This window comes from Herbaspirillum sp. 3R11 (assembly GCF_004563925.1).
Taxonomy (GTDB): Bacteria; Pseudomonadota; Gammaproteobacteria; order Burkholderiales; family Burkholderiaceae_D; genus Herbaspirillum.
The window spans coordinates 230509-345257 of sequence record NZ_SPNJ01000004.1; the positions used below are offsets into that span (position 1 = coordinate 230509).

General features: G+C 61.0%; 108 protein-coding genes, 1 tRNA gene, 1 other RNA gene and 1 pseudogene (2 of these 111 only partly in view). 39 read left to right on the forward strand and 72 right to left on the reverse strand.

Annotation, left to right across the window (positions count from 1 at the left end):
• The 4 genes from E4P32_RS17975 to E4P32_RS17990 all read left to right on the forward strand — a co-directional run.
• On the forward strand, positions 1–1045 hold the final stretch of the coding sequence (locus E4P32_RS17975) for a valine--tRNA ligase (RefSeq protein WP_116436578.1). The gene continues 1766 nt to the left of window position 1, outside the view; 1045 of the gene's 2811 nt are visible here — the last part of the coding sequence; its start codon lies beyond the left edge, outside the window; it ends in the stop codon at positions 1043–1045.
• Positions 1046–1248: 203 nt separating this feature from the next.
• A complete protein-coding gene (locus E4P32_RS17980) occupies positions 1249–1704 on the forward strand; it encodes a DUF2147 domain-containing protein (protein ID WP_116436579.1) in 456 nt (151 codons plus the stop codon).
• A gap of 298 nt (positions 1705–2002) precedes the next feature.
• On the forward strand, positions 2003–3148 hold the full coding sequence (locus E4P32_RS17985) for a branched-chain amino acid ABC transporter substrate-binding protein (RefSeq protein ID WP_116436580.1): 1146 nt from the start codon (positions 2003–2005) through the stop codon (positions 3146–3148).
• 148 nt (positions 3149–3296) lie between these two features.
• Positions 3297–4346 carry a branched-chain amino acid ABC transporter substrate-binding protein gene (locus E4P32_RS17990; RefSeq protein ID WP_233526772.1) on the forward strand — a complete coding sequence of 350 codons (1050 nt, stop codon included), beginning with the start codon at positions 3297–3299 and terminating at the stop codon, positions 4344–4346.
• Between the two features lie 9 nt (positions 4347–4355).
• On the opposite strand, the gene E4P32_RS17995 is transcribed toward E4P32_RS17990, so the two are convergent.
• The 4 genes from E4P32_RS17995 to ruvA form a co-directional block, all read right to left on the reverse strand.
• Positions 4356–4811 (reverse strand): YaiI/YqxD family protein, encoded by a 456-nt coding sequence (locus tag E4P32_RS17995; RefSeq protein ID WP_116436581.1) that lies wholly within the window; start codon positions 4809–4811, stop codon positions 4356–4358.
• Positions 4812–4849: 38 nt separating this feature from the next.
• Positions 4850–5692, reverse strand: a complete 843-nt coding sequence (locus E4P32_RS18000) for a fumarylacetoacetate hydrolase family protein (RefSeq protein ID WP_199525701.1) — start codon at positions 5690–5692, stop codon at positions 4850–4852.
• Between the two features lie 304 nt (positions 5693–5996).
• On the reverse strand, positions 5997–7052 hold the full coding sequence (gene ruvB / locus E4P32_RS18005) for a Holliday junction branch migration DNA helicase RuvB (RefSeq protein ID WP_016834290.1): 1056 nt from the start codon (positions 7050–7052) through the stop codon (positions 5997–5999).
• An 11-nt stretch (positions 7053–7063) separates the two neighbouring features.
• The gene (gene ruvA, locus E4P32_RS18010) at positions 7064–7642 is read right to left on the reverse strand and encodes a Holliday junction branch migration protein RuvA (RefSeq protein WP_116436583.1); all 579 of its coding nucleotides are present in this window, start codon (positions 7640–7642) and stop codon (positions 7064–7066) included.
• A gap of 165 nt (positions 7643–7807) precedes the next feature.
• On the opposite strand from ruvA, the gene E4P32_RS18015 reads away from it, so the two are divergent.
• Entirely contained in the window at positions 7808–8722 is a 915-nt protein-coding gene (locus E4P32_RS18015; RefSeq protein ID WP_116436655.1) for a DUF808 domain-containing protein, read from the forward strand.
• Here E4P32_RS18015 and ruvC read toward each other — a convergent pair.
• From ruvC to tyrS, 9 genes are all read right to left on the reverse strand, one after another.
• On the reverse strand, positions 8719–9261 hold the full coding sequence (ruvC, locus tag E4P32_RS18020) for a crossover junction endodeoxyribonuclease RuvC (protein WP_116436584.1): 543 nt from the start codon (positions 9259–9261) through the stop codon (positions 8719–8721). The two genes, E4P32_RS18015 and ruvC, sit on opposite strands and share 4 nt — an antisense overlap.
• A gap of 53 nt (positions 9262–9314) precedes the next feature.
• Complete coding sequence (locus E4P32_RS18025; RefSeq protein ID WP_158559761.1) at positions 9315–10442, reverse strand: branched-chain amino acid ABC transporter substrate-binding protein; 1128 nt, start codon at positions 10440–10442, stop codon at positions 9315–9317.
• A 218-nt stretch (positions 10443–10660) separates the two neighbouring features.
• Positions 10661–12232 carry a bifunctional phosphoribosylaminoimidazolecarboxamide formyltransferase/IMP cyclohydrolase gene (gene purH / locus E4P32_RS18030; protein WP_116436586.1) on the reverse strand — a complete coding sequence of 524 codons (1572 nt, stop codon included), beginning with the start codon at positions 12230–12232 and terminating at the stop codon, positions 10661–10663.
• A 101-nt stretch (positions 12233–12333) separates the two neighbouring features.
• Complete coding sequence (locus E4P32_RS18035) at positions 12334–12567, reverse strand: Fis family transcriptional regulator (RefSeq protein WP_007883354.1); 234 nt, start codon at positions 12565–12567, stop codon at positions 12334–12336.
• A gap of 162 nt (positions 12568–12729) precedes the next feature.
• Positions 12730–13746, reverse strand: coding sequence for a tRNA dihydrouridine synthase DusB (gene dusB, locus E4P32_RS18040; protein WP_116436587.1), 1017 nt, complete (start codon positions 13744–13746; stop codon positions 12730–12732).
• A gap of 150 nt (positions 13747–13896) precedes the next feature.
• On the reverse strand, positions 13897–14577 hold the full coding sequence (locus E4P32_RS18045; RefSeq protein ID WP_116436588.1) for a histidine phosphatase family protein: 681 nt from the start codon (positions 14575–14577) through the stop codon (positions 13897–13899).
• Positions 14578–14584: 7 nt separating this feature from the next.
• Positions 14585–15226, reverse strand: coding sequence for a YbhB/YbcL family Raf kinase inhibitor-like protein (locus E4P32_RS18050; protein WP_116436589.1), 642 nt, complete (start codon positions 15224–15226; stop codon positions 14585–14587).
• A 77-nt stretch (positions 15227–15303) separates the two neighbouring features.
• Positions 15304–15750 (reverse strand): D-aminoacyl-tRNA deacylase, encoded by a 447-nt coding sequence (gene dtd / locus E4P32_RS18055; protein WP_116436590.1) that lies wholly within the window; start codon positions 15748–15750, stop codon positions 15304–15306.
• A 31-nt stretch (positions 15751–15781) separates the two neighbouring features.
• Positions 15782–17035, reverse strand: coding sequence for a tyrosine--tRNA ligase (gene tyrS, locus E4P32_RS18060; protein WP_116436591.1), 1254 nt, complete (start codon positions 17033–17035; stop codon positions 15782–15784).
• A gap of 309 nt (positions 17036–17344) precedes the next feature.
• Between tyrS and E4P32_RS18065 the strand changes: the two genes are divergently transcribed.
• A complete protein-coding gene (locus E4P32_RS18065; protein WP_116436592.1) occupies positions 17345–18745 on the forward strand; it encodes a peptidoglycan DD-metalloendopeptidase family protein in 1401 nt (466 codons plus the stop codon).
• A gap of 73 nt (positions 18746–18818) precedes the next feature.
• Positions 18819–19982 carry an anhydro-N-acetylmuramic acid kinase gene (locus E4P32_RS18070; RefSeq protein WP_116436593.1) on the forward strand — a complete coding sequence of 388 codons (1164 nt, stop codon included), beginning with the start codon at positions 18819–18821 and terminating at the stop codon, positions 19980–19982.
• Between the two features lie 31 nt (positions 19983–20013).
• Here the strand turns inward: E4P32_RS18070 and E4P32_RS18075 are convergent, their stop codons facing one another.
• On the reverse strand, positions 20014–20469 hold the full coding sequence (locus tag E4P32_RS18075; RefSeq protein ID WP_116436594.1) for a glycine zipper 2TM domain-containing protein: 456 nt from the start codon (positions 20467–20469) through the stop codon (positions 20014–20016).
• Between the two features lie 338 nt (positions 20470–20807).
• On the opposite strand from E4P32_RS18075, the gene E4P32_RS18080 reads away from it, so the two are divergent.
• Positions 20808–21899 carry a branched-chain amino acid ABC transporter substrate-binding protein gene (locus E4P32_RS18080; RefSeq protein ID WP_116436595.1) on the forward strand — a complete coding sequence of 364 codons (1092 nt, stop codon included), beginning with the start codon at positions 20808–20810 and terminating at the stop codon, positions 21897–21899.
• A 9-nt stretch (positions 21900–21908) separates the two neighbouring features.
• Here E4P32_RS18080 and corA read toward each other — a convergent pair whose 3' ends face one another.
• The 8 genes from corA to mpl all read right to left on the reverse strand — a co-directional run bounded on the left by corA (position 21909) and on the right by mpl (position 30396).
• Positions 21909–22874, reverse strand: coding sequence for a magnesium/cobalt transporter CorA (corA, locus tag E4P32_RS18085; RefSeq protein WP_116436596.1), 966 nt, complete (start codon positions 22872–22874; stop codon positions 21909–21911).
• A gap of 206 nt (positions 22875–23080) precedes the next feature.
• Positions 23081–23836, reverse strand: a complete 756-nt coding sequence (mtgA, locus tag E4P32_RS18090; RefSeq protein WP_116436597.1) for a monofunctional biosynthetic peptidoglycan transglycosylase — start codon at positions 23834–23836, stop codon at positions 23081–23083.
• An 83-nt stretch (positions 23837–23919) separates the two neighbouring features.
• Positions 23920–24756 carry a shikimate dehydrogenase gene (aroE, locus tag E4P32_RS18095; RefSeq protein ID WP_116436598.1) on the reverse strand — a complete coding sequence of 279 codons (837 nt, stop codon included), beginning with the start codon at positions 24754–24756 and terminating at the stop codon, positions 23920–23922.
• Between the two features lie 32 nt (positions 24757–24788).
• Positions 24789–25679 carry a TonB C-terminal domain-containing protein gene (locus E4P32_RS18100; RefSeq protein ID WP_116436656.1) on the reverse strand — a complete coding sequence of 297 codons (891 nt, stop codon included), beginning with the start codon at positions 25677–25679 and terminating at the stop codon, positions 24789–24791.
• A gap of 46 nt (positions 25680–25725) precedes the next feature.
• The gene (locus E4P32_RS18105) at positions 25726–27801 is read right to left on the reverse strand and encodes an RNB domain-containing ribonuclease (protein ID WP_116436599.1); all 2076 of its coding nucleotides are present in this window, start codon (positions 27799–27801) and stop codon (positions 25726–25728) included.
• On the reverse strand, positions 27798–28385 hold the full coding sequence (locus E4P32_RS18110) for a chorismate lyase (RefSeq protein WP_348533517.1): 588 nt from the start codon (positions 28383–28385) through the stop codon (positions 27798–27800). The genes E4P32_RS18105 and E4P32_RS18110 overlap by 4 nt, the downstream gene beginning before the upstream one ends.
• On the reverse strand, positions 28385–28999 hold the full coding sequence (locus E4P32_RS18115) for a YqiA/YcfP family alpha/beta fold hydrolase (RefSeq protein WP_116436601.1): 615 nt from the start codon (positions 28997–28999) through the stop codon (positions 28385–28387). The genes E4P32_RS18110 and E4P32_RS18115 overlap by 1 nt, the downstream gene beginning before the upstream one ends.
• Positions 28996–30396: a UDP-N-acetylmuramate:L-alanyl-gamma-D-glutamyl-meso-diaminopimelate ligase gene (gene mpl / locus E4P32_RS18120; protein ID WP_116436602.1), complete on the reverse strand. Its 1401-nt coding sequence runs from the start codon at positions 30394–30396 to the stop codon at positions 28996–28998. The genes E4P32_RS18115 and mpl overlap by 4 nt, the downstream gene beginning before the upstream one ends.
• 88 nt (positions 30397–30484) lie before the next feature.
• Here mpl and E4P32_RS18125 point away from each other — a divergent pair, with 88 nt between their 5' ends.
• From E4P32_RS18125 to E4P32_RS18165, 9 genes are all read left to right on the forward strand, one after another.
• A complete protein-coding gene (locus E4P32_RS18125; RefSeq protein ID WP_116436603.1) occupies positions 30485–31105 on the forward strand; it encodes a hypothetical protein in 621 nt (206 codons plus the stop codon).
• Positions 31102–31641 carry a TlpA disulfide reductase family protein gene (locus E4P32_RS18130; RefSeq protein ID WP_116436604.1) on the forward strand — a complete coding sequence of 180 codons (540 nt, stop codon included), beginning with the start codon at positions 31102–31104 and terminating at the stop codon, positions 31639–31641. The genes E4P32_RS18125 and E4P32_RS18130 overlap by 4 nt, the downstream gene beginning before the upstream one ends.
• Positions 31642–31716: 75 nt before the next feature.
• Positions 31717–32154: a type II 3-dehydroquinate dehydratase gene (aroQ, locus tag E4P32_RS18135; protein WP_116436605.1), complete on the forward strand. Its 438-nt coding sequence runs from the start codon at positions 31717–31719 to the stop codon at positions 32152–32154.
• Between the two features lie 107 nt (positions 32155–32261).
• Entirely contained in the window at positions 32262–32729 is a 468-nt protein-coding gene (gene accB / locus E4P32_RS18140; protein WP_116436606.1) for an acetyl-CoA carboxylase biotin carboxyl carrier protein, read from the forward strand.
• 134 nt (positions 32730–32863) lie between these two features.
• Complete coding sequence (accC, locus tag E4P32_RS18145) at positions 32864–34243, forward strand: acetyl-CoA carboxylase biotin carboxylase subunit (protein WP_116436607.1); 1380 nt, start codon at positions 32864–32866, stop codon at positions 34241–34243.
• Between the two features lie 40 nt (positions 34244–34283).
• Positions 34284–35201: a 50S ribosomal protein L11 methyltransferase gene (gene prmA / locus E4P32_RS18150; RefSeq protein ID WP_116436608.1), complete on the forward strand. Its 918-nt coding sequence runs from the start codon at positions 34284–34286 to the stop codon at positions 35199–35201.
• 82 nt (positions 35202–35283) lie between these two features.
• A complete protein-coding gene (locus E4P32_RS18155; protein ID WP_116436609.1) occupies positions 35284–36567 on the forward strand; it encodes a DUF3426 domain-containing protein in 1284 nt (427 codons plus the stop codon).
• Positions 36568–36657: 90 nt separating this feature from the next.
• Positions 36658–37593, forward strand: coding sequence for a carbohydrate kinase family protein (locus E4P32_RS18160; RefSeq protein ID WP_116436610.1), 936 nt, complete (start codon positions 36658–36660; stop codon positions 37591–37593).
• 47 nt (positions 37594–37640) lie between these two features.
• Positions 37641–38189, forward strand: coding sequence for a peroxiredoxin (locus E4P32_RS18165; RefSeq protein WP_116436611.1), 549 nt, complete (start codon positions 37641–37643; stop codon positions 38187–38189).
• 98 nt (positions 38190–38287) lie between these two features.
• Here the strand turns inward: E4P32_RS18165 and E4P32_RS18170 are convergent, their stop codons facing one another.
• From E4P32_RS18170 to E4P32_RS18215, 10 genes are all read right to left on the reverse strand, one after another.
• Complete coding sequence (locus tag E4P32_RS18170; RefSeq protein WP_053201110.1) at positions 38288–38830, reverse strand: YggT family protein; 543 nt, start codon at positions 38828–38830, stop codon at positions 38288–38290.
• 235 nt (positions 38831–39065) lie between these two features.
• Positions 39066–39794 carry a histone H1-like DNA-binding protein gene (locus E4P32_RS18175; RefSeq protein ID WP_116436612.1) on the reverse strand — a complete coding sequence of 243 codons (729 nt, stop codon included), beginning with the start codon at positions 39792–39794 and terminating at the stop codon, positions 39066–39068.
• A gap of 504 nt (positions 39795–40298) precedes the next feature.
• Entirely contained in the window at positions 40299–41489 is a 1191-nt protein-coding gene (locus E4P32_RS18180; protein WP_116436613.1) for a ribonucleotide-diphosphate reductase subunit beta, read from the reverse strand.
• A gap of 147 nt (positions 41490–41636) precedes the next feature.
• On the reverse strand, positions 41637–44621 hold the full coding sequence (locus E4P32_RS18185; RefSeq protein ID WP_116436614.1) for a ribonucleoside-diphosphate reductase subunit alpha: 2985 nt from the start codon (positions 44619–44621) through the stop codon (positions 41637–41639).
• Between the two features lie 521 nt (positions 44622–45142).
• Positions 45143–45736: a 1,6-anhydro-N-acetylmuramyl-L-alanine amidase AmpD gene (gene ampD, locus E4P32_RS18190; protein ID WP_233526773.1), complete on the reverse strand. Its 594-nt coding sequence runs from the start codon at positions 45734–45736 to the stop codon at positions 45143–45145.
• Between the two features lie 22 nt (positions 45737–45758).
• Positions 45759–46034, reverse strand: coding sequence for a PP0621 family protein (locus E4P32_RS18195; protein WP_116436616.1), 276 nt, complete (start codon positions 46032–46034; stop codon positions 45759–45761).
• Positions 46031–46846 (reverse strand): cytochrome c biogenesis protein CcsA, encoded by an 816-nt coding sequence (gene ccsA, locus E4P32_RS18200; protein ID WP_116436617.1) that lies wholly within the window; start codon positions 46844–46846, stop codon positions 46031–46033. The genes E4P32_RS18195 and ccsA overlap by 4 nt, the downstream gene beginning before the upstream one ends.
• 160 nt (positions 46847–47006) lie before the next feature.
• On the reverse strand, positions 47007–47804 hold the full coding sequence (locus E4P32_RS18205) for an ABC transporter ATP-binding protein (RefSeq protein ID WP_116436618.1): 798 nt from the start codon (positions 47802–47804) through the stop codon (positions 47007–47009).
• Between the two features lies 1 nt (position 47805).
• The gene (locus tag E4P32_RS18210; RefSeq protein WP_116436619.1) at positions 47806–48627 is read right to left on the reverse strand and encodes an ABC transporter permease; all 822 of its coding nucleotides are present in this window, start codon (positions 48625–48627) and stop codon (positions 47806–47808) included.
• A gap of 25 nt (positions 48628–48652) precedes the next feature.
• Positions 48653–49615 carry an ABC transporter substrate-binding protein gene (locus tag E4P32_RS18215; protein ID WP_116436620.1) on the reverse strand — a complete coding sequence of 321 codons (963 nt, stop codon included), beginning with the start codon at positions 49613–49615 and terminating at the stop codon, positions 48653–48655.
• Positions 49616–49900: 285 nt separating this feature from the next.
• Here E4P32_RS18215 and ffh point away from each other — a divergent pair, with 285 nt between their 5' ends.
• The 3 genes from ffh to E4P32_RS18230 all read left to right on the forward strand — a co-directional run bounded on the left by ffh (position 49901) and on the right by E4P32_RS18230 (position 52583).
• Positions 49901–51268 carry a signal recognition particle protein gene (gene ffh / locus E4P32_RS18220; RefSeq protein ID WP_116436621.1) on the forward strand — a complete coding sequence of 456 codons (1368 nt, stop codon included), beginning with the start codon at positions 49901–49903 and terminating at the stop codon, positions 51266–51268.
• A 224-nt stretch (positions 51269–51492) separates the two neighbouring features.
• Positions 51493–51951 (forward strand): SWIB/MDM2 domain-containing protein, encoded by a 459-nt coding sequence (locus E4P32_RS18225; RefSeq protein WP_116436622.1) that lies wholly within the window; start codon positions 51493–51495, stop codon positions 51949–51951.
• A 206-nt stretch (positions 51952–52157) separates the two neighbouring features.
• A complete protein-coding gene (locus tag E4P32_RS18230) occupies positions 52158–52583 on the forward strand; it encodes a hypothetical protein (RefSeq protein ID WP_116436623.1) in 426 nt (141 codons plus the stop codon).
• A 62-nt stretch (positions 52584–52645) separates the two neighbouring features.
• Here the strand turns inward: E4P32_RS18230 and E4P32_RS18235 are convergent, their stop codons facing one another.
• Together E4P32_RS18235 and E4P32_RS18240 are read right to left on the reverse strand one after the other, a co-directional pair.
• A complete protein-coding gene (locus E4P32_RS18235) occupies positions 52646–53305 on the reverse strand; it encodes a lytic transglycosylase domain-containing protein (RefSeq protein WP_116436624.1) in 660 nt (219 codons plus the stop codon).
• Positions 53306–53322: 17 nt separating this feature from the next.
• Positions 53323–55047, reverse strand: a complete 1725-nt coding sequence (locus tag E4P32_RS18240) for a proline--tRNA ligase (RefSeq protein ID WP_116436625.1) — start codon at positions 55045–55047, stop codon at positions 53323–53325.
• Positions 55048–55284: 237 nt separating this feature from the next.
• Here E4P32_RS18240 and E4P32_RS18245 point away from each other — a divergent pair, with 237 nt between their 5' ends.
• Positions 55285–55878, forward strand: coding sequence for an RNA pyrophosphohydrolase (locus E4P32_RS18245; protein ID WP_116436626.1), 594 nt, complete (start codon positions 55285–55287; stop codon positions 55876–55878).
• Between the two features lie 6 nt (positions 55879–55884).
• The gene (locus E4P32_RS18250) at positions 55885–56451 is read left to right on the forward strand and encodes a CNP1-like family protein (protein ID WP_233526774.1); all 567 of its coding nucleotides are present in this window, start codon (positions 55885–55887) and stop codon (positions 56449–56451) included.
• Positions 56452–56526: 75 nt separating this feature from the next.
• On the opposite strand, the gene proB is transcribed toward E4P32_RS18250, so the two are convergent.
• The 4 genes from proB to rplU form a co-directional block, all read right to left on the reverse strand.
• Positions 56527–57645: a glutamate 5-kinase gene (proB, locus tag E4P32_RS18255; protein ID WP_116436627.1), complete on the reverse strand. Its 1119-nt coding sequence runs from the start codon at positions 57643–57645 to the stop codon at positions 56527–56529.
• Between the two features lie 120 nt (positions 57646–57765).
• Entirely contained in the window at positions 57766–58875 is a 1110-nt protein-coding gene (obgE, locus tag E4P32_RS18260; protein WP_116436628.1) for a GTPase ObgE, read from the reverse strand.
• Positions 58876–59259: 384 nt separating this feature from the next.
• Positions 59260–59523 (reverse strand): 50S ribosomal protein L27, encoded by a 264-nt coding sequence (gene rpmA, locus E4P32_RS18265; protein WP_016834239.1) that lies wholly within the window; start codon positions 59521–59523, stop codon positions 59260–59262.
• A 35-nt stretch (positions 59524–59558) separates the two neighbouring features.
• Positions 59559–59870, reverse strand: coding sequence for a 50S ribosomal protein L21 (rplU, locus tag E4P32_RS18270; protein WP_116436658.1), 312 nt, complete (start codon positions 59868–59870; stop codon positions 59559–59561).
• A 272-nt stretch (positions 59871–60142) separates the two neighbouring features.
• Here rplU and ispB point away from each other — a divergent pair, with 272 nt between their 5' ends.
• The 9 genes and pseudogenes from ispB (at position 60143) to yacG (ending at position 67915) form a co-directional block, all read left to right on the forward strand.
• Positions 60143–61132, forward strand: coding sequence for an octaprenyl diphosphate synthase (ispB, locus tag E4P32_RS18275; RefSeq protein ID WP_116436629.1), 990 nt, complete (start codon positions 60143–60145; stop codon positions 61130–61132).
• A gap of 20 nt (positions 61133–61152) precedes the next feature.
• A tRNA-Pro gene (locus E4P32_RS18280) sits at positions 61153–61229 on the forward strand.
• Positions 61230–61394: 165 nt separating this feature from the next.
• Entirely contained in the window at positions 61395–62693 is a 1299-nt protein-coding gene (locus E4P32_RS18285; RefSeq protein WP_116436630.1) for an HlyC/CorC family transporter, read from the forward strand.
• 212 nt (positions 62694–62905) lie between these two features.
• Positions 62906–64057, forward strand: a pseudogene (locus tag E4P32_RS18290) (ATPase, T2SS/T4P/T4SS family); the annotation flags it as partial.
• A gap of 22 nt (positions 64058–64079) precedes the next feature.
• Positions 64080–65282, forward strand: a complete 1203-nt coding sequence (locus E4P32_RS18295; protein ID WP_116436632.1) for a type II secretion system F family protein — start codon at positions 64080–64082, stop codon at positions 65280–65282.
• Positions 65282–66145 carry an A24 family peptidase gene (locus tag E4P32_RS18300; RefSeq protein WP_116436633.1) on the forward strand — a complete coding sequence of 288 codons (864 nt, stop codon included), beginning with the start codon at positions 65282–65284 and terminating at the stop codon, positions 66143–66145. The genes E4P32_RS18295 and E4P32_RS18300 overlap by 1 nt, the downstream gene beginning before the upstream one ends.
• Positions 66145–66795 carry a dephospho-CoA kinase gene (gene coaE / locus E4P32_RS18305; RefSeq protein ID WP_116436634.1) on the forward strand — a complete coding sequence of 217 codons (651 nt, stop codon included), beginning with the start codon at positions 66145–66147 and terminating at the stop codon, positions 66793–66795. Before E4P32_RS18300 ends, coaE begins: the two co-directional genes overlap by 1 nt.
• 142 nt (positions 66796–66937) lie before the next feature.
• On the forward strand, positions 66938–67693 hold the full coding sequence (gene zapD, locus E4P32_RS18310) for a cell division protein ZapD (RefSeq protein ID WP_116436635.1): 756 nt from the start codon (positions 66938–66940) through the stop codon (positions 67691–67693).
• A 33-nt stretch (positions 67694–67726) separates the two neighbouring features.
• A complete protein-coding gene (gene yacG, locus E4P32_RS18315) occupies positions 67727–67915 on the forward strand; it encodes a DNA gyrase inhibitor YacG (RefSeq protein ID WP_116436636.1) in 189 nt (62 codons plus the stop codon).
• 55 nt (positions 67916–67970) lie between these two features.
• Here yacG and E4P32_RS18320 read toward each other — a convergent pair whose 3' ends face one another.
• The 7 genes from E4P32_RS18320 to E4P32_RS18350 all read right to left on the reverse strand — a co-directional run bounded on the left by E4P32_RS18320 (position 67971) and on the right by E4P32_RS18350 (position 76388).
• Complete coding sequence (locus E4P32_RS18320) at positions 67971–68387, reverse strand: NUDIX domain-containing protein (RefSeq protein WP_116436637.1); 417 nt, start codon at positions 68385–68387, stop codon at positions 67971–67973.
• A 268-nt stretch (positions 68388–68655) separates the two neighbouring features.
• A complete protein-coding gene (locus E4P32_RS18325) occupies positions 68656–69531 on the reverse strand; it encodes an ATP-binding protein (RefSeq protein ID WP_116435733.1) in 876 nt (291 codons plus the stop codon).
• Between the two features lie 248 nt (positions 69532–69779).
• On the reverse strand, positions 69780–71015 hold the full coding sequence (argJ, locus tag E4P32_RS18330; protein WP_116435734.1) for a bifunctional glutamate N-acetyltransferase/amino-acid acetyltransferase ArgJ: 1236 nt from the start codon (positions 71013–71015) through the stop codon (positions 69780–69782).
• Between the two features lie 78 nt (positions 71016–71093).
• Positions 71094–71774, reverse strand: coding sequence for a DUF2272 domain-containing protein (locus tag E4P32_RS18335; protein WP_233526736.1), 681 nt, complete (start codon positions 71772–71774; stop codon positions 71094–71096).
• Positions 71775–71850: 76 nt separating this feature from the next.
• The gene (gene sugE, locus E4P32_RS18340) at positions 71851–72171 is read right to left on the reverse strand and encodes a quaternary ammonium compound efflux SMR transporter SugE (protein ID WP_029363820.1); all 321 of its coding nucleotides are present in this window, start codon (positions 72169–72171) and stop codon (positions 71851–71853) included.
• 167 nt (positions 72172–72338) lie between these two features.
• Positions 72339–75110, reverse strand: coding sequence for a preprotein translocase subunit SecA (secA, locus tag E4P32_RS18345; RefSeq protein ID WP_116435735.1), 2772 nt, complete (start codon positions 75108–75110; stop codon positions 72339–72341).
• Positions 75111–75413: 303 nt separating this feature from the next.
• Positions 75414–76388 carry a M23 family metallopeptidase gene (locus E4P32_RS18350; RefSeq protein WP_116435736.1) on the reverse strand — a complete coding sequence of 325 codons (975 nt, stop codon included), beginning with the start codon at positions 76386–76388 and terminating at the stop codon, positions 75414–75416.
• Positions 76389–76441: 53 nt separating this feature from the next.
• On the opposite strand from E4P32_RS18350, the gene E4P32_RS18355 reads away from it, so the two are divergent.
• Positions 76442–76951 carry a DciA family protein gene (locus E4P32_RS18355; protein WP_116435737.1) on the forward strand — a complete coding sequence of 170 codons (510 nt, stop codon included), beginning with the start codon at positions 76442–76444 and terminating at the stop codon, positions 76949–76951.
• A gap of 102 nt (positions 76952–77053) precedes the next feature.
• Here E4P32_RS18355 and lpxC read toward each other — a convergent pair whose 3' ends face one another.
• The 17 genes from lpxC to mraZ all read right to left on the reverse strand — a co-directional run bounded on the left by lpxC (position 77054) and on the right by mraZ (position 96706).
• Positions 77054–77989, reverse strand: coding sequence for a UDP-3-O-acyl-N-acetylglucosamine deacetylase (gene lpxC, locus E4P32_RS18360; protein ID WP_116435738.1), 936 nt, complete (start codon positions 77987–77989; stop codon positions 77054–77056).
• 163 nt (positions 77990–78152) lie between these two features.
• The gene (locus E4P32_RS18365) at positions 78153–78659 is read right to left on the reverse strand and encodes a peroxiredoxin (RefSeq protein ID WP_116435739.1); all 507 of its coding nucleotides are present in this window, start codon (positions 78657–78659) and stop codon (positions 78153–78155) included.
• A 161-nt stretch (positions 78660–78820) separates the two neighbouring features.
• A complete protein-coding gene (ftsZ, locus tag E4P32_RS18370) occupies positions 78821–80014 on the reverse strand; it encodes a cell division protein FtsZ (protein ID WP_116435740.1) in 1194 nt (397 codons plus the stop codon).
• Between the two features lie 149 nt (positions 80015–80163).
• Positions 80164–81396: a cell division protein FtsA gene (gene ftsA / locus E4P32_RS18375; RefSeq protein WP_007878109.1), complete on the reverse strand. Its 1233-nt coding sequence runs from the start codon at positions 81394–81396 to the stop codon at positions 80164–80166.
• A gap of 10 nt (positions 81397–81406) precedes the next feature.
• Positions 81407–82180: a cell division protein FtsQ/DivIB gene (locus E4P32_RS18380; RefSeq protein WP_116435741.1), complete on the reverse strand. Its 774-nt coding sequence runs from the start codon at positions 82178–82180 to the stop codon at positions 81407–81409.
• A 9-nt stretch (positions 82181–82189) separates the two neighbouring features.
• Positions 82190–83230 (reverse strand): D-alanine--D-alanine ligase, encoded by a 1041-nt coding sequence (locus E4P32_RS18385; protein WP_116435742.1) that lies wholly within the window; start codon positions 83228–83230, stop codon positions 82190–82192.
• The gene (gene murC / locus E4P32_RS18390) at positions 83230–84651 is read right to left on the reverse strand and encodes a UDP-N-acetylmuramate--L-alanine ligase (RefSeq protein ID WP_116435743.1); all 1422 of its coding nucleotides are present in this window, start codon (positions 84649–84651) and stop codon (positions 83230–83232) included. The genes E4P32_RS18385 and murC overlap by 1 nt, the downstream gene beginning before the upstream one ends.
• Entirely contained in the window at positions 84648–85745 is a 1098-nt protein-coding gene (gene murG / locus E4P32_RS18395; RefSeq protein WP_116435744.1) for an undecaprenyldiphospho-muramoylpentapeptide beta-N-acetylglucosaminyltransferase, read from the reverse strand. The genes murC and murG overlap by 4 nt, the downstream gene beginning before the upstream one ends.
• Positions 85742–86875, reverse strand: a complete 1134-nt coding sequence (gene ftsW, locus E4P32_RS18400) for a putative lipid II flippase FtsW (RefSeq protein ID WP_233526738.1) — start codon at positions 86873–86875, stop codon at positions 85742–85744. The genes murG and ftsW overlap by 4 nt, the downstream gene beginning before the upstream one ends.
• A 131-nt stretch (positions 86876–87006) precedes the next feature.
• Positions 87007–89067 carry a UDP-N-acetylmuramoyl-L-alanine--D-glutamate ligase gene (gene murD / locus E4P32_RS18405; protein ID WP_116435746.1) on the reverse strand — a complete coding sequence of 687 codons (2061 nt, stop codon included), beginning with the start codon at positions 89065–89067 and terminating at the stop codon, positions 87007–87009.
• Between the two features lie 34 nt (positions 89068–89101).
• Positions 89102–90271 (reverse strand): phospho-N-acetylmuramoyl-pentapeptide-transferase, encoded by a 1170-nt coding sequence (gene mraY, locus E4P32_RS18410; protein ID WP_016835724.1) that lies wholly within the window; start codon positions 90269–90271, stop codon positions 89102–89104.
• Between the two features lies 1 nt (position 90272).
• Positions 90273–91709: a UDP-N-acetylmuramoyl-tripeptide--D-alanyl-D-alanine ligase gene (gene murF / locus E4P32_RS18415; protein WP_116435747.1), complete on the reverse strand. Its 1437-nt coding sequence runs from the start codon at positions 91707–91709 to the stop codon at positions 90273–90275.
• Positions 91709–93259, reverse strand: a complete 1551-nt coding sequence (locus E4P32_RS18420) for a UDP-N-acetylmuramoyl-L-alanyl-D-glutamate--2,6-diaminopimelate ligase (protein ID WP_116435748.1) — start codon at positions 93257–93259, stop codon at positions 91709–91711. The genes murF and E4P32_RS18420 overlap by 1 nt, the downstream gene beginning before the upstream one ends.
• The gene (locus E4P32_RS18425) at positions 93259–95040 is read right to left on the reverse strand and encodes a penicillin-binding protein 2 (protein ID WP_116435749.1); all 1782 of its coding nucleotides are present in this window, start codon (positions 95038–95040) and stop codon (positions 93259–93261) included. Before E4P32_RS18425 ends, E4P32_RS18420 begins: the two co-directional genes overlap by 1 nt.
• Positions 95037–95309 carry a cell division protein FtsL gene (ftsL, locus tag E4P32_RS18430; RefSeq protein ID WP_116435750.1) on the reverse strand — a complete coding sequence of 91 codons (273 nt, stop codon included), beginning with the start codon at positions 95307–95309 and terminating at the stop codon, positions 95037–95039. Before ftsL ends, E4P32_RS18425 begins: the two co-directional genes overlap by 4 nt.
• On the reverse strand, positions 95306–96265 hold the full coding sequence (gene rsmH / locus E4P32_RS18435) for a 16S rRNA (cytosine(1402)-N(4))-methyltransferase RsmH (protein WP_116435751.1): 960 nt from the start codon (positions 96263–96265) through the stop codon (positions 95306–95308). Before rsmH ends, ftsL begins: the two co-directional genes overlap by 4 nt.
• A gap of 12 nt (positions 96266–96277) precedes the next feature.
• Positions 96278–96706 (reverse strand): division/cell wall cluster transcriptional repressor MraZ, encoded by a 429-nt coding sequence (gene mraZ, locus E4P32_RS18440; protein ID WP_116435752.1) that lies wholly within the window; start codon positions 96704–96706, stop codon positions 96278–96280.
• A 657-nt stretch (positions 96707–97363) separates the two neighbouring features.
• Between mraZ and E4P32_RS18445 the strand changes: the two genes are divergently transcribed.
• The gene (locus E4P32_RS18445) at positions 97364–97648 is read left to right on the forward strand and encodes an HU family DNA-binding protein (protein WP_007880659.1); all 285 of its coding nucleotides are present in this window, start codon (positions 97364–97366) and stop codon (positions 97646–97648) included.
• Between the two features lie 174 nt (positions 97649–97822).
• Here the strand turns inward: E4P32_RS18445 and E4P32_RS18450 are convergent, their stop codons facing one another.
• The 5 genes from E4P32_RS18450 to E4P32_RS18470 form a co-directional block, all read right to left on the reverse strand.
• A complete protein-coding gene (locus tag E4P32_RS18450) occupies positions 97823–98602 on the reverse strand; it encodes a 2-keto-4-pentenoate hydratase (protein WP_116435753.1) in 780 nt (259 codons plus the stop codon).
• A 55-nt stretch (positions 98603–98657) separates the two neighbouring features.
• Positions 98658–100571 carry a TRAP transporter large permease subunit gene (locus E4P32_RS18455; protein WP_116435754.1) on the reverse strand — a complete coding sequence of 638 codons (1914 nt, stop codon included), beginning with the start codon at positions 100569–100571 and terminating at the stop codon, positions 98658–98660.
• A gap of 37 nt (positions 100572–100608) precedes the next feature.
• Complete coding sequence (locus E4P32_RS18460; protein ID WP_116435755.1) at positions 100609–101640, reverse strand: TRAP transporter substrate-binding protein; 1032 nt, start codon at positions 101638–101640, stop codon at positions 100609–100611.
• Positions 101641–101724: 84 nt separating this feature from the next.
• Positions 101725–102603 carry an SMP-30/gluconolactonase/LRE family protein gene (locus E4P32_RS18465; protein WP_116435756.1) on the reverse strand — a complete coding sequence of 293 codons (879 nt, stop codon included), beginning with the start codon at positions 102601–102603 and terminating at the stop codon, positions 101725–101727.
• A 10-nt stretch (positions 102604–102613) separates the two neighbouring features.
• Entirely contained in the window at positions 102614–103441 is an 828-nt protein-coding gene (locus E4P32_RS18470; protein ID WP_116435757.1) for an NAD(P)-dependent oxidoreductase, read from the reverse strand.
• 577 nt (positions 103442–104018) lie between these two features.
• Here E4P32_RS18470 and E4P32_RS18475 point away from each other — a divergent pair.
• Positions 104019–104492 (forward strand): nuclear transport factor 2 family protein, encoded by a 474-nt coding sequence (locus E4P32_RS18475; protein WP_116435758.1) that lies wholly within the window; start codon positions 104019–104021, stop codon positions 104490–104492.
• The gene (locus E4P32_RS18480) at positions 104492–105055 is read left to right on the forward strand and encodes a TetR/AcrR family transcriptional regulator (RefSeq protein ID WP_116435759.1); all 564 of its coding nucleotides are present in this window, start codon (positions 104492–104494) and stop codon (positions 105053–105055) included. The genes E4P32_RS18475 and E4P32_RS18480 overlap by 1 nt, the downstream gene beginning before the upstream one ends.
• Before the next feature lie 30 nt (positions 105056–105085).
• On the opposite strand, the gene E4P32_RS18485 is transcribed toward E4P32_RS18480, so the two are convergent.
• Together E4P32_RS18485 and rnpB are read right to left on the reverse strand one after the other, a co-directional pair.
• On the reverse strand, positions 105086–106228 hold the full coding sequence (locus E4P32_RS18485) for an enoyl-CoA hydratase/isomerase family protein (RefSeq protein WP_116435760.1): 1143 nt from the start codon (positions 106226–106228) through the stop codon (positions 105086–105088).
• A gap of 77 nt (positions 106229–106305) precedes the next feature.
• Positions 106306–106638, reverse strand: an RNA gene (gene rnpB / locus E4P32_RS18490) — RNase P RNA component class A.
• 241 nt (positions 106639–106879) lie between these two features.
• On the opposite strand from rnpB, the gene E4P32_RS18495 reads away from it, so the two are divergent.
• The 4 genes from E4P32_RS18495 (at position 106880) to E4P32_RS18510 (ending at position 111274) form a co-directional block, all read left to right on the forward strand.
• On the forward strand, positions 106880–108067 hold the full coding sequence (locus tag E4P32_RS18495) for a branched-chain amino acid ABC transporter substrate-binding protein (RefSeq protein ID WP_116435761.1): 1188 nt from the start codon (positions 106880–106882) through the stop codon (positions 108065–108067).
• A gap of 122 nt (positions 108068–108189) precedes the next feature.
• Positions 108190–109458, forward strand: coding sequence for a D-amino acid dehydrogenase (locus tag E4P32_RS18500; RefSeq protein WP_116435762.1), 1269 nt, complete (start codon positions 108190–108192; stop codon positions 109456–109458).
• Positions 109459–109557: 99 nt separating this feature from the next.
• Positions 109558–110313 (forward strand): aldolase/citrate lyase family protein, encoded by a 756-nt coding sequence (locus E4P32_RS18505; RefSeq protein WP_116435763.1) that lies wholly within the window; start codon positions 109558–109560, stop codon positions 110311–110313.
• A gap of 283 nt (positions 110314–110596) precedes the next feature.
• Positions 110597–111274, forward strand: a complete 678-nt coding sequence (locus tag E4P32_RS18510; protein WP_116435764.1) for a hypothetical protein — start codon at positions 110597–110599, stop codon at positions 111272–111274.
• Positions 111275–111318: 44 nt separating this feature from the next.
• Here the strand turns inward: E4P32_RS18510 and E4P32_RS18515 are convergent, their stop codons facing one another.
• The 3 genes from E4P32_RS18515 to E4P32_RS18525 all read right to left on the reverse strand — a co-directional run.
• Entirely contained in the window at positions 111319–112326 is a 1008-nt protein-coding gene (locus E4P32_RS18515) for an aldo/keto reductase (protein WP_116435765.1), read from the reverse strand.
• Positions 112327–112405: 79 nt separating this feature from the next.
• Complete coding sequence (locus E4P32_RS18520) at positions 112406–113410, reverse strand: AraC family transcriptional regulator (protein ID WP_116435766.1); 1005 nt, start codon at positions 113408–113410, stop codon at positions 112406–112408.
• Positions 113411–114189: 779 nt separating this feature from the next.
• A protein-coding gene (locus E4P32_RS18525) for a LysR family transcriptional regulator (RefSeq protein WP_116435767.1) crosses the window boundary here: on the reverse strand, positions 114190–114749 show its 3' portion. The gene runs 460 nt beyond the window's last position; the window shows 560 of its 1020 coding nt (coding positions 461–1020); its start codon lies beyond the right edge, outside the window; it ends in the stop codon at positions 114190–114192.

A 114749-nucleotide genomic window follows, 5' to 3' on the forward strand; every position in this document is an offset into this window, starting at 1 on the left:
CTTCGGCACCGATGCGCTGCGCTTCACGTTCGCCTCGCTGGCGACGCTGGGCCGCAACATCAACTTCGACCTCGGCCGCTGTGAAGGCTATCGCAACTTCTGCAACAAGCTGTGGAACGCCACCCGCTTTGTGCTGATGAACACCGAAGGCCAGGACTGCGGTTTCGACGGTCACGTCAAGGGCGAATGCAACAAGGAACAGCTGCAGTTCTCGCAAGCCGACCGCTGGATCGTGTCGTTGATGCAGCGCACCGAAGCCGAAGTCGAAAAGGGTTTCGCCGACTACCGCTTCGACAACATCGCTTCCGCCATCTACAAGTTCGTGTGGGACGAGTACTGCGACTGGTATCTGGAAATGGCCAAATCGCAGATTCAGAACGGCAACGAAGCGCAACAACGCGCGACACGCCGCACCCTGCTGCGCGTGCTGGAAGGCGTGCTGCGTTTGGCGCATCCGGTGCTGCCTTTCATCACCGAAGCTCTGTGGCAAAGCGTGGCGCCGCTGACCGACAAGAAGCTCGACCCGGCCGGCGACTCCATCATGCGTCAACCGTATCCGCAAGCCGATCTGGAAAAGATCGACGTGGATGCCGAAGCATGGATGACACAGTTGAAGACGCTGACCGACGCTTGCCGCAACCTGCGCGGCGAGATGCAATTGTCGCCGGCGCTGCGCGTGCCGCTGATCATTGAGACCGCGAATGCGGAAGCGGTGAACTCCTTCCTCCCGTATCTGCAATCGCTGGTGAAGCTGAGCGAAACGCAAGTCGTGACGCAATTGCCGGAGTCGCCGGCGCCGGTCGCCATCGTCGGCGATCTGAAGTTGATGCTGAAGGTGGAAATCGATATCGCGGCGGAACGCGAACGCATGGCCAAGGAGATCACCCGCATCAGCGGCGAGATCGTCAAGGCCAATGCCAAGCTGTCCAACGAGAGCTTCGTGGCGCGTGCCCCGGAAGCGGTCGTGGCGCAAGAGAAAGAGCGCCTCGCCAACTTCAGCACCACGCTGGCGAAACTGGAAGAGCAACTGGCGAAGTTAAAGTAAGTTGAAATAGCTTGATGAAATAAGCCGGCCCGACCAGCTTCCGATCAGCCGCCGTCCTGCAAAGGGCGGCGGCTTTTTTATTGCCCTGCCGCCATCTTTTTAATGCTTGCCGGACGCCGTCGGCTTGTCTACACTAGCCGGATAAAATTAGAACAATCGTGCTTTTATTTAAACCACCAGTTTCACCAATGGACGGAGACATCATGAACACTCGCATCATTCTGAGCAGCGCCCTGTTGGCCCTGAGCGCACTAAGCACCGCAACCGCCTGGGCCGCCGACGGCTCGCCTGTCGGCCTGTGGAAAAACATCGACGACGCCACCGGCCAGCCCAAGGCCTTGATCCGCATCACCGAAAGCGACGGCGAGCTCAAGGGCAAGATCGAGAAGCTCTTCCGCCCCGCCGAAGAAGATCAGAATCCCAAGTGCGTGAAATGCGAAGGCGCGCTGAAAGACCAGCCCATTGTCGGTATGACCATCCTCTCCGGCCTGAAGAAAGACGGCGACGAATACAACGGCGGCCAGATTCTTGATCCGGCCAACGGCAAGCTGTACAAGAGCAAGCTGACCGTCGTCGAAGACGGCAAGAAACTCAACGTGCGCGGCTATATCGGCATGCCGATGCTGGGTCGCACGCAAACCTGGGTGCGCGAAGAGTAAAAATTCTTGCCGCGATGCATCGCGAGCGAAGCTTGCGATGCATCCTGTTTTACTTCCTGTTCCACCTTTCCTCCCGCACACATTTCCCGTCTGGAATTTCTCATCTGCTTTTCCCATTTGGAAATAGACAGCTTGCGCAACACCTGCCTTCTTTCGTGTTGCCCATTGCCTGCGAAATTGTTAGCCTGAGAATAACAAAACAAGAGGACTGGAATTTTTCCGGCCAAACTTGCGCATCACATTCGACGCCGGTGATCCGTCACGTTTTCGAATGTTCTCTCGGGGGAGGGAAATACCCATGCACTCGTCGCGACGCTCCATCTTGCTGTGCTTGTCGGTCGCAGCGATTTTCCTCTCCCGTGCGTTCCCTGCACTGGCCCAGGACCCTGATCGTGAAGTCCTGATCGGCTATGTCGCGCCGATGGACGACGCCGAGGCCTCCAGCGGCGCCGGCGCTGCACAGATGGCGATTGACGAAGCCAATGCCGCGTCGATACGCATCGGAGGTGCGGCCGTCACTTTCAAGTTGCTGCTGCAAAACGACAAAGCCGATCCGCGCACCGCCGAACAGATCGCGCGCTACCTGGCCAAGACCAGCGTGGTCGCGGTCGTCGGTCACTGGACCAGCAGCACCAGCATTGCCGTCGCGCCGATCTATGCCGACGCCGGCATTGCGCAGCTGGCGCCGATTGCGTGGAGCAGGCGCTTTACGCTGGCGCCGGGCAGCAGTCATTTTCAGGGTGTGGGCAGCGATGACATGGCAATGGCGTATGCAGTCGGCTATCTGTCGGGGCACGTGCATCCACGGCTGGTGATGGTGATCGACGACAAGGCGCCGCTGGGCGTTTCCATGGCGGACTCATTCGAGAAATATGCCAAAGCCGCCGGCATCGCCACTTCGCGCCAATCGGTCAGCACCCAGACTTCGGACTTCAATCCGCAGCTGCAGATCGCGAAAACCATTCGTCCGGACATGATCCTGTTCACGGGCCGCAGCGCACAAAGCGCGGCGATTGCACGCAACCTCAAACGCATGGGCGTCTCCGCCAGCCTGATGATGACGGGGCCGGTAGTGTCGACGGACTTCCTCGCAGGCATCAACCACAGCGATGAAGATCTCTATGCCATCGTTCCCGGACCGCCCGCCGACGGCAGCAAGATACAAGCCTTCAGGAAACGCTACATGGCGAACTTCACGCGCGCACCTGCGCCGTTCGCGATGTTTGCCTATGACTCCGTCAACACGCTGATTGCCGCCATCAGGAAAGCCGACAGCCTGGATCGCCAGAGCATCATCGCAGGCTTGTACGGGGTCAACCACGCAGGACTCACCGGCACCATCTCTTTCCGTCCCGATGGCACCCTCAAGAGTCCGACTTACACCTTGCACCAGACCGAAAAAGCTCATTGGACGGTACGCAAGGTATTCAGGCCGCCAGCCTGAACCGGAGACACGAGCGCACATCGGCGCGCGAAACGCATCACTTTGCACCGGGGGACGTATGTCGACTTCCTGTCGTTTCACTGCTTTTCTTTTGCTGCTGTTGTCCACACTGTCCTGGGCGGGTACAACCGAAACTCCGCCGATCGTCGTGACAATAGGTTTCGCAGCACCGCTGGCGGAAGTCCCTGCGCGCCAGGGCCGCAATGCCGCACTGCTGGCCATCGAGGAAATCAACAAGAGTAATCCCATCATCGGCGGTCGCGTCGTCGTCTTCGAGTTGCTGGAGCAGGATGACAAAGCCGACCCGCGCATCAGCGAGTTCATCGCGCGCGCGCTCGTCAGCAGCAAGGTGATCGGCGTCATCGGCCATTGGAACAGTCCGACGACGATCGCCGCCGCGCCCATTTACCACACAGCGGGACTGGCGCAGATATCACCGTTTTCGTGGAGTCGCAGTTTCACGCAAAAATCTTACAAGACCGCCTTCCAGATCATCGGCAGCGATGACGTCGGACTCGCGCTGGCAGCCGATTACCTGGTCGGGGAACAGAAACTGAAACGTGTGCTGGTGCTCGATGACGGCGGCTTTCTCGGCACCAGCATGGCGGACTATTTTTCCAATCATGCGAAAGCCGCCGACGGCGAAATCATTCAGCGCATGTCGATCAGCGGCAATACATCCGACTTCAACCAGCCGCTGCAAAAAGCGCGGGATGCGCAGGCGGACCTGATTTTCTTCAGCGGCCGCGTGATGCAAAGCGATGTGTTGGCGCGCAACCTCCAACGCTTTCGCCTGCCGGCAAAATTGCTGCTGACCGGTAGCGTGATATCGCCTGTTTTTCTGAAAAACGCCACCGATATCGACAGCACCATTCTCGCCATCGTGCCCAGCACGCCGCTGGACAAACGTCCCGGCATGGCGGCGTTGCAAAAGAAGTACGCCGAGCGCTTCGGCGGCGCGATGATTCCGTTCGCGGTGTACTCCTACGACAGCGTGCACTTGCTGGCGGCTGCGACGAAGAAGGCCAACTCGCTGGATCGCGGCAAGATCGTCGATGCGCTGCACGAGATCAGATACAGCGGCGTCAGCGCCAACATCGCCTTCGATGTCAATGGCGCGCTGCTCAAGCCGGGATATACGCTCTACAGTTATGAGCGCAAGGGATGGGTGCCGCTGCGGGTCTTCACCGGCAAATAGAATCGCGCGTCAAGGCGCCGGTTTGTGCTGGGCGACGAAGCGGTCGAGCTGGCGTGCAAAGGCGCGGCCGTCAGCCTGACTGAATGCTGCCGGTCCACCGGTTTCGACACCGCTGCCGCGCAGTTCTTCCATGAAATTGCGCATCGTCAGATGCTGCTGGATATTGTCGACGGTGTACATCTCGCCGCGTGGATTGAGCACGGCGACACCGTTGGCGACGACTTCGGCGGCGAGCGGAATGTCGGCCGTGATCACGAGGTCGCCGGCTGCTGCGAGCTTGACGATTTCCTTGTCGGCGACGTCAAAGCCGGCCGGAACCACGATCGATTTGATAAAGCGTGAAGGCGGTGTGCGCAGGTGCCGGTTGGCCACCAGCGTCACCATGATCTCGGTGCGATCGGCGACACGGAACAGCATGTCCTTGATGACGCCCGGACAGGCGTCGGCATCAACCCAGATGTGCATGACTCACCTGTCGAACCTGTGTGCAGCCGGACAGAAAATCAGACAAACGACACCGTCAGTCCCTGCAATGCGACGCCGGAAAACGCCGTGATCCAGGTCTGTCCGGCTTCCACCGGATAGGCATCGGTCCAGGTGCCGGTGGTAATGATTTCGCCGGCCTGCAGCGGTGCGAATTGCGGCTGAGTCTTGAGCAACTGATGCAAATGCCACAGCGCATGCAAAGGACTGTCGGCTTCGTCGTTGAAGAACCCGGCGGCGCGCAGCCGGCCGTTGCTGTCGGTGCTGCTCGACAGCGAGACGCTGGCGCTGGCCAGGATCTGCGGCAGGTTATGGCGCGTGGCCGACGACAGTACGTGCGGCTCGCCGATGATGAGCGTGCCGTGCAGGCCGAAGGCAGCAATCGAATCGGCCACCGTGAATTCCCAGTTGGCGAAGGGACAGGCGACGATCTCGAAACCGTGCGCCATCCATTCGATGCACTCGGCCAGTTCGTCGATGGTCGCGTCCGGCGATGGCGCCTGCCCGAGCTTGAAGACGATTTCCGGCTCGATACGAGGCTGCAACGCGCCCTTCAGGCATTGCTTGCCATGGTTGTCCTCGGCGTAGCGCACCGTGGAGTCGTAGATGTGCGCCCAGATCGGAATGCGCGCGTCATCGGTGACGCCGTATTTGTCCCAGGTCTTGTGCACGGTGAAGCCGATCTTGCGGCCGATCGGTTGTTCACCCTGGGCCACGCGAATGTCGATGATGCGACGCGCGATGTCGTAAGCATCGTCAACGGACAACGGTTCGGAAGAGGACAGGAGCGGCAGCAGGCGTGTGTTTGCGCGGGCATCGAGGAGTTGATGCGCGTACCGACTGGCTTGGCTCGACATAAGCATGAGAGGCTCGCCCACAAAGATAGTGATTAGCTATCCATTGTCGATGACGATTAATTTTTGCACAAGTGAAAATAAAGAAATCACAAGAAGATCACATGAAATTCTTGGCAAATTTCTAATGAATTGACGAGATGACGAGACACTTTTCCGGCGCGGCAATCGTCCGGCCAAATGGTCAGGCCAATGTCAGTGTGAGCGAAAGTTGACGCAATTCAACAGCTGTTACCGGCAAACAGACGTGATACGGCGAATGGTGGAAGAGTGTATTGGCGAGCCCGCCAGTACACTCTTTTGCACAAGGAAATCAACCGGCCCAAAGATCGCCGTTGGGACCGGTGCGCGGCGCCGTCACGCCGAAGTGGGTATACGCCAGCGGCGTCGCCACGCGGCCGCGCGGCGTGCGTTGCAGATAGCCTTGCTGGATCAGGTAAGGCTCCAGCACGTCTTCGATGGTGTCGCGCTCTTCACCGATTGCAGCGGCGAGGTTGTCGAGTCCGACCGGGCCGCCGTTGAATTTGAACAGCACCGCTTCAAGCAGCTTGCGGTCCATCACGTCAAAGCCGACCGGATCAACGTCGAGCATCACCAGTGCGGCGTCGGCCATGGCTTGCGTGATCCGGCCATTGCCTTTCACTTCCGCATAGTCGCGCACGCGACGCAGCAGACGATTGGCGATGCGCGGCGTGCCGCGGCTGCGCTTGGCGATTTCCAGCGCGCCTTCTTCGACGATGGGCGCATTCAGGAGGCCGGCGCTGCGCGTGACGATGCGCGCCAGTTCGGGCGGGGTGTAGAACTCCAGGCGTGCGACGATGCCGAAGCGGTCGCGCAGCGGATTGGTCAGCATGCCGGCGCGCGTGGTGGCGCCGACCAGCGTGAACGGTTGCAGGTCGAGGCGCACCGAACGCGCCGCCGGGCCTTCGCCGATCATGATGTCGATCTGGTAGTCCTCGAGCGCGGGATAGAGGATTTCTTCCACCACCGGCGACAGCCGGTGGATCTCGTCGATGAACAACACGTCGTTGGCTTCGAGATTGGTCAGCAGCGCCGCAAGGTCGCCCGCGCGCTCCAGCACCGGGCCGGAAGTCTGGCGCAGGTTGACGCCCATTTCGCGCGCGATGATGTGCGCCATGGTGGTCTTGCCGAGACCCGGTGGACCGAACAGCAAGGTGTGATCGAGCGCTTCGCCGCGCTGGCGCGCCGCCGAGATGAAGATCTCGAGCTGGCCGCGCACTTTTTCCTGGCCGACGTATTCGTCGAGCTGCTTGGGCCGCAGCGCGCGTTCGATTGCCTCCTCGTTGGCCGAAGCCGGCGTGGCGGCGATGATGCGTTGTTCGGAAAAGTCGTCGGTCTGGATGCTCATGATTTACGTGTTCAGGCTTTGGACAATGCTTTCAGCGCGTGCTTGATGCCGTCGGAGACGCTGGCGTCGGCCGGCACCTGCTTCAGCGCCAGGGTCGCTTCCTTGTCGGAATAACCGAGCGCCAGCAAGGCATTGAGGATATCCGAAGTGGCATCGTGGCGCACCGCGCCGCCGACCACACCGAGGTCGGCGCCGAGCTTGCCCTTGAGTTCGAGCAGCAGGCGTTCGGCGGTCTTCTTGCCGATGCCGGGGACTTTGGTGAGACGGCCGGCTTCTTGCAGCGTCACGGCTTGCGCCAGGTCGCTGACCGACATGCCGGACAGAATCGACAGCGCCGTGCGCGCGCCGACGCCGGAAATCTTGATCAGCTCCTTGAAGGTGTTGCGTTCTTCGGCGCTGCCGAAGCCGAACAGCACGTGGGCGTCTTCACGGATCGCCAGGTGGGTCAGCAACACCACTTTTTCGCCGAGGCCGGGCAAATTGTAGAAGGTGCTCATCGGCACGCCGACTTCATATCCGACGCCGTTGCAGTCGACCAGCAATTGCGGGGGATTTTTTTCGAGCAGGATTCCGGAGAGGCGACCGATCATGATGGGCAGGTATCGAAAGGTGAGTCGAAAAAGGATTATCGAATGATACAGTACTGTTCGGATAAACAGTATATGAATCCGCCATGGCAGCCTCTGCGCTTGCCTTGAAGCGCCTTGCCGGGCTATCGTCTGGCCTTCACGCACCAACAACCACGCAAGGATCCCATGGCAGGCAGCAGCTTTTTCGCATTGATCGACGACATCGCCGGCATCCTCGACGACGTCTCCGCCATGACCAAGGTCGCCGCCAAGAAGACCGCCGGCGTGCTCGGCGACGATCTGGCGCTCAATGCGCAGCAGGTGTCCGGCGTCAACGCCGACCGCGAACTGCCGGTGGTGTGGGCGGTGGCGGTGGGCTCGCTGAAGAACAAGGCGATCCTGGTGCCGGCCGCGCTGGCGATCAGCGCCTTCGCGCCGTGGGCGGTGACGCCACTGCTGATGCTGGGCGGCGCCTTCCTGTGCTTTGAGGGCTTCGAGAAGCTGGCGCACAAGTATCTGCCGCACGAAGAAGAACATCACGACGCCGCTGCAGCCCAACCCGAAGCCGCGGAAAGCGAACAGGACAAGATCAAGGGCGCCGTCCGCACCGACTTCATCCTGTCGGCGGAAATCATCGCCATCACGCTGGGCACGGTCGCCGGCGCGCCGTTGCAGCAGCAGATCACGGTATTGGTCGGCATCGCGCTGATCATGACGGTCGGCGTCTACGGCGTGGTCGCCGGCATCGTCAAGATCGACGACGGCGGCCTGTACCTGCTGCGTACCGGTGGCAAATTCGCACAGCGTATCGGTCGCGCCATCCTGGTGGCGGCGCCTTACATGATGAAGAGCCTGACCGTGATCGGCACGGTGGCGATGTTCATGGTCGGCGGCGGGATCCTGACGCACGGCTTGGCGCCGGTGCATCACTGGATCGCCGACGTCAGCGCACCTCTGGCGGCGCTGCCGGCCATCGGCGGCTTGTTGTCGGTATTGGCGCCGTCGGTACTGGATGCGGTATTCGGCGTGATTGCCGGCGCGGTGGTGTTGCTGCTGGTGACGGTGGTGAAACGCGTACTGAATATCTTCAGGAAAAATTAACCGACCAGACGACCGCCACGCATGCGCAGGCCTTTCTTGGCCAGCTCCGGCGCCAGTCCGCCAAGTGCGTTGAGAATCTCGCCGCTGTGCGCATGGCAGATCGCCACACCGAGCGCATCGGCCGCATCGGTGCCCGGCAAACCCGGCAGCGCCAGCAAGCGCTGCACCATATCCTGCACCTGCTGCTTCTGCGCCTTGCCGTGACCGGCGACGGCCTGCTTGACCTGCAGCGCGGTGTATTCCGCCACTTGCAGATCGGCCTGCACCAGCGCACAGATCGCCGCGCCGCGGGCCTGGCCGAGCAACAAGGTGGATTGCGGATTGACGTTGACGAAGACTTTTTCGATTGCCGCGCAATCGGGCGCGTACGTCTGGATGACCTCACCAACGCTGGCCAGGATGACCTTGAGCCGCTGCGGCAAATCGCCATCCGGCGTCTTGATGGTGCCGGAAGCGATATAGGTGAGCTTGCTGCCCTGCTTGTGGATCACGCCAAAGCCGGTGGTGCGCAAGCCGGGGTCGATGCCGATAATTTTCATGCAGACACAATGTGAGTTAATCGTTTCAGAAGAAGATCCGGGACGGCCGACAATCAACGCCCCTTGACCACCTTCACTATTTTCCAGTCGCCGCCCTGCGCTTCATATACGGTAAACACCGGATCATTCAGATTGCCTTCCCGGTCAAATGAAATGACGCCGGTCAGTCCCTTGAATTTTTCCGCATGCAGCGTGTCGATCAGCTTGCGTGGATCGGCGGAATTTCCCAGCCGGATCGCTTCGCCCACCATCAGCACCGCATCATAGGCGCGCAAGCTGCTGACGTCGATATAGGATGAAGAAAATCGCGCAACATAGCTCTTTTCAAAGTTCTTCCATCCCGGCAGTTTATCTCGTTGCTGGTCGGACTCCAGCGTAAAAATATTGCCGGCGCCGTTGACCTGATTCAGGAAGTTCTGGTTGTTCATGCCGTTCATTGCATTCAGGAAGCGCGTCTTCACGCCCAGCCGCTTGGCGCTCGCGATCATGTTGGCGGCCTGCAGATGCGTGCCGCCCCAGAATATCGCATCCGCCCTGCTCTCCTTGATATCGGCCAGCGCCTGGTTGAAATCGGAGGTCTTGTCGCTGACCGAATAGCGGCCAAGCAAGAGCCCGCCGGCTTTCCGGAAGCCTTCGCTGAACTGATCCGCCATGGCCATGCCCGACGGCGTCTTGTCGTCGATCACCGCCATGCGATCAACCTTGAGGTCGCCGTACACATAGTGCCCGAAAAGAATGCCGCCCTGTTCGCTGTGGCCGAACATGCGAAACGTGTTGTCGTAGCCGAGCTGCGTGAATTTGTGGTTGGTGGCGCCGACCGAGATGTGCGGAAGGCGCGCCGCGTGGACCTGTTCTGCGGTGGCGATGCAGACCGTCGAACTGTGGCAGATGAGCGCCGCGGGATTTTTCTTCAGCAGATAATCAGTCGCCAGCTTGCCGGCGTTGGCGTCGAAACGATCGTCTTGCGGAACCAGTTCAAAGACCACCCTGGCGTTGTTGGCCTTGACGACTTTCTTGTTCAGCTCTTCGATCGCCAGTTGCGCGCCATTGATCATGCTGACGCCGCGCGCTTGATTGGAGCCGCTGAGGGGTGCCAGAAAGCCGATAAAAACCTTGGCCTCCTGCGCCAAACCCGGCACAGGAACCAGGCCGACTCCGGACCAGAACAGCTGCAGAAGCACGCCGATGCGCCACGCCGGACAACGAGGACGCCTGCTGCGAAACGACGGAAACGGACGGATCATCGGCAGCCTCCAACGAGAGAAAGTGATCTCTCATTATCCGCCGAAGAATTGCATCAATGACAACATCGGACCGTATCCTCCGCAAAAAACAACAAGCCCGGCACGTGCCGGGCTTGGATGCGGTGTTACAGCGTCAAGGAACGCTCAGCTGCAGATCAGTGACGGAAGTGACGCGTACCGGTCAGCAGCATCACGACGTCGCGCTCGTTGGCTGCATCGATCACTTCCTGATCGCGCATCGAGCCGCCCGGATGGATCACACAAGTTGCACCTGCATCCACCACCACGTCCAGACCGTCGCGGAACGGGAAGAACGCATCCGACGCCACTGCCGAGCCGGCCAGTGTCAGGCCGGCGTTCTGCGCCTTGATCGACGCGATACGGGCGGAGTCGATACGGCTCATCTGGCCGGCGCCGACGCCCAGCGTCATGCCGTTGCCGCAGAAGACAATCGCGTTGGACTTGACGAACTTGGCGACACGCCACGCGAACATCAGGTCTTGCAATTGTTGTGGTGTCGGCTGCTTCTTGCTGACGACCTTGACGTCGGCCGGCAGCACGTTCTTCGCGTCCGGTGATTGCACCAGCAGACCGCCGCCGACGCGCTTGAAGTCATACGCATTCAAACCATTGCCGAGCGGGATTTCCAGCAGACGGACGTTTTGCTTGACGGCGAAAATCTTCTTTGCTTCGGCGCTGAAGGACGGCGCGATCAGCACTTCGACGAATTGCTTGGCGACTGCTTCGGCGGCGGCGCCGTCGAGCTCGCGATTAAAGGCGATGATGCCGCCGAAGGCCGAGGTCGGATCGGTCTGCAGGGCTTTGCTGTAAGCCTCGAGCGGATTGGCGCCGACCGCCACGCCGCACGGATTGGCGTGCTTGATGATGACGCAGGCGGTGGTGTCGGCGGCATCGAAGGTCTTCACGCATTCCCACGCCGCATCGGCGTCAGCGATGTTGTTGAACGACAGTTCCTTGCCTTGCAGCTGGGTGTAGCTGGCCAGTGCGCCGTCGATCTTCTTGACGTCGCGGTAGAAGGCGGCGGATTGATGCGGGTTCTCGCCGTAACGCATGTCCTGCACTTTTTCGAAGTGCAGGTTCAGGGTTTCCGGATACGCGCTGCGCGTGGCGTGCTGCTTGTCTTCGCCCAGCGAGGTGAAATAGTTGGTGATGGCGCCGTCGTATTGCGCGGTGTGGGCGAACACTTTCTTGGCCAGCGCAAAGCGCTTTTCGTACGGCAGGTCGCCGCTTGCCTGCAGATCGGCCAGCACACCGGCGTAGTCGGTCGGGTCGCAGATGACGACCACGTCCTTGTGGTTCTTCGCCGACGAACGCAGCATGGCCGGGCCGCCGATGTCGATGTTTTCGATCGCGTCTTCCAGCGAGCACTCTTCCTTGGCGATGGTCTGCTGGAACGGATACAGGTTCACCACCACCATGTCGATGGTCGGGATGCCGTGCTTGTCCAGCGCGGCCACGTGCTCAGGAAAATCGCGGCGCGCCAGGATGCCGCCATGCACTTTCGGATGCAGCGTCTTGACGCGGCCGTCCAGCATTTCCGGGAAACCGGTGTAGTCGGCGACTTCGGTCACCTTGACGCCGTTGTCGGCCAGCAGCTTGGCGGTGCCGCCGGTGGACAGGATGTTGACGCCCAGGGCGGACAGCGCGCGCGCAAAGTCGAGCACGCCGGCTTTGTCGGAAACGGAAATGAGTGCTTGTTTGATCATGATGGCATGAAGGAGGAGAAGAACTGCGTGGATGAAGGAATTCGGTGACGGTGTGGATGTAGCCGGCGATACGCTTTCAGGCGTACCGCCGCGTGCAAGTGTTACAGCAAGCCGTGCTGCTGCAATTTCTTGCGCAGGGTATTGCGATTGATGCCGAGAATTTCTGCAGCTTGCGACTGATTGCCGTCGGCGCGCGCCATCACTGCTTCGAAGATCGGTTTCTCGACCGTCAAAACAACCATGTCATAGACATTCGATGGCAGCTGCTCGCCCAGGTCCTTGAAATACTTGTCAAGGCTCTTCCTGACGACATCCTCGATACTTTCTTTACTCATTACGTGCTACTTCTGTTCTTTTTAGTGTTGATCAATAAGAGCAGCCAACAAAACGCCGCTGGCGGCGTTGCTTCTCCTAGCCGTACTTTCGTACTGTCTTCGTCGGCGCGCCTTGCCATCGACGTTTTGTTGGCTGCTCTAAGCCTTCGAACCCGCCTGCAGCTACGCTGCCAGCGCCTCTCCGGCAATCCCGTATTGTAACCGCTCGCCATATGCCGCCTGCGATTCAAAGAAATCGCGCACTGCGTTCCATTGCAGCTGGCAATCCTCGAGGCGGTTCATGCGTTGCCGGAATTGTTCCCCCTCCGGCAGATCGCGGACATACCATCCGATGTGCTTGCGCGCCGTGCGTACGCCGAGATACTCGCCGTAAAACGCGTAGTGCGCCTGCAGATGTTCCAGCATCAGTTCCTGCACTTCGGCCACCATCGGCGCCGGCAGATGCGTGCCGGTGCGCAGGAAGTGGTCGATTTCACGGAAGATCCACGGCCGTCCCTGCGCCGCGCGGCCGATCATGACGGCGTCGGCGCCGGTCACCGCCAGCACGTGTTTTGCGCGCTCGGGCGTGGTGATGTCGCCGTTGGCGACCACCGGGATCTTCACGGCCGCCTTGACGGCGGCAATCGTTTCGTACTCGGCTTCGCCGCTGTAGCCGTCGGCGCGTGTGCGGCCGTGCAGCGTCAGCATGGCGATGCCGCTTTGTTCGGCCATGGCGGCGATGGCCAGGGCGTTCTTGTTTTCACGATTCCAGCCGGTGCGGAATTTCAGCGTTACCGGCACATCGACCGCATTGACGACCGCGTCGAGAATCTGCCCCACCAGCTTTTCGTTCTGCAACAGGGCCGAACCGCACCAGCTGTTGCACACCTTCTTGACCGGACAACCCATGTTGATGTCGATGATCTGCGCGCCGCGATCGACATTGTGTTTGGCGCAATCGGCCAACATGGCGGGATCGGCGCCGGCGATCTGCACTGCCTTCGGCTCCATCTCGCCGTCGTGGTTGGTACGGCGCGAGGTCTTCTCGCTTTGCCACAGGCGCGGATCCGAGGCCGCCATTTCCGACACGGCGTAACCCGCCCCCAGTTGCTTGCACAACTGGCGGAAAGGCCGATCCGTCACACCAGCCATCGGAGCGACGAAAACGTTATTGCGCAGGGAATGCGGGCCGATATTCACAGGTCGTTGGACGGTGCGGTCGTGTGGTTGCTGGGGAAGGGCGCTATTTTAGCGCGATTGGTCCTGCGCCCCAACAAGAATCGGTCTTGCAGCGCAGCGGCGACAACATATTGCCGAAGCGACAAGAATTGCCGCCCGACAGAACGAGACTTAGCGATCCACTTCGTCAAGCACATCCGCCGACAAATGGGCCACATCGGCCCATTGCGTGATGTGCAGGCGCTCGCCGTCCCACTGCATGCGGTTGATGCCGGCGTTGAAGATGTCGAAGTCGCGCGCGTGCGCGAAGCCGGTCTGGCGCGACCAGCGATAGATGCATTCAAGCACGCCGCCGTGGGTGACGATGGCGATCTTGCGGTGCTGCCGGCTGTTGCTGTGGCGGATCAGGCGCGTGACCGCACCGACGGCGCGCTCGGAGAATTCGCGCATGGTCTCTGCGACGCGTTCGCCGGCCGGATAGCGTGCATCGAGTTCGCGTGCTTTCCAGGCGGCGTAGTCTTGCGGATAGCGTTGCGCGATGTCGTGATGCTGCAGGCCTTCGAAGCCGCCGTAGCAACGCTCGCGCAAGGCTTCATCGATGTGCACGTCCTTGCCCTGCAGCGTGGCAACCGCTTGCGCCGTATCGCGCGCACGTTGCAGGTCACTGGCGTAGATCGCGTCGAGCGGCTCGTTGCCGAGCGCCCGACCCAGCGCCGCCGCCTGCCGCTGCCCTTCGGCGTTGAGCGGAATGTCGATGTGGCCTTGCAGCCGTTTGTCGACGTTCCAGTCGGTTTCACCGTGGCGGATCAGCAGGATGTCAGTCGTGGTGTGCGTGGCGGGCGTGGCAGTCATGGCGATGTTACTTGATCAGGTCGGGATTGAGCGTGTACGTGCCGGTGATGGCGGCCTGCGCCAGCACATGGCCTTGCAGTGCGTTGTGCACGTCGGTGCCGGTGAACTTGCCCGTGACGGTCAGTTGTTCCTGGTCGATGGCGTACAGCGTGAAGATGTAACGGTGCGCGATCGCGTCGTTCCACGGCGGGCAGGGGCCGTCGTAACCGAAGTAGTCGCCGCTCATGTCGCCATCGCCGGCGAACCAGCTGGTGTAATCGTTGAGGCCGTGGCGCGCGCCCGACAGCGGATCGCCGGGGATCGCCGGACCGGCCTTGCCGCGCGTGGTGACGGCGCTGCTGAATTGCCCCGCAGCCAGTTCGGCGACGCCGGCCGGAATATCGACCAGCGTCCAGTGGAAGAAATCAACGCGCGGCAGATCGGCCGGCACGGTCTTGCCTTCCTGGTTGACGTCGTCGCCGCGCGACGGTACGTCAGGATCGTGGACCACCAGCACCAGCGACTTGGTTCCTGGAGGCAGATCGCTCCAGGCCAGGTGCGGGTTTTTGTTGGACGACAGGGCTACGTGGTTTTTGGGATCGGATACGGCAAAGGCGAATTCGCCCGGAATGACTGCGCCGTCCTGAAAAGAATCGCTCCAGAGTTTCATGTGTGCTCTCCTTTGAAAATCAACCTGCTATTGAATGCCATCAAATGCCTGGGAATATCGTCAGACCGCTACTGGTCTCATTTACCGCCGACCTGCAGCCAGAATGTAACGGGCCCGTCATTGGTCAGCGAGACCTGCATGTCGGCGCCGAAACGGCCGGTCTCGACCACGCCGTGGCGAGCTTTCGCCTGCGTAACGAAATGGTCGAACAGTTGCTTGCCTTCCGCCGGCGGTGCAGCCGGCGTGAACGACGGCCGCGTACCGGAGCGGGTGTCGGCCGCCAACGTGAATTGCGGCACCAGCAGCAAGCCGCCCTGCACGTCGATCACGCTGCGGTTCATCTTGCCGGCGTCGTCGGCAAACACGCGATAGGCCAACAGCTTGGTCAGCAGCGCGTCGGCTTCCTTGACGGTGTCGCCGCGTTCAGCGCAGACCAGCACCATCAGGCCGGAGCCGATGGCGCCGACTTGCTCGCCTTCCACTACGACATCAGCTTTGCGGACTCGTTGCAACAATCCGATCATGACGCTGCCACTGTCGCTATTGTTGTAGCTGTCATTGCGACAAGGTAACGCGGGCGAACTTGCGTTTGCCGACCTGCACCACGAACACGCCGGCTTCAACCTTCAGACCCTTGTCGCTGATCACCGTGCCGTCGATGCGCACGCCGCCCTGCTCCACCATGCGCAAGGCCTCCGAAGTCGAGGCGCACAGGTTGGTCTGTTTGAGCAATTGACCGATGCCCAGCGGCGCGCCGGTCAGACTGACTTCCGGCACATCGTCCGGAATGCCGCCCTTGGAGCGGTTGACGAAATCGGCCAGCGCGTCCTCAGCGGCCTGCTGCGAGTGGAAGCGCGTGACGATTTCCTGCGCCAGCGCGACCTTGATGTCGCGCGGATTCTTGCCGGCGGCGACGTCTGCCTTGAAGCCGGCGATATCGGCGATCGAGCGGAACGACAACAGCTCGTAATAGCGCCACATCATCACGTCGGAAATGCTCATCACCTTGGCGAACATGGTGTTGGCCGGTTCGGTGATGCCGATATAGTTGTTCTTGGACTTGGACATCTTGTCGACGCCGTCCAGGCCTTCCAGCAGCGGCATGGTCAGGATGCATTGCGGCTCCTGGCCGAAATCCTTCTGCAGCTCGCGCCCCACCAGCAGGTTGAACTTCTGGTCGGTGCCGCCCAGCTCGAGGTCGGACTTCAGCGCGACCGAGTCATAGCCCTGCATCAGCGGGTACAGGAATTCATGCACCGAAATCGGCGTGCCTTCCTTGAAGCGCTTGGTGAAATCGTCGCGCTCCATCATGCGCGCCACGGTGTAGCGCGAGGCCAGCTGGATCATGCCGCGGCTGCCGAGCGGATCGCACCATTCGGAGTTGTAACGGATCTCGGTCTTCGCTGCATCCAGCACCAGGCTGGCCTGGGCGAAATAGGTCTTGGCGTTGACTTCGATCTGCTCGCGCGTCAGCGGTGGGCGGGTCGCATTGCGGCCGGACGGGTCGCCGATCATCGAGGTGAAATCGCCGATCAGGAAGATCACGTTGTGACCGAGATCCTGCAACTGGCGCATCTTGTTGAGCACCACGGTGTGGCCCAGATGCAGGTCGGGTGCAGTCGGATCCAGGCCCAGCTTGATGCGCAGTGGTTGGCCGCTCTTTTCGGCGCGCGCCAGTTTTTGCGCAAATTCGCTTTCGATGAGCAACTCATCGACGCCGCGCTTGGTGATGGCCAGCGCTTCCTGGACTTTATCGGACAGGGGCAGGGGGGCTTGGGGGACGTGTGGGGTGGATTGTTCGGCGGTCATTGATATAACTAAAAAATAGGCTTTTGTAGGACAGTACCGGATTGACGCTTTGCTATAATCGCGCTTTCGTCTTTCTGCCGCACGCCATTTAGAAGCGCAATCAGCAGAGAATTTAGCATTCATCGCCTGTCGAGAATCTGTAAAAAGCGTGCGTCATCGGGGAGTCATTGACGATGCTTGCGGTTGAATGGCAACCTGGTTGGCCGGCACATGTTTCATCTGCCGGCAGCGCGGAACGATCCGCCAACTGCATTGCCATCCTGCAACAGGATTCGGAACAAGCGTAAACGGTAGATTTTAACGTATTGCATGTTCCCTAAAGATAAATTCGCGCGCGCCGCCTCCCTGTACCGCACCACCCACCTCTTCTGCCAAGAGAAATTCCACGGCTCTTCCCGCAAGACCAAGATCCTGTCCGCCGGCGCCCTGTTCCTCGGCGCCTTCACGATCGGCGCCGCCGGCTTCGCCCCGGCCGAGCCGGACACCTCCGATGCACCGGTTCACGCCATCGTCAAGGACCTGGCCTTGCCTGATTTGCAACAGCAGATCGCGCAACTGGCAGACCGCGAAGAGTTTTACGTCAATGAAGAAAAAGTCCGTTCCGGCGACACGCTGGCGACCTTGCTGACACGCCTGGGCGTGGACGACGAAGCCGCCGCCAACTTCATCAAGTCCGACACCCTGGCCCGCGCGGTCATGCAATTGCGCGCCGGCAAGCGCGTCATGGCGCGCACGTCCGAAGACGGCGAGCTGCAACAGCTGACGGCCACGCTGAGCGACGGCCGCGACGGTCAAGCGGTCAACAACCTCGTGATCGAACGCAGCGGCGACAGCTTCAAGGCCAGCACCGCGCCGGCCGTGCTGGAACGCCGCGTCGAAATGCGCTCCGGCCAGATCCGCTCGTCGCTGTTCGCGGCGACCGACAATGCGCAGATCCCGGACAGCGTGGCGACCCAGTTGGTCGACATGTTCTCCACCAACATCAACTTCGCGTCCGACCTGCGCCGCGGCGACCGCTTCAACGTGGTCTATGAAACCTTCTACAACAACGGCGAGCCGGTGCGCACCGGCCGCGTGCTGGCAGGCGAGTTCAGCAACGCCGGCAATACCTACCAGGCGGTCTGGTTCGACGAACCGGGCAGCAAGATCGGCGGCGGTTATTACTCGTTCGACGGCAAGTCGCTGAAGAAGGCCTTCCTCAAGTCGCCACTTGCCTTCACGCGTATTTCATCGGGCTTCTCGATGCGCGTGCACCCTATCCTCGGCATCTGGAAACAGCACACCGGCGTCGACTTTGCGGCGCCGACCGGCACCCCGATCCATGCATCGGGTGACGGCGTGGTTGATTTCGTCGGCAAGCAAAACGGCTACGGCAACATCGTCGTGATCAAGCACTGGAACAATTACTCCACCGCGTACGGCCACATGAGCCGCTTCGCCACCGGCCTGCGCAAGGGCGACAAGATCAGCCAGGGTGAAGTGATCGGCTTCGTCGGCATGACCGGCTGGGCTACAGGCCCGCACCTGCACTACGAATTCCGAGTCAGCAACGTGCCGCGCAATCCGCTGTCGGTTGACGTGCCGAATGCGCAACCGCTGGGCGGCGGCCAAATGGCCCGTTTCCGCGCGGTCTCGACCGACATGAACCGTCGCCTGTCGCTGCTGCGTCCGGCCGGTGAGAACGGCAACGTGACGCTGGCGTCGCGCTAAACCGGACTTCCGAACCGCAAAGCCGGTGATGGAATCGCTGTAAAATTGCAGCGACTCCATCACCGGTTTTTTTATGTCCGCCGAACTCTCTTCGCTGCAACGCTCCGCTTCCTCTTCCCTGTATATCGGCCTGATGTCGGGCACCAGCCTCGATGGCGTCGACGGCGTGCTGGCTTCGCTGCCGGACGACGACCAACCGATGGCGACGCTGGCGACGGCCTACGTGCCCTTCCCCGAAGATTTGCGTGCGGCGTTGATGGCGCTGCAGGCCAACGGCGAGAATGAATTGCAGCGCGAAGCATTGGCGGCCAACCAGTTGGCCAATTACTACGCCCAATGCGTGGCGCAACTGCTGGAAAAGAGCGCGATCCCGGCAGCCTATATCCGCGCCGTCGGCGTGCACGGTCAAACCATCCGTCATCGCCCCGAACTCGGCTATACACGCCAGACCAACAACCCCAGCCTGCTGGCCGAACTGTGCGGGATCGACGTCATCGCCGACTTTCGCAGTCGCGACGTCGCCGCCGGCGGCCAGGGAGCGCCGCTGGTGCCGGCCTTCCACCAGGCGGTGTTCGGCAGCGACGACGAGATGCGCGTGGCGGTCAACATCGGCGGCATCAGCAACATCAGCATCCTGCCGGCCGGCAAGCAAGCCGCCACGTCAGGCTTCGACACCGGTCCCGGCAATGTATTGATGGATGCGTGGATCGCTCGCCACCAAGGCCGAAGCTATGACGCCGACGGCGCCTGGGGCGCGTCCGGAAAAGTTGATGCGGCCTTGCTGGCGACCTTGCGCAGCGATGCCTATTTCGCGTTACCGCCGCCCAAGAGCACCGGCCGCGACCTGTTCCATGTCGAATGGCTGGAACAGCGTCTGCAGGGTTTCACGCAGCTGCCGCCGTCCGACGTGCAGGCGACGCTGACCGCTTTCACAGCGACCACCATCGCTGATGCCATCGTCGCGCACGCACCTGAGACCGCGGCGCTGTATGTCTGCGGCGGCGGTGCTTACAACGGATATTTGCTGGAGTTGCTGGCGCAGGCCTTGCAAGCCGGCGCAAGTCGCACGATTCCGGTCATGTCGACGGAAGTGCTGGGAGTGGCGCCCAATCATGTGGAGGCCTTGGCCTTTGCCTGGCTGGCGCAACGCTTTTGCCTGCGCCTGCCGGGCAATCTGCCTGCCGTCACCGGAGCGCGCGGTTTGCGCGTGCTGGGCGGTCTTTATCCGGCGCAGTAATGCAGTAACAAGTTCACTGCCCCGGACTTAGTCAATACCTATACACCCGGCCGCCGTCCAGGCGCACGCGATCGCCGATGCGCAGATCGCCGGCGCTGTCCTGCGCGAAGGTCTGGGTAGAACCGTCATTCATGCGTACGCGGATATTGTAGACCTCGCGTCCGCCATGATTCTTCTGCACCTGATTGCCCACGACGGCGCCGCCGACCGCGCCTGCGACGGTTGCCGCAGTCCGTCCCGAACCGCTGCCGATCTGATTGCCCAGCAAGCCGCCCACTGCGCCGCCGATCAGCGTGCCGCCGACGCCGCTGCTGTTTTCATGCGCCACGTCAATGGCTTCAATGACGCCGGTGGCGTTATACGAATACGAAGGCGGCGGCGCACCCGCATTGTTGGGCTGCGAACGGTAATCCGGGCCGGCACAGCCATTCAGCAGGGCCAGCATGCTCAAGCCGATGGCGAGCAGGGAGATGTAATGATGTTTCATTGCCGAAGTCCTTGGTGTGTCTTGCTGTCGGGAAGCGCGCATGCGGCGTGGCTGTACAGGCGGGCTGTGTAGACGTATTGTTGATCAACATGCCGGACTGCAACATCGGAGAAGCGCTCAAATCCTTGTCAGACATTCCCCGCAGAAAGCGCCCGCCGGCGCTGCACAATCTTTCCCGGAGACAAGCCGGAAACCCTGAAGAGCATATCTAAAGCCCGTCTTCTCTGCGACATGAACGGTAGGTTCCGGATACAAGATCATTGTTCGGTCAGCGTTCCCGGGGAGATCAGATGCTTCGCACGTTTTTGATTCGGTGGGCTGTTGCAGTTTGTGCCGTCATGACGACCACGGCAAACGCGGCTGCCGCAGATGCAATTTCCCAGACCGTACTGATCGGTGTCATCGGACCGATGACGATTCCGCGCGGCGAAAGCACCCGCGACGCCGCCCAATTTGCGGTGGACCGGATCAACGCGCAAGGCTTGCGCATCGGCGATAAAAACGTCCAGCTGAAGTTATTCCTGGCGGACGACAAGAACGATCTCAACCTGGCTGTCATCAATGCCCGCGCCGCCGTCGCGGCAGGCGTAGTCGGCGTGATCGGGCACCTCACCACCGACGCCAGCATTGCTGCCGCCAAAATCTACAACGAGGCCGGCGTGGCGCAACTGTCGCCGACTGCGGCCGGACGCGAATTCACGCAGCTCGGTTATTCAACCGTGTTCCAGCTGCTCGGTCATAGCGAGTACACCGCGCAATACCTGGCGGAAACCGCCATCAAGGTGCTGCGCGCCAAGCGCATCATGCTGATCGACAATGACACCCTGCTGGGCAAGGCCCTCGCGCGCGGCTTCTTGACTGCAGTGTCGCGCCAGGGAGGCCAGGTCGTCGAGAGTGAAAAAATCAACGCAAAGAGTTCGGATTTCAATGCGGCCATCGCCAAGATCACCAGCAGCGGCGCCGACCTAGTGTTCTTCGCGGGCGTGGCGCCGCAGACCAACGCCTTTGCCACGCGCTTGCGCCGGCTAGGCCTGCAAACCCGATTGTTGCTGGCCGGCGGCGCCATCAACCCGCTCTTTCCGCGCAAGACCGAGGAATATCCGGAAGGCACGCTGGTGCTGGTCAACGGCAATCCGGTGGAGAAGGTGCCGAACTTCAAGCGACTGGAACAGGCGTATCGCGAGAAATACACCTCACCACTGATACCGCAGACCTGGTTCGCCTACGACGCGGTCGACATGCTGGTCGAAGCGATGAAACGTGCAGGCTCGACCAATCCGCGCCTGCTGTCGCCGATCCTGCATCAGATGAAATTCAATGGGTTGTCCGGGACGATCTCGTTCGCCGCCGACGGCAGCCTGGCGGCGCCGCCTTACACCTTGTATCGTGCGGAGCAAGGCAGCTGGAAGACGCTCAATACGCTGCCCTGAAGAGAGAAATCAGTTCAACCAGCCGCGCCGGCGGAAATACCAGAACGGCGCGATCGCCGAGGCGATCATCATCACGATCGCCACCGGATAGCCGCCGGCCCAATGCAGCTCCGGCATCCAGTCGAAGTTCATGCCGTAGATGCTGGCGATCAGTGTCGGCGGCAGGAAGGCGACCGAGGCCACCGAGAAGATCTTGATGATCTTGTTCTGGTTGATGTTGATGAAGCCGACGGTGGCGTCCATCAGGAAGTTGATCTTGTCGAACAGGAAGGCGGTGTGGCCGTCCAGCGATTCAATGTCGCGCAGAATCTGGCGCGCATCCTCGAACTGGTCCGAGCTGAGCAGGCGGCCACGCATCAGGAAACTGACCGCGCGGCGCGTATCCATCATGTTGCGGCGGATGCGGCCGTTCAAATCTTCTTCGTGGGCGATGGCGTTGAGCACTTCGGCGGCGGCCTGGTCGGACAGGCTTTTCTTGAGCACGCTGTGGCTGACCGTTTCGAGCTTCTGGTAAATACCTTCGAGCGCGTCGGCGGAATACTCGGCATCGGTTTCGTACAAGTCCAGCAGCACGTCGCGGTAGTCGCCGATCGAACCGGGTCGCGAGCGGGCGCGCATGCGCACCAGGCGGAACACCGGCAAGTCTTCGGCATGCATGGAAAACAGGATGTTGCGCGCCAGGATGAAGGCCACCGTCATGGTGGCCGAGGTGTCGTCGTCACCTTCAAACAGGAAGTCGGTACGCAGATGCAGGTCGCCGTTCTCGGCTTCGAAATAACGCGCCGACGCTTCGATGTCACTGAATTCGTCTTCGTCGGGCAGCGTCACGCCGTAAATGCTCTTGACCCAGTCGCGCTCCTCGTCAGTCGGCTCGGTCAGGTCGACCCAGACCGGCGCGATCGTTTCCAGATCACTGCGGCTGTCGATGTTGACCTGGTTCAGTCGACCGTTCTGCAAAACAAAAACATTAATCATGTGATCTCACTGTCAGGATCAGGACAAGACGACTGAAGATGCGGGCATAGGTTTGGCGCCGCCAACAACACTCCGGTGCGGCCGGATTGCAGAAACTTATTGAATCGACATCCACCGCAATGGGGCCGCCCGCGAAACGAACGCAAGTGTACGTTTTAGCTCCACGGCAGGCAAGCAAGTTCCTGCTGCAGCAGCAGCCCGAGGCGTTATTTCTTCGACGCAGGCTTTGCGGCGGGCTTGGCCACGGGCTTTTCCACCGGTTTGACCGGCGGCAGCTCGGCGCCGTTCATGCGGCGCAGGATCAGGCCGGTACGATTGGCGAGGTAAGCCGAACCGGGATTCTTGTCGTAAAAACGCGGCCGCGGCAGCATCACCGCCAGCCGTGCAGCCTGGCTGGGGCCAAGATTGGCGGCGGGCGCGCCGTAGTAATGCAGCGACGCGGCTTCGGCGCCGAACACGCCATTGCCCCACTCCACCACGTTGAGGTAGATCTCGAAGATGCGTTGCTTGTTCATCAGGAACTCAAGCATGTACGTGATGATGAATTCCTGCGCCTTGCGCAGGTAGCTGCGCTCGCCCGACAGGAACAGGTTCTTGGCCAGCTGCTGGGTAATGGTCGAGCCGCCGGCGACCACCTTGCCCTTCTTGGTGTTCTTTTCGTAGGCCTTTTGCAGCGCGTCCCAGTCCACGCCTTCGTGCTCGGAGAAGTTGGAATCCTCCGACGCAATGATGGCGCGCTTGAGGTTGTTGGAAATACGGTTGTACGGCACCCACTTGAATTGCAGCTGCGCATTGGGATTCTTTTCCTGCAGCAGCGACAATTGCTGGCGCATGAAGCTGGTGGAGTCGGGATTGTGGTCGACCCACCACCAGATCTGCACGAAGAAATACAGTTGCAGCAGGAACAGCAAGGTGACCGGCAATACGATCAGCCACAGGAACAGCTTGCGCAGGAGCTTCATTTTCTGATGTTGTTATATGGAGTGTTTGGCGTGATTCGGACAAGCCTAGTCGGTGGCGGGCAAAGCTGCAAGCGGTCGCTTCACTATTTCCTCGCGCGATTTTCCTGTTGCCCGAGTTGCTGGCGCAACGCGCGGAAGACCTCGGCGGTTTCCGGCCGCACGCCGCGCCACAAAAAGAAGGCTTCAGCAGCCTGCTCCACCAGCATGCCGAGACCATCGCGCGTGACCGCGCCGTGGCGATGGGCAAACTCCATGAACACCGTGGGCTGCTTGCCGTACATCATGTCGTAGGCCAGCGTGGCACCGGAAAACACGCTCGCCGGCAGTGGCGGCACGTCGGCATCGAGGCTGGCGGAGGTGGCGTTGATGATGACGTCGAAACTGCCTTGCAAGGAAGTGAATTCGGCCGCCTCAAGCTTGCCGAATTCGGCGAATTGCGCGGCCAGTTCCTGCGCCTTGGCGTGGGTGCGATTGGCGATGGTCAGCGCGGCCGGTTGTTGCTCCAGTAACGGCAACAGCGCGCCGCGCGCGGCGCCGCCCGCCCCCAGCAGCAACACCCGTTTGCCGGCCAGCGATACGCCGGCGTTATGCACGATGTCCGCCACCAGCCCGGCGCCGTCGGTGTTGTCGCCGAGAATCACGCCGTCCTCGAATTTGAGTGTATTGACCGCGCCGGCCAGGCGCGCGCGCTCGGTCAGGCGATCGGCCAGCGCATGGGCGTCGAGCTTGAACGGCACCGTGACGTTGGCACCCTTGCCGCCGTTGGCGATGAACACCTTGACCGCCGCCTTGAAGCCTTGCAGCGGCGCCAGCAGGCGCTCGTAGCTCAGTTGCTGAGCGGTCTGCGCGGCAAACTGCGCATGGATTTCAGGCGATTTGCTGTGGGCAATCGGATTGCCGATGACAACGTATGCATCCATGGTGGTACCTGCCTTCTTGTGTTCTTCTATTCTTAATTGGAACTGCTCAGGTCGGTCTGCAACGTCTCTTCACGCGTGAAGCGGAAGCGCGTGATGACTTCCCAGATGTCGTCCTTGCCGCCGGTGGTGCGCATGTTGTCGGGGAAGCGGCCGAACGGCGCCGAGCGCCGCACGATGGTCAGCGCCGCTGCGTCCAGCGCCAGGTTGCCGGAACTGCGTTCGACGCGCACGCCGCCTTCCTTGTCGTAAATGCTGCCGTCCTGGTACACCGGAATATAAATCACCAGCTCGCCGTACAGCTTCTTGCCGTCCCGCTGCGGGAAATTCAGCGTGCCGATCTTTTCGATCTTTTCCTGCAAGGCCTTGTAATACATCGCGTAGCCGGCTTCACGCGTGCGCGCGGTGATCTGGGTCTTCTTCGGCCGCTTGTTGTATTCCTCGATGTTCTTGGCAACCTCGGCTTCCATGCGCGCGACCGCCTTGGCGGTGTCGAGCAGGTCCTTGGCGTTCAACTGCGGCTGCACTTCCTTGTGCGGCTCGCGCTCGGGCGTGGCAACCACGGGCGCCTTCTTGTTCATCTGCGCCAGAATTTTCTGCTGCTGCGCTTCGAGCTCGGCCACCTTGCGCTGCGCTGCCTTGACGCTGTCGCCGGTCTCGACCTTGCGCATGTCCGGCAAGGGCGACTTGGCGCGGCCCTGGTTGGCGTTGCCGCCGCCGTCGAGGTTGGCCTGCGCAATCGCATCGGCCTTGACCGGCGCCTTGTCGTGCTTGGCGTTGACCAGGATCACTTCCAGCCCGGGATCGGCCGGCTTCAGACGGAACGCATCCGGCGCGGCAAACCGCACCGCCAGCAGGGCCGCGTGCACCAGCACGGACCCGGCGAGGGCAATGGTCAGGAAGCGGTTTTCAGCAAAAAATTTCACAGGCGCATGAACCAGATTAAAACGCGATTTTACGACAAAGACCGGCTCATTCCGCAGCGGAAGGCGTGCCTGCGGTTTGATCGCCGGCGGCAGGTTCAGCCTCGTCAGCCCCCTCAGCAACAGGCTCCTCGGCGCCGTCGGCAGCATTCTCCATGCCGTCGAGCAAAGCCTCTTCTTCTTCGTCCATTTGTTCCGCGTCGGCAGCCGGTTGTGCGGTCGGGATGTCGAGCAGGCGTGCTTCCACGGTCAGGTCGACTTCATCCCAGCGCAACAGATCCAGTTTGACCTGCAGGCCGCGCGCAACCTGCGGCATGCCCGGCAAACGAATCACCAGCGGGATGTCGACCAGGCGCAGGATTTCGTCCTTGAGCACGACGGCGTCGACCTGGCGCGCTTCTTCTTGCGCCAGCCAGCGCAGGCACCAGTAGCGTTCCATGCCGGACTGGAAGTCGGCATAGCCGGAATACGCCGAGTCGAAACCGGAGACGATGGCGAACAAGTCGGCGTCGCGCGGCTTGAACGGCGCCGCCAGCGGTGCGGTCACGCCATGCTCGAGACAGGCCAGGATCTGCCACTGATTGACCAGGTCGGTATAGCGGCGCAGCGGCGAGGTGCTCCACGCATATTGGTCCACACCCAGCCCCTGATGCGGTGCGGCGTGCGTGACCATGCGTACCTGCATCTTGGCAGCCCAGCCGCCCCCGCCACCACTTCCGCCGCCCTGTGCGCGGTAGATGCCCGGCACGCCGTGGTCGGCCATGAACTTGCCCCAGGTGCTGTTGGCGAAGATCATCAGCTCGGCGACGATCTTGTCGAGCGGCGCACCGCGCTTGCGGCGCGTGATGGTGACGACGTCGTTGTCGACGTAGAAGTTGAAATCGACGCGGTTGTTCTGCTCCGGACGCAGGCCGAAACTCTCGCGCTTGGCCATGCGGCCCTGTTCCAGCACTTGCACCCACTGCCACAGCAGCGTGATATCGTCCTTGTGCGGATACTCGCCGCTGTTGTTCGCCAGCGCTTCTTCGGTGACCAGCGCGTCGAGATCGTTGTGGCGCAGGTTGGCCGAAATCGGCACGATCTCCGCGCGCGTCTCGGTCGAGATCACCGACCAGTCGGCCGGATTGAGCGTGGCGTACAGCGACAGCGCCGGGCAGTTCTTGCCTTCGTCGAGCGTGAAGGCTTCGACCAGCGAGTCCGGCAACATGGTGATCTTTTCACCCGGCATGTAGACGGTCGACATGCGATGGCGGGCGATCGCATCGAGTGCGTCGTCACGCTTGATGCCGAGACCGGGCGCGGCGATGTGGATGCCGACGCGGACGCTGCCGTCGGCCAGTCTGACCACCGACAAGGCATCGTCGATCTCGGTCGTGGTGACGTCGTCGATGGAGAACGCCTGCACGTCGGCCAGCGGCAGATCTTTGGGTACGGTCGGGATCGTCACTTCAGGGAAGCCGCTGCCTTTCGGGAAGAACTCGAACAGGAATTTGGCGTAATGCAAATCCTTGGGCGAAGCCAGCCCGCCGGTTTGCAGCATCAGGCGTTGCGGCGTGGTCTGCAGTTCCTTGCAGGCGGCATCGAGGGCCTTGAATTCGATGCTGTTCTTGTCGGGACGGAACAGCAAGGTCAACGCCAGCGGCTTAAAGGCATCCGGCAACTTGCCGGCCTTCAGCTCGTCGACGTATTGCGCCTGCACCAGTGCCTGCTGCTTCTTCTTTTCCAGGCCGGCCTGAGCCGCCTGCAGCGAAGCCAGCGGCGCCGCCTTGTAGCGGCCCTTGCCCTTCTTGTAAAAATAAATCGGAGCAGAATGTAGCCGTAGCAACAGGCCGGCCGCTTCGTGCGGCAACGGCGCGTGGCCGAAATACTCAGTGCCCAGCTCGGCGAAACCGAACTCGTCTTCGCCCGCGACTTCCCACAGAAAATCGAGGTCGATGTCCTGCAGGATAACTTGCGCGTCTTCCAGCAACTGGGCCGGAGCCGGCGATGCGAATTGCAGCATCACGTCCTTGGACTTGACCTTGGTGCGCTTGCCGGAAGCCATTTCGACCTGATAGGCCTCGCCTTGCTGCGACAGCACGGCGCCAGCCTTGAAATCGCCGGATTCTTCAAAAAATAAATTCATCGGGTGCTTGCTTGCGTATTCAATGCCATCAGTTTGCTGAGGGCGGGTAAAAAAACATCGGTCACCAGCATGACGCTGCCGTGGCGACGGAACAGGGAGCGGCGCGCATACAGCGGAAGCTGAGGCGGCAACTTGGAATGAAGATCAATCACGGTGCCGATACGGCGCACCAGCGGATGATTGGCATGCAGGCGCGCGTACTGCAGCGGCGCGCGCGTGACCAGCGGATCGGAAAACAGACTCGCGCCCAACGGTCGTACACCGAGATGGCGAAAGAACGGCCACGCCGAGGCCGACGCCAGCGGCGTCACCGTATGTCCGAAGATCACCGGTTCGCCGTCGCAATACAGAATCACGTCGCGTTCTTCGACCGGCTGGCGCGGTGTCGCCAGACCGAGGAAGCCAGCCTCGTCGGCTTGCGCATTGCCGGGACGCTGACGCAGGCGCAGCACGCGCAATTCATTGCAGCGGGCGCGCAGCTTGAACGTCATCGAACCGGGATCGGTCAGCCATGCACGCAGCAGCGGCGCCGGTTGCAGCGCATTGGCATGGTCGAACCAATGCGCGTGGGTCTTCTTCATCATCAGCTTAGCGCCTTGCCGCCGTCTTGCAAGGCATTCATCGGATCGAGCGAGATGCCGCAGAACGCCAGCACGCTGTCGGCATGGTCGGCGAATTCGGCGATGCCATGGTCGCTGCCCTGGATTACGGTTTTCTGTGCGCCGGGATAATGCGCCACCATCTCGCGCCAATCCAGCACTTCGTCGCCGGTGGCGGCGATCAGGAAATAACGTTCGGGCCGGGTGATCTTGTCCACCGCCAACGCGCGCAACTCATCGATATAGGCGTGCTTGAATTCGAACGGCTCGTCGGAATGGTAGTGCGTGGTCACGCCGACGTAGGATTCCAGATCGCGCGGTGGTTTGACGGCGGGATTGAGCAGCACCGCACGGCAACCGAGGCGCTCGGCCAGCCAGGTGGCATAGAAGCCGCCCAGCGAGGAGCCGATCACGGTCAGCTGTTCCGGTGGAAATTGTTCAGCGTAGTTCAACGCCAACCGGATCGCTTCGGCGGGCGAAGCCGGCAGTTGCGGGCAGTAGTACTCATCGGCGCGCCCCAATGCCTGCAGACGCTCGGCCATGTGGCGCGCCTTGAAAGAATGCGGCGACGAACGAAAGCCGTGCAGATACAAAATCATGCCAGCGCGTCCAGCAACTTCTGATGGACGCCGCCGAAACCGCCGTTGCTCATGACCAGCACATGGTCGCCCGGACGCGCAGCCTGCTTGATGGCCTGCACCAGCGCGCCGAGGTCATCGAAGGCGCGGGCCTTCTCGCCCAGCGGCGACAGCGCTTGCGCTAGGTCCCACCCCAGGGCTTCCTTGCCGGAGCCCTTGGCGCCGTAACCGAACACCAGATCGGCATCCGTCAGGCTGGCCGGCAAGGCGTCTTTCATGGTGCCCAGCTTCATGGTGTTGGAGCGCGGCTCGAGCACGGCGAGGATGCGCCCGCCACCATCCTTGCCGACCTTCTTGCGCAGGCCGGCCACCGTGGTGGTAATGGCGGTCGGATGATGGGCGAAGTCGTCGTAGACGGCGATGCCGTTGATCGTGCCGCGCAGCTCCATGCGGCGTTTGACGTTTTCAAACTTTTCCAGCGCGGCGATCGCCTGCGCGGCCGGCACGCCGACGTGGCGTGCGGCAGCGATTGCCGCCAGCGCGTTCATGCGGTTGTGCTCGCCGGTCAGCGACCAGTTGACCGTGCCTTGCGGCGCGCCGTTGAAGCCGATGTCGAAGCTGCCGTCGTCGTGTGTCTCAAGCGACCAGCCGGGTTGATCAGTGTTGACGCCGAAGTTTTCATGCTCGCTCCAGCAGCCGCGCGCAATCACGCGCTCCAGCGCCGGTTCGCGGCCGTTGACGACCAGCCGGCCGATGCCGGGCACGGTACGCACCAGATGATGGAATTGGGTTTCGATCGCCGTCAGATCGGGGAAGATGTCGGCGTGATCGTATTCCAGGTTGTTCAGGATCGCGGTCTTGGCGTGGTAGTGCACGAACTTGCTGCGCTTGTCGAAAAAAGCGGTGTCGTACTCGTCGGCTTCGATGACGAAGAAGATGGAGTCTTCCTTCTTGCCATTCTTGACGCCGGACAAGCGCGCGGAAATGCCGAAGTTCATCGGCACGCCGCCGATCAGGAAGCCCGGCGCGTAACCGGCGTCTTCGAGGATCCAGGCCAGCATGGCCGAGGTGGTGGTCTTGCCGTGCGTGCCGGCCACTGCCAGCACCCATTTGTCGCGCAGGATGTGGTTGCCCATCCATTCCGGGCCGGATACATAAGGCAGGCCGCGATTGAGAATTTCTTCCATGAGCGGGTTGCCGCGCGAGACCACGTTGCCGATGACAAACAAATCGGGTTGCAACTGGACCTGCTCCGGATCAAACCCCTGGATCAGCTCGATGCCTTGCGCCTCCAGCTGGGTGCTCATCGGCGGGTAGACATTGGCATCGCAGCCGGTGACCTTGTGGCCGGCTTCTTTCGCCAGAACCGCCAGACCGCCCATGAAAGTGCCGCAAATGCCGAGGATGTGAATGTGCATAGTGAATCTTGATAAGGAATCCCGAGATTTTACCTGAGCGGACGGCCTCGCCGGGCGATAACTGCACGCTCAGAGTATTATTGCGGCCATGCATCTGACCGACATTGAACTCCTGCGCGCGGAAATCGCCGCGGCAGCCGCCCGCATGATCGCCGAAGACGGCGCCGACTACGCCAGCGCCAAGCGCAAGGCGGCGCGCCAGATTTTGGGCGACGCCAAGGCGCGTGGCGAGATCCTGCCCGATAACGCGCAGATCGAAGACGAAGTGCGCGCGTATAACGAATTGTTCTTCGGCGACACCCAGCCGGCCCGATTGTTGCACTTGCGGCAACTGGCGGTGCAGGTGATGGAAGAACTTGCGCGCTTCAATCCCTACCTGACCGGCGCCGTGCTTAACGGCACCGCCGGCGAGCATTCGGACATCCATTTGCAATTATTTACGTCCAGCGCCAAGGACGTCGAGATTTACCTGTTGAACAAGAACGTCAACTTCGAAGTCAGCGAAAGCAATCATTTCAAGGGCGGCCAGGCGGTGGTGGAAACGCTGAGCTTCCTGCTGCCGCAAAAAGGCCGGGCGCCGGAAGGCGTGCACCTGGCCGTGTATGATGTCGACGACCTGCGCGGCGGGGTGCGGACGGCATCCGGTAAGCGCACCGAACGCGCCGATATCGACGCAGTTCGACGTCTCATCGTGGAAGAAGACTCATGAAAAAGCGAAATTACCTGCTGTTTGTGCTGATTGCGATCCTCGCCGCCGGCGTCGGCGTCTATACCAGCCACAAACAGGCTCAGACCCAGGCCACCCCGCCGACGCCGGAAGCGCGCGCCGTCGCCAACCTGTTTGCGCAGACCATGCCCGACGCCGCCGGCAAGCCCCAGGCCTTGTCGCAATGGAAAGGCAAGCCGCTGATCATCAACTTCTGGGCCACCTGGTGCGCCCCTTGCGTTGAGGAAATGCCGGAACTGGCGGCCTTGCAGGCGGAAGTCGCGCCGGTGCAAATCATCGGCATCGGCGTCGATTCCCAGGAGAACATCGCGCAGTTTGCGGAAAAATTCCATATCTATTATCCTCTCTACGTTGCCGGCACCGGCGCCACCGATCTGCTGCGTCAATTCGGCAATCAGGCCGGCGGTCTCCCCTTCACGGTCCTGGTGGGACTGGACGGCAACCTGAAAAAGGTCTATCTTGGGCGCCTGAATTTTGATGAGCTGCGCCGCGACCTGGCCTCCCTCAAAAACATGTAAATAAAGTTTTTCTTGCCAAATGAAGGCATTTGACGGCAAAATGCGCGCATCGTCGTCAAACGGAGCTTTATCTCCATGGCAATAAACCTTCTCCTCCTCAATGGGCCCAACCTGAATCTGCTGGGCACGCGGGAGCCTGAAGTCTACGGATCGACCACCCTGGCTGACATCGAGCAGCGTGCGGCTGCGCAAGCAAGCAAAGCCGGTGCGCGCCTGAGCGCGTTCCAGAGCAACCACGAAGGTGCGCTGATCGACCGCATCCATGCCGCCCGCAAGGAAGGCGTGGACGCCATCGTGATCAATCCGGGTGGACTCACCCATACCAGCGTGGCATTGCGCGATGCGCTGGCGGGCGTGGCCATTCCTTTTGTTGAAGTGCATATCTCGAATATCCACCAGCGCGAGGAATTCCGACACTTTTCCTATCTTTCCGGCATCGCCAAAGCTGTGTTGTGCGGCTTCGGCGTCGATGGTTACCGGCTGGCGATTGATCACCTGCTGCTGCAGCCATAAGGATACTGTCCCACTCTTTTCCATCAGCATTGCCATGTTGCATGCAGCGTGCGCCGATGGTGGCCCAATCAACTAGTTATATCCCTATTTAATACTGAGGAATTCACATGGATTTACGGAAACTCAAAACCCTGATCGATCTGGTCGCGGAATCTGACATCGAAGAGCTGGAAGTGACTGAAGGCGAGAGCAAGGTCCGCATCGTCAAGTCGTCTGCCACAGCGCAAAACCAGGTCGTGATGATGCAGCCGCAGGCTGCGTATGCGCAACACCTGCAAGCCGGCGCCGCGCCGCTTGCCCCGGCTGCCGCTGCAGCACCGGTCGCGCCTGCCGCACCGGAAGGCCACATCGTCAAGTCGCCGATGGTCGGCACTTTCTACCGCTCTTCCGCACCAGGCGCTCCGGCGTTCGTCGAAGTCGGCAAGGAAGTCAAGGAAGGCGAGACCATCTGCATCATCGAAGCAATGAAGCTGCTCAACGAAATCGACGCCGACAAGGCCGGCGTGATCAAGCAGATCCTGGTTGAAAACGGCCAACCGGTCGAATTCGGTCAACCACTGTTTGTGATCGGCTAATCCTGCCAGAATACGGATGCATGTCCGGCGCGCCTGCCTGCGCAAGATCGCGGCAGGCGGATACGCCGGCCATCCGGGGCGGATCTGGTTATCTGTTTGTAAACGCTTGACTATTGGCGACGCACATCCCTCATATGTTTGAAAAAATCCTTATCGCCAACCGTGGCGAAATCGCTCTCCGTATCCAGCGCGCATGCCGTGAAATGGGCATCAAGACCGTGGTCGTGCACTCCGAAGCGGACCGCGAGGCGAAGTACGTGAAGCTGGCGGACGAATCGGTCTGTATCGGCCCGGCTCCTTCCGCGCTCAGCTACCTGAACATGCCGGCCATCATCAGCGCCGCCGAAGTGACCGACGCCCAGGCGATCCATCCGGGCTACGGCTTCCTGTCGGAAAACGCCGACTTCGCCGAGCGCGTCGAGAAATCCGGCTTCGTCTTCATCGGCCCGCGCCCCGAAAACATCCGCATGATGGGCGACAAAGTGTCGGCCAAGCAGGCCATGATCCGCGCCGGCGTGCCGTGCGTGCCAGGCTCGGAAGGCGCCTTGCCCGACAATCCGAAAGAGATCGTGCAGGCTGCACGCAAGATCGGTTATCCGGTCATCATCAAGGCGGCAGGCGGCGGCGGTGGCCGCGGCATGCGCGTGGTGCATACCGAGGCAGCGCTGATCAACGCCGTCACCATGACCAAGACGGAAGCCGGCGCCGCCTTCGGCAATCCGGAAGTCTATATGGAGAAGTACCTGGAAAATCCGCGTCACGTGGAAATCCAGATCCTCGCCGACGAACACAAGCAAGCCATCTGGCTGGGCGAGCGTGATTGCTCGATGCAGCGCCGCCACCAGAAGGTCATCGAAGAAGCGCCGGCGCCTGGCATCCCGCGCAAGATCATCGAGAAGATCGGTGAACGCTGCGCCGAAGCCTGCCGCAAGATGAACTACCGCGGCGCCGGCACCTTCGAGTTCCTGTACGAAAACGAAGAGTTCTACTTCATCGAAATGAACACCCGCGTGCAGGTCGAACATCCGGTCACCGAGATGATCACCGGCGTCGACATCGTGCAGGAGCAGATCCGCATCGCCTTCGGCGAAAAGCTGCGCTACCGCCAGCGCGACATCGAACTCAAGGGCCATGCGATCGAATGCCGCATCAATGCGGAAGACCCGTTCAAGTTCACGCCGTCGCCAGGTCGCCTGACTGCATGGCACGTGCCGGGCGGTCCCGGCATCCGCGTCGATTCGCATGCTTACGCCGGTTACTTCGTGCCGCCGAACTACGATTCGATGGTCGGCAAGGTGATCTCCTACGGTTCGACCCGCGAGCAGGCAATCCGCCGCATGCAGATCGCGCTGTCGGAAATGGTGGTCGAAGGCATTTCGACCAACATCCCGCTGCACCGCGAACTGATGGTCGATGCCCGCTTCATCGAAGGCGGCACCAACATCCACTATCTCGAGCACAAGCTGTCGGAGCGTCCAACCTCGCCGACGGCGGACAAGCCGGCGAAGAAGTAAGTTGAAGAAATAAGTTGAAGAAGTAAAGGCAAAGAAACCGATGGGCTGGACCGAAATTGTCATTCAAGTCACGCGCGACCAGGCGGAGGCGCTCTCCGACGCCTTGATGGAGTCCGGCGCGCTGTCGGTTTCGGTGGAAGACGCCGACGAAGGCACCGTCGCCGAGCAGCCGCTGTTTGGCGAGCCCGGCATGGAGCCGACCGAAGCGGCGTGGGAACGCAGCCGCGTGGTCGCTCTGGCCGACGTCGATGCCGATCACGCCACGATCGTCAACGACGCCGCCAAGGCCATCGGCCTGGACTTCGCCCTGCCGTTCGCCTTGCGTTCGGTGGAAGAGCAAGACTGGGTGCGCCTGACGCAATCGCAATTCGAGCCGATCCACATCGGCAAACGTATCTGGGTGGTGCCGAGCTGGCACGATGCACCGGAACCTGATGCGCTGGTGCTGGAGCTCGACCCCGGCCTGGCCTTCGGCACCGGCAGCCATCCGACCACCCGTCTGTGCATGGAATGGCTGGAGCAGCATGCAGTCAATGCTGCGACGGTGCTCGACTACGGCTGCGGTTCCGGCATCCTGGCGCTGGTCGCCAAGAAGCTCGGCGCTGAACACGTAATCGGCGTCGACATCGATCCGCAAGCGCTGGAATCGGCGCGCTTCAACAGCGAGCGCAACGCCTGCGAGGACATCGAATATCACCTGCCGGAAGCTTTCGTCCGCAGCTATCCCGAAAGCCAGACCTTCGCCATCGTGGTCGCCAACATCCTGGCCGGCCCGCTGCAACTGATGGCGCCGATGCTGGCCGGTCGCGTGGCGCCGGGCGGTTCGCTGGTGCTGTCGGGCGTGCTCGATCGCCAGGCACAGGACGTCATCGCCGCCTATGCGCCCTACCTCGAACTGAGCGTGTGGGCCGAGCACGAAGGCTGGGTCGCTCTGGCCGGCCGCGCGCCGACGGTGTAAGCATGCAGCGCGGCCTCGCCCATCGCCGATACGGCAGCGCCGGATTACCTCCGGCCTGCATAGCCCCCGACGAGGTCCGCTGATGGCGCTGGCGACCCAATGTCCCTTCTGCCAGACGACATTCCGCGTCGCCCAAGATCAGCTCAAACTGCGCGGCGGCCTGGTCCGCTGCGGCACGTGCAAGGAAGTCTTCAACGGCAACGACCATCTGGTCGCGCCGGAAATCGCCCAGCAACTGGTGGTCGCGCCGCCGACTGCCGCCCCTCGCTCCACTGAATCCGCAGAACCGCATGCGCCGCTCGGCTGGCCGCCTTTGCCCGGCTCGCCGCCGGTGCAGCCTGTGCAGGCTGCGACTGTCCCGACGCCCGCTGCGACCGAATCATCCGCGCCCGCAGCGCCGCCGCCATGGATGGCCACGGCCAATCTGTCCGCCGCCTTCGCCAGCATCGCAGCGGAAACCAACGATGCCCCCTGGGGTGCGCAGCCCGTGCAGAAGAACGAAACGCCGGACGCGGCCTCCTCTCCAGCCCCGCAAGAAATCGCACCCGAACCGGCGCCGGCTGCTTCGTTTCCGTTGCCGGGTTCGCCCACAACGGCGTCGGCCTCTGCTGACACGGCAGCGCCGATTGCCGCACCAGATGCCAGCATCAACACGCTGACACAGGCCTTGTCGTACCCGGTTCCTCAAACCTCTTCCGTCACGCTGACCGACGCCGGCGCTGCCGAAACGGAGACTGAAGCGGCAGCGATTGTCACGCCGAAACAGCGAGCTCACCAAGAAGCCGGCACGGAAGAAGAACCTGAAGAGGAAGAAACTGAGGAGGCAGAAGACGACGAAGACGCTCCCGCCTTCGTTCAGAAAGCCGAACGTCGCGAACGCCTGGGCCGGATCGTCCGCGTCGCCATGATCGTCGGCGCCGTCATCCTCGGCATCGCGCTGCTGCTGCAGGCGACCTATGTCTGGCGCAACACCATCGCCGCCTGGCTGCCGTCGACGCGGCCGTTGCTGGCTGCTGCCTGCGCACCGTTGCATTGCTCCGTGGGCCTGCCAACCAGCATCGACCAACTGGTGCTGGACTCAAGCGAACTGCAATTGGTACCGCCCAATCAGAACATCTATACCTTGTCGGCGCTGCTGCGCAACCGCGGCTATGGCGCGCAGGCATGGCCTTATCTGGAACTCACGCTCAACGACGGCGACGAAAAAGCCATCACGCGCCGCGTCTTCACGCCGCGCGAGTACCTTGCCTCGGCGAAACTGGTCGACAGCGGCCTGGCCGGCGAAGGCGAGCAACAGATCAAGCTGACCTTCGAGCTGGCCCAGCCGGCCGCATCGGGCTACCGCATTTATCTGTTCTACCCCTGATCCCTCTCCCGCCCGCGGGCCGCAACAAAAAACGCAAGGGCGACGGGATTCTTCTACAATGCTGCATTCTCAACTTTTTCAGACTACGCCATGAGTTCACTGATTTGCGGCTCGCTCGCCTACGACAACATCATGCAATATGACGGCCGCTTCTCCGAAGCCCTGCTGGCCGATCAGCTGCACAAGATCAACGTGTCCTTCCTGGTGCCCACGATGCGGCGCGAGTTCGGCGGCTGTGCCGGCAACATCGCCTACAACCTGAAGCTGCTGGGCGGCGAACCGGTGATCATGGCGACCGTCGGCCAGGACAGCGCGCCATACCTGCAGCGCTTCAAGGATCTCGGCATTTCTACCGACAACATCCGCGTGATCGACAGTTCGTTCACCGCGCAATGCTTCATCACCACCGATGCGGGCAGCAACCAGATCACCGCTTTCCATCCGGGCGCCATGACCTTTTCGCATGAGAACAAGGTCGCCGATGCCGGCGCGGTCAAGTTCTCCATCGTCGCGCCCGACGGCCGCGATGGCATGTTGCAGCACGCCGAGCACAGCGCCCAGCAGAAGATCCCGCTGATCTTCGATCCGGGCCAGGGCCTGCCGATGTTCAGCGGCGACGACCTGAAGCATTTCATTGAGCTCGCCACCTATGTCGCAGTCAATGATTACGAAGCCGAATTGCTGACCACCCGCACCGGCCTGAGCCTGGAGCAGATCGCACAACAAGTGTCCGCGCTGATCGTCACGCGCGGCGAACTGGGCGCAGAGATTTACGCCGACGGCCAGAAGATCGACATCCCTTGCGTACCGGCCGAGACCATCGCCGATCCGACCGGTTGCGGCGACGCCTTCCGCGCCGGCATGCTGTTCGGTCTGGAAAAGGGCATGGACTGGGCCACCATCGGCCGCCTGTCCAGCCTGATGGGTTCGATCAAGATCGCGTCGCAAGGACCGCAGAACCACGCCCCTACCCTGGCTGAAATCGACGACCGTTTCCACAAGGCCTTCGGCTACCGCTTCGTCTGATCGTACCCGGCGTCGCCATCGGCACGCCGCTCGTTGAAGGATTGAACATGAAACGCCTCGTTTCCACACTCCTCGTCTCATGTGCGGCATCCCTGCTGGCGACGCCCGGCGCCATGGCAGCCCTGAAAGCTGGCGACAAGGCGCCGGACTTCACGGCACAGGCTTCGCTCGGCGGCCAGGTATCGACATTCTCGCTGGCCGACGCGCTCAAGAAGGGCCCGGTGGTGCTGTATTTCTACCCGGCCGCGTTCACCACCGGCTGCACCATTGAAGCCCATTTGTTCGCCGACGCCATCGATCGCTACAAAGCGCTCGGCGCCACGGTGATCGGCGTCTCCAACGACAAGATCGAGACGCTCAACAAATTCTCCGTGAGCGAATGCCGCAGCAAGTTTGCCGTGGCCGCCGACACCGACAAGAAGATCATGAAATCCTATGACGCCGTGATGATGATCAAGTCGGACTATGCCAGCCGCACCTCCTACGTCATCACGCCGGACCACGCCATCCTGTATGAATACAGCAGCATGAATCCGGACAAGCACGTCGAAAATACGCTGCAGGCGTTGCAGCAGTGGGCTGCAAAAAAGAAGTAGGCAGACAAGACACGAAGGCAGAAACAACAAAGCCGGCGATGGTTTCCCACGCCGGCTTTGTTGTTTCTGATGTGTCTGGCATCAGATCAGAATTGGCTTTATCCGATCGACAGGATCAGCGTGCTGACGAGGCGCACCGCAATCTGCAGCAGGATCAACGCCGCCAGCGGCGACAGGTCGACGTTGCCGATCAGCGGCAGGACCTTGCGCAGCGGGCGCAGCAAAGGCTCGTTCAGCGCACGTACGAATGGCGCCAGCGGCGCATACGGATTGACCCAGCTGAAGATCGCTTCGATGATCAGCGTGGCCATGAAGCCGTAGAAAATCCATTGGAAGAAGCGCACCAGCGACAGCAGAATGATGGGTTGAAAATCAAACCCCGAGGCGAATCCCAGCGCCGCGATAATCGACAGCAGCACCACCAGGAACGCGCCGACCAGGCTGGCCCAGTCATAGCCGCCGACGCCCGGCAGGATCCTGCGCAAGGGCTTCACCAACCAGTCCGACAACTGGAACACGAACTGCCCCACCGAAGCCGGCGGGCGCACCTGCACCACCTGCATCCAGAAACGCAGCAACAGCACCCCGGCGAGCACGCTGGCGATGGCGTCAACGATCAACATGAAAATGCTATGCAACACGGTCACTCTCCATAAGAAGCTGCTTACTTGTTTACGCGATCTCCGCGCTGCGGAGGCCCTCTGGTGCACATACTAAACCATGCAGCCGTTTTCCCTATGTGGGGACGGCGAATAATTAAAAAAGACTAAGACGTTCGGTCGGTGCTCATGGTGTGGGCGAAAAAAAACCGCTGCATGAACGAATCACACAGCGGTATTTTTGCACCTGATTACTCAGGCGCCAGGCCAAATCCGATTAAGGACGTGTTGTGCCTGTTGGGAACGGCCAAGCTGCTGCCGGGTTCAGCACAGTCTTCACAGCAGGAGCTGCTGCAGCGGCTGGCTTAGCTGCCGGCTTTTTAGCCGCAGGCTTAGCAGCTGCCTTCTTGGCGACTGGCTTCTTCGCTGCCGGCTTTGCTGCTGGCTTAGCTGCTGCCTTGACGGCCGGCTTTGCAGCTGGCTTGGCGGCTGGCTTCTTAGCCGCTGGCTTGGCGACTGCCTTCTTCGCGACTGGCTTCTTCGCTGCAACTGCCTTCTTAGGAGCTGCTGCCTTCTTCGCCACTGGCTTCTTCGCTGCTACTGGCTTCTTCGCTGCGACTGCTTTCTTGGCGACTGGCTTTTTAGCGGCGACTGCCTTCTTCGCTACTGGCTTCTTGGCTGCAACTGCTTTCTTAGGAGCTGCTGCTTTCTTCGCCACTGGCTTCTTCGCTGCTACCGGCTTCTTCGCTGCGACTGCCTTCTTGGCGACTGGCTTCTTCGCTGCAACTGCCTTCTTCGCTACTGGCTTCTTGGCTGCAACTGCTTTTTTAGGAGCTGCTGCTTTCTTTGCCACTGGCTTTGCTGCTGCCTTAGCTACTGGCTTCTTGGCGGCGACTGCCTTCTTAGGAGCTGCTGCCTTCTTGACTGCAACCGGCTTTTTAGCGGCGACCGCTGGCTTCTTTGCAGCAGGCTTCTTCGCTGCTGGTTTCTTTGTTGCTGTTGCCATTTTGTTTCTCCTTCTTCACGTGATGGAAAAAATCAAGCTTGATTTAAGAAACCCGTCTGTACCATCGCGATGATGCAGGCGGATTATTCATCGGCACAAGCAAGCTTCTGCTTGCGCTAATGAATTCGGCACCAGCTGAACTGCTGCATCCCCTCATGTATGCAGCACTTCAGCTATCTTGGTTGGACCTCTGCCCCGCTTGTTCAGGGGCTCAGAGCCTCGTTTCGCGCCTTCGCGAACGCCACAACCAAAAAAAACGCCAGCGGATTACACGCTAGCGTCAGGAATACTATTCCCGAAAAACCTTCAGGTTTTTCAAAGGAAAAGCCGCCTGACCCGATTTGATCGAGTCAAGCGGCGATAACAGAGAAGATCGTTTCGGTCTTTTACTGTTCATTAAATTTGGTGAAAGCCTTCCGTTTTTGGCAGTCGGATATCTTGCAAGCTATCCGACCGCTGTGTGCCTCACAGATCTCGCTGAAGAGCATTGACGAGATGGGCACATCATTCCCAGTTAAGCGCGCCTCCGGTTTGATACTCGATGACTCGGGTTTCGAAGAAGTTGCGCTCCTTCTTCAAATCGATCATCTCGCTCATCCACGGAAACGGATTTTCTTCTTGCGCGAACAGCGGATCAAGTCCGATTTGCTGTGCGCGACGATTAGCGATGAACCGTAAGTAGCCTTTGAACATCGGCGCATTCAAACCTAGCACGCCTCGCGGCATTGTATCCTCTGCGTAACGATATTCCAACTCTACGGCGCTTAAAAACAACGATTTAATTTCGTTTCTGAATTCCGGCGTCCACAAATGTGGGTTCTCCATCTTCACCGTGTTGATCAGATCGATCCCGAAATTGCAGTGCATCGATTCATCACGCAGGATGTATTGATACTGTTCGGCGGCGCCCATCATCTTGTTCTGGCGACCCAGTGCAAGGATCTGCGTGAAGCCGACGTAGAAGAACAGGCCTTCCATGATGCACGCGAAAACGATCAGCGACTTCAGCAGCTTCTGATCATTCTCTGTCGTGCCGGTGGTGAACTGCGGATCGGTCAGCGTGTTGATGAACGGGATCAGGAACTCGTCCTTGTCGCGGATCGACTTCACCTCGTGATAGGCGTTGAAAATCTCGGCTTCGTCCAGGCCCAGCGACTCGACGATGTACTGGTAGGCGTGGGTGTGGATCGCTTCTTCGAACGCCTGGCGCAGCAGGTACTGGCGGCATTCCGGCGCAGTGATGTGGCGGTAGGTGCCCAGCACGATGTTGTTGGCGGCGAGCGAGTCGGCGGTGACGAAGAAGCCGAGGTTGCGCTTGACCAGACGGCGTTCGTCTTCGGTCAGACCGTTCGGATCTTTCCACAGTTCGATGTCGCGCTGCATGTTGATTTCCTGCGGCATCCAATGGTTGGCGCAACCGGCCAGGTACTTGTCCCAGGCCCATTTGTATTTGAACGGCACCAGTTGATTGACGTCGGTGTGGCCGTTGATGATGCGCTTGTCGGCGGCGTTGACGCGGCGGGTCACATCAACCGGCGCTTCGTCTTTGGTAACCAGAGCAGGATTCAGGGCCACGTCGGAAAACTGCGGACGTGCATTTACGGCGGCCGATTGCAATTGAGGCTGAGGCGTTTGCGAGGCGCGTGGCGCGGATGGTGCCGGCGTCGCCTTCACTTCATCATCCCAAGAGAGCATTTTTTGATCCTTTACTTTATTTACTTTTGACGTCCCGGCGCGGCCGGGATGTGACTTATGACATTGATTCAGGCGACGCGTTCATCTTCCGGAGAAGACTGCCGCCGGACTTGCCGGCGGCGGTTGCCTGTAGTTACTGCGTTTTGATTACTGGCAAGCTTCGCACTCTTCGAAACCATCATCGCCGGGACGCAGGTAGCATGCTTCGCCGTCGGCTTCGACTTCTGCCGCCGCCACGGTTGCCATGCTCGCCGCAGACGCCGTCATCGATGCCGGCGCCGCTGCAACTGCAGCCGCAGCCGCTGCGCTATGGCTCATGCCGCCGTCCACCGCCACCGCGTTCAGCGCGCCGGTCTTGGAAGTCGACTTCTCGGTATGCGTCGCGCCGATGGTGCGGAGGTAGTACGTGGTCTTCAGACCGCGCAACCATGCCAGCTTGTAAGTTTCGTCCAGGCGTTTGCCCGAGGCGCCGGCCATGTAGATGTTCAGCGACTGCGCCTGGTCGATCCATTTCTGACGGCGGGATGCTGCTTCCACCAGCCAGGATGGTTCGACTTCGAAGGCGGTGGCGTAGATGTCGCGCAGGTCTTGCGGGATGCGGTCGATCTTGGCCAGGCTACCGTCAAAGTACTTCAGGTCGGAAATCATGACTTCGTCCCACAGGCCGCGGGCCTTCAGGTCGCGCACCAGGTACTCGTTGATTTCGGTGAATTCGCCGGACAGGTTCGACTTCACATACAGGTTCTGGTAAGTCGGTTCGATGCAGGCCGACACGCCGATGATGTTGGAAATCGTTGCGGTCGGTGCGATCGCCACGCAGTTCGAGTTGCGCATGCCGAACTCCTTGATGCGGCCGCGCACGATCGACCAATCCATGGTTTCGGACGTATCGGCTTCCAGATAACCGCCACGCTCTTCCGCCAGCAGCTTCAGGGAGTCCTGCGGCAGGATGCCGCGATCCCACAGCGAACCACGGTAGGAGCTGTAACGGCCGCGCTCTTCCGCCAGTTCGGTCGATGCCAGGTAAGCGTAGTAGCAGACAGCTTCCATCGAACGGTCGGCGAATGCCACCGCGTCCATCGATGCGTAAGGTACGCGCTTCATGTGCAGGCAGTCCTGGAAGCCCATGATGCCCAGGCCGACCGGACGGTGGCGCAGGTTCGAGTCACGCGCCTTCTTGACCGCGTAGTAGTTGATGTCGATCACGTTGTCGAGCATGCGCATTGCAGTGCGGATGGTCTTTTGCAGCTTGGCGTGGTCGATTTCACCGTTGACCAGATGGGCCGGCATGTTGACCGAACCCAGGTTGCAGACAGCGATTTCGGATTCGTTGGTGTTCAGGGTGATCTCGGTGCACAGGTTCGAGCTGTGGACCACACCGACGTGTTGCTGCGGCGAACGGATGTTGCATGGGTCCTTGAAGGTGATCCATGGGTGGCCGGTTTCGAACAGCATCGACAGCATCTTGCGCCACAGGTCCAGCGCGGCGATCTTCTTGAACAGCTTCAGTTCGCCGCGTGCGGCTTTGGCTTCGTAGCCGATGTAGGCTTCTTCGAAGGCACGGCCGAACTTGTCGTGCAGGTCAGGCGCATCGGATGGCGAGAACAGAGTCCAGTCGCCCTTTTCCATCACGCGCTTCATGAACAGGTCGGGGATCCAGTTGGCGGTGTTCATGTCATGCGTACGGCGGCGGTCGTCGCCGGTGTTTTTACGCAGGTCGAGGAATTCCTCGATGTCCATGTGCCAGGTTTCCAGGTAGGCGCAAACCGCGCCCTTGCGCTTGCCGCCCTGGTTGACCGCGACGGCGGTGTCGTTGACCACTTTCAGGAACGGCACCACGCCTTGCGACTTGCCGTTGGTGCCCTTGATGTGCGCGCCCAGCGAGCGGACCGGAGTCCAGTCGTTGCCCAGACCGCCGGCGTACTTGGCCAGCAGCGCGTTTTCCTTGATGGCTTCGTAGATGCCGTCCAGATCATCGGCAACGGTAGTCAGGTAGCACGACGACAGTTGCGAACGCAGGGTGCCCGAGTTGAACAGGGTCGGTGTCGAGCTCATGAAGTCGAACGACGACAGCAGGTTGTAGAACTCGATGGTGCGCTCTTCGCGGTTGATTTCGTTGAGCGACAGGCCCATCGCGACGCGCATGTAGAACGCTTGCGGCATTTCGATGCGGGTGCCCTGGATGTGCAGGAAATAACGGTCGTACAAAGTTTGCAGGCCGAGGTAGCCGAATTGCAGGTCGCGCTCAGGCTTGATGGCATCGGCCAGCTTGACCAGATCGAACTGGGCCAGCTTGGAGTCGAGCAGGTCGGCGGCGATGCCCTTCTTGATGTACTTGGCGAAGTAGTCCAGGTATTCAGCAGGCGCGTCAGCTTGCGCGACTTCCTTGCCGAACACTTCTTTACGGATGGTGTGCATCAGCAGGCGCGCGGTGACCTGGCTGTAGGCCGGGTCTTTTTCCATCAGCGCGCGGGCAGCCAGGATGGCCGACTTGTGCAGCTCTTCCACCGGCACGCCGTCGTACAGGTTCTTGACGGTTTCGGCCAGGATGGCGTCGGCGTCAACGTGCTTTTCCAGACCGACGCAGGCAGCGGTGATCAGGGTGCGGACTTCGTCGAGGTCCAGCAGGCGGCTCTGGCCGTCTTCCACCACGTGCAGTTGCGGTGCGGCGAAATCGCTCTTGGCGGCGCTGCCTTGTTGCTGGGCGCGCTCTTCCATGCGCTTGGCGCGGTACAGCACGTAGGCGCGGGCGACGTCGTGTTCGCCGGAACGCATCAGGGCCAGTTCGACCTGGTCCTGGATGTCTTCAATATGGAAGGTGCCGCCGGTCGGCTGGCGACGCACCAGGGCCGAGACGACGCTGTCGGTCAGCTGCTCGACCATTTCGCGCACACGCGCCGAGGCTGCACCCTGGCCGCCGTTGACGGCGAGGAACGCCTTGGTCACGGCAATCGAAATCTTCGATGGTTCAAAGCCAACCACCGCGCCGTTGCGGCGGATGATGCGGTATTCGCCCAAACCGGAAATCGGCTTGATCAGCTGCGATGGCGCGGCTTCGTCATGATTGCCTGCGGTGGGGATGACGCCAAAATCTGCGGGGGATTTAGCGGAAATTTCTTGAGTAGAGCGCACTGAGCCTCCTAAAACTGTGATTGATGGGCAGCAAAAACTGCCCGCGTTGCCAATAGAACCTTCTCTCTATATAGATACCGAAACGGAGAGAGGTTCACGAAATACCGGGAACAGGACAACACCAATGCCGCTGCCTGAGTGCAGCCGCCTGGTTGCTACCTGTTCCGAACTGTTAAATGAATCTGAGAAAACTTGAGAAAGCCTGAAAAATCTGAGAAAGCCTGAGATGAGAGGACTGCCGAGACATCGTTTGAATTGTTGCTTGCCTCAAGACCCGTCACCTTCAATGGAGCCCAACCGTGAAGCCAACCTTGCCGAATCTGTCCGGGCCCCTCTTGAGAGCCTGATCCGGCGCTTTATACCTACCGCAGCGAACCGTGAACAGCTACTTCCAACCCGAAGAACGACTAAAGCTTTACTTACCAAAAACACTACATCTAGTCCCAAAGGAATGATTGAGACTAATTCTAGTGTCTGGCATCGTCAGATGCAACCGCTATTTCTGGATATTTTTATATGTTTTACGCTTGACTTCCGCTGCCCCCAGCAGGGAAGCGCAATTGCGCTTGTTCTGCAAGGCAATAGAAATTTTTCCGGAATCTCGCCCAGTCAAAAAATGGACCGGGGTCGGTCTTGCGACCGGGAGCGATGTGCTCGTGACCGGCAACATCGGCCAGCGGATAGCGTAGTCGCAGGGCGTCGGTGAGCGCCGCCAACACCTCGTACTGAAGGTCAGTGAAGGGTTCGAAGTCAGTTCCTTCGAGCTCGATGCCGATGGAAAAGTCGTTGCAGCGCTCGCGTCCGTTGAAGCTGGACACGCCGGCATGCCAGGCGCGGTCGTTGGCCGAGACGAACTGGATCAGAGCGCCGTCGCGCTGGATCACGAAATGGGCCGACACCCGCAAGGGACGCAGCTGGTCGAAATACGGATGGGCATCGCAATCCAGCTGGTTGCAGAACAGGTCGCCGATGAAGGATCCGCCAAACTGGCCCGGCGGCAGGCTGATGTTATGAATCACCAGCAGCTCGGCGGCCACACCTTCGGCGCGCGCGTCAAAGTTGGGCGACGGCTGGCGGTGCGCCTGGCTGCACCAGCCGTCGGCGGCGATGTCCATGACCGGCGCCGGCGTGTTCATCTCAGGACGAGGCCAGACGCAGGTGTTCTTCGCTGCAGAACACGGTGCCGGCAGCGTTGCTGATGGACTCCGAAGCCGGGAAATGAATGCCGCAATGTGCACATTGCACCATGGCCTCGATCTGTTGCTGAGGCTCGTTGCGCTTGCGCGCGAACGGATTGCGGCGCGCGCCTTCGCGGTCCGGGGAAGAGGCGGCGCCGGCCGCCATGGATTTCTTGGCGCGCTGGAACCAGACCACGACCGCCAGGGCGATCACCAGCCAAATGAGATATTTCATACGAGGATCCGATGCAGCACGACTTCAAGCACGAAGCGGCTGCCGACATAGGCGAGCAGCAAAATGGCAAACCCGGCGAGGGTGAAACTGAGCGCGGTGCGACCGCGCCAGCCTTGCCATTTGCGTCCCGCCAGCAATAAACCGAACAGGCCCCAGGACAACAAGGTGAAGATCGTCTTGTGATCCCACCGGAACGCCTTCTGGAACAACTGCTCGGAGAACACGACGCCCGACAAGACTGTCAGGGTCAACAAAACGAAACCGAATGCAATCAGGCGAAACAGGATTTTTTCCATCGTCAGCAGTGCCGGCAAGCGGTCCAGCGCGATCGAGAACCAGCCCGGCTGCGCCGCGCCCATCTTTGGACGCGTATGCAGGCGCGACTCCTGCAGCACCATCAGCACGGCGTGGAAGGCCGCGATGGTCAGCGTGCTGTAGGCCAGGATGGAAATCGCGATGTGCCAAAGGAACCAGTCGGACTTGCCGGCCAGCTCAACCATGTTGCCCGGGAACACGCTCGGCAGGATCACCGCCACCGCCGCCACCGGCAGCACCAGCACGCGCAGGCTGTCGAGCGAGAAGTTGCGGTTTTCCAGCCAGTAAGCCGCCACCGAGACCCACATCGTGGCCGACAGCATCACCGCAAAGCCGACGCGCACGGCGTCGGGAGCAAACATGTCGTAGACCAGGGCGCCGCCGTGCAGCAGCCATCCGATCACCGTCCCGAGGGAAATCGGCAGACGCCGCTCGGAAGGCAGGAAGGCGCAGCCCAGATAGAGGAGCGCAGCCAGAATGAAAAAATAAGTTTGCATCGACTAAGTTTACACCATGTCGTCACTTCGCTGACTGCGGGAGGGGCGGCAAAAAGGCGCCGAAGAGAGCCTAGCGCACTTACCGAAAGGCAAATGCAACCCCACTCTATTGCTTTGGCACGTAACAATAGAGTGGGGGCAAAACAGCAAAAAACAATGCTCAGTCGACGGCGGCGGCGCGCATCTCGTCGTGATGATGGCGCTGCTGCTCTTCCATGACCAGTTGGCCGAGTTCGCGCTTCAAGGCGTTGAACTCGGGGTCGGCCGGATCGCGCAGGCGCGGCAGCGTGACCGTGATGTCGCGCTTGATGGTGCCGGGACGATAGGTCATGACAACGATGCGGTCGGCCAGGTAGATGGCTTCTTCGATACTGTGGGTGACGAAGACGATGGTCTTCTTGAACTCGTCCCAGATGCGCAGCAACTCGTCCTGCAAATTGCGTCGCGTCAGGGCGTCGAGCGCGCCGAACGGTTCATCCATCAGCATGATCGGCGAATCCAGCGCCAGCACGCGGGCAATCGCCACGCGTTGGCGCATGCCGCCGGACAGGTCCTTGGGGAAACGGCTGCGGAAATCGATCAGGCCCAGCTTGTCCAGCAGTTGCGTCACGCGCGCCTGGATCTCGGCCTTGCCGACGCCCTTGATTTCAAGGCCGAAGGCGACGTTCTGCTCGACCGTCATCCAGGGGAACAGCGCGTATTCCTGGAACACCATGCCGCGATCCGGCCCCGGCTCGGTGACCAGTTTGCCGTCGGTGGTGATGCTGCCGCTGCTGGGCAGGGCGAAGCCGGCGATGGCGTTGAGCAAGGTCGACTTGCCGCAACCCGACGGGCCCAGCAGACAGACGAACTGGCCGTCCGGGATGTCGAGATTGATGTCCTTCAAGGCCACCACTTCGCGCTCGTCGCTTTTGAAAACCTTGTTGACGCCGGTAATGACGATTTGGGATGCGTTCATGTCAGCTCTCCAGTCCGCGATGCCAGCGCAGCATGTAATTATTCAGGCGGCTCATGCCAAGGTCGATCGCCAGGCCGAGCAGGCCGATGGTGATCATGCCGGCGATGATCTTGTCGGACCAGAAGTACTCGCGCGCTTCCATGATGCGGAAACCGAGGCCGTTGCTGACCGCGATCATTTCGGCCACGATCACCACGATGAAGGCGGTGCCGATGCCGATGCGCACGCCCGACAGGATGTACGGCACGGCGGCCGGCAGCATCACGCGCACGAACAGCGTGCGCTGGCTGGCGCCGAGGTTGCGCGCCGCGCGCAGGTAAATGCTGTCGACCTGGCGCACGCCGGCAATGGTGTTCATCAGCACCGGGAAGAACGCGCCCAGCGAAATCAGAAACAGCGCCGGCGGATTGCCCAGCCCGAACCACAGGATCGCCAGCGGGATGTAGGCAATCGGCGGAATCGGACGGATCACCTGCACCGTCAGATTCATCAGGCGATAGACACGTTGGCTGGAACCCATCAGCAAACCCAGCGGCAAGGCCAGACCGGCGCCGATCAGGAAACCGACCACCACGCGATACAGACTGCCGATGGCGTCCATCAGCAACTCGCCGGAGAACAGCCAGGCCAGCCAGCTGCCCTCGGCGGGGTCATACGGTTTCAGCGGTGCGGCGTACTCGAACCACTTGTGCACCACCGCCCACGGCGACGGCAAAACCAACGGATTAATCCAGCCCAGTGAAGACGCCGCCTGCCAGATGGCGATCACCGCCACCGGCACCAGCAATCCCTCCAGGGCTCCCCCAATTTTTTGTTTTGCCATCGCTGTTTCCTTGTTACTTGACGAATTACTTCAGGTTCATGCTTTTCTTGGCTTGCTCCAGCAGATCGGTTTTCACCCAATCCTTGGCGACCGGCGGCTTGGCCATCTTGCCCGTGCCGTACTTGGCCATGGTGTCGGTGGTGATCTGGATATGCTCGGCGGTGATGTCATAGGCGTAAGGCGAATTGCCGATGGCGTCGTAGAAGTCTTCCTTGGTGATCTGGTTCTTGAAGATGACTTCACGCACGTATTTCTCGGCGGTTTCCTTGTTGTCGATGAAGGTCTTGGTCGCCTCCAGGAAACAGCGCATGAACTTCTCGGCCAGCGGACGCTTCTCTTTGTAGAACTTCTCGGTCATCACCATGGTGCGCACCGGCTCGCCGATCGGGGTGTCGTACGGCTTCATGACTTCGACGCCGTAGCCCTTGTTGATCGCCTGCGAAGATTGCGGCTCGCTCTGCATCATGGCGTCGATGTTCTTGCCCAGCAGCGCCTGGTTGAGGTCGGCGAACGCCAGGTAGACGATGGTCACGTCCTTGGAAGTCAGGCCGTTCTGGCCGAGTTCGGCGTCGAGCAGCACTTCATGGATACCGCCGCGGGTGACGCCGACCTTCTTGCCCTTCAGGTCCTTGACCGACTTGATGTTGGAATCCTTACCTGCCACCAGACGCGCGCCGCCCTTGGCGAAACCGGCCACAACATAGATCGGCGCGCCGTTGGCACGGCCCGAAATGGCGGCTTCCGAGGCGGTGGTGCCGACGTCGAGTTCACCCGCGAGGATGCCCTGCATCACGTCGGGGCCCTTGGCGAAGACTTTTTCGTCGACCTTGATGCCGCATTTCGGGGCGATTTCCTTGATATAGGACACCGCGCCGTAGTGGGCGAATTTGAGGTTGCCGAGGCGGATCACTTCCTGTGCGCCTGCGCTGAAGGAAGCGCCTGCCGCCATGATGGCGACTGCCGCCGCCGCGATGAGTTTCTTGTGCATCTCTCTCTCCTGTCGTTATGTTTGCGCCGCGAGCGAAGTACGCCGCGGGTTGATATGCGCCTTCCTCGTGGGAAGAACCGTCCATTCATGTTGTGCAAGGCCACTGTATACACAAATCCTGCAGCGAGAACAATACCGTACTTTCCCCTACTCTTGCTCAAGCGCGGGCAGGGATAGCCGCTAAGGCGCGGTGCGATCGGGTAAAATGGCGGTTTGCGCCCGGACGATTTTCGCCCGAATTTTTCAGCGCGGCCCGCGCCCATTTCTTCAAGATAACGGTTCATCATGCTCGACAATCTCACCCAACGCCTTGCCAAAGTCGTCAAAACCATGCGCGGCGAGGCGCGCCTGACCGAATCCAATACCGCCGAGATGCTGCGCGAAGTGCGCCTGGCGCTGCTCGAGGCCGACGTCGCCCTGCCGGCCGTGCGCGAGTTCATCGCCAAGGTCAAGGAAAGAGCCCTCGGCGAAGAAGTCATCGGTTCGCTGACCCCGGGCCAGGCGCTGGTCGGCGTGGTCCAACGCGAGCTGGCCAGCCTGATGGGCGCCGACCTCGGTCCGGCAGCCTCGCAGCTCAACTTCGCCACCCAACCGCCGGCGATCATTCTGATGGCCGGTCTGCAGGGCGCCGGTAAAACCACTACCGTCGGCAAGCTCGCCAAGTACTTGCGCGAAACCACCAAGAAAAAAGTCCTGACCGTCTCCGCCGACGTCTACCGTCCGGCCGCGATCGGCCAGCTGGAAACCGTGACGGCCCAGGCCGGCGCCGACTTCTTCCCGACCAAGACCACCGACAAGCCGGTCGACATCGCCCTGGCTGCACTCGATTACGCCAAGCGCCATTTCCATGATGTGCTGATCATCGACACCGCCGGCCGTCTCGGCATCGACGAAGCGATGATGCAGGAAATCAGCGCCGTGCACGCGGCCGTCAAGCCGATCGAAACCCTGTTCGTGGTCGACGCCATGCTCGGCCAGGACGCCATCAATACCGCCAAGGCCTTCAGCGACGCACTGCCGCTGACCGGTATCGTGCTGACCAAGCTGGACGGCGACTCGCGCGGCGGCGCCGCCTTGTCGGTGCGCCACATCACCGGCAAGCCGATCAAGTTCGCCGGCGTGGCCGAAAAACTCGACGGTCTGGAAGCCTTCGATCCAAGCCGCATGGCCAACCGCATCCTCGGCATGGGCGACATCCTGGCGCTGGTCGAAGAAGCACGCAAAGGCGTCGACGTCGCTGCTGCAAACGACCTCGCACAAAAGATCAAGGGTGGCGGCAAGTTCGACCTCAACGACTTCAAGGCCCAGCTCGGCCAGATGAAAAAGATGGGCGGCATGGCCGGCCTGCTGGACAAACTGCCGGCCCAGATGCAGCAAGCCGCCGGCAAGACCAACATGGACCAGGCTGAAAAACAGGTGCGCCGCATGGAAGGCATCATCAACTCGATGACGCTGCAGGAGCGCGCCAAGCCGGAACTGATCAAGGCTACGCGCAAGCGTCGCATCGCCGCCGGCGCCGGTGTGCAGGTGCAGGAAGTCAATCGCATGCTGGCCCAGTTCGACCAGATGCAGACCATGATGAAGAAGCTCAAAGGCGGCGGCATGATGAAGATGATGCGCAGCATGAAAGGCATGATGCCGGGCATGCGCTGAGACCGCTTTGAAGGGTGTCCCGGCACAGTGCGAAAGCCGCGCCGGGCGGCTTTTTGAGAGGAGCGAAGCGGGTTTTCGCAATCGTCGTTGCTTATAGCGTGCTTTCGCCCCGAAAAGCGCTAAAAAACACTTGCATCGCCGGGAAAACCGCACCACTATTGCTGGTGCGTGATTTGCGCATTCAACTCTTTCCTTGCTTGATCTCTTATTAAGGAGGCTTACAGATGGCCACAGCCAAAAAACCCGCAGCCGCAGCGAAGAAGCCCGTAGCAAAAGCAGCACCGAAAGCAGCACCGAAGAAAGCAGTCGCAGCACCGAAAAAGGCAGCACCAAAAGCAGCAGCAAAGCCTGCAGTAAAAGCCGCCGCACCAAAGAAGGCCGCAGCACCAAAAGCAGCAGCCAAGCCGGCAGCAAAGAAACCAGCCGTCAAACGTACTCCCAACGCCGCCTTCATGAAGCCGCTGACACCGTCCGCAGCGCTGGCTGAAGTCGTGGGCGCGAAACCTCTGCCACGTACTGAAGTGACCAAGAAGGTCTGGGAATACATCAAGAAACACAATCTGCAAAACCCTGAGAACAAGCGCAATATCGACGCGGACGACAAGTTGAAAGTCGTGTTCGGCGGCAAGAAACAGGTATCGATGTTTGAAATGACCAAGCTGATTTCCGGCCATTTGAAATAAGCAATACAGGTTTTTGCAGACTTCCTTGCAAAACAAAAACGCCCGCAACGCGCGGGCGTTTTTGTTTTTGGGCGTGCTTCAGGCACGCACAGTGTCATGCACCGACAGTGCATTCCTACAGGACGCCGATATCTCTGTCGCCGGCTGAACTTTGGGTTTTCGGCCGGAGTCTAGATCTCATGGACGTCACCTGAAAGGACTCTAGCATGACATTCTCTCAACAGAATCTGGCCCATCCGGGCCTGCGCAAGACAGCTGCAGCACTGAGCATCGCCGCAGCAGGTTTGCTCGCCGCCACCTGCGCTTTCGCGGCCGGCAAGAGCAACACCGAACTCGATGCGCAATATCAACGTGAAAAAGCCGTCTGCACCAGCGGCCAGTCCAACCAGGACAAGGCGACCTGTCTGCGCGAAGCCGGCGCCGCCTATCAGCAGGCCAAGCAAGGCAAGCTGAATGACGGCCAGCAGGCGCAATACTCCTCGAACGCAGTGGACCGCTGCAAGAGCCTGCCCGCCAGTGATCAGGCGGATTGCCAGCGCCGCATCCAAAGCCCGAGCGATGTGGAGGGCAGCGCGCCTTCCGGCGGCATCCTGCGCAAGGATGTGACGATCGTGCCGGCGACGACGCAGTAACGGCAAGATTTGCAGTAAACGATTTACCCGGCAGACTGGACTAGCGACGCCGACAGAGGGAATCAGCGCACGATGGTTGCGGCGCTGGTTCCCTCTCCTTTTTGCGCGGTGGAATCACCATACTCCCAGCGCTTCCACGCACTCAAGACCGCATTCGGATACTCGCCCTGGCCACGACTGCCGTTGTAACGCCCCAGCGCCATGAAATAGTCGCCGCCTTCCTGGTCGAGATAGAGCCGCAAAATCACGCAGCCGTAGCGCAGATTGCTGCGCATGTGGAACAGCTTGCGGCGGTCGCCGTCGCCAATGACGCGCGTCCAGAACGGCATCACCTGCATGTAGCCGGTGGCGCCGGCCGACGAGATCGCATATTTGCGGAAAGCCGATTCGACCTGGATCAACCCGAGCACGAGGGCCGGATCGAGTCCTGCACGGCGCGCTTCATACCAGGCGCTTTCCAGCAACTCCAGACGGCCGCGCCGGTCAGGGACGATCTCGCGCAGACGATCGGACATCTCGCCCAGCCAGTTGAGGTAGGCGATACGTTCTTCGATGGTGGAAAATTGCGGCTTCGGCGGACGGGCGTCCGCCACCGCTTGCGTGAGCACCGAGCGGAGCGAATTCGCCAGTTGCTCTTCTTTTTGATTGCCGGCGTGGGCGGCAATGGCAACAAGCCATTGCAGACCGCACACCTGCATCAGGACGAACCGGGCAAACCGCATCCGGCGGCGAGCTCCGATCAGGCCAGCTTGCCCTTGATGAACGCCAGCGCGTCGGCCAGCGGCACCGGTGTCGCTGCAGTGTCGCGACGTCCCTGGTATTCAATCTGGCCGTCCTTGAGACCGCGATCGCCGATGACGACGCGGTGTGGCACGCCGATCAGTTCCCAGTCCGCAAACATGGCGCCCGGGCGTTCACCGCGGTCGTCCAGGATGACGTCGACACCGGCGGCGACCAGCGCGTCGTAGAGCTTGTCAATTTCAGTCTTGACCGCTTCGCTGCGGTCATAGCCCATCGGGCACAGCACCACTTCGAACGGCGCCAGCGTGGCCGGCCAGATGATGCCCTTGTCGTCGAAATTCTGCTCGATGGCGGCGCCCAGAATGCGCGTGACGCCGATGCCGTAGCAACCCATTTGCAGCGGTTGCGGCTTGCCGGCTTCGTCGAGGTAAGTCGCCTTCATCGATTCCGAATAGGCGGTGCCGAGCTGGAACACGTGACCGACTTCAATGCCGCGCTGGATCGCCAGCACGCCCTTGCCATCCGGCGAAGCGTCGCCTTCGACGACGTTGCGGATATCGGCGACGACAGGCTCAGGCAGATCGCGGCCCCAGTTGGCGCCGGTGAAGTGGAAGTCGGCTTCATTGGCGCCGCAGACGAAATCGTTCATGTTGGCGACGGTGCGGTCGGCCACGACCTTGACCGGCTTTTTGGTGCCGATCGGGCCGAGGTAGCCCGGCGGCGTGCCGAACCATTCGACGATCTCGGCTTCATTGGCGAAACGATAGCCCGCCAGGCCGGGGATCTTGCCGGCTTTGACTTCGTTGAGTTCGTGATCGCCGCGCAGCAGCAGCAGCCAGACTTCCTTGTCTTCCGGCTTTTCCTTCTCGACGGTCAGCACGATGGACTTGATGGTGCGCTCCAGCGGCAGCTTGAGCAGCTCGGCCACCGCTTCGCACTTGGCCTTGCCCGGTGTCGCAGTCTTGGTCAGCGCTTCTGTGGCCGCACCGCGCGTGGCGTTGACGGCAACTGCTTCGGCCGCTTCCATGTTGGCGGCGTAGTCGGAAGTCGGGCAATACACCAGCGCATCTTCGCCGGTGGCGGCGATGACGTGGAATTCATGCGAACCGGAACCGCCGATGGCGCCGTTGTCGGCGGCGACCGCGCGGAACTGCAAGCCGAAGCGCGTGAAAATGCGGACGTAGGCGTCATACATGACCTGATAGGACTTCTTCAGGCCGTCGATGTCGCGGTCGAAGGAGTAGGCGTCCTTCATGGTGAATTCGCGGCCGCGCATCAGGCCGAAACGCGGACGGCGCTCGTCGCGGAATTTGGTCTGGATGTGATAGAAGTTGACCGGCAACTGCTTGTAGCTGCGCAGCTCGGTGCGGGCAACATCGGTAACCACTTCTTCCGAGGTCGGCTGGATGGCGAAGTCGCGGCCGTGGCGATCCTTCACGCGCATGAGTTCGGCGCCCATCTTGTCCCAACGGCCTGTTTCCTGCCACAGCTCGGCCGGCTGCACTACCGGCATCAGCAATTCGATGGCGCCGGAGCGGTTCATTTCCTCGCGCACGATCGCTTCCACCTTGCGGATTACCTTCAGGCCCATCGGCATGTACGTGTAGATCCCGGAGCCGAGCCGCTTGATCATCCCGGCCCGCATCATCAGCTTGTGGCTGACGATTTCGGCGTCGGAAGGAGCTTCTTTCAAGGTGGAAATAAAAAATCGGGAGGCGCGCATGACGATGAGTTCTTTTTAAAAGAGGAAGGTTTATAATCAACCTAATTTTAAAGGATTAGCTGGCTGATGCGCCCACTCTTTGCATATTTGATCCCTGTTTCATGCACATCGCAGGTTGATGTGCCGGTCTTTGCCGCGCCCGATAAAGGCGCGTGCTGACAATTATCGAGCAATTGCCAGCGGAGGCCGGATAGGGCAAGAGAGGACGCCCTGCCGCAGAAAGTTTTGAGGTACACCATGCTGGATCGAGAAGGCTTCCGCCCGAACGTCGGCATCATCCTGCTCAATGCCCAGAATGAAGTCTGGTGGGGCAAGCGGGTTAGAGAACATTCGTGGCAATTTCCACAAGGCGGAATCAAACATGGCGAAACTCCCGAACAGGCGATGTTTCGCGAACTCGAAGAAGAAATCGGCCTGAAGGCGGAACACGTCAAGATCATCGGTCGCACGCGCGACTGGCTGCGCTATGAGGTGCCCGATCATTTCATCAAGCGTGAAATTCGCGGCCATTATCGCGGGCAAAAGCAGATCTGGTTCCTGCTGCGCATGGTCGGCCGCGATTGCGACGTGAACCTGCGACTGACTTCGCATCCTGAATTCGATGCCTGGCGCTGGCACGACTATTGGGTGCCGCTGGACGTGGTCATCGAGTTCAAACGCGATGTCTATCAGCAGGCGCTCAAGGAGCTGTCACGCTTCCTGGCGAGGCCGCATGCCGGGCATCGTCGTCCCGATGCTGCGGCCAAAGCCGAGCATGTGTCGTCAGATCATCCCGGCAACGCTCAACAGGCGGATCCTTGCGAATCCGCCACTCCGCCCACCACTAAGTGAATCTTCATGTCCCAACGCTTCTGGAATACCTTTGCTTCACACCGACTTGCGCGCATCCTGGCGGCAGGTCTGCTGCTGTGCTCGGCCACGCTCAGTTTCGCTCAGCAGTTGGGCAACTTCGACGAAGAATTCGACGATGAAGAAAAGCCGTGGCAAGAGATCGCCGTGCAGTTGCCGCCCGCACCACTGCCCGAGAATCTCGCCGAGTTCTACGTCGGTCCGACCACCACTTCCAAATCCTATGTCGACCTCAAGTCCCTGAGCATCGGCAGCGACAACGTCGTGCGCTACATCATGGTGACCAAGAGCAGCGGCGGCGCCACCAATATCATCTACTCGGGCATTCGCTGCGAAACTTACGAGATCAAGCAGTACGCCTTTGGTCGCAGCGATGGCAGTTGGTCGCGTTCACGCCACGACAAATGGATACGCATCAAGGATGCCGGCGCCAATCGCCAGGACGCGGCGCTCTACAAGAGCTATTTCTGCCAGATCGGCCTGCTGGACGGCGATCTGAGAAAAATCAGCAACCGCCTGCGTGAAAATCGTCCGATCGATCCGGCCAGAGAGTAAGTCCTGGCGACGCAGAAAGCAAAAGGGGCGCAGCTGAACACTGCGCCCCTTTTGTTTTTCCGGTGGATTTTTACCTTACACCAGCACCAGATTATCGCGATGGATCAGTTCGGACTCTTCGACAAAGCCGAGGATGGACAGGATTTCCGACGAAGGATGACGCACGATGCGGCGCGCATCCGAGCTGGCGTAATTGCTGATGCCGCGCGCCACAGGCTTGCCGCTTGCGTCGACGCAAGTGATGACATCGCCGCGACCGAATTCGCCCGCCACTTCGGTGACGCCGATCGGCAGCAGCGACTTGCCTTCGGCCGTCAGCTTCTGCACGGCACCGTCGTCCAGCACCACGCGACCGGCGGTCTGCAGATGATCGGCCATCCATTGCTTGCGTGCAGTCAGCTGCGCGGTCTGCGCCGTCAATTGCGTGCCGATGGCTTCGCCGGCAGCAAGGCGGCTCAACACGCGCTCTTCACGCCCCCAGGCAATCACGGTGTGCGCGCCCGAGGTGGCGGCGCGCTTGGCCGCGAGTATTTTGGTCAGCATGCCGCCGCGGCCGATGCCGCTGCCGGCACCGCCCGCCATGGCTTCCAGCGTGAGGTCTCCTGCTTTGGCTTCATGCACAAATTGGGCATCGGGATCGCGGCGCGGGTCGGCCGTGTACAGGCCGCGCTGGTCGGTCAGGATGATCAGCGCATCGGCTTCGATCAGATTGGCGACCAGTGCGCCAAGCGTGTCGTTGTCGCCAAACTTGATTTCGTCGGTGACGACAGTGTCATTCTCGTTGATGATCGGCACCACCCCGAAACGCAATAGCGTGAACAAGGTCGAGCGCGCATTGAGATAACGTTCGCGATCGGCCAGGTCGGCGTGCGTAAGCAGCACCTGCGCAGTGCCGAGTTGATGCGCGCGGAAACTGGTTTCGTAGATCTGCGCCAGACCCATCTGGCCGACGGCGGCACAGGCCTGCAATTCGTGCACGCCGGTCGGACGGCGATCGAAGCCGAGGCGTTGCATGCCTTCAGCGATCGCGCCGGAACTGACCAGCACCACTTCCTTGCCAAGCGTGCGCAAGTACGCGATCTGCTCGGCCCACATGGCGATGGCAGCGCTGTCGAGCCCCTTGCCATCGTTGGTCACGAGCGAGGAACCGACTTTGATGATCAGCCGCTTGGCTTGTTGTATGACGGAATGCATGTTGTTGGAGGAGATCGGCCGGGTCGTAAAATTCAAATGTCCGCCGCACCAGAGGTGTCGACGGACATGCATCGAGAACAAGATAGTAAACGATTTACCTGCAGATTTACCTGCAGAAGATCAGTCGATCACCTTGAAACGCGGGTCGTCCGGATCGATCGAGGAAATGCCGCGCGCTTCTTCGGTCATCTGGGTTTCTTCGGCGCGATGTTCCTGATGGCGCTTGAGTTCCAGATACTTGTAGATTTCATTGATCAGATCTTCACAACCATCGCGCGTCAGCGCGGAGATTTCGAACACCGGACCCTTCCAGCCGAAGCGCTTGACGAAGTCTTTCACACGCTTGGCGCGCTCAGCCTCCGGCACGACGTCGAGCTTGTTGAGCACCAGCCAGCGCGGCTTGTCGAACAGGGAATCATCATACTTCTGCAATTCCTTGACGATGGCCTTGGCTTCCTTGACCGGATCGACCAGATCATCGAACGGCGCCAGATCCACAATGTGCAAGAGCAAACCGGTGCGTTGCAAGTGGCGCAGGAACTGCACGCCCAAACCGGCGCCATCGGCGGCGCCTTCGATCAGGCCCGGGATGTCTGCGATGACGAAGCTTTTTTCGTGACTGACGCGGACCACACCCAGGTTCGGATGCAGGGTAGTAAATGGGTAGTCGGCAATCTTCGGGCGCGCATTCGAGACGGCCGAGATGAAGGTCGACTTGCCGGCGTTAGGCATGCCCAGCAGACCGACATCGGCCAGCACCTTCAACTCCAGCTTCAATTCGCGGCGTTGACCTTCTTTGCCTTCGGACTTTTGGCGCGGCGCGCGGTTGGTCGAGGTCTTGAAATGGATATTGCCCCAGCCGCCTTCGCCGCCTTGCGCCAGCAGCACGACTTGTTCATGCTCGGTCAGATCGGCGATGTGCTCGCCGGTGACGTGATCGACGATCAGCGTGCCCACCGGCATGCGCAAGAAGATATCGTCGGCGCCCTTGCCGTAGCAATCCGAGCCGCGGCCGTTTTCGCCGTTGCGCGCTTTGTGCAGCTTGGAATAACGATAGTCGATCAGGGTGTTGACGTTACGGTCGGCGACCGCCCAGATACTGCCGCCCTTGCCGCCGTCGCCGCCGTCGGGACCACCGAACGGACGGAATTTTTCACGGCAAAAACTGGCAACGCCGTTGCCGCCATCGCCCGCGATCAGTTCGATCTTTGCTTCGTCGATAAACTTCATGATTGTTACCGCTAACTTAAAAGTAAGAAGCTCTGCTTAAAATAAACTTAGCCGGGCAAGCGGTAGGCATCAATGAAGACCGTTCGCCGGAGACAGTGTCCGAACGACAGCGGCGCCAAGAAGAAAACAGCATGGGCCATGAGATCGGAACACGGGTAGCTTAGGCAGAGATTCCTAGAGCTACAAGTACAGTCGCGTCAGCCGCGCCGATGGTTACGTTGATCACGTTAGTCACACCGGACGACAGGCCTGCGCGCTGCAGGATGAAAACAAAACCAGACAGCTAAAAACTAAAAAAGGCTCCACCAGAGGCAGAGCCTTAAAACAACTTTTGCTAAGGCTTGCGCCTTATGTAGTCACTAATGTGCAGGACTCAAGTAAAACTTAAGCAGCCGCTGCAACAACAGTAACGTACTGGCGCTTCGCAACGCCCTTGATCACGAACTGGACTTTACCTTCTGTCAAAGCGAACAGAGTGTGGTCCTTGCCCATGCCAACGTTTTCACCAGGATGAACCTTGGTGCCGCGTTGACGAATGATGATGCCGCCAGCGTTGATCGCTTGGCCGCCATAGACCTTGACGCCGAGTCGCTTCGACTCTGAATCACGGCCGTTGCGCGTAGTGCCGCCGCCTTTTTTATGTGCCATTTAAGGACTCCTTGTATCTAGTTTGACCTGCGCTATTAAGCGTTGATCGAGACGATTTGCAGTTCGGTGTAATTCTGGCGATGGCCTTGACGCTTCTGATAATGCTTACGACGACGCATTTTGAAGATCTTGACCTTGTCGTGGCGACCCTGCGCTATGACAGTAACCAGCACCGTTGCACCCTCGACCAATGGCGCACCGAATTTAACGGTATCGCCTGCGCCCACTGCGAGCACTTGATCCAAAGTGATTTGGGAGCCAATGTCTGCCGGTATCTGTTCTACTTTAAATTTTTCACCAGCGACAACTTTGTATTGTTTGCCCCCGGTTTTTATGACCGCGTACATGTGAAACCTCATCGAAAATGAATGAATAAATTTTCTTTTTCTCCTCTGCTGGGCCCATGAAAAGCGGCTTTCGAATCGGGAAAACCTCCAATTATACATAGACTTAGCCTGCTCGTCAAAAGCTCTTGACTTCCGTGTGCAACACCTGATGAAAATGGCAATACGGCAATTTCCATCAGGAAAAAGCACAATTCGAAACAGTCGCGGCGGTACGTGGCAGTCCCTTTGTCATCGTATAATCACGGCAATCTTGATTTTTCACAGGTTCAGCCTTGTCCGCCGCTCTCCAAACCGCTACGCCCAATTCCTTCATTGACCCGATAGCTGCCGATATGGGCGAGGTCAATACCGTTATCCGTCAGCAACTTTATTCCGAAGTCCCGCTGGTGAATCAGGTTTCGGAGTACATCATCAGCGCCGGCGGCAAGCGCATCCGGCCCGTGCTGGTGCTGCTGATCGCCAATGCCTACGCTTATAAAGGCAAGGCCCACCACTCGCTGGCGGCCGTGATCGAATTCATCCATACCGCGACCCTGCTGCACGACGACGTTGTTGACGAATCGTCATTGCGCCGCGGCAAGGAAACCGCCAATGCCCTGTTTGGCAATGCCGCCTCGGTACTGGTGGGCGACTTCCTGTATTCGCGCGCCTTCCAGATGATGGTGACCGTGGGCAACGCCCGCGTCATGCAAATCGTCGCCGATGCCACCAACGTGATCGCCGAAGGCGAAGTGCTGCAATTGCTCAATATGCACAACCCGGACGTCAACGAAGAAGATTACCTGCGCGTGATCCGTTCCAAGACCGCCAAGTTGTTTGAAGCCGCCGCCCAGCTGGGCGCGTTGATCTCCGGCGCCGACGAAGCCGGTATCGAAGCGGCAGGTGAATACGGCCGTTCGCTGGGCACCGCGTTCCAGTTGATCGACGACGTGCTGGACTATTCCGGCAACGCCGCCGAAATCGGCAAGAACGTCGGCGACGACCTGCGCGAAGGCAAGCCGACACTGCCGCTGATCTATCTGATGGAAAACGGCACCGCCGAACAGCGCGAGCTGGTGCGCAGCTGTATCGAGAACGGCGACGAGCAGCATTTCAACGAGATTCTGGCCGCCATTACGAGCTCGGGCGCGCTCGACTACACCCGCCAGGAAGCGCAAAAAGCGGCACGCCGCGCAGCCGACGCGGTGCAGTCGCTGCCCGATAGCAAGTACAAAAATTCTTTGCTAGAATTATCAACGTTCGCGGTTGATCGCAATCACTGATCGACCCCGACACACCCAGTCGGGGTGTAGCTTAGCCCGGTAGAGCGCTACGTTCGGGACGTAGAGGCCGGAGGTTCGAATCCTCTCACCCCGACCAGGTTTCCCGAGTTTCATGACGCATGTTTTTCAGCAGGCGTCGCAGGTCCCCCCTAAGTTCCCCCTCTGAATTGATGTTAGAATCCAGCTTCGTTTGCGTCACGGAACCGGGCTTGTACCCGTTGCCGGAGCAGGCGACTACATCAACTTCCCTTACGGTGACCCTTTGGATACCGTGCCCATATGGGTGCAAATTCTTGCACTGGCACTTCTGATTCTTTGCTCGGCATTCTTTTCGATGACCGAGACCGCCCTGATGGCTGCCAACCGGCATCGCCTCAGGCATCTAGCCAAGCATGGCAGCAAGCGCGCCATCACGCTGCTGTGGCTGCTTGAACGCACCGATCGCCTGCTGTCGCTGATCCTGATCGCCAACACGCTGATCAATGCCCTGGCGACCGCGCTGGTCACGGCGCTGGCAATCGCCGCCTTCGGCAACCACGAAAAAGTCATCACCATCGCCACCGCCTGCGTGGCCGGCCTGCTGATCATCTTTGCCGAAATCGTGCCGAAGATCATCGGCGCGACTTATCCGGAACGCATCTCGCTGTTCACCGGCTTCTTCCTCAAGCCGCTGATGGCGCTGGCCAAGCCGCTGCTGTGGGTGGTCAACATCATCGTCTCGACGATCCTGCGCATCATCCACATCAAGGCCAGCGGCCGTTCCCACGACCAGCGCCTGTCGCCGGAAGAGCTGCGCTCGATCGTGCTCGAAGGCGGCAACTTCATTCCGCAAAAACACAAGAGCATCCTGCTGAACCTGTTCGACCTCGAGAAGATTTCGGTGGAAGACGTCATGACGCCGCGCGCCCAGGTCGAGGCGCTCAACCTGTCGGTGTCCATCGATGAAATCCGCAACCAGCTGGTCACCTGCTATCACAACAAACTGCCGGTCTATGAAGGCGAGATCAACCAGATCGTCGGCATTCTGCATGTGCGCAAGGCGATCATGCTGTTCAGCCAGGATGAGGAAATCACCAGCGAAGAAATTCGTGCGCTGCTGAGCGCGCCGTATTTCATCCCGCAGGACACCGACGTCTTCACGCAGCTGCAGTACTTCCAGGAAAACCACGAACGCCTTGGCATCATCGTCGACGAGTACGGCGAAGTGCAGGGTCTGGTGACGCTGGAAGACATCATCGAAGAAATGATCGGCGAGTTCACCACCTCGGTGCCGGGCGCCGCGCGCGCCGACAGTTTTGCCTGGAACAAGGACGGCGAATGCCTGCTGGAAGGCGCCACCACCTTGCGCGACATCAACAAGCGCCTGGGCCTGAGCCTGCCGCTGGACGGTCCCAAGACGCTCAACGGCCTGCTGCTCGAATGGCTGCGCGACATCCCTGAAGCCAACGTGTCGGTGCGCATCGCCGGCTGCATCATCGAGATCGTCCAGGTGCAGAACCAGGCCATCAAGGTGGTCAAACTGTTCGCGCCGACCACTGGAAAGACGCCGAAAGCCGAATAGCTACGATTTACAAGGCGGGACGCAAGCCGCATCATCGGTCGCTTCAGGTTCACTCCCGATGCACTCCCGATACGATACGACGATGCCAGCAAGACGCCGGTGCAACGCCGGTCGTTCCCTAGACTCTTGCCGGCACCGTCACCATGCTCCAGCGCGCTTCTGCACTTGCCTCCGCGTCTACGCCCGTCCCTGACTTCGACGACGTCTCCGCCGTCAATTATCTGCAAAAAATCCTGCTCGACGCCATCAACCTCGGCGCCTCGGACCTGCATTTCGAACCGTTTGAAAAGCATTGCCGCATCCGCTTCCGCATCGACGGCCAGTTGCGCGACATGGTCGAGCCGCCGCTGTCGATGAGGGACAAGCTGGCCTCGCACATCAAGATCATCTCCGGTCTCGACATCGCTGAAAAGCGCGTGCCGCAGGACGGCCGCATGAAGCTGGCGCTGTCGTCGACGCGCGCCATCGACTTCCGCGTGTCGACGCTGCCGACGCTGTTCGGCGAGAAGATCGTCATGCGCATCCTCGACGCCAGCCGCTCCCAACTGGGCATCGACACGCTCGGCTACGACGCCGCACAGAAGGAACTGCTGCTGCAGGCGATCCGCCGGCCTTACGGCATGGTGCTGATGACCGGCCCGACCGGTTCGGGCAAGACGATGTCGTTGTACAGTTGCCTCAGCATCCTGAACCAGCCCGGCACCAATATTTCCACGGTCGAGGACCCGGCTGAAATCAGCCTGCCCGGCATCAACCAGGTCAATGTCAACCAGCGCGCCGGGCTGACCTTCCCGATCGCACTGCGCGCCTTCCTGCGCCAGGATCCGGACGTGATCATGGTGGGTGAGATCCGCGACCTCGAGACCGCCGACATCGCCGTCAAGGCGGCGCAGACGGGGCATCTGGTGTTCTCCACGCTACATACCAACGACGCGCCGTCGACGCTCACGCGCCTGATGAACATGGGCGTGCCGGCCTTCAACGTGGCCTCGTCGGTGATCATGATCACCGCACAACGGCTGGCGCGCCGGCTGTGCGCCTGCAAGCAGCCGGCGGACATTCCCGTACAGGCGCTGCGCGAAGCCGGTTTCGGTACGGCAGACCTGAATGGCGGCTGGACCCCGCATCGCGCGGCCGGCTGCCGACGCTGCGGCGGCACCGGCTACAAGGGACGCATCGGGATTTACCAAGTCATGCCGATCAGCGAGGCCATTGAAAGCCTGATCCTGGCCCACGCCACGGCGCCCGACATCGAAGCGCAGGCGGTGCGCGAAGGCGTGCTCACGCTGCGCCAGGCTGGCCTGCAAAAAGTGCGCGAGGGCCTGACCAGCTTGGAGGAGATTCTCGCATGCACCAATCTGTGACAATGTCGCCGGACGCCTCTGCATGACGACGGCACGCGACGAACTCTATGCCTGGGAGGGCCGCGACCGCCAAGGCAAACCCGCACGCGGCGAGATGCGCGCCGGCGGTCCGGCGCTGGTCGGCGCGATGCTGCGACGCCAAGGCATCCAGGCGGCATCGATCCGCAAGAAAAGCGTACAGCGCGACAAGCACATCAGCGAGAAGGACATCGCGCTGTTCACGCGGCAGCTGGCGACCATGCTCAAGGCCGGCGTGCCGTTGCTGCAGGCCTTCGACATCGTCGCGCGCAGCCAGGCCAATCCGGCGCTGGCGCGACTGGTGGCCGGACTGCGCACCGAGGTCGAAGGCGGCAGCGGCCTGCACCAGGCATTCGGCCGCCATCCGCGCCAGTTCGATGCGCTGTATTGCAACCTGGTCGCGGCCGGAGAGCAAGCCGGCCTGCTCGACGAGCTGCTCGCGCGCCTCGCCCATTACAAGGAAAAGACGCTGGCCACGCGCAGCAAGGTACGCGCCGCGCTGGTCTATCCGGTCGCCATCGTGGCGTTCGCCGTGCTGGTGACGTCCATCATCATGATCTGGGTGGTGCCGTCGTTCAAGGAAGTATTCGGCAGCTTCGGCGCCGCATTGCCGCTACCGACGCTGATCGTCATCGCGATCTCGGATTTCCTGACGAAGTACTGGTGGATGCTGATCACCACGATCGGTGGCGCCGGCGCCTGGCTGATACGGGCCTGGCGCAGATCGCCGGCCTTGCGAGCCCGGACGGACCGCTGGCTGCTGCGCCTGCCGGTATTTGGCAATATCGTGCGCAAGGCGGCGCTGGCGCGCTGGAGCCGCACGCTGGCGACGCTGTTTGCCGCCGGCGTGCCGCTGGTCGATGCACTCGTATCTGTGCGCGGCGCGGCCGCCAACGCAGTCTATGCCGAAGCCACCGCTGCCATCGGTCACGATGTCGGCGACGGCGCCAGCCTGGCGGCGGCAATCGAGCGTACCAGCGTGTTCCCCGAGCTGGTCGGACAGATGGTCGCCATCGGCGAAGAATCCGGCGCGCTCGACCAGATGCTGGCCAAAGTCGCCGATTTTTACGAAATCGAGGTCGATGAAGCGGTCGCCGCCATCTCCACACTGATGGAACCCTTTATCATGCTGGTATTGGGCGTCGTCATCGGCGGCCTGGTGATTGCAATGTACTTGCCTATTTTCAAACTGGGATCCGTTATCTGATGTTCGAACTGCTGACTCTTGCCGACGCGCACGGCGGCAACGCCACGACGGCCGCACTGGCCGCTTGCGCAGGACTGCTGATCGGCAGCTTCCTCAACGTCGTGATCCATCGGTTGCCGCGGATGATGCAGCGGGAAGCCGAGAACTACCTGGCCACCGAAGCCGGTCGCAGCCTGCCGCACGGCGAGCGTTACAACCTGTGGACGCCGCGTTCGGCCTGCCCGCATTGCGCCGCGCCGGTCGCGCCCCGACACAATATTCCGCTGTTCGGCTATCTGTTGCTGCGCGGCCGCTGCGCCGCGTGCGGTTCAGCCATCTCGCGCCGCTATCCAGCGGTGGAAATCTTCACCGCGCTGCTGTCGGCGCTGACGGCCTGGCATTTCGGCTTGGGCCTGGAAGGCCTCGCCGCGCTGGCCTTCGTCTCTTTCCTGATTGCCCTGGGCTTCATCGACGCCCACACCCAGTTGCTGCCCGACAGCCTGACGCTGCCGCTGCTGTGGCTGGGCCTGCTGGTCAACCTGGCTGGCGCCTTCGTGCCGCTGGCCGATGCAGTGATGGGCGCAGCGGCCGGTTATCTTGTACTCTGGAGCATTTACTGGATCTTCAGGCTGGCCACCGGCAAGGAAGGCATGGGCTACGGCGACTTCAAGCTGCTGGCGGCGCTCGGCGCCTGGCTCGGCTGGCAGGCGCTGCCCCTGATCCTGGTGCTGGCGTCCTGCACCGGCGCCGTGGTCGGTATCGGCATGGTCATTCTGCGCAAGCACAGCAAGGACCAGACCATTCCGTTCGGCCCGTATCTGGCGCTGGGCGGCGTGCTGATGCTGCTGTACGGCAAATCCCTGCTGCTGTTTGGACTTTATTGATGAACGATATTTCCTCCACCGCCGGCGCGACACCGTTTTCGATCGGCCTGACCGGCGGCATCGGCAGCGGCAAGACCACCGTCGCCAATCTGTTCGGCGAACGCGGCGCCGCGCTGATCGACACCGACGCAATCGCCCATCAGCTGACCACGCCGGGCGGTGCAGCGATTGACGCCATCCGTGCAACATTCGGCGACGACTTCATCGGCGCCGACGGCGCCATGGACCGCGCCCGCATGCGCGCCCATGTGTTCGCCGACGCCGGCGCGCGCAAGCGGCTGGAGGCCGTCCTGCATCCGCTGATCCGCAGCGAGACAGCACGCGCTGCACAAGAGGCGCGCGGCGATTACCTGATCTTCGTAGTGCCGCTGCTGGTCGAGTCGCAGCAATGGCGTACGCGCACCTCGCGCATCCTCGTTGTCGATTGCAGCGAAGACGTCCAGATCGCGCGCGTCATGCAGCGCAACGCCATGACGCGCGCGCAGGTCGAAGCCATCATGGCGGCTCAGGCGACGCGCGCCGAACGGCTCGCCGCCGCCGATGACATCATCGAAAACAATGGCGACACCGCCGCACTCTTGCCCCAAATCGAGCGCCTGCACGCGCTCTATCTGTCGCTGGCGAAAACAAATCGCGATGGGCATTTGTAATTTTCCTCTGCATGGGTCAGAATCACGTAAATTGAACGCGCGTTTTCTCAATATCTGCAATATCTTCAACATTCTGCAATCGTTGAAGACATATTCATAAAGCGCGTTGTCGAATCCGATTCAACTTTAAAGGGACGCAGCTTTGATCGTTTACGAATACCCTTTCAACGAGCGTATTCGCACGCTGTTGCGGTTGGAGGATTTGCACGAGAAGTTCGTGTTCTTCCTGCATCAGGAAAGCCCGCTGCAACATCATGTCGCCCTCTCCACCATTTTCGAGATGCTCGAAGTGGCTGGACGCGCCGACCTCAAATCCGATCTGCTGCAAGAACTGGAACGCCAGAAGCAAATCCTGCTGGCCTACCAATCCAATCCCAACGTCGAAGCCGAGATGCTCAACGCCATCCTGAGCGAAGTCGACCGCGCCAGCGCCGCTTTGGCGGCCTCGCAAGGCCGGACCGGCCAGAATATCCGCGAAAACGAGTGGTTGATGAGTATCCGCGGCCGCACCATCATTCCTGGCGGCGCCTGCGAATTCGACTTGCCGTCTTACTACGCCTGGCAAAAACGCACGGCGCAGCAGCGTTTCACCGACATTTCCAACTGGTTTGCACCGCTGGTGCCGTTGTTCGACGCTGTCGGCATCGTCATGCGACTGCTGCGCGAATCGGGACAGCCGGTCAAAATCAACGCAGAAGGCGGAAGTTACCAGCAGATGCTGCAAGGGAAGATCTATCAGATGTTGCGTCTGGTGCTTGATGAAGAGATGGGCGCGATCCCCGAGATCTCGGCCAACAAATACATGCTGTGGGTGCGCTTCACTTCCCAGGACGGCGACATGAAACCCAAGCCTTTCGAAGGCGAAGTGCCGTTCGAACTGGCGTTGTGCGGATTTTAAGTAAAAGATTCAGATAGAACTCAGGTAGACGTCATGGCAACAATCGTAGACTGCCCCACTTGCGGCACCAAGGTGGAATGGACCGAAAAGAATAAATTCCGGCCGTTTTGCTCGGACCGCTGCAAACAAATCGATCTCGGCGCATGGGCCGAAGAAAAATACGCGATCCCCGCCGTCAACCTGCCGCAGGAACCGGACGAGGACAATTCCTCCGTCCAGTAGTCAGACTCCCGTAGTCAGATTCAGATTCAGACTCCAGCAGACAAACCCGCGCCGGTCAGACCGGCAGCCGCAGCTTGTCGATCCACTCGATCAACGGAATCGTGGCCGGCAGCAACGGCGCGACATCCACGCTGCCCTGCCAAGCAAACGCTTGCCCCTCAAGGCTTTGCGGCTCCCCGCGCCAGTCCCGGCTGATGTAAAAATGCAAACGCACGTGGGCGTGCGGATAAATGTGCTGCACGCCGCACCAGGCTTCGGCCGACACCACTTCAATTCCCAGTTCTTCCAGAAACTCGCGCTTGAGCGCATCCAGCACCGACTCGCCGGCTTCGACCTTCCCGCCGGGAAACTCCCAGTAACCGGCGTACGGCTTGCCTTCGGGACGCTGTCCCAGCAGGACATCGCCGTTCGGCTTCATCAGGATGCCGACGGCGACGTCGATCGGCGGGGTTGCCTCTGTAGCAAGCGTCATGAGAGCGTGTTATGGACTATTTCCGCCCCCGCGCAGTGCCGGGAACGGGTTGGATGCAAGGCGCGACGACACGCCGTAGCGGTGCTACGGCACGAAGGAGCAACGCCGCAGGCGGCCCGTTCCCGGCGCTGCCCGGAGGGTTCAGATGAAAAGGGTGCATTGCGGCGTTGCGGCGCTTGCGCAGGGAACCACCCTGCGCGGCGCACCGCGCCTTGCACTGCATCCCTTTTCATCCGAACGCGGGGGTGGAAATAGTCCATAACACGCTCTAAGCTTTCAGCTTTCCGGCGTAATCCTTGGAGAACTGCCACGCCACACGACCCGAGCGCGAGCTGCGCTGCAGGGCCCAGCGCAGGGCGTCACCGCGCGCCGATTCGATCTGGGCAGCGTCGCAGCCGAAATGACGCAGCCAGTGGGCCACGATCTCGAGATAGTCGTCCTGCTTGAACGGATAAAAGGTCACCCACAGGCCGAAACGCTCGGACAGGGAAATCTTCTCTTCCACCGTTTCGCCCGGATGCAGGTCGCCGTCGTCGGTGTGGGTGTAGGTCGAGTTGTCCGACATGCGCTCGGGCATCAGGTGGCGACGATTGGAGGTCGCGTAGATCAGCACGTTGTCGGACTGCGCCGCGATGCTGCCGTCTAGCGCCACCTTGAGCGCCTTGTAGCCGTTCTCGCCTTCTTCGAAGGACAAGTCATCGCAGAAGATGATGAAGCGTTCCGGACGCGCCGATACCAGGTCGACGATATCGGGCAGGTCGTGCAGGTCGTCCTTGTCCACCTCGATCAGGCGCAGGCCGCGATCGGCGTACTGGTTCAGGCAAGCCTTGATCAGCGAAGACTTGCCGGTGCCGCGCGCACCGGTCAGCAGCACGTTGTTGGCCGGACGGCCGTCGACGAACTGTTTGGTGTTCTGGTCGATCTGCTCCTTTTGCGGCCCGATGTTATGCAGGTCGGACAAGGCGATGAGGGAGATATGGCCGACCGACTGCAGGTAACCGCCGCCGTTGTTGCCATTGCGGCGGCGCCAGCGAAACGCCACGCCCTTGTCCCACTCCACCGACGTCGCCGACTGCGGCAGGATGGATTCGATACGGGCCAGCAAGGCCTCGGCGCGCTGAAGAAACTGATCTAATTGAGTCATGACAAGTGGGCGAAGTGGATCAAGAAATCAAGAAAACGACAGCTCACATTGTGACGGAAACCCGATCCGCCCCGCGTGAATAAAATTCGTGAGAATCGAAAGCCGTTCAACTAAAAAGCATCTCAGGCTCTGAATTCGTTCAGAAGCGTAGCGAGCGGCTCAAGGTCGGTGCGAGAAGCGCAGCCGTACTGAAGTACGGCGAGCATCACAGCGCCGAGATTGAGTCGCGCAGTAGCTTATGAACGAATTCAGGAGCGGTAGTCGGCGTTGATGGTTACATACTCGTGGGACAGGTCGCAGGTCCAGATCGACGCCTTGGCCGTACCGCGCGCCAGCTTCACGCGCACCGTGATCTCGCTCTTCTTCATGACGCGCTGGCCGTCTTCTTCCTTGTAGTCCGGATTGCGGCCGCCGTTCTTGGCGACCCAGACGTCGTCCAGGTAAAGGTTCAGCTTGGAGACGTCGAGATCGTCAACGCCGGCATAGCCGATCGCTGCCAGGATGCGGCCCAGATTCGGATCGGAGGCGAAGAAGGCTGTCTTGACCAGCGGCGAGTGGCCGATCGAGTAGGCGATCTTGCGGCACTCTTCGACGCTGCTGCCGTCTTCCACGGTAACTTCGATGAACTTGGTGGCGCCTTCGCCGTCACGCACGATCTGGTGCGCGAGGTTCTGCGACAGCGCGCTCACGGCGGCGGCCAGTTCCTTGTACTCGGCGCTGTCGGCGCTGGTGATTTCCAGTTCGCCGGCGCCGGTGGCGATCAGCATGAAGGAGTCGTTGGTCGAGGTGTCGCCGTCAATGGTGATGCAGTTGAACGACTGATCCGCGGCATCCTTGACCAACTGGTTCAGCAGCGCCTGCGGCACTTTGGCGTCGAACGCCAGGTAGCCGAGCATGGTCGCCATGTTCGGCTTGATCATGCCGGCGCCTTTGCTGATGCCGGTCATGACGACTTTCTTGCCGGCTATGGTCAGCGTGCGCGAAGCTGCTTTCGGCTGGGTGTCGGTGGTCATGATGGATTCGGCGGCGGCGAACCAGTTGTCGGTCTTCAGGTTGGCGATTGCCGCCGGCAAACCTGCCGTGATGCGATCGACCGGCAGGGGTTCGAGGATGACACCGGTGGAGAACGGTAGCACTTGCTCCGGCTTGAGGCCGAGCAGCCTGGCCAGCTCGGCACAGGTGGCGTTGGCGCGCGCCAGGCCTTCTTCGCCGGTGCCGGCGTTGGCATTCCCGGTGTTGATCACCAGCGCACGGATAGGCGCGGCATCGCTGGCTTGCGCCAGATGCGTCTTGCACACTTGCACCGGTGCGGCGCAGAAACGGTTGAGCGTGAACACGCCGGCAATGGTGGCGCCCGGCGCCAGTTTCATGACCAGCAAGTCCTTGCGGTTGGCCTTGCGTACGCCGGCTTCGGCGTAGCCCAGCTCGATGCCGGCAACGGGTTTCAGATCGGCGGAAACGGGAAGAGGAGAATTGACGGCCATGGTTGTCTAGTCAGCGTTAAAGGTGAAAGGGAATGCGGGAGAGCGTTATTGTAATCGGATCGGATGACCGGAATATTTTTACGGCATCAGATTCTTGGCAACCACGAACCAGGGTCGTCGCGCCAGCGGCAGCAGCCGTGCATTGGCGTCGATGGGAATCAGCGACTCCGATACCGAATTGAAGACGTTGCCGCCGATCACGCCGGCCCAGCCGCGCTCGGGATGGATTTCGTAGACAAGATCGCAATGCCCCGGCAAGCCAGGACGAATATCGTCCAGCGTGGCCGCCTGGTTGGTGTCGCGCGGCGCGCAGATCAGATCACCCGGCGCGATCGGCTCGGTCGCCGCCGGACGCAGCACGAACAGCGGCGCCGGCAAGCTCTGGCGCGCCTTGAGATAACTGAGGTAGTTGAAGTGCACATCGCTGGGCAGGAAGTCATCGGAAGAAATCCCCGCCGCCTGCATCAGGTAGGAAATGAACGCCGCCGACCAGGCCTGCTGGGTGTCGGCGCCGGTGAAGGACTTGCCCACCGATTGCCAGTACATGCCGACGCGCTGCACCGCTTCACCTTCATCTTCCAGCAAACCCAGGCGCGGCGCGCTGAGGAATTCGCCGCGCATGTCGATCTGCTGGCGATCGAAAAACGACCATTCGGTTTCAGCCGCCGCCAGCAAGGCGGCGCGCGGCGGTGCATCCTGACGCACGGCCAACGCGGGAGCGGCCGGCGTCACAGGGGCACTGCCGCACGCAGCCAGCATCAGCAGCACCGCCGTGGCGGCAAGAAATCGGAACGAGTTTGTCGGGAAGCGCATCGCTGCTTTCTTTGTCATGTTGTCATTCCGGGGAAACCACTTTCAAACCGATGATGCCGACGATGATCAGCGCCAGGCAAGCCAACCGCGCCGGCGAGGCCGACTCATGGAACAGCACGATCCCGAGGATGACCGCGCCGACGGCGCCGATGCCGGTCCAGATCGCATAAGCGGTGCTGAGCGGCAGGGTCTTCACCGCCAGCGCCAGCAGACCGACGCTGACGGCCATCGCGGCCAGCGTCGCCACGCTCGGCAACAAGCGCGTGAAGCCGTCGGTGTACTTCAGCCCGACCGCCCACGCCACTTCAAACAAACCCGCCAATACCAGAATGATCCAGGCCATCACTTGTTCCTTTACGCTGCGGGGCCGTCCCCATCGATGGAATCCGGCGCGAGGTCGTCCACGCGACGGACCGGCCTGCATTGGCATTAAGCCTCGGCGCGGCACGGAGAACAAAAGAAAAAGCCGCTCCGAAAATCGGGAGCGGCTTGACGGCAACTGACGCTAATTTACGCCAGCTTGCCGTGACACTGCTTGTACTTCTTGCCGCTGCCGCATGGGCATGGATCGTTGCGGCCAACCTTCGGCAGACCATTGACCAGCGGCTGCTGGGTCTCGTCGTCGGAGGCGGCGTTGGCGGTCGGCGCCAGCAGTTCTTCCGGCGCCGCGTTGGCGTCGAAATCGGCGTGCTGGTAATGCACGTTTTCGACATGCGACTGCGCCAGGTTTTCTTCCGCTTCCTCGATGGCTTCACGGCTTTCGATGCGCACCGTCATGACGATCTTGATCACTTCGTTCTTGATCAGGTCGAGCATCTGGGCGAACAGCTCAAACGCTTCGCGCTTGTATTCCTGCTTCGGATTCTTTTGCGCATAGCCGCGCAAGTGAATACCCTGGCGCAGGTGATCCAGCGCCGCCAGATGTTCACGCCAGTGGCTGTCGATGCTCTGCAGCATGACGCTGCGCTCAAAACCGCTGAACGCTTCGGTGCCGACCACGTCGACCTTGGCCTTGTACGTCGTTGCCGCAGCGGACAGGACGCGTTCGAGCAACTCTTCGTCGGTCAGGTTCGGCTCGGCTTCCAGGATGGCCGTGAGCGGCACGGCCAGTTGCCATTCGTTGGCGAGGGCGGCTTCCAGCGCCGGGATGTCCCATTGCTCTTCGACCGACTCTTCCGGCACGTGAGTGCGGAACGCTTCGGTGAACACGCCTTCGCGCAGCGAAGTGATCATCTCTTCCATTTCGGCGGCTTCCAACAACTCGTTGCGTTGCTGGTAGATCACCTTGCGCTGGTCGTTGGCGACGTCGTCGTATTCCAGCAATTGCTTGCGGATGTCGAAGTTGCGCGCTTCCACCTTGCGCTGCGCCGATTCGATCGAACGCGAGACGATGCCGGCTTCGATCGGTTCGCCTTCCGGCATCTTCAGACGGTCCATGATGGCGCGCACGCGATCGCCGGCGAAGATGCGCAGCAGCGCGTCGTCCAGCGACAGATAGAAACGCGAGGAGCCCGGATCGCCCTGACGACCGGAACGGCCGCGCAACTGATTGTCGACGCGACGCGATTCGTGACGTTCGGTGCCGATGATGTGCAGGCCGCCGGCGCCGACCACGTGGTCGTGCAGCGACTGCCATTCGTCGTGCAGCTTTTGCGCTTGCGCTGCCTTGTCGGCGTCCGACAGGGATGCATCGGCGTCAATGATCTTGATCTGGTTTTCGACGTTGCCGCCCAATACGATGTCGGTACCGCGACCGGCCATGTTGGTGGCGATCGTGATCATCTTGGGACGGCCGGCCTGCGCAATGATTTCCGCTTCGCGCGCGTGTTGCTTGGCGTTGAGGACGTTATGCGGCAGCTTGGACTGGTTCAGGATGCCTGACAGCAGCTCGGAGTTTTCGATCGAAGTCGTACCGACCAATACCGGCTGGCCGCGCTCGTAGCAATCCTGGATGTCCTTGACCATCGCCATGTACTTCTCTTGCGATGTCTTGTAGACCTGATCCTGGCGATCCTTGCGGGCGCTTGGACGGTTCGGCGGAATCACCACAGTTTCCAGGTTGTAGATTTCCTGGAATTCGTAGGCTTCAGTGTCGGCGGTGCCGGTCATGCCGGACAGCTTGCCGTACATGCGGAAATAGTTCTGGAACGTGATCGAGGCCAGCGTCTGATTCTCGTTCTGGATCTTGACGCCTTCCTTGGCTTCGACGGCTTGATGCAGGCCATCGGACCAGCGGCGACCCGTCATCAGGCGGCCGGTGAATTCATCGACGATCACGACTTCGCCGTTCTGCACCACGTATTGCTGATCCTTGTGGTACAGCGTGTGGGCGCGCAGAGCGGCGTACAGGTGATGCACCAGCGAGATGTTGGAAGCGTCGTACAGCGAAGCGCCTTCCGGCAGCAGACCCATGTTGGTCAGGATCTGTTCGGCGTGTTCATGACCGGCTTCGGTCAGCAGGACCTGATGACCCTTTTCGTCCTTGGTGTAATCGCCCGGGACTTCGACCTTGCCCTTGCCGTCCGGCGTTTCGTCACCGATCTGCAGTGTCAGCAGCGGCGGCAGTCCGTTGATCTTGTGGTATAGGTCGGTGTGGTTTTCGGCCTGGCCGGAAATGATCAGTGGAGTGCGCGCTTCGTCGATCAGGATCGAGTCGACTTCATCGACGATGGCGAAATTCAGGCCGCGTTGCACGCGATCGGTCGCATCGAACACCATGTTGTCGCGCAGGTAATCGAAACCGAATTCGTTGTTGGTGCCGTAGGTGATGTCGGAAGCGTAGGCGCCCTGTTTGAGGTCGTGCTCCATCTGCGACAGGTTGACGCCGGTCGACAAGCCGAGCCAGCCGTACAGCTTGCCCATCCATTCGGCATCGCGTTGCGCCAGGTAATCGTTGACGGTGACCACGTGCACGCCCTTGCCCGACAAGGCGTTCAGGTATGCCGGCAGTGTCGCCATCAGGGTCTTGCCTTCACCGGTGCGCATTTCGGCGATCTTGCCGAAGTGCAGCACCATGCCGCCGACCAACTGGACGTCGAAGTGACGCATCTTGAGCACGCGCTTGCTGGCCTCGCGACAGACTGCGAAAGCTTCCGGCAGGATGTCGTCGAGCTTGGTGCCGCTTGCCACGCGCTGTTTGAACTCCGGCGTCTTGGCTTGCAGCTCGGCGTCCGACAGTTTCTCGATGTCCGCTTCGAGCGCATTGATTTGACGGACAATTTTTTGATATTGTTTGAGCAACCGCTGATTGCGGCTACCGAAAATCTGGGTCAGTAATGACATGCTTGGATTCTAAAAAAGCGCCGAAAAATGACTCTGCGCGGCAGTTTTGCCCGCACGGAACCGGAATGAGGCCAATAAACCTTGGATTTTAGCATGCAAGCGGCCCGAGGCAGTGCCCCAGCCGGGCACAGACATGACTGAGACGCTTGGCCGCCATCAATGGCGATACGCTAATTTCCAGGATGCAATGTTCTTGCGATCTTTCGATCTTTGCGGTGCACCTGAATGCGTGCGCGCTGAAATACTGTCAATAGATTGGGCTGAGACGCAAAGATTCAATATGCCTGGCGGAGCAAGGCCGGATCAGCGCCCGGCCACGAACACCGGCGCCGCTTTGGGGCCGCCGCCGGGACTGCCGAGAGCAAGGAACTTGCGCGGATCCTGGGCCACGCCGCGGATGCGCACTTCGAAATGCAGGTGCGGTCCGGTGGAACGGCCGGTGGTGCCGATGTCGGCCACGTGCTGGCCGCGCTTGACGATGTCGCCCACCTTCACGAACAGCTGCGAGGCGTGTGCATAGCGCGTGATGATGTCGTTGCCGTGGTCAATTTCCAGCATGTTGCCGAACTGGTAATGGTATTCCGCCGCGATCACCACGCCGGCTGCGGCTGCGACGATGGGCGTACCGGTCGAGGCTGGGAAATCGAGACCTTCATGAAACGCGTTATGCCCGGTGAACGGATCGAGGCGCCAGCCGAAGCTCGACGAGTTGTAGGCGACGTTGACCGGCGGATTGGTCGGCAGCAGGCGCGACTTGATCTTGTCGCTCATCAGCGTCGACTCCACCGCATTCATGTAATCGCCGCGATGGCCGACATCGACCGACAAGGCGTCCAGCATTTTTTGCAGCTCGCTCATGCCGAGCTCGCGGCCGGGGCCGCCGATGGACGACGTCTCGACGCCGCCGCGACCCGGCTTGTCCTTGAAGTTGAATTCTTCCGGACGCACGCCGGCCAGGCCCTGCACGCGTTCGCCGAGCGCGTCGAGGCGCATCAGCTGGGCTTGCATTTCACCGAGCTTGACCGCCATCACGGCGAGGTTTTCCTTCAGGTATTTGTCCTTGCGGTCGTCTTCCTGCTGCGTCATCGAGACCATCAGCTTGTGCAGCATCGGCGAACTGTCGCCGTCGGAGGCGTGGCGCAGCACCAGATACGACAGGCCCGCAGCCGAAGCTGCAATGCTCACCACCAGGAACAACAGCACCGCCACCACATGCCTGGAAGTCAGCGTGACCGACCGGGCGCGCGTGAAGCGCGGGTGCAGCAGAATAATTTGCATCTTTACTCCCTAGTCTCTCCTCCGCACGAGAGGAGATGTGATAAGGTTTAAAGATGAAGTATGCCTCCACATTTACCCCTTATCGCCGTGGCCCTTCGGCCGCGCAACTGAGGCGCAGGCCGCGGGACGCGACAGATTTCTTGCGGGCGGATAATGCCATGGCGACCCTGATGCCAGCCATTACCCGCATGGCGTCGCTGCAAAAAAGTTGTGCAGCGATTCTGCCGGCTATTTTCAAATCGTGCGACGTCATGAATTTCGAAGGCGGCCAGCTGGTATTGAGCATGCCCAATGCCGCGCTTGCAACCAAGCTCAAGCAACAGTTGCCGAAGTTGCAAGAACGCCTCGTCCAGGATGGATGGCAGGTTAATGCAATCCGCATCAAAGTACAAGTTGGCAAGAATTACGTGGTGCCGCCGACGCCGCGCCGGCAACTGATTTTGCCGAACCTGGCGGTGTCTTCATTCGCCGAGCTCAATGACGCACTGGAAGACTCGCCGCAAAATCAGGCCTTGAAGGCTGCATTGGCGAACATGGTACGCCGCAACACCGGCGTCAAATAGGAAGAAAACCGAAAGAAACCCCGCCTTGTTCTTGCTCTGGCGAAAGAACCGCGGCGGGGGCGATGGGAGGCTGGGATGGCTCCGGGCTGAACGCTTGGTTACTTAGTTAAGCGCCCACTCCTGCTTGGCCTGCATGACATACGTCTGCGGCGCCGACTCCAGCGTGTCGAAGGTCACGATGTCATACGCGTCGGGCTGATCCAGCAAGGCGCGCAACAACTGGTTGTTCATGCCGTGGCCGGACTTGTGGGCGTTGTAACTGGCCAGCAGCGGATGGCCGATCAGGTACAGGTCGCCGATGGCGTCGAGGATCTTGTGACGCACGAATTCATTCTCGTAACGCAAGCCGTCGGCGTTGAGGATGCGGTATTCGTCCATGACGATCGCGTTCTCGAACGAGCCGCCGCGCGCCAGGCCCATGCCGCGCAAGGTCTCGACATCCTGCATGAAACCGAAGGTGCGTGCGCGGGCGATTTCCTTGACGTAGGACTCGATGGCGAAATCGACTTCAGCGGTCTGGCCGGTGCCGTCCACTGCGGGATGGTTGAATTCGATGAAAAACTTGAGCTTGAAGCCGTTGTACGGTTCCAGGCGCGCCCACTTCTCCTTGGCGCCTTCGCCTTCACGCACTTCCACGGGCTTCTTCACGCGGATGAATTTCTTGGCGGCGTTCTGTTCCTGCAAACCCGCTTGTTGCAACAGGAAAACAAACGACGACGCCGAACCGTCCATGATCGGGATTTCTTCGGCGGTCAGGTCAATGTAGAGATTGTCGATGCCGAGGCCGGCGCAGGCCGACAACAGATGCTCGACGGTGGAAACCCGCGCGCCGTCCTTCGACAACACCGACGCCATGCGCGTATCACCCACGCCGGTGGCCGACGCGGGGAATTCCACGACCGGCTCGAGATCGATGCGACGGAAGATGATGCCGGTGTCGACCGCCGCCGGACGCAGGGTCAGTTCGACCTTGGTGCCGGAATGCAAACCGACGCCGACGGTCTGGACGAGATTCTTGATGGTGCGCTGTTTTAACATCCCGACATTATAGCCAAGATGCCATCCGGCCTGCTGCCGGCTCGCATACTGTTGCAAAAAAGTTCCGCACTGCAAAAAAACGTAAAAAAGCGCGGAGACAGCCCTTTCGGACCGCCTTCCGCGCCTTTCCGCTCAAACTGAGCGAACTGCTACCGACTGCAGATCAGCCCAGCTGACCCAGCAAGGTCTCAGCGTTCGACACTTCGAACTTGCCTGGCGCTTCCAGGTTCAGTTGCTTGACCACGCCGTCTTCGACCAGCATCGAATAGCGCTGCGAGCGTACGCCCATGCCCTTTTCGGTCAGGTCGAATTCCAGGCCCAGCGCCTTGGTCAGGGTGGCGCTGCCATCGGCCAGCATGCGCACGGCGCCGGCGGCTTTCTGTTCGCGGCCCCAGGCGCCCATCACGAACGCGTCGTTGACCGAGATGCACCAGATTTCATCGACGCCCTTGGCCTTGAACTCTGCCGCGTGCTGGATGTAGCCCGGCACGTGCTTGGCCGAACAGGTCGGCGTGAATGCGCCCGGCAGTGCAAACAGAGCAATCTTCTTGCCCTTGACCAGATCGGACACCTTGAACGTGTTCGGGCCGAGCGAGCAGCCTTCGGTTTCGGTCTCGATGAATTCAGCCAGGGCGCCTTCCGGCAGGCGATCGCCAACTTTGATGGTCATGATGATTTCCTTCTTGTGAGTAATTCGGGAATACGGGGATGCCATGGAACACAGGCAAAAAAACGCCGCGCTCGGAGGCGCGGCGCGCAGGCGATAGTATGCCCGTTTACAACGTCGGTTGCTGCCCGCCGAAACGGACGGCAACCGACGCCTGGTGTTGCTTAGTCCGCTTGCTTGCGCAGGAAAGCCGGAATGTCATAGGTTTCCATGCCATTCTTTTCCAGCGCGCGCACGGTGTCGGAAGCCGACTCGCGACGCCATACCGCCGGCGCCTTCATGCCGCCGAAAGCTGCGCCGGTTTGCGCGCCGCCGTTGGCGTTGTTCATCGTGCCGGTGCCGGCCATCATCGGTTCGTTGTGGGTACCGGTGCGCAGCATCGGCGTCTGCACCAGTTGCACCGACTTGCGGCTGCGGCCCAGGCCGGTTGCCACGACAGTCACGCGGATGTCGTCGCCCATGGCGTCGTCGTACGCGATGCCTTGCGCGATCGATGCATCAGGAGCGGCGAAAGCGCGCACGGTTGCCATGACTTCCTTGATTTCCTTGCCCTTCAGGTTGCGGCTGGCGGTCACGTTGACCAGCACGCCGCGCGCGCCGGACAGATCGATACCGTCGAGCAGCGGCGATGCCACTGCCTGCTCCGCCGCCACGCGGGCGCGGTCCATGCCGGAAGCGGTGGCCGTACCCATCATGGCCTTGCCCTGCTCGCCCATGATGGTCTTGACGTCGTTGAAGTCGACGTTGATGTGACCAGGCACGTTGATGATTTCAGCGATACCGGCGACGGCGTTGTTCAGCACGTCATCGGCATGACCCAGCCATTCGATCATGCTGTCATCTTCGTAGATCTCTTCCAGCTTTTCGTTCAGGATGATGATCAGGGAGTCGACATGCTGCCCCAGTTCTTCCAGACCCTGGTCGGCGATATCCATGCACTTCTGGCCTTCGTACGAGAACGGCTTGGAGACCACCGCAACCGTCAGCGCGCCCAGCGACTTGGCGACTTCGGCCACCACCGGCGCAGCGCCGGTGCCGGTGCCGCCGCCCATGCCTGCGGCGATGAACACCATGTGCGCACCGCGCAGCGCATCTTCGATGCGCGAACGGGTTTCTTCCGCCAGACGGCGGCCGACTTGCGGCTGCATGCCTGCGCCCAGACCGGTTTCACCGATCTGGATGACGTTGTCGGCCTTCGACATTTTCAGTGCTTGCGCATCTGTATTGGCCACAATGAACTCAACACCGGACACGCCTCTGTTGATCATGTGTTGCACCGCGTTGCCGCCTGCACCGCCCACGCCCACGACCTTGATGATCGTGCCGAGAGTGGCATTGTCGAGCATATTTATTTCCATGATGACTCCTTAAATATATGTATGTGCAGCTTGCAGTTGATAGGCATCACGCGGTGTGACGACTAGCAACTGAGAACTGCGTGTTGCTGATCCGAAGACTGAATAACTAAAAACCAAATTGAACATTGAAAACTGAATAATGCGACCGCTTAAAAATTGCCTAGAAACCATTCCTTCATACGCTGCCAGATTGCCTTTACCGAACCTTCCTGACGGGTCACGATGTACCCGCGCAGATACTGCTTTTTCGCTTCCAACAACAACCCCAATACGGTGGAATAGCGTGGACTGCGCACCACGTCGGCCAACTGCCCGCTGTATTCCGGCGTCCCCAGGCGGGCCGGCTTGAGGAAAATGTCCTCCGCCAGCTCAATCATTCCCGGCATCATCGCGGAGCCGCCGGTGAGGACAATGCCAGACGACAGCACCTCTTCGTAACCGGACTCGCGCACCACCTGATGCACCAATGCAAACAACTCTTCCACACGCGGCTCGATCACTGCCGCCAGCGCCTGGCGCGACAGGGTGCGCGGATTGCGGTCACCTAGGCCCGGCACTTCCAGCGTCTCGGTTGGATCCGCCAGGATCTGCTTGGCCACGCCGTAGCGCAGCTTGATTTCTTCCGCCTCCAGCGTCGGCGTGCGCAAGGCCATCGCGATGTCGTTGGTGATCTGATCGCCGGCGATCGGGATCACTGCGGTGTGACGGATCGCGCCTTCGGTAAACACCGCCACGTCGGTGGTGCCGCCGCCGATGTCGACCAGCACCACGCCCAGTTCACGTTCATCCGGCGTCAGCACGGAATCGGCCGAAGCCATCGGTTGCAAAATCAGATCCGATACTTCCAGACCACAGCGACGTACACACTTGACAATGTTCTGCACCGCCGACACCGCGCCGGTCACGATGTGCACTTTTACCTCGAGTCGGATGCCGCTCATGCCGATTGGTTCACGCACATCTTCCTGATTGTCGACGATGAATTCCTGCGGCACGGTATGCAGCAATTGCTGGTCGGTCGGGATGTTGACGGCCTTGGCGGTTTCGATCACGCGCGACACGTCCGCGGCGCTGACTTCCTTGTCCTTGATCGCCACCATGCCGCTCGAATTGAAGCTGCGGATATGGCTGCCCGCGATGCCGGTGTAGACATTGCGGATCTTGCAGTCGGCCATCAGCTCGGCCTCTTCGAGCGCGCGCTGGATCGATTCGACCGTGGCTTCGATGTTGACCACCACGCCCTTCTTCAATCCCTTGGATTCGGACTGGCCCAGGCCGATCACTTCGTGGCGTCCGTCCTGCAATACTTCCGCCACCACGGCCACCACCTTGGAGGTGCCGATGTCGAGACCGACGATCAGGTTTTTTGCGTCTTTTGTCATATCGTTCCGCTTATTTTTTCTTTCCGTTCAATGCAGCCAGTACCAGTCCATCCGCCTTCAGCGCCAGACCGTTCGGGTAACGCATGTCGACATTTTCAATCTTCTTCCCCTGCAGGCGATCCACCAGTTGTGGATAGACCGAGACCAGCCTGGCAATTCTTTCCTTCAGCGTGGCGTCGCTTTCAGCACGCCCCAGCTCCACCGTGAGACCGTTGTCCAGCTTGACTGTCCACGCATAGCGGTTGGACAAGGCGACCGATTCCGGCTCCAGCTTGATCGGCGCGAACCAGTTGCGGAACTGGTCGAAGCGCGCCACCACTTCCTTCTCGCTGCCGACCGGTCCGTCAAACTCCAGCAAATCGCCGTCGTCTTCCGCCTCCGCCAGATTGGCGGTAAATACATCACCCTTGACCGACAGCAAACGGCCGTCGTCGCCCCAGGTGCCAAGCGCGCGATGCTCTTCCAGCGTCACGATCAGCTTGTTCGGCCATTCACGCCGCACCATCGCCTTGCGCACCCACGGCACCGACTCAAACGCGGCACGCACCGCATCGAGGTCGGCGGTAAAGAAATTGCCCTTGATGCGCGGCACCGCGCTGGCGCGTATCGTCAGCGGGTTGACGCGCCGCAACTGTTCTTCGGCCACGCCTTCGACGCGTATCGTCCTGAGCGTAAACATCGGCCGCTGCGCCAGCCACCACAGTCCGGACGCCAGCAACGCCAACGCCACCAGCGCCAGCAGGGCGTTGGTGGTTGCGTTGAGCATCTTGACGTCTTGCCACATTGTTGCGCCTTATCCTTTGTCCGAAGCGTTGGTGTCGCTGACATTTGTCGACGCATGCGATTTCCACGCGTCGGACGGCTTCAGGTCGAGCGCCGCGAATTTCAGAATCTCGTAGCACAAATCTTCATACGTCATCCCCGCCTGGCGGGCCGACATCGGCACCAGTGAGTGTCCGGTCATGCCCGGCGAGGTGTTGATCTCCAGCAGGAACGGTTCGTTGTCAGAGGCCCGCAGCATGAAGTCCACGCGCGACCAGCCGCGGCAACCGAGCGCGTTGTAGGCCTTCACCGCCAGTTCCTCGATACGCTGCGTCAGCGCTTCGTCGAGCGGTGCCGGGCACAGGTACTTGGTGTCGTCGGTGAAATACTTGTGCTGATAGTCGTAGTTGCCTTCCGGCGCGCGGATCTCGATGACAGGGAAGGCTTTGGCCTTGTTGTCCCCGCTCGTGCCCTTGCCCATCACCGGCACGGTCAGTTCACGGCCAGTGACGAATTCTTCCGCCAGCACCACCGCGTCGTATTGCGCGCACAGGTCGAAACCTTCCTGCATGTCCGAATAGCCCGCCACCTTGGCGATGCCGATGGTCGAACCTTCATGCGGCGCCTTCAGCATCAGCGGCAAGCCGAGCACGTCCGGCACCTGGCGCAATTCTTCACGCGGCGTGGAGGCGCTGTCGAGCACGATGAAACGCGGCGTCGGCAAGTCGTGGCCGATCCAGATGCGCTTGGTCATGACCTTGTCCATGGCGATCGAGGACGCCATCACGCCGGGACCGGTGTAAGGAATGCCGAGTTGCTCCAGCGCGCCTTGCAGCGTGCCGTCTTCGCCGTAACGACCGTGCAGCGCGATGAACACGCGGTCGAACTTCTCCGCCGCCAGTTCCGCCAGGCTGCGTTCGGCCGGATCGAAAGGATGCGCGTCGACGCCCTTGCTGCGCAGTGCCTTGAGCACACCGGCGCCGGACATCAGCGATACTTCGCGCTCGGCGGAGCGACCGCCGAACAGCACACCGACCTTGCCAAATCCGGCAGCTTGATTGATTTGATTCATCACGCCCCCTGTCCTTGACCTTGACCCTGTGCCGCCAGCTTGGCCGGCACGCCGCTGATGGAGCCGGCGCCCATGGTCATGACGACGTCGCCGTCGCGCACCACATTCAGAATTGTTGCCGGCATGTCGGCGATGTCTTCGACGAACACCGGCTCGACCTTGCCCGCCACGCGCAAGGCATGCGCCAGCGCGCGGCCATCGGCGGCGACAATCGGTTGCTCGCCGGCGGCGTAAACTTCGGCCAGCACCAGCACGTCGGTTGTCGACAGCACCTTGACGAAATCTTCGAACAAATCGCGCGTACGGGTGTAGCGATGCGGCTGGAACGCCAGCACCAGGCGACGGCCCGGATAAGCGCCGCGCGCTGCGGAAATGGTGGCTGCAGTCTCGACCGGATGGTGGCCGTAATCGTCCACCAGCGTGAAGGAGCCGGCCGGTTTGCCGGCGGCGTCCTGCAGCTGTACGTCGCCGTAGCGCGTGAAGCGGCGGCCGACGCCGTTGAATTCGGTCAGCGCCTTTTGCGTATCGGCGTCAGCGACATCGAGCTCGCGCGCAATTGCCACGGCGGCGCAGGCGTTCTGCACGTTGTGCATGCCGGGCTGGTTCAGGCTCACCTGCATCGGCTCGTAGCCATCCTGGATCACGGTGAATTCCATCTTGCCGTCGACGGCCTTGGCGTCGATTGCGCGGATATCGGCGTCTTCATGGAAGCCGTAGGTCAGGATAGGCTTGGAAATCATCGGCATGATTTCGCGCACGTGCGGATCGTCCAGGCACACTACTGCGACGCCGTAGAACGGCAAGCGCTGGGTGAACTCGACGAAGGCCTGCTTGAGCTTGGCGAAATCGTGGTTATAGGTTTCCATGTGATCGGCATCGATGTTCGTGATGACTTCGATCACCGGCGTCAGATTCAGGAAAGATGCGTCCGACTCGTCGGCCTCGGCCACGATGAAGTCGCCCGAGCCGAGCTTGGCGTTGGCGCCGGCGCTGGTCAGGCGGCCGCCGATGACGAAAGTCGGATCGAGTCCGCCTTGCGCCAGCACGCTCGCCACCAGGCTGGTGGTAGTGGTCTTGCCGTGCGTACCGGCAATCGCGATGCCCTGCTTCAGGCGCATCAGTTCGCCCAGCATGACCGCGCGCGGCACGATGGGGATATGTTTCTTGCGCGCCGCCACCACTTCCGGATTGTCGCCCTTGACCGCTGTCGAGGTGACGATGGCGTCGGCGTTGTCAATGTTCTCGGCCGCATGGCCATAGAGGATGCGCGCACCCAGTTGCGCCAGGCGCTGCGTGGCCGCGTTGCTGCCCAGATCCGAGCCGGACACGCCGTAGCCCAGATTCAGCAAGACCTCGGCAATGCCGCTCATTCCTGAGCCGCCAATGCCGACGAAGTGAATATTTTTAACCCGATGTTTCATTGCTTTACCAGTCTTTCCAGCACCTGCGCAATCGCCTCATTGGCGTTGCGCCTGCCTTGTTCATATGCCGCCAACGCCATTTCCAGGCAGGCAGGCCGATCCATTTTTTGCAGCAACGCCGCCAGGCTGTCCGGCGTCAGTTCCGTCTGCGGCAAATGCACTGCCGCCTTGTTTTGCGCCATCCATTTGGCGTTGTCGCGCTGATGCGAAGTAGTCGACGCCACCAAAGGCACCAGCACGCTGGCCACACCTGCCGCCGTCAGTTCCGACACGGTGATCGCACCGGCGCGGCAGATCACCAGGTCGGCGTCGGTGTAGCGGCGCGGCATGTCGTCGATGAAATCCACCACTTCCGCATCAACGCCCGCCTGCGCATAGGCCGCACGCAAGGCGTCGATATGCTGCTTGCCGGACTGATGCGTCACCAGCGGACGCTGATCCGGCGGCAGTTTCGCCAGCGCAGCCGGCACGCATTCATTCAATACTTTTGCGCCCAGGCTGCCACCCACCACCAGGATGCGCAGCGGGCCGTCGTGAGCGGCGTAACGCGTCGCCGGCAACGGCAGCGCCAGGATTTCCTTGCGCACCGGATTGCCGGTGACTTCCGCCTTGGCGGCCGCCTTGCCGAAATCGGCAGGAAAACCGAACAACACCTTGTCGGCCAGCGGCGCCAGCGTCTTGTTCGACAGCAGCAAGGCGGCGTCGGCATTGACCAGCGCCAGCGGCACACCGCGCAGACGCGCCATCGCACCGCCCGGCACCGTCACGTACCCACCCATGCCCAGCACCACGTCGGGCCGGCGCTTGCCGATGATCCCGTAGCACGCGCCGAAACTTGCAATCATTCGCCACACACCCTTGACGGTATGCGCAAGACCCTTGCCGCGCAGACCCGCGAAGACGATGGAATCCATCTCGACGCCGTGCTTGGGCACCAGCTCGCGCTCCATGCCGTGCGTCGTGCCCAGCCAGGAAACCTGCCAGCCGCGCGCACGCATGGTGTCGGCGATCGCCAGGCCCGGGAAGATATGTCCGCCGGTGCCGGCTGCCATGATCAGCAGGCGCTTGTTCTTTTGCTGATGTGTCGACGTCATAGTCGCCCTCCCCGCATCAGCACGCGGTTTTCATAGTCGATGCGCAGCAGGATCGCCAGGCCGACGCAATTGATCAGCACGCCCGAGCCGCCGTAGCTCATCAGCGGCAAGGTCAAACCCTTGGTCGGCAGCAAGCCGAGATTCACGCCCATGTTGATGAAGGTCTGCACGCCGATCCAGATGCCGATGCCCTTGGCGACCAGGCCGGCGAACGTCAGGTCCAGCGCGATCGCCTGGCGGCCGATTTCGAAGGCATGCTTGATCAGCCAGTAGAACAGCAGCACCACCACCAGCACGCCGGCAAACCCGAGTTCCTCGCCGATCACGGCCAGCAGGAAGTCGGTATGCGCTTCCGGCAGATAGTGCAATTTTTCCACGCTGCCGCCGAGTCCGACGCCGAACAGCTCGCCGCGACCGAAGGCGATCAGCGAGTGCGACAACTGATAGGCCTTGCCGAGCGCGTTCTCTTCCACCCACGGATTCATGTAGGCAAAAATCCGCTCCCGCCGCCATGGCGACAAGATGATCACCAGCGAAAAAATCCCCACCAGCGTGGCGCCGATGCCGCCGAACCAGACGCCGTTGATGCCGCCCAAGAACAGGATGCCCATGGCGATGCAGACGATCACGCCGAAGGCGCCGAGGTCGGGCTCCAGCAGCAACAGCAAACCGACCACGCCCACCGCCAGCGTCATCGGCATGAAACCCTTGGTCAGCTTGTGCATCACTTCCTGCTTGCGCACCGTGTAGTCGGCGGCGTAAAGCACGATGAACAGCTTCATCAATTCCGACGGCTGCAGATTGAACACCTTGAACGACAGCCAGCGCTTGGCGCCGTTGACGCCCTTGCCGATGCCCGGGATCAGCACCATCGCCAGCAGGATCAGCGTACCGACGAACAGATACGGCGCCAGCTTTTGCCAGGTCTCGATCTTGATGCGGAACACCAGCAGGCCGGCCAGCAGCGAGACGCCGATGAACATGGCCTGGCGGATCAGGAAATGCGCCGTCTTGTAGTTCGCGTACTTGGGCGAGTCGGGCAAGGCGATCGATGCCGAATACACCATGACCATGCCGAACAGCATGAGCAGCAACACCACCCACACCAGCGGCTGGTCGTACTCCATCATGCGTGAACGCTGCTCGATGCCGCTGATGCCCTTCAGGCTGCCGCTGTTGCTGCCCGAGCGCGCGCTACCGCGCACGCCAGGTTCATCCTTGGCGCCGAACCAGCCGGTGATCGAGGGCAGCGTCAGTTTCATCACATCACCTCGCCACGCGACAAGGCCAGCTCACGCACGGCGTCAACGAAGACTTCGGCGCGATGCCCGTAGTTGCGGAACATGTCGAAGCTGGCGCACGCCGGCGACAGCAGCACGGCGTCGCCGCCCTGCGCCATGGCGCCGGCTTTCTCGACGGCTTCTTCCAGCGTTGCGCAGTCGATCAGTTCGACGCCGCTGTCGGTGACGGCGCTGCGGATGGCGCCGGCATCGCGACCGATCAGGAACACGGCGCGGCCGTATTTCGCCAGCGGTTCGGCCAGCGGCGCGAAATCCTGTCCCTTGCCTTCGCCGCCGGCGATCAGCAACAGGCGATTCGGTTTGCCGCCGTGACCTAGGCCATTGAGCGCGGCAACAGTAGCGCCGACATTGGTGCCCTTGCTGTCGTCGTAATATTCGACGTCCTGGATGGTCGTGACCAGCTCGACGCGGTGCGGCTCGCCGGTGTATTCGCGCAGGCCGTGCAGCAGCGGCGCCAGCGGCAGGTCGACGGCGCGGCACAGCGCCAGCGCGGCCAGACCGTTGAGCGCATTGTGCAGGCCGCGAATGCGCAAGGCATCGGCGGGCATCAGGCGCTTGAGCTGGAATGGCTGCTCGACCACTTCCTTGGGATCCTTCTTGCGGCGGCGACCTTCGGGCTTTTCTTCATCTTCGATGACGACGGCGTTGGCCAGCCACAGCATGCCGTTTTCATCGACCAGGCCGAAGTCGCCGGCTTTCGTCGGTTCGCCCATGCCGAAGCTGGAAACGATGGCGCCCGGCTTGGTCATCTGCATTACCAGAGCATCGTCGCGGTTGAGCACGCGCACGGTGCCGTCGCCGAAAATCTTGGCCTTGTCGGCGGCGTAGGCGTCCATGTCGCCGTGCCAGTCGAGATGATCCTGGGTCACGTTGAGCACGGTCGCGGCGCTGGGCTGCAGGCTGTGCGTCGAATGCAACTGGAAGCTCGACAACTCCAGCACCCAGGCTTGCGGCAGGATGCCGGTGTAGACTTTTTCGGGCTCCGGCGGCGGTAGTTCGAGTTGCAACGGCGTCGTGTCTTCTTCGTCGGCAGGTACAACTTCAGGCATGGCCGATTCTTGTTCGAACTCATCCTGCGCCGCTTGAACCTCGGCATCGGCGATGGCTTCTTGCTGCGCGTCACCTTCGACCGTGGCCGAGTTTGAGTCCGCGTCCGCGTCAGGATCGGCGGATGCCTCGACGCTCAGCACGGCGTCGCCCTCGATCAGTGCCGCCTGTGTCGCCGGTGCGTTTGCTTCTTTCGATTCATTTGCGGCTTCGTCGATCGCAGCCTGCAATTCGGCTGCTTCTTCCTGCTCGCGCAACTCCATCTGCGCCGACGCGGCTGCTGCAAGTGCAGCCTCTTCGGCCGCCTTCCGCTCAGCTTCGGCGGCCTCGATGGCGGCTTGCTGTGCAACTTCCGCGGCCAGCTTTTCCGCTTCCACGGCATCGGCTTCGGCCTGCAAAGCTGCCGCTTCCTGTTCAATGCGCAATTGCTCGGCAACCACCTTGGCATGTGCTTCGTCGTCGATCAGCGCCTGGCGCAGGACATCCAGCACGGCCGGGCTGATGTTGCCGGCGACCTTCGTCGTCAACCCTGCGCGACGGCACAGCATGCCGGTCAGGCTGGTGACGGTGGTCTTGCCGTTGGTGCCGGTGATGGCCAATACTTTCGGCGCGTAGGCGCGCTCTTCGCGCAATGCCGCCAGGGCTTGCGCGAACAATTCCATTTCACCCCACAGCGGGATGTTGCGTTCGCTCGCGGCGGCGGACACGGCCGCCAGTTCGCGTCCGGGCGCCAGGCCGGGGCTGACGGCGACGAAGTCGACGCCGTCCAGCAAACCGGCCGACAAGGCCTGGCCGCCGACGAATTCGATATCGCCGGACACTGCGCGCAATGCCGCCAGACGCTCGGCCACGGCCTGCTCGTCGCGGGTGTCGGCCACACGCACGCGCGCGCCGCAATGGACCAGCCATTGCGCCATCGCCAGACCGGATTCACCGAGTCCGAGCACCAGAGCGTGTTTATCGACGTAATTCATTCTTTATTACCTGAGTCTTTCTAAAGTGATCCGCTCAACGCAATTTCAGCGTCGACAGACCGAACAGCACCAGCATCATCGTGATGATCCAGAAGCGCACCACGACTTGTGTTTCTTTCCAACCCTTTTGTTCATAGTGATGGTGCAACGGCGCCATCAGCAGAACGCGTTTACCAACGCCGTAGCGCTTCTTGGTAAATTTGAAATACGCTACCTGGATCATCACCGACAGCGTCTCCACCACGAAGATGCCGCCCATGATGAACAGCACGATTTCCTGGCGCACAATCACGGCGATGGTGCCGAGCGCACCGCCCAGCGCCAAGGCGCCGACGTCGCCCATGAACACTTGCGCGGGATAAGCGTTGTACCAGAGGAAAGCCAGGCCCGCGCCGGCCATCGCGCCGCAGAAAATCAGCAATTCGCCGGCGCCCGGAATATGCGGGATGAACAGATATTTGGCATAGCTGGCGCTGCCGGTCAGGTAAGCGAAGATGCCCAACGCACCGCCGACCAGCACGGTCGGCATGATCGCCAGGCCATCCAGGCCGTCCGTCAGGTTGACCGCATTGCTGGTGCCGACGATGACGAAATAGGTCAGCGCGATGAAGCCCCACACGCCCAGCGGATAGCTGACGGTCTTGAAGAACGGCACGATCAGATCGGCCTTGGGCGGCAGGTCGAGGTTGAAGCCCGATTGCACCCAGGCGAAGAACAGATCCAGCACCTTCATGTTGCTGACTTCGGACACCGAGAACGCCAGGTAGAACGCCGCCACCAGACCGATCAGCGATTGCCAGAAATACTTTTCACGCGAACGCATGCCGTTCGGATCCTTGTAGACCACCTTGCGGTAATCGTCGACCCAGCCGACGGTGCCAAAGCCGAGCGTGACAATCAGTACGATCCAGACGAAGCGATTGCTGAGGTCCGCCCACAGCAGCGTCGAAATGCCGATGCCGATCAGGATCAGCACGCCGCCCATGGTGGGCGTGCCGGATTTGATCAGGTGCGTTTGCGGGCCGTCGGTGCGCACGGCCTGGCCGACCTTGAGCAAGGTCAGCATGCGGATGACCGCCGGACCGGCGACGAGGCCGATCAACAGCGCCGTCAGCGTCGCAAACACGGCGCGGAAGGTGATGAAGTTGAAAACGCGCAGGAAACTGAAATCCTGCTGAAAATTCTGAGCCAGCCAAAGCAGCATGTTAATGAGTCTCCTGGTGAAGTGGCGCCCCGGTCTGCAGCTGCGCCCCGACCAAATGCTGCACAACGCGTTCCATCTTCATGAAACGCGAACCTTTTACCAACACCGTCGCGGCGGCGACGGCAACCTCCTCGGTTGCGGCGCCGATGGCGTCGACGGTGTCGAAATGGCGCGCCGGGAATGCTGCTCCCGGCACGCTGTTGTATACCTCGATGGCGTCGCGCATGGCGTCGCCGAAACCGAAGAAATGCTCGATGCCGCGTTCGCGCGCATAGGCGCCGATTTCGCGGTGGAATTTGGGACCTTCGTTGCCGACCTCACCCATGTCGCCCAGCGCCAGCACACGCGGCGAGGCGGTTTGCGCCAGCACATCGATGGCAGCGCGCACCGAATCCGGATTGGCGTTGTAGGTGTCGTCAATCACCAGCGCACCGCTGGCGGCGGTCTTGCGTTGCAGGCGGCCGTTGACCGGCGCGAAGGCTTCCAGTCCGCGCACGATGGCGGCGGCGGCGATGCCCGCGCCCAGCGCGCAGGCAGTTGCGGCCAGGGCGTTGCGCACGTTGTGTTCGCCGACGGCGGCGAGCTTGATGCCGAATTGTTGCGAGCGACCACCAATGTTCGCGTTGACGGCGATGGCGCTGCCGAATTCTCGTATCTGATATGTGGCGCTGACGTCGGCATCCGGATTCAGGCCAAAGCTGATGACCGGACGCGCGCCGGCGATCTCGCGCCAGACCCAGGCGTAGTCGTCTTCCGCCGGGAACACCGCGACGCCGTCGGCCGGCAAGGCGGCAAACACCGCGCCGTTTTCACGCGCCACGGCTTCGACGGTCGCCATGAATTCCTGATGCTCGCGCTGCGCGTTGTTGACCAACGCCAGCGTCGGTCGTGCAATCTCGGCCAGCACGGCGATCTCGCCGGGATGATTCATGCCGAGCTCGACCACTGCCGCCTGGTGTTGCGGCTGCAGGCGGAACAGCGTCAGCGGTACGCCGATTTCATTGTTGAAGTTGCCGCGCGTGGCCATGCTGCGGTCCTCGCCGAAATCGGCGGCGAGAATCGAGGCGATCATTTCCTTGACAGTGGTCTTGCCGTTGCTGCCGGTCACGGCGATCAGCGGCAACTTGAATTGCTGGCGCCAGTGACGTGCGATCTGCCCCAGCGCAACGCGGGTGTCGGGCACCACGATGGCGGGAATCTTCAGACCGGCCGGCACGCGCTCGACCACCACCGCTGCGGCGCCTTGGGCCGCCACCGCGCCGAGGAAATCATGGGCGTCGAAGCGCTCGCCGCGCAAGGCGATGAACAGGTTGCCGGGCACGACCGCGCGGCTGTCGGTGGTGGCGCCGTTGATGGACACGTCTGCCAATGCACCGGCGTCGTTGTGCACGGTCGCGCCGTCCAGCCACTGCTTCAATTGTTCAAGCGTTGCATGCATCACGCGCCTCCCATCATGGTGGCGCGCGCAGCCAATGCCAGCGCAACGTGGTCGGCGTCGAGGAAGGGATATTTCTTGCCGGCGATTTCCTGGAAGGTCTCGTGACCCTTGCCGGCCAGCAGCACGACGTCCTGCTTGACCGCGTGACGCGCGGCCCACAGGATCGCGCCGGCGCGGTCCGCCAGTACATGCGGCGTCAGCCGCGTCATGCCGCTCTTGATATGCGAAATGATGACGGCCGGATCTTCGCTGCGCGGATTGTCGCTGGTCAGGATCACGTGATCGGACAGCTCGGAAACCGCGCCCATTTGCGGACGCTTGCCCGGATCGCGATCACCGCCGCAGCCGAACACGCACCACAGTTCGCCGCCGCGTTGATTGGCAACCTGGCGCAAGGCGAGCAAGGTTTTTTCAAGTGCATCAGGCGTATGGGCGTAGTCGATCACAATCAGCGGCACTTCCTGGCCGCCGAACTGCTGCATGCGCCCGGGCACGGCCGTCAGCGTGGCGATCACCGCCAGCGCGGCATCCCAGCCGGTGCCCTTGGCCAGCATCACGCCGAGAATGCCGAGCACATTGCTGACATTGAATTGCCCCACCAGTTGCGTCTTGACCTGGCCGGTTCCGAATGGCGACTCGATGTGGAAGCTGGTGCCGGCGTGGGTGCTGCGGATCGCCGAAGCGCGCAACACGGGCACGGCTTCCAGCGATTCATCCACGGTAGCGTCGCCCAGCGAGTAACCGATGATCGGAATGTTCTTCGCTTGCACATAAGGGATCAACCGCTGTCCCATCTGGTCGTCCAGATTGATGACGGCGTGCTGCAGACCGGGCGAATCGAACAGCTGAATCTTGGCTGCTTCGTAGGCGATCATGTCGCCGTGGTAATCGAGATGGTCGCGCGTGAAATTGGTGAACAACGCAACGTCCACGTGCAGGCCGTTCATGCGCCCCTGGTCGAGACCGATCGACGATGCTTCGATCGCCAGCACAGATGCACGCGCGGTGCGCAGGTCGGACAGCTTGCGCTGCAGCAGCACTGCGTCCGGCGTGGTGTAGCCGGTGACGTCGAACGCATGCGGCTTGCCGTCCTGGAACATGCCCACGCCGAGCGTGCCGACTACGGCAGCCGGCGCAGCAGATGCAGAGGCGCCTTGCAGACGCGACAACGCCATGCCGAGCCAGTACGAGCACGAGGTCTTGCCGTTGGTGCCGGTGACGGCGACGGTGAACATTTCCTTATCCGGTTGCCCGTAGTAGGCGTTGGCCGCAAAGCCGGCCAGGTGCTTGAGTCCGCGCACACCCAAGTGGGGTACGCCGTCTTGTGTTTCATCCCAATCATGGCCGGCTTCTTCATAGACCACGGCAGCAGCGCCACGCTCGACGGCGTCGGCGATATAAAGACGGCCGTCGGCGCTGTCGCCGGGATAGGCAAAGAAGATATCGCCCGCCTGCACGCGACGCGAGTCAGCAGTCAAATTCGCGCCCGCGACGGCAACGCCCTGCAGCCAGGTCACGATTTTTTGCGCGGAAAGCATGGTCGCAGGCATTACATGCTCTCCTCTAAGGCGTCTTTTGGAATGATGATGTTGGTCACGCTGGAATCCGGTGCGACATTGAGCGCGCGCAAGGCGTTGGCCGTCACGCTGGCGAAGACGGGACCGGCGACGGTGCCGCCGAAGTGGCTGCCGGCGCTGGGCTCATCCAGCATCACGGCGATGATCAGGCGCGGATCGGACATCGGCGCAATGCCGACGAAGGACGACACATATTTCTTCACGTACTTGCCGCCTTCGATCTTGTATGCGGTACCGGTCTTGCCGCCGACGCGATAGCCGGGCACCTGCGCCTGCGGTGCGGTGCCGCCCGGCGCCACCACGGTTTCCAGCATGCGGCGCATCTGCAGCGCGGTGTTTTCAGAGATCACGCGCTGGCCGATCGGCGAATCGTTGACCTTGGTAAACGACAAGGGGATCAGGTCGCCGTTGCGGGCAAAAATCGTATAGGCATGCGCCAGCTGGATCAGCGAGACCGAGATGCCGTGGCCGTAGCTCATCGTCGCCTGTTCAATCGGACGCCATGCTTTATACGGACGCACGCGGCCGGCGACCGCGCCCGGGAAGCCGAACTTCGGTTGCTGGCCGAGGCCGACGTTGGTGAACATTTCCCACATTTCCTGGGCCGGCATTTCCAGCGCGATCTTGGCAGTACCGATATTGGAGGACTTCTCGATGATCTGCGCGACCGTCAGCGGTCCGTGCGCGTGCGAGTCGCCGATGGTGGCGGTGCCGATGGTCATCTTGCCGGGCGAGGTCTGGAACACCGTCGATGGCGTGACGCGGTGGGTGTCCAGCGCCAGCGCCACGGTAAACGGCTTGAGCGTCGAACCCGGTTCGAAAGTATCGGTCAGCACGCGGTTACGCAACTGCGCGCCGGTCAGCACCGAGCGGTCATTCGGGTTGTAGGTCGGCAGGTTGGCCAGCGCCAGCACTTCGCCGGTGCGCGCGTCGACCACGATGATGCCGCCGGCCTTGGCCTTGTTCTTTTCGACCGCTTCTTTCAGTTGCGTGAAGGCGATGTACTGGATCTTGCTGTCGATCGACAGCGTCAGGTCCTTGCCGTCATGCGGCTCGCGCACGGCTTCGATGTCCTCGACGATACGGCCGAGACGATCCTTGATCACGCGACGGCTGCCGGTCACGCCGGCCAGGGTCTTCTGCGAACCGAGCTCCATGCCGTCCTGCCCGGTGTCTTCGACGTTGGTGAAGCCGACCACGTGGGCCATGACTTCACCCTCGGGATAAAAGCGTTTGTACTCCTTGCGCGTCTCGATGCCGGCGATGCCGAGCTTGACGATCTTGTCGGCGGTGTCCTGCTCGACCTGGCGCTTCAGATAAACGAAGTTGCGATCGGAGTCGAGTTTCTTGCGCAGTTCGGCGTCGCTCATGCCAAGCAATTTGGCCAGATCGCGGAGCTTGTCCTTGGGCGCTTCCTGGACGTCGTCGGGAATCGCCCAGATCGCCTTGACCGGCACCGACGAAGCCAGCACCTGGCCGTTGCGGTCGGTGATCTTGCCGCGCGTGGCCGGTAACTCAAGCGTACGCGCGTAGCGCGACGCGCCCTGCTTCTGCAGGAAATCGGTGGACATGCCCTGCAGCCACAAGGCGCGGCCGGCCAGTGTCAGGAACGCCATGAACAGCACGAACAACACCACGCGCGAACGCCAGGCCGGCATCTTGACCTGCAAGACCGGGCTGGCAGAAAAGGCAACGCCGCGCGAGGCGGCGACGCGCCCTCCGGCGACGTTGGTGCGGGGCGGCATGCGGGTCATTTGCCCCTCACCGTCAGATACTGCGTTCGCTCCGGCGTGAGCGAGATCATGTTGAGATCGCGCCGCGCCAGTGCTTCAATGCGGGAATTTTTGCCCAGCGTGGATTGGTCCAGCTGCAGCTGCGCCCAATCAATGTCGAGCTGGCGCGCGGAAGATTGCGCGCGCTCCAGTTCGATGAACAGACGGCGCGCCTGGTATTGGGCGTTGACCAGCGACAGCGCGCACAGCACCAGCACGATGGTGACGGCGAAGCTCAGGCGGCCGGTCACGATTCCGCCTCGACGGTACGTTCGAGCGAGCGCATCACGGCGGAGCGTGCGCGTGGGTTACCGGCGACTTCAGCGTCGCTCGGCTTGATGCGTGAGTGGAGCTTTCCGAGGGGTTGCGGCAGGTCGACCGCACGAATCGGCAGGCGGCGGTCAGGCTGCGGCACATGGGCTTTGGATGCCATGAACTGCTTGACGATGCGATCTTCCAACGAGTGAAAGCTGATCACAACCAATCTCCCATACTGCGCCATCTGCCGAAATGCTTTTTCCAGTCCTATCTCGAGTTCTTCAAGCTCTTGATTGACGAAAATCCGTACAGCCTGAAAGGTACGAGTGGCCGGGTCTTTGCCTTTCTCGCGGGTTTTGACGGCTTGTGCCACGAGCGCGGCAAGCTGTCGTGTGGTTGAAATTGGCTCGACTGCCCGGCGAGCAACAATCGTCTTTGCAATCTGAAGAGCAAACCGTTCTTCCCCATATTCTCGTATCACCTTTGCTATCGTCTGTTCTTCCGCCGTTGCCAGCCACTCCGCTGCAGACACGCCGCGCGTGGTATCCATGCGCATGTCCAGCGGGCCATCGAACCTGAAACTGAAACCCCGCGCCGCGTCGTCCACCTGCGGCGAAGAAATACCCAAATCCATCAGCACGCCGTCGACATGCGTCACGCCGTGCTGCGCCAACGCTTCATCGAGCGTGGCAAAACTGTCATGCACGATCGCGAATCGCGGATCGGCAATGGTCTGCGCCGTGGCGATCGCCATCGGATCCTTGTCGAACGCAATCAGGCGTCCGCGCGCGCTCAGGCGCTCAAGGATCTTGCGGCTGTGGCCGCCGCGACCGAACGTACCGTCCAGATAGACGCCGTCGGCGCGCACACCTTCGATCGCCAGGGCATCTACCGCTTCATCCAACAGCACCGTGCGGTGCTGCAAATCGGGCACCGATTGCAAAGTCATCGCGTCGCGCCGTCAGAAGGAAAAATTGCTCAACACGTCCGGCATGCCCGCTGCTACAGCTTCCGATTCGTTCTCGGCCAGCTTGGCGGCATCCCAGATTTCAAAATGGCTGCCCATGCCCAGCAACATGACGTCGCGCTCAAGGCCCACGGCCGAGCGCAATTCCGGCGCGATGAGGATGCGGCCGGCCGAATCAAGTTCGACGTCGAAGGCATTGCCGAGGAAAATCCGTTGCCAGGCGCGCGCCGACATCGGCCAGGCGGCGATCTGTTCACGATGGCTTTCCCAGGTCGGACGCGGGAAAAACAGCAGGCAACCGTGCGGGTGACGTGTCAGCGTGACCCGTCCTTCGCACTGAACCGCCAGGGCGTCACGGTGCCTGGCCGGAATAGACATCCGTCCTTTGGCATCGAGATTGATTGATGACGCACCCTGAAACACTGTGTTTGACCCTTTTTGCTGTCGCTGTTGGCATGCTTGAAAACAGCGTTCCGATGCAAGGAATCCGAAAATACCCCACAAAAAAACACTTTTTCACACTGCCGCCCACTTTAGAGGATGCACTAATACAGGTCAAGCGATATTCAGGGGTGAAAACAGGGATTTGTTTAATAAAGTCAAAGACTTAGCGCACTTACTTAAAATGCATCCAAAAGCGCTTTTTCGTCCAGAATGAAGGACTTAGGAAATTAATTGAATGTTCCACTTGAGATATACACATGTGTTTATCTCGAATTCCGCACGGGTTCTGGGGAGGAGGCCGGTCAGTAAACTACTGAGCGATTGAAGAAGGGATTTTGCAGGCAATCAAAAAACATCAACGCGGGTGAACACGACAAATCGACGAGAACATTGTCAAAAAAAATTTCACGGCTGCCGCAGTATGCCTCAAAAAACTGACGACGAAAAAATCCGCGACAACGAAAAATGGAAATGCAAACGCGAAAAAACATCCACTGCGCATCGCGTTTCTTTCAATCCGATGAAATTCACATGAAATAGATCATCACAATTCAATTAAACATCAGATGGGGCTTGCGGAGTAGGCGCATTCCAATGCTAAAATCTCGGCACCTTAACAGTGAAAGGAATTTTAAAGTGAACAAATCCGAATTGGTCGATGCAATCGCTGCTGATACTGAAATCTCGAAGGCTGCTGCACAACGTGCCCTGGACTCCGTCGTTGAAAACATCATCAAGGCAGTTACCAAGGGCGACACAGTGCAACTGGTCGGTTTCGGTTCTTTCTCCACAGGCAAGCGCGCTGCTCGTACCGGCCGTAACCCACAAACTGGTGAAGAGATCAAGATCGCTGCTGCAACTACAGTGAAGTTCTCCGCTGGTAAGTCGTTCAAAGAAGCAGTGAACAAGAAGAAGAAATAATTGTTCGATTTGAATGCTGTGAACCTGGAGTTCACGGCATTCAAATACATTGTTTTTCGCCGCGATCCTGTACGTCGGATCGCCGGTTTTTCCCTCTCCTGCTGCACCCTATCGTCGTACCCTCCCCCTACACTACGCAACCACGTTCAGCAGCCAAACCGGCCATGCCTGCGCTTACGCCTGTGCGAAAGAAATGTCGACCTTGCCGATGTTCTGCAGCAGGGCGTTGACGCTGCTGCCCTTGTCGGCAAACAGCAGGCCCGTGCATGACCCTGTGGTCACGAACTGACCCGCCTTGATCCCGCCGCAACGCTCGCACAGATGATTGACCAGCCAGGTCACCAGCGGCCAGATATCGACCACCGGATTGCCGCCAACGGTCCTGGCGACCTCCAGCCCGTTGAAATACAGCTCGGCGTGCTGGATGCTCTGATCGATCTGGCCGAGGTCGCTGCGGCCCGGACCGTAGATGAACGCGCAATTGCTGAGCGCGTCGGCCAGACCCGCCAATGGGTTGGCGGCCGGATATTCGGTATAGCGCGAGGACACCAGCTCAATCGCCGGATGCACCGTGGCCACCGCCGCCACCACCTCCTCCTCGCTGTAAGGCGTGCTGCGCGGCGGCAGGTCGTGCTTCATGCGCAGCGCGATCTCGACCTCGATGCCGCGCGAACCGGCGGTCAGCAAATCGAAGAAATGATAAGGCGCAGCAAAGATGAACTGCGCCGGCATCGGCGCGCAGCTGGGTTGTGCACCCGGAGCCTTGGCGCCGACCTTCCAGCCGCCGACCTCGCCCAACGCTTCCGACACCTGATCCTGCACGGCGTAAGCTTCGACGGCATCGACCGGCACGTACTCGTCCGGCAAACGCGCCAGCGCCACTTCGTGATTGCGGGCAGCCAGCAGCAACGCAGCTGCAGCCTTGATTTTTTGTGTGTCCTTTTGCGTATCCATAATGTACTTGTAGTAAATGCGCGCCCGCGGACAGGCGCCGTCAGTTGAAAAAATCTCAGGAAAAGCCAAACCGGCGCGGCAACCACAAACTCAGATCCGGCCAGACGATGATCACCACCAGCGTGACCAGCAGGATCGCCAGATACTTCAGATAAGGTTTTACCACGTCCTGCAGGCGCACCTGCGCAATCGCGCAGGTCGCGTACATGCCCAGCCCGAACGGCGGCGAGAACAGGCCGATACCCATCGAAATCACCAGGATGATGGCGAAGTGCAGCGGATTGTAGCCAAGCTGCACCGCAATCGGCGTCAGCAGCGGTCCGAAGATGATCAGCGCCGGCGCCCCCTCCAGCACCGCGCCGAACAGGATCAGCGCCAGCACCGAAATCAGGATGAACATCCAGCTGCCGTACTCGTGCGCCAGGGTCACCATCAGCTCTGCCAGCGCATGCGGGATCTGCTCCACCGTCAGCGCATATGCCACGCTGCTGGCGGCGGCCACGATGAACAGCACCATGCCCGACATCGACGCGGCGTCGACGAACAGCTTGACCAGCACCTTGCGATTGAGTTCACGGAACGCCAGCCAGCCGACCACGATGGCGTAAATTACGGCGAAGGACGAAATCTCGGTCGAGGTTGCAATCCCGGAGGCGACGCCCTTGCCGATCATCACGATCATGATGAGCCCGACCAGCGCGCCACCGATCAGCTTGCCCAGCGGGCGCGGCTTGATGAACACCACGCTGACGTCGACCTTGCGGCCGGTGTAATACGCCATGACGCACAGCGCGATGGCCATCGCCAGCGCTGGCAGGATCCCGGCCAGGAACAGCCCGCCGATCGACAGGTTGGCGACAAAGCCGAGGATGATCATGTTGATGCAGGGCGGGATGGTTTCCGCCATGATGGCCGAGGCGGCCAGCAGGCCGGCGGCTTCATTCGGATTCTGTCTGGTCTGGCGCACCGCCGGCATCAGGATGCCGCCCACCGCCGCGACGTCGGCCAGCTTGGAACCCGACACGCCCGAGAAGAACGCCATCGCCGTCACCATGATCAGGTTCAGGCCGCCGCGCAGGCGGCCGAACATGCGCAGCAGCAGCTCGATCAGGCGCGACGACATGCCGTTGCATTCCATGACCATGCCGGCCAGGATGAAGAACGGCACCGCCAGCATGACGAAGTGATCGGAGCCGGCCGCGACCTGCTGCGCGAACACCATCACCGACAGGGTCGGCTCCAGCAGGAAGAACATCAGCGCGCCGAAGGTCAGCGCAAATGCAATCGGCACGCCCGCCACCAGACAGAACAGGAAGCCGAACAACAAGACGTGCATCGGCCGCAGCGCGTGATCCGGCCAGAATGTTTGCAGCGCCAGCACGCCGCCGACCACCACCGCGCCGATCAGACCCGACACCAGCGCATGTCGACCAAATTTCTTCAGCGCGTGCGTCATTGCGAACACCGACAACAGCAGGCTCCCGATCAGCACCGGCAAGACGAAGATCGTCTGCGGCAGACCCGATGGCGTGGTCTGGTCGTTGGAGATTTCCAGCAGCAGCCAGGTCGTATAGGCCAGCGACATGGAGACGAAGGCGATCACCCAGTCGCACAGCCGCAGCACGTACGGCAACCACGACTTCGGAAACACCCCGCGCAGGCTGTCGATGCCGACGTGACGACTGCGCCCCAGCACGCTGGCGGCGCCGAAGAACACCAGCGTGATCATCAGCGCGCGCGCCACTTCTTCCGACCATTCCAGCGGATCGTGCAAGGCGTAGCGCCAGATTACCGAACAGAACACCACCAGCACGTCGACCGCCAGCACTGCTGCCGAAGCCAGTTCCAGCGCGCGTTGCAGGCGCGGATAGTCGACTACATCGTTGGGCGAAGCATGCAGCGATTGAATTGCATTTTCGACTGCGGCAGCTTCTTCGGGCGACGCCAGCGGCGCGGTGATCGTTTTCATCATGGCTTCCTTGGGTTTCCTTCCGTTGCGCGCGGGATCAGCCGCGTGCAGCAACGATCTCGTCGACCACCGGCTTGACCGCCGGATATTGCGTGGTGAACTCGCCCCACAGCGGCGCGACGTCCTTGCGCAGTGCTTCACGGTCCACCGTCGAGACCGTCAGGCCAAGTCCCTTGAGTTTTTCGAAAGCATCGCGCTCCATGTCGGCGGCGCGCTGGCGCTGGTAGTTGGTCGCCTCGGTGGCGGCGTCGAGGAAAGCCTTTTGCAGGTCGGCCGGAATCCGCGCGAACGAGCGCTTGCTGATCACCGGCGTCTGCGGATTGTAGATGTGCTGGGTCAGCGCGCAATACTTGGCGACTTCAAAGAATTTCCCCGCCAATGCGGTCGGCGCATCGTGCTCGAAACCATCGACCACGCCGGTTTGCAGCGAGGTGTAGATCTCGCCGAACGGAATCGGCGTCGGCACCGCGCCCATGTAGCGCAGGGTGCTGATGAAATTCTTCACCGGCAGTACGCGCAGCTTGATGCCCTTCAACTCGGCCACGCTGCGCACCGGATTCTTGGTGAACACATTGCGCGCACCCAGCGAGTAAGCCCAGCCCAGCACCTGCACGCCGACGCGGTCATACATCATCTTGCTGAGGATGGCGCCGGCCTTGCCGTCCAGCGCGCGACCGGAATGATCGAGGTTGGCGAACAGATAACCCATGTCGAGCACGCCGATTTCCGGCACAGTGGTGGACCAGATCGACGAGCCGGAGATCATCATGTCGACGCTCCCGATGCGCACCTGGTTGACGACGTCGGACTCCTTGCCGAGCTGGTCGCTGGGGAAATAATTGACGACGATCTTGTTGCCGACCGCAGTCTTCAGATTCTGTGCGAAGCGGCTGTACCAGACGTAGTGCGCCGAGTTGGCGTCGAGCGGCAAGGTCGACGACATGCGCAGCGTGACCAGCGGTTTGTCCTGCGCGAAGGCGAGATTGCCGGACAAGCCGGCCGCTGCGGCGCCGCCGATGGCCAGGCCGGTCTTGAGGAATTGTCGTTTGGATGCGTTGGTCGTGTTCATCATGTCTCCTGTAGTTTTATGTAGGTCTACTTTTGGTTGCGTCTGATGCCTGTCCTGTGCTGCCCGCTGCGATGTCTGGTGGCGCTATCCTTTCGCAAACGGTGTGTCCGGCACGCCTGCAACGCCGGGATTCAACGTCCAGACACGGCCGGCACCTTCGTCGCCTTGCGGCGCGCCGAGGCTGATGCTGGTGACGATCATGGTCTTCATGTCCTCGCCGCCGAAGGCGCACATGGATGGCTTTTTAGCGGGCAGTTCGATCGTACGATCAAGCCTGCCGTCCGGCGTGAAACGCAACAGGCAGCCGGCGTCGTTGGCGCAAATCCAGTAACAGCCGTCGACATCCATGGCGGCCCCGTCCGGACGGCCGCGGTGTTGATTGAGGTCGGCGAATACGCGCCGGCGCGACGGTGTGCCGCTGTCGAGGTCATAGTCGAAGGCCCAGACCAGCCGGCTCGTCGGATGCGAATCCGACAGATACATGGTCTTGCCGTCGGGTGACCAGGCCAGGCCGTTCTGCACGATCAATCCATCCACCACCGGCGCCGACAAACCCGCGCCGTCATAGCGATACAGCTTGCCGTCGGCGCGCGCCAGCGACATGTCGAGGCACATCACGCCGCTCCAGAAACGTCCCTGGCGATCGCAACGACCGTCGTTGAAGCGCTGGTCGGCTTGCAATCCGTCCGGCTGACCCAGCTTGTTCAATTGCACGTGACCGTCGTCCTGCAACTGCACGCTGAAAATGCCGGTGTGCATGCCGGCGATCAGGCCGCCGCCGGTATCCGGTGCGATGCACGCGACCATTTCCGGCAACTGCCATTCTTGGTAAGTACCGTCAGCGGTCTGGCGGCAGATCAGCTTGCGCGGAATGTCGACCCAGTACCAGGCCGATTGGGCTGCGTGCCAGAACGGGCTTTCGGCGACGTCGTAGCGCTGATCGTTGAGCGGGAGAACTTGCATAGTGTGTTTTCTATTCGTATTGCGGACCGGCCAGGATGAAAGGCCCGCCCTGGAAATTACCGGCGTCGTCCGCTGCCGGCCAGGTGCCGCTGAAAGGGAAGCGTTCGGCGAATGCATCGGCGCTGTCCTGCGCCACAAAACCGAGATGACCGGCCTTGCTGTTGTCCCACCAGGCTATGCGGTTGTCGGAGACGCCATAGACGATGGTGTGGCCGACGCGCGGCGTGAACAGCGCGCAGCGCACCAGTTCGACAAAGTCCTCGTAGCTCAGGAAGGTCGCCAGCATGCGTGCGTTGCGCGGCTCCGGAAAGCAAGAGCCGATGCGCAGGCACACCGTCTCCACGCCGAAGCGGTCGAAGTAATAGCGCGACAGCGACTCGCCAAAACACTTGGTCAGTCCGTACAAGCCGTCGGGCCGCAACGGACTGTCGGCGTCGATGTGCTCGGTGGTCGGGTAGTAACCGACCGCGTGGCTGGAGCTGGCGTAGATCACGCGACGGATGCCGCGCTTGTGCACGCCTTCGTAGAGGTTGTAGGTGCCCTGGATGTTGGCATGCATCAATTGTTCGAACGGCGCTTCCAGCGAACGTCCGCCGAAGTGCAGCACGGCGTCGACGCCCTCCAGCATGTCGTACACGGCGGCCTTGTCGGCCAGATCGCAGGCAACGATTTCTTCGCCGGGTGCCGCTGCGCCAAGGTCGCCGATGTCCGACAGGCGCACCACCTCGGTCCACGGTTTCAGCCGCTCACGCAGCACCTGCCCGAGATTGCCGGCGGCGCCGGTCAGCAGCAGGCGTTTAAAGGGTCGTACCTGATCTTGCAAATCGCTCATGGTCATGAATCGTCACTGGTTGAATTACCGACGCCAAGCAGACGACGCGACGCCACCCGGATTGAATCCGCGCGAGGCAAGACGATGCCGACTCAGCAAAGAAGGAACAACAACTTCAGCGCGCCGTCATCGCGGCGCACGGAACGGAACATCAGATACTGGACAACGCAAGCAAGGTCAAAGCAGTCACGGTGTGTCTCCGGCATATCGTTATTTTTAATTGACAGTCATCGTACAACATGAAAATTTTGAACGCAAGGAGATTTATGGCGCTATTTTTTTCATCTCCGAGATCACCTTACATAGGCAACAGATCGCCTCGAAAGCCTTGCTGCGACTGCTACCCAGAAAAAGAATGACTTGCTTTAATGTCATCTGATGACTGATAACAATTTTTACTCATGCGCCTTCTTTCGGAGAGCTAAAGTACACAGTTCGCCGGCGCCGGATGAAGCACAGTTCGATGCAGCGGCAATTGGATTAATTCGGCTTGCTTCCGTGTTGAGGCCGCACTAGACTTTATTTACCGATCGGTACAAAACCTTCATCCGTAGCCTAACCCCATTCAGACACAGGTGCACACATGACCACATCCCGCCCTCCGCTTCCACCGTTCACCCGCGACACCGCGATCCAGAAAGTCCGCGCCGCCGAAGACGGCTGGAACACCCGCAACGCCGAAAAAGTCTCGCTGGCCTATACCGAAGACAGCCGCTGGCGCAACCGCGCCGACTTCGTCCAGGGCCGCGCCGCCATCGTCGCCTTCCTCAGCAAGAAGTGGGTGCGCGAGCAGCAATATCGCCTGATCAAGGAATTGTGGGCGTTCGAGGGCAACCGCATCGCCGTGCGCTTCGCTTACGAATGGCACGACGATTCGGGCAACTGGTTCCGCTCTTACGGCAATGAAAACTGGGAGTTCGATGAACACGGCCTGATGCGCGCGCGCCATGCCTCGATCAACGACCTGCCGATCAAGGAAAGCGACCGCAAATTCCACTGGGATCAATCGGCGCCGCGTCCGGCCGATCACCCCAGCCTGAGCGACCTCGGCCTGTAATGGCGGCAGGTACGCAACGCGACGAACTGATTCCGGTGCTGGCCGAGATTTTTCGCGCCTACGGTTATGAAGGCGCCAGCCTGGCGCGCATGACCGAAGGCACCGGTCTCGGCAAGGGCAGCCTGTACAACCTGTTCCCGGGCGGTAAGGACGAAATGGCGAACGCCGTGCTGAGCCACATCGACGGCTGGTTCCAGCGCGAGGTGTACGTCCCCTTGCGCGAGAGCGCCGACGCCGTGGCCGGCATCGATCGCATGTTCAACGAAGTGAAACGGTATTTTCTGTCGGGCAGGAAGGTGTGCCTGGTCGGCGTGTTTGCGCTGGTCAATGTGCGTGACCGTTTTGCCGACAAGGTGAAGAGTTACTTTGTGGATTGGGCGGCGGCGCTGCATGTAGCCCTGCAACGCAGCGGCTATGAGCCCGACGAAGCCGCCGGCCTGACCGAGGAAATCCTGGCCGGAATTCAAGGTGCATTGGTGCTGGCGCGCGCGGTCGACGATCCGCAGATTTTCGTGCGCACGCTGGATCGCCTGCAGCAGCGGCTGCAGGCGTCTACGGTGTAATCAGAATCAGAGGAAGTCGGGCAGAGTCGGTCAGACCAGGTCCGCCAGCGGATGCTCGCTCGCCGGCCACGGATCGACGAAGAAGCCGTCCACCCATTGCGGTGTGGCGTCGGCCAGGCGCGCCGGATTCCACTTCGGCTGGTGGTCTTTTTCCATGATCAACGCACGGATGCCTTCGACAAAATCCGGGCGCCTCGCGCAGTGCAGCGTCACCACGAATTCCAGGCGGAACACTTCGGCCAGCGACATGTGGCGCACGCGCCGTTGCAACTCCAGCGCCAGCGCAGCCGAGCCGGGGGCGCCGGCGGTCAGCGTGGCAATGGCTTTTTGCAGCCACGGGTTGTCGCTCTTGTGCGCCAGGATCGCGTCGACGATGTCGGGCACGGTCTGGCCGCTGCACAGCGTATTGATCAGATCGAAATTCTCGCGCAGCGCCGAAGGTGCGAACGTCACATCGGCGGCGACGTCGCGCTCGGCTTGCTGCAGGACCCGGCCGAGAACGGCGGCGTCGTCGCCGTCACCCCAATTCTGCAGTTGCAGGGCGTCGATGACCTTTTGCTTGTCGGCGTGGGCGATGCGGTAATCGGCCAGTCCGGTGAATTTGGCGTCTTCCGCGTTCATCAGCGCGCCGGTCAGCGCCAGGAAAGCGCCCAGCTTGCCAGGCGTGCGGCTCAGGAACCAGCTACCGCCGACGTCGGGATACAGGCCGATGGTGATTTCCGGCATGGCCAGGCGCGAGCGCTCGGTGACCACGCGGTGGCTGCAGCCGGCCATCAGGCCGATGCCGCCGCCCATGACGATGCCGTGGCCCCAGCACAGGATCGGCTTGGGATAGGTATGGATTTCGTAATCGAGGCGATATTCGTGTTCGAAGAAGTCAGCCGCGTATTGATTGCCGCGAATGTCGTCGCGCGCCGGCGAGGCGTGGTGCTCGCGCATGCTGGTGTAGATCTTCTGCAGGTCGCCGCCGGCGCAAAAGGCTTTTTCGCCCTGCGCCTGCAACAGCACCATCGCAATCTCGGGATCCCTGGCCCACTGGCGTAGCTGCGGCGTCAGCAGATGCACCATGTCGAGCGACAGCGCATTCAAGGTTTTTTCGGAAGCCAGCGTGGCGACGCCGATACGGCGGCCATTCTGCGTGGCCAGTTCTTCAAACAAAACCGGTTGGCTCATGGGGATCCTGAAGTCTCTTAAATCGTTTTGTGTGACCTCTCCAGCCTCGTGAGCCGGGAGATCGTCTTATATGAATTAAATGAAGCAAGCCGATAGGCCGGATTCTGTTACGACGGTTGCCCGTTATGACAGCCATTCCTCTAGGCCCCGGATTGCTCCGGCGCTCAAGCTCTCTACCCGCACGCTCCGCGAGCAACATCAACGCGTGCCTATTTGAGATTGCTCCGGGTGGAGGTTACCGCGTTTCACCGTAACTTAATACGCTCGTCTCTGTGGCCCTGTTCCTCGCCTTATACCGGCTTGCGCCGGCTTTCAGCGGACGGCCGTTAACCGTCACCCTGCTCTATGGAGTCCGGACCTTCCTCCCGCCATCGCATTACACGATGGCCAGCGGCTGTCTGGCTTGCTTCGGGCGTCATTGTACCTCAGGCACGCCTGCGGCCGGGGGGCTTGCCCAGAGGCATGAATCCGGCAGGCGCCGCATGGCAGGCAAGCAGCGGTAAAAAGTTTATGAGAATTCAACGGCGGCGCTTCAGAGTCGGCATCTTGCGGCCGATAAAGGACTAATGCCTGTTCACTGGAAGGCCCACCATGTCTTCAGGATTGCATTGCATGCACTTGCTTCACCCAACCCAAGGAGGCGTCAAAAAAATGACAACAAACGCCCTGCCGCCCTCGCGCAAGTCAGCCGCGTCCCTGGGATTGGCGCTCTTGTTGACAGCGTTGCTGCCGGCATCCTTGCAGGCCGCCGATGTACGCGACGTGAGACTGGTGCAGATCGGTTTCGCCGGACCGCTTTCCGGCAGTTCCGCGCAAATGGGGCAGAGCCAGGCGCACGCGGTCGAGCTCGCCCTTGCTGAAATCAATGCGCGCGGCGTCACCGCAGGCGGCCGGCCTCTGCTGTTCAAACTGCTGACGCAGGATGACCGTGGCGACATCCACACCGCGACGCTGGTGGCGAACTATCTGGTCAAGTCCGAAGTGGTCGCCGTGATCGGTCATTGGAACACCGCCGCCAGCATGCGCGCCGCTCCCATCTATCACGCCGCCGGCATCGCCCAGATCGCGCCGGGGTCGAGCGGCCGTCAATACACGCAAAACGCTTACGCCGACAGCTTCCGCATCGTCGGCCATGACGACGACGGCGGCCGCTACGCCAGCACCTTCGCCTTGCAGCAACTCAAGGCCAGGCGCATCGCAGTGATCCACGACGACACCGGCTTCGGCACCATGCTGGCGAACCAGTTCATGCAGGGCCTGCAGGGTATGCAAAACCACGGCGGCGCCCTCGTGGCGCAGCAGACGATCAGCAGCAAGACGTCCGACTTCAACGCCGCGCTGACCGAGGTGCGCAACAAGGATGCCGACCTGATCTTCTTCGGCGGCCTCGGACCGCAAGCCGCCGCGCTCAAGCTGGCGATGCGGCGCATGGGTATCAACGCCACGCTGCTGGCGGCCGACGGCATCGTCAGTCCGACCTTCCTGCGGCTGGCGGGTGCCGACGGCGAGGGAACATTCGGCCTCGCACCCGGCCAGGCCCAGGAAAAAATGGCCGGCTGGAAAAAATTCCAGGACAAGTACCTCGCGACCTATGGCGGTCCGGTCGAACTGTTTGCGCCGTTCGCCTATGACGCCGCCTACACCATTGTCGCCGCCATCCAGCAGGCCGACTCGCTGGAACCGGCACGCATCGCGGCAGCGCTGCACAATCTGAAATACAAGGGTCTGACCGGCACGATCGCCTTCGACGGCGAAGGCAATCTGCTCAACCCGGCTTATACGATTTACCAGGTGCGCAGCGGCAAATGGATCCCGGTGCAGGCCTTCGGCGGCAAGTGATCCGATCGCGGTAGCTTGCCCACAATGCCGATTCGGCATACGACAGTAAAACTGAAATTGCGTATAGTTGCCGCTATCCACCACCACCACCGGCGACCGCTCCCGCCCAACAGGAACAAGCAATGCATATTTGCGTACTCGGCGCCGGCGTCATCGGCGTCACCTCAGCGTTTCGTCTGCTCGAAGACGGCCACCAGGTCACCTTGCTGGATGGGCGCGCGCAAGCCGGCGCCGGCACCAGCCTCGGCAACGGCGCCCAGCTGAGTTATTCCTACGTCGCGCCGCTGGCCGATCCGTCGGTATGGACGCACTGGCCGCATTACCTGTTCAGCGCCGACTCGCCGCTGACGCTGAAACCGAAACTCGATCCCGCGCAATGGCGCTGGCTGGTCAAATTCCTCGCCGCCAGCAATGCCGCGCGGGTGCAGCGCACCACCATCGAATTGCTGCAACTGGCGTTCTACAGCCGCGACGAGATGACGCACCTCCTGCAAGCGGCACCGATCGAATTCAACCATCGCACCGCCGGCAAGCTGGTGATGTACACGGATCCGGCCGGACTGGCGTCGGCGCGCAAGCAGATCGCCTTCCAGGCGCAGCACGGCTGCCGGCAGGAAGTGATCGACGCCACGCGCTGCCTGGAAATCGAACCGGCGCTGGGCAAGGCGCGCCGCAACTGGGCCGGCGGTGTTTACACGCCGAGCGAAGAAGCCGGCGACTGCGCGCAGTTTTGCCAGGCGCTGGTCGAGCGCATGCAGGCCAATCCGAACTTCCGCTTCCTGCCGTCCACCACGGTCACGGGTGTGACGATGCGCGACGGCGCCATTGCGTCGGTGCGCACGGGTTCGAGTGCCATCGACGCCGATACATTTGTATTGGCGCTGGGCGCCGACAGTGCCGATTTTGCGCGCCAGGCTGGTTTCGGCTTGCCGCTGTATCCGCTCAAGGGTTACAGCATCACCGTACCGCTCGACGACGCGATGTCGCAAGCGGCAGCACCGCAAGTCTCGATCACCGACATCTCGCGCAAGATCGTCTATGCGCGCCTGGGCAACCGCCTGCGCGTGGCCGGCCGCGTCGAGTTGGTCGGCATGGACACGAGCATTCCGCAACGCGCCGTCGATGAACTGAGCAACGGCGCCGACGAGCTGTTCCCGGGCAGCATCCACGCCGGCAATGCCGCACGCTTGTCGCCGTGGGCCGGCTTCCGCCCCGCCACGCCGAGCGGGGTGCCGGTCATCGGTGCGTCGCCGGTCAAAAATCTCTATCTGAACATCGGCCAGGGCGCGCTCGGCTGGACGCTGGCGTGCGGCAGCGCAGCCATGCTGGCGGCGCAGATCGGCGGTCGCAAGACGACGATCGACGACGCGCCGTTCCGTTACGCCCGATAGTTTTCAACGCTGCCTTCCGGCGATTTATCCGCAGCCCTGCATCATCGGCGGAATCCGCATACCATATCCGGACCACCCAATAACGATATGGAGACCGGAATGCGGCAAAACCCCCTGCGCACCTTGTTCGCGCAAAAGAAACTGGCCCTCAACGGCTGGGCGTCCATCGGCAATTCTTTCCTCGCCGAAGTAGTCGCCGATTGCGGCTATGACGCCGTCACCGTCGACTTGCAACACGGCCTGTTCTCGATCGAATCGGCGGTGCCGATGCTGCAGGCGATCTCCACCACCAATGCCGCGCCGCTGGTGCGCTGCTCCGAAAACGGCCTCGGTGAAATCAACAAGCTGCTCGACGCCGGCGCCTACGGCGTGATCTGCCCGCTCATCAACAGCAAGGAAGACGCCGAACGTTTCGTGCGCGCCTGTCATTACTCGCCACGCGGCGGCCGCAGCTACGGACCGGCGCGCGGCGTACTGTACGGCGGCAAGGATTATTTCGAACACGCCAACCGCACCGTGCTCACGCTGGCCATGATTGAAACCCGCCAGGGCCTGGCGGCGGTGGAAGACATCCTCTCGGTGCCGGATCTCGACGGCATCTTCATCGGCCCCAGCGACCTCGCCATCGAACTCGGCCTGACGCCGGATTCATGGAGCGACGACAAGGTCGACCAGGCCATCAAGCACCTCATTGAAGTCTCGCACGCACGCGGAAAATACGTCGGCATCTTCTGCGGCTCCGTGGAAATGGCGGAACGCATGAAGGCCTACGGTGTCGACATGCTGACACCGGGAACCGACGTGCAGCTGTTGCGCGCTGAAACCAGCCGCCGCATCAATATTCTGCGCGGCTGACCCGACTTGTCTACGGCCGCCGTCATCTCACGACGACGGCCGTTGTGGTTCCCGCAAGAACCTAAAAACCACACCCATCTCCTCCTGATTCGATACGTTCGTCGTAAGACAAAGATCTTGCGATGGAAGTTATTTTGTTTTTCAAACGAAAAACAGATTTTTGAGAATTGTCCTATTTAAGCGTCCTGAACTAACTCGCATAATCGTGACCGCGACATCGATGAACGGCTCGCCCATCTCGGGCCAGGGCCGCGTCATTCAAGGGAAACGAAGGGGTAACATCATGACGCTATCAAGGAACAAGCTCATTCTCGCCGCGGCCGCGGTGCTGTCGGCGGCAGTCGTGCTGACCACCTGCCACGACCATGAGCGCGACAGTGCGCTCGCCCGGTCGACCGTGGCTGCGCCGGAAGAACCAGCGACTGCATGGGAGCGCATCAGCGACAGCACCGCCCAGCGCGAAGCCGAGTTGGCGTACCGCGCCTGCGCGCGTGAAGCGGCGCTGCGCCACCTGCCGGTGAGGGAATTCCCCGAGACCAGCGAACGCGTGACCTACCTCAATGAACACGGCAAGCGCATCAAGCGCTCGGAGCACGTCGGCGTCGCCATCGACAACATGCAGGTCGACAACGGCTGCGCCACGCAGATCGTGCGCAGCGTCAGCATCGATGTGCTGTCGGACCACGAATACGGCGGCCTGACGCCGGATGAAACCGGCCGCACCGTGGTCGACGATTCCAGCCGGCGCGTGCTGCCTGCGGGTGAGGCCCGGATACAGCTGGCCATCAGCCGCAAGGCACTGCCTCCCGCGAGCTGCACCTTCACGCGCGACGTTGGCATGCAGAGTCACTTCATGATGCTGAATTTGTGCTGGCACGAAGAAAAACGCGCCGAAACGGCGCGCCAGGAAGAACTTCTGCTGCAGCCGAAGAAAGCTGCGCGACCCGCCGCCGCCAGCTGAAACGAGCCTGGCGGAGGTCGGAAAAATCCGAGGGTCAATCCAATTTACTTGACCGCGACGCGTCCGAAGAACGGATAGCTCGGATCGTTGTAACCCGGCGTCGATGAATGACCCGGCGTCACCAGGCTGTCGATCAGTGCCTCTTCTTCGGCGCTGATCTTCAACTCCACCGCATCGTAATAGTCTTCCATCTGGGCCAGGGTGCGCGGTCCGGCGATCACGCTGCTGATCGTCGAATTGGCCAGCACCCACGCCGTCGCAAATTGCCCGAGCTTGACGCCACGCGCAGCGCAATGCTGCTGCAATTTCTCGGCGATGACCAACGACTCTTCACGGAATTCGGTTTCCAGGATGCGCTTGTCGCCGCGACCGGCGCGCGTGTCTTGCGCCGGCTTCTGACCCGGTTTGTATTTGCCGGTCAGCACGCCGCGTGCGATCGGGCTGTAAGGCACCACACCGAGGCCGTAGTTGGCGCAGGCCGGCAGGATTTCCACTTCGGGCATGCGGTTCAACAGGTTGTAATACGGCTGGCACACCAGCGGCAGCGGCACATTGTTCTTCTCGCACAGGCGCGCGATCTCGGCGATGCGCCAGCCGCGGAAATTGGAGACACCGAAGCCGCGGATCTTGCCGGCACGGATCAGGTCGCCCAGCGCCTGGATAGCCTCTTCCAGGTTTTCTTCGTGGTAATCGCGATGCATGTACAGCACATCGAGATAATCGGTATCGAGGCGGCGCAGGATGTTGTCGGTCTCGGTGACAATCCAGTGGCGCGAATAGTGCGACTGATTCGGCGCACTAGTCATGGCGTTGCCCAGCTTGCTCGCCAATACCCAATCGCTGCGCTGTCCTTGCAGCAGCTTGCCGACCATCTCCTCCGACTTACCCTTGCTGTAGACGTCAGCGGTGTCGATAAAGTTGACGCCATGCTCGCGCGCCGAGGCGACGATGCTGCGCGCTTCGTCAATCGGCGTCTGGTCGCCGAACATCATGGTGCCCAGGCACAGGGCCGAGACTTTCAGGTTGCTTTTGCCGAGGCGTCGATATTGCATGGGATGTCTCCGTTGGGAAGATGCGTTCTGTAAAGGAAGATGATTCTAGCCTCTTGCCGGGAATCGCGTTGGCGACTGCCTACAATGCAGGCGCTTCCTCTTCCAGCCAACGCCGCTTGTCCCGCAGCGGCGGCGCGCCGAACATGCGGCTGTACTCGCGACTGAATTGCGACGGACTTTCGTAACCGACCGTCTGCGACGCCGTAGCCACGCTGACGTCGTCGGCCAGCATCAGCCGGCGCGCTTCCTGCAAGCGCAGGTTCTTTTGATATTGCAGCGGACTCATCGCCGTCACTACCTTGAAATGATGATGCAGCGACGACACGCTCATGTGCACGTCGCGCGCGATGTCGTCCACGCGCAGCGGCTGAGCGAAGCTTTCCTTCATCATGCGGATGGCCTTGGCGATGCGGTTCATCTGGCTGTCCTGCAGCACGGTCTGGCGCAGCAGGGCGCCCTGGCCGTTCATCAGCAGGCGGTACAGGATTTCTCGTTTGACCATCGGCGCCAGGATCGGGATGTCGCGCGGCGTGTCCAGCAGGCGCAACAGCCGCAGCACCGCATCCAGCAACGTGATGTCGAGACGATTGACGAACAGGCCGCGCGACGCGTCCGACGGAATGCCCTGCGGCAGATGCTCGTCGCCGATCAGCGAACCGATTTCGCGGGTGTCGAGATCGATGCGCAAACCCAGGTAAGGCGTCTCCGGACTGCTCATCGTCACCTTGCCCACCATCGGCAAATCCACCGACGACACCAGATAGTGCATCGGATCGTAATCATAGACGTCGTCGCCGACGTACAAACGCTTGGCGCCCTGGGCGATCACGGAGAACACCGGCTTTTGCACCGCGTGCTTGGGCCCCTGGGGATTGGTGATGCGATGCAGGAAGAAGCCGTCGATGCCGGTTTCCAACGAGCCTTCGGCGCCTTCGGTCAGGCGTGCAATCAAGGTAACCAGCTCGCGCTGTGCCGCACACAGGCGCTCGTCGGCTTCACCGTCCAGGTTCGGGGGCGCGGATGACCCGGGCGCAGGCAAGCCGGCGTCGTAGTCGATGTCGGTGGGGGCGTCGTTCAGATCCATGTCGGTTCCGGGTAAGAAGAGTGGAAGCAGCCAGCTTACTCCAGCTTACCGACTTGCCTGAATCTCCACTGCATCCAACTGGAGAAATAGGCAAATAATCAGGAGAATTGGGTATCCGAGCCGGATTCGGCGGTGGAATTTGCACTAGGCAAGAAGGCAGCCTCTGCGTAACGGGGTACGACATTGCATTTCCGTCCATCTGCACATCACCGGCCAGAAAGCCACACCCTGCCTGATGCAGGGCGACCGTCTTCCGGCTTGCTCGTGTTTGTGTAAGCGCCCGTTTTTTGCCGATCATGTCGCCCGCAAGACTATCCAACGCGAGCGAAATCGAATCCGAAAATCGCAAAAACTGCCTGATTCACCATCACACTGGAGAATCAGGCAAATATTCAGCAGCTTTCAGCAAACAGAAATTGCTGCGCTGCGCGCATAATCTGTTCACGCCCAAATACACGATTCCACACGATTCAAACTGTCCGTCGCTCCGCTTCCGGTCCGACCATGCAGGACAGTGCTTCACCGGACCGCCGATTACCGGCGCGCACATTCGCGCTGCCGCCTCGGCTCTTCAGCAACCTTCCAGACACCATCGACCCGACACTTTTCGCCATTTCCGGCGGAAGGACACGCTGCTTTCTTCATTCTGCAGCGCGCGGCCTCGTCGATGTCCGGCCAACCAGGGATTCAACATGCAAGCGATCGCCCACGCAAAAACAGCGACGCGCCTGAAATCAGGCGGGCCGCTGCATGGAAAACCGAATGAACTGAACTGCGTTCTAGAACACGCTTTCGGCGATATTGTGCTGTTCGATGACGGCGCGAATGGTGTTGCTCTCCGGCTTGCTGGTGAAATGAGATTCCTTGGCGTCGGGCGCAATACCCATCTGGCAGCCCTTCTGCAGCGGGCAGGTGGCGAACAGTTCGGCGACCCAGTCGACGAAGGCGCGCACCTTGGGCGACAAGTGGCGGTTGTGCAGGTAGACCACCGAAATTGCCATCGGCACCGGCTTCCACTGCGACAAAATTTCCACCAGCCGGCCATCTTCGAGGAACGGCTGGATCATGTACAGCGGCGCCTGGACCAGGCCGAAACCCTGCAGCGCACAAGCGACATAGGCATCGCCGTCGTTGACCGACAACTTGCCGGCCATCTTCACTTCCTGGGTGACGCCGTCGACCATGAAGTCCCAGTCAATGGTGCGGCCGGTGCGGCTGGAGAAGTAGTGCACCGACTTGTGGTTCTGCAGGTCTTCGATGGTGTGCGGCATGCCGTGGCGCTCGAAGTAAGTGGGCGAACCGCAGGTCACCGCCTGGAAGGTGCCGATACGGCGCGCCA

Bases quoted from the DNA above. Each gene is read 5' to 3' on its own strand.
- E4P32_RS18015 (WP_116436655.1), top strand. From the start codon at position 7,808: ATGGCAGGCAGCAGCTTTTTCGCATTGATCGACGACATCGCCGGCATC.
- E4P32_RS18460 (WP_116435755.1), bottom strand. From the start codon at position 101,640: ATGAACACGACCAACGCATCCAAACGACAATTCCTCAAGACCGGCCTG.
- E4P32_RS18195 (WP_116436616.1), bottom strand. From the start codon at position 46,034: ATGAAATATCTCATTTGGCTGGTGATCGCCCTGGCGGTCGTGGTCTGG.
- E4P32_RS18235 (WP_116436624.1), bottom strand. From the start codon at position 53,305: ATGCGGTTTGCCCGGTTCGTCCTGATGCAGGTGTGCGGTCTGCAATGG.
- E4P32_RS18035 (WP_007883354.1), bottom strand. From the start codon at position 12,567: ATGAGTAAAGAAAGTATCGAGGATGTCGTCAGGAAGAGCCTTGACAAG.
- rplU (WP_116436658.1), bottom strand. From the start codon at position 59,870: ATGTACGCGGTCATAAAAACCGGGGGCAAACAATACAAAGTTGTCGCT.
- yacG (WP_116436636.1), top strand. From the start codon at position 67,727: ATGGCAACAATCGTAGACTGCCCCACTTGCGGCACCAAGGTGGAATGG.
- mpl (WP_116436602.1), bottom strand. From the start codon at position 30,396: ATGCACATTCACATCCTCGGCATTTGCGGCACTTTCATGGGCGGTCTG.
- rpmA (WP_016834239.1), bottom strand. From the start codon at position 59,523: ATGGCACATAAAAAAGGCGGCGGCACTACGCGCAACGGCCGTGATTCA.
- E4P32_RS18250 (WP_233526774.1), top strand. From the start codon at position 55,885: ATGTCCCAACGCTTCTGGAATACCTTTGCTTCACACCGACTTGCGCGC.
- E4P32_RS18320 (WP_116436637.1), bottom strand. From the start codon at position 68,387: ATGACGCTTGCTACAGAGGCAACCCCGCCGATCGACGTCGCCGTCGGC.
- E4P32_RS18350 (WP_116435736.1), bottom strand. From the start codon at position 76,388: ATGCAAATTATTCTGCTGCACCCGCGCTTCACGCGCGCCCGGTCGGTC.
- E4P32_RS18295 (WP_116436632.1), top strand. From the start codon at position 64,080: ATGACGACGGCACGCGACGAACTCTATGCCTGGGAGGGCCGCGACCGC.
- E4P32_RS18245 (WP_116436626.1), top strand. From the start codon at position 55,285: ATGCTGGATCGAGAAGGCTTCCGCCCGAACGTCGGCATCATCCTGCTC.
- lpxC (WP_116435738.1), bottom strand. From the start codon at position 77,989: ATGTTAAAACAGCGCACCATCAAGAATCTCGTCCAGACCGTCGGCGTC.
- proB (WP_116436627.1), bottom strand. From the start codon at position 57,645: ATGCATTCCGTCATACAACAAGCCAAGCGGCTGATCATCAAAGTCGGT.
- tyrS (WP_116436591.1), bottom strand. From the start codon at position 17,035: ATGACCGCCGAACAATCCACCCCACACGTCCCCCAAGCCCCCCTGCCC.
- E4P32_RS18425 (WP_116435749.1), bottom strand. From the start codon at position 95,040: ATGACCCGCATGCCGCCCCGCACCAACGTCGCCGGAGGGCGCGTCGCC.
- purH (WP_116436586.1), bottom strand. From the start codon at position 12,232: ATGATCAAACAAGCACTCATTTCCGTTTCCGACAAAGCCGGCGTGCTC.
- corA (WP_116436596.1), bottom strand. From the start codon at position 22,874: ATGATTAATGTTTTTGTTTTGCAGAACGGTCGACTGAACCAGGTCAAC.
- E4P32_RS17985 (WP_116436580.1), top strand. From the start codon at position 2,003: ATGCACTCGTCGCGACGCTCCATCTTGCTGTGCTTGTCGGTCGCAGCG.
- obgE (WP_116436628.1), bottom strand. From the start codon at position 58,875: ATGAAGTTTATCGACGAAGCAAAGATCGAACTGATCGCGGGCGATGGC.
- E4P32_RS18050 (WP_116436589.1), bottom strand. From the start codon at position 15,226: ATGAAACTCTGGAGCGATTCTTTTCAGGACGGCGCAGTCATTCCGGGC.
- E4P32_RS18165 (WP_116436611.1), top strand. From the start codon at position 37,641: ATGAAACGCCTCGTTTCCACACTCCTCGTCTCATGTGCGGCATCCCTG.
- accC (WP_116436607.1), top strand. From the start codon at position 32,864: ATGTTTGAAAAAATCCTTATCGCCAACCGTGGCGAAATCGCTCTCCGT.
- E4P32_RS18505 (WP_116435763.1), top strand. From the start codon at position 109,558: ATGCGGCAAAACCCCCTGCGCACCTTGTTCGCGCAAAAGAAACTGGCC.
- ruvA (WP_116436583.1), bottom strand. From the start codon at position 7,642: ATGATCGGTCGCCTCTCCGGAATCCTGCTCGAAAAAAATCCCCCGCAA.
- mtgA (WP_116436597.1), bottom strand. From the start codon at position 23,836: ATGAAGCTCCTGCGCAAGCTGTTCCTGTGGCTGATCGTATTGCCGGTC.
- ccsA (WP_116436617.1), bottom strand. From the start codon at position 46,846: ATGCAAACTTATTTTTTCATTCTGGCTGCGCTCCTCTATCTGGGCTGC.
- E4P32_RS18380 (WP_116435741.1), bottom strand. From the start codon at position 82,180: ATGTGGCAAGACGTCAAGATGCTCAACGCAACCACCAACGCCCTGCTG.
- E4P32_RS18110 (WP_348533517.1), bottom strand. From the start codon at position 28,385: ATGATGAAGAAGACCCACGCGCATTGGTTCGACCATGCCAATGCGCTG.
- E4P32_RS18080 (WP_116436595.1), top strand. From the start codon at position 20,808: ATGACGACCACGGCAAACGCGGCTGCCGCAGATGCAATTTCCCAGACC.
- aroE (WP_116436598.1), bottom strand. From the start codon at position 24,756: ATGGATGCATACGTTGTCATCGGCAATCCGATTGCCCACAGCAAATCG.
- coaE (WP_116436634.1), top strand. From the start codon at position 66,145: ATGAACGATATTTCCTCCACCGCCGGCGCGACACCGTTTTCGATCGGC.
- E4P32_RS18000 (WP_199525701.1), bottom strand. From the start codon at position 5,692: ATGCTTATGTCGAGCCAAGCCAGTCGGTACGCGCATCAACTCCTCGAT.
- E4P32_RS18105 (WP_116436599.1), bottom strand. From the start codon at position 27,801: ATGAATTTATTTTTTGAAGAATCCGGCGATTTCAAGGCTGGCGCCGTG.
- ampD (WP_233526773.1), bottom strand. From the start codon at position 45,736: ATGGACATCGCCGCCGACGGCTGGTGCAGCCAGGCGCACCGCCAGCCG.
- murF (WP_116435747.1), bottom strand. From the start codon at position 91,709: ATGCATGCAACGCTTGAACAATTGAAGCAGTGGCTGGACGGCGCGACC.
- rsmH (WP_116435751.1), bottom strand. From the start codon at position 96,265: ATGACTTTGCAATCGGTGCCCGATTTGCAGCACCGCACGGTGCTGTTG.
- E4P32_RS18130 (WP_116436604.1), top strand. From the start codon at position 31,102: ATGAAAAAGCGAAATTACCTGCTGTTTGTGCTGATTGCGATCCTCGCC.
- ftsZ (WP_116435740.1), bottom strand. From the start codon at position 80,014: ATGGAAATAAATATGCTCGACAATGCCACTCTCGGCACGATCATCAAG.
- mraY (WP_016835724.1), bottom strand. From the start codon at position 90,271: ATGCTGCTTTGGCTGGCTCAGAATTTTCAGCAGGATTTCAGTTTCCTG.
- E4P32_RS18230 (WP_116436623.1), top strand. From the start codon at position 52,158: ATGACATTCTCTCAACAGAATCTGGCCCATCCGGGCCTGCGCAAGACA.
- E4P32_RS18205 (WP_116436618.1), bottom strand. From the start codon at position 47,804: ATGAACGCATCCCAAATCGTCATTACCGGCGTCAACAAGGTTTTCAAA.
- E4P32_RS18240 (WP_116436625.1), bottom strand. From the start codon at position 55,047: ATGCGCGCCTCCCGATTTTTTATTTCCACCTTGAAAGAAGCTCCTTCC.
- murG (WP_116435744.1), bottom strand. From the start codon at position 85,745: ATGACGTCGACACATCAGCAAAAGAACAAGCGCCTGCTGATCATGGCA.
- E4P32_RS18365 (WP_116435739.1), bottom strand. From the start codon at position 78,659: ATGACCATCAAAGTTGGCGATCGCCTGCCGGAAGGCGCCCTGGCTGAA.
- E4P32_RS18520 (WP_116435766.1), bottom strand. From the start codon at position 113,410: ATGGATCTGAACGACGCCCCCACCGACATCGACTACGACGCCGGCTTG.
- E4P32_RS18515 (WP_116435765.1), bottom strand. From the start codon at position 112,326: ATGCAATATCGACGCCTCGGCAAAAGCAACCTGAAAGTCTCGGCCCTG.
- E4P32_RS18455 (WP_116435754.1), bottom strand. From the start codon at position 100,571: ATGAAAACGATCACCGCGCCGCTGGCGTCGCCCGAAGAAGCTGCCGCA.
- E4P32_RS18485 (WP_116435760.1), bottom strand. From the start codon at position 106,228: ATGAGCCAACCGGTTTTGTTTGAAGAACTGGCCACGCAGAATGGCCGC.
- sugE (WP_029363820.1), bottom strand. From the start codon at position 72,171: ATGGCCTGGATCATTCTGGTATTGGCGGGTTTGTTTGAAGTGGCGTGG.
- E4P32_RS18500 (WP_116435762.1), top strand. From the start codon at position 108,190: ATGCATATTTGCGTACTCGGCGCCGGCGTCATCGGCGTCACCTCAGCG.
- E4P32_RS17995 (WP_116436581.1), bottom strand. From the start codon at position 4,811: ATGCACATCTGGGTTGATGCCGACGCCTGTCCGGGCGTCATCAAGGAC.
- murD (WP_116435746.1), bottom strand. From the start codon at position 89,067: ATGAATTACGTCGATAAACACGCTCTGGTGCTCGGACTCGGTGAATCC.
- accB (WP_116436606.1), top strand. From the start codon at position 32,262: ATGGATTTACGGAAACTCAAAACCCTGATCGATCTGGTCGCGGAATCT.
- E4P32_RS18480 (WP_116435759.1), top strand. From the start codon at position 104,492: ATGGCGGCAGGTACGCAACGCGACGAACTGATTCCGGTGCTGGCCGAG.
- E4P32_RS18210 (WP_116436619.1), bottom strand. From the start codon at position 48,627: ATGGCAAAACAAAAAATTGGGGGAGCCCTGGAGGGATTGCTGGTGCCG.
- murC (WP_116435743.1), bottom strand. From the start codon at position 84,651: ATGAAACATCGGGTTAAAAATATTCACTTCGTCGGCATTGGCGGCTCA.
- E4P32_RS18385 (WP_116435742.1), bottom strand. From the start codon at position 83,230: ATGAATCAAATCAATCAAGCTGCCGGATTTGGCAAGGTCGGTGTGCTG.
- E4P32_RS18355 (WP_116435737.1), top strand. From the start codon at position 76,442: ATGAAGTATGCCTCCACATTTACCCCTTATCGCCGTGGCCCTTCGGCC.
- E4P32_RS18420 (WP_116435748.1), bottom strand. From the start codon at position 93,259: ATGCCTGCGACCATGCTTTCCGCGCAAAAAATCGTGACCTGGCTGCAG.
- E4P32_RS18045 (WP_116436588.1), bottom strand. From the start codon at position 14,577: ATGACTGCCACGCCCGCCACGCACACCACGACTGACATCCTGCTGATC.
- aroQ (WP_116436605.1), top strand. From the start codon at position 31,717: ATGGCAATAAACCTTCTCCTCCTCAATGGGCCCAACCTGAATCTGCTG.
- E4P32_RS18325 (WP_116435733.1), bottom strand. From the start codon at position 69,531: ATGACTCAATTAGATCAGTTTCTTCAGCGCGCCGAGGCCTTGCTGGCC.
- E4P32_RS18335 (WP_233526736.1), bottom strand. From the start codon at position 71,774: ATGCTGGCTGCGTGCGGCAGTGCCCCTGTGACGCCGGCCGCTCCCGCG.
- E4P32_RS18495 (WP_116435761.1), top strand. From the start codon at position 106,880: ATGACAACAAACGCCCTGCCGCCCTCGCGCAAGTCAGCCGCGTCCCTG.
- E4P32_RS18510 (WP_116435764.1), top strand. From the start codon at position 110,597: ATGACGCTATCAAGGAACAAGCTCATTCTCGCCGCGGCCGCGGTGCTG.
- ftsA (WP_007878109.1), bottom strand. From the start codon at position 81,396: ATGACAAAAGACGCAAAAAACCTGATCGTCGGTCTCGACATCGGCACC.
- E4P32_RS17980 (WP_116436579.1), top strand. From the start codon at position 1,249: ATGAACACTCGCATCATTCTGAGCAGCGCCCTGTTGGCCCTGAGCGCA.
- E4P32_RS18075 (WP_116436594.1), bottom strand. From the start codon at position 20,469: ATGAAACATCATTACATCTCCCTGCTCGCCATCGGCTTGAGCATGCTG.
- E4P32_RS18300 (WP_116436633.1), top strand. From the start codon at position 65,282: ATGTTCGAACTGCTGACTCTTGCCGACGCGCACGGCGGCAACGCCACG.
- E4P32_RS18125 (WP_116436603.1), top strand. From the start codon at position 30,485: ATGCATCTGACCGACATTGAACTCCTGCGCGCGGAAATCGCCGCGGCA.
- ftsW (WP_233526738.1), bottom strand. From the start codon at position 86,875: ATGATGGAGTACGACCAGCCGCTGGTGTGGGTGGTGTTGCTGCTCATG.
- ruvB (WP_016834290.1), bottom strand. From the start codon at position 7,052: ATGAGCATCCAGACCGACGACTTTTCCGAACAACGCATCATCGCCGCC.
- E4P32_RS18465 (WP_116435756.1), bottom strand. From the start codon at position 102,603: ATGCAAGTTCTCCCGCTCAACGATCAGCGCTACGACGTCGCCGAAAGC.
- ruvC (WP_116436584.1), bottom strand. From the start codon at position 9,261: ATGAAAATTATCGGCATCGACCCCGGCTTGCGCACCACCGGCTTTGGC.
- E4P32_RS18175 (WP_116436612.1), bottom strand. From the start codon at position 39,794: ATGGCAACAGCAACAAAGAAACCAGCAGCGAAGAAGCCTGCTGCAAAG.
- E4P32_RS18450 (WP_116435753.1), bottom strand. From the start codon at position 98,602: ATGGATACGCAAAAGGACACACAAAAAATCAAGGCTGCAGCTGCGTTG.
- E4P32_RS18470 (WP_116435757.1), bottom strand. From the start codon at position 103,441: ATGACCATGAGCGATTTGCAAGATCAGGTACGACCCTTTAAACGCCTG.
- ffh (WP_116436621.1), top strand. From the start codon at position 49,901: ATGCTCGACAATCTCACCCAACGCCTTGCCAAAGTCGTCAAAACCATG.
- secA (WP_116435735.1), bottom strand. From the start codon at position 75,110: ATGTCATTACTGACCCAGATTTTCGGTAGCCGCAATCAGCGGTTGCTC.
- dtd (WP_116436590.1), bottom strand. From the start codon at position 15,750: ATGATCGGATTGTTGCAACGAGTCCGCAAAGCTGATGTCGTAGTGGAA.
- E4P32_RS18225 (WP_116436622.1), top strand. From the start codon at position 51,493: ATGGCCACAGCCAAAAAACCCGCAGCCGCAGCGAAGAAGCCCGTAGCA.
- E4P32_RS18070 (WP_116436593.1), top strand. From the start codon at position 18,819: ATGTCCGCCGAACTCTCTTCGCTGCAACGCTCCGCTTCCTCTTCCCTG.
- prmA (WP_116436608.1), top strand. From the start codon at position 34,284: ATGGGCTGGACCGAAATTGTCATTCAAGTCACGCGCGACCAGGCGGAG.
- E4P32_RS18215 (WP_116436620.1), bottom strand. From the start codon at position 49,615: ATGCACAAGAAACTCATCGCGGCGGCGGCAGTCGCCATCATGGCGGCA.
- argJ (WP_116435734.1), bottom strand. From the start codon at position 71,015: ATGGCCGTCAATTCTCCTCTTCCCGTTTCCGCCGATCTGAAACCCGTT.
- E4P32_RS18065 (WP_116436592.1), top strand. From the start codon at position 17,345: ATGTTCCCTAAAGATAAATTCGCGCGCGCCGCCTCCCTGTACCGCACC.
- E4P32_RS18160 (WP_116436610.1), top strand. From the start codon at position 36,658: ATGAGTTCACTGATTTGCGGCTCGCTCGCCTACGACAACATCATGCAA.
- E4P32_RS18155 (WP_116436609.1), top strand. From the start codon at position 35,284: ATGGCGCTGGCGACCCAATGTCCCTTCTGCCAGACGACATTCCGCGTC.
- E4P32_RS18180 (WP_116436613.1), bottom strand. From the start codon at position 41,489: ATGCTCTCTTGGGATGATGAAGTGAAGGCGACGCCGGCACCATCCGCG.
- E4P32_RS18115 (WP_116436601.1), bottom strand. From the start codon at position 28,999: ATGATTTTGTATCTGCACGGCTTTCGTTCGTCGCCGCATTCTTTCAAG.
- E4P32_RS18475 (WP_116435758.1), top strand. From the start codon at position 104,019: ATGACCACATCCCGCCCTCCGCTTCCACCGTTCACCCGCGACACCGCG.